75 protein-coding genes and 4 pseudogenes (1 of these 79 cut by a window edge) are annotated in these 115,343 nt (G+C 74.7%); 46 read left to right on the top strand and 33 right to left on the bottom strand.

The genetic code is table 11. The annotated features are described in order from the left end of the window. From ACZ3IG_RS27110 to ACZ3IG_RS27100, 3 genes are all read right to left on the bottom strand, one after another. Positions 1-1,478, bottom strand: the 5' portion of a protein-coding gene (locus ACZ3IG_RS27110; RefSeq protein ID WP_467435301.1) for an AMP-binding protein. It extends 49 nt beyond the left edge of the window; only the first 1,478 of its 1,527 coding nucleotides appear in the window; its start codon is at positions 1,476-1,478; the stop codon falls past the left edge of the window. Positions 1,479-1,532: 54 nt separating this feature from the next. Then, positions 1,533-1,901 (bottom strand): cupin domain-containing protein, encoded by a 369-nt coding sequence (locus ACZ3IG_RS27105; RefSeq protein ID WP_467435300.1) that lies wholly within the window; start codon positions 1,899-1,901, stop codon positions 1,533-1,535. A gap of 162 nt (positions 1,902-2,063) precedes the next feature. Continuing rightward, a complete protein-coding gene (locus ACZ3IG_RS27100) occupies positions 2,064-3,293 on the bottom strand; it encodes an MFS transporter (RefSeq protein ID WP_467435298.1) in 1,230 nt (409 codons plus the stop codon). A gap of 287 nt (positions 3,294-3,580) precedes the next feature. Between ACZ3IG_RS27100 and ACZ3IG_RS27095 the strand changes: the two genes are divergently transcribed. Then, a complete protein-coding gene (locus ACZ3IG_RS27095) occupies positions 3,581-4,438 on the top strand; it encodes a class-II aminoacyl-tRNA synthetase family protein (RefSeq protein WP_467435297.1) in 858 nt (285 codons plus the stop codon). Positions 4,439-4,510: 72 nt separating this feature from the next. On the opposite strand, the gene ACZ3IG_RS27090 is transcribed toward ACZ3IG_RS27095, so the two are convergent. Further along, positions 4,511-5,317 carry an ABC transporter ATP-binding protein gene (locus tag ACZ3IG_RS27090; RefSeq protein ID WP_467435296.1) on the bottom strand — a complete coding sequence of 269 codons (807 nt, stop codon included), beginning with the start codon at positions 5,315-5,317 and terminating at the stop codon, positions 4,511-4,513. Next, positions 5,314-7,113 (bottom strand): 2-isopropylmalate synthase, encoded by a 1,800-nt coding sequence (gene leuA / locus ACZ3IG_RS27085; protein WP_467435295.1) that lies wholly within the window; start codon positions 7,111-7,113, stop codon positions 5,314-5,316. Before leuA ends, ACZ3IG_RS27090 begins: the two co-directional genes overlap by 4 nt. 190 nt (positions 7,114-7,303) lie before the next feature. On the opposite strand from leuA, the gene ACZ3IG_RS27080 reads away from it, so the two are divergent. The 7 genes and pseudogenes from ACZ3IG_RS27080 (at position 7,304) to ACZ3IG_RS27050 (ending at position 15,275) form a co-directional block, all read left to right on the top strand. Further along, positions 7,304-7,993, top strand: a complete 690-nt coding sequence (locus ACZ3IG_RS27080) for a FadR/GntR family transcriptional regulator (protein ID WP_467435294.1) — start codon at positions 7,304-7,306, stop codon at positions 7,991-7,993. Between the two features lie 28 nt (positions 7,994-8,021). Continuing rightward, complete coding sequence (locus ACZ3IG_RS27075) at positions 8,022-8,792, top strand: thioesterase II family protein (RefSeq protein WP_467435292.1); 771 nt, start codon at positions 8,022-8,024, stop codon at positions 8,790-8,792. Positions 8,793-8,811: 19 nt separating this feature from the next. Then, positions 8,812-10,164, top strand: coding sequence for an MFS transporter (locus tag ACZ3IG_RS27070; RefSeq protein WP_467435291.1), 1,353 nt, complete (start codon positions 8,812-8,814; stop codon positions 10,162-10,164). A gap of 238 nt (positions 10,165-10,402) precedes the next feature. Further along, a complete protein-coding gene (locus ACZ3IG_RS27065) occupies positions 10,403-10,843 on the top strand; it encodes a MarR family winged helix-turn-helix transcriptional regulator (RefSeq protein ID WP_467435290.1) in 441 nt (146 codons plus the stop codon). An 83-nt stretch (positions 10,844-10,926) separates the two neighbouring features. Beyond that, positions 10,927-12,012 (top strand): FAD-dependent oxidoreductase, encoded by a 1,086-nt coding sequence (locus ACZ3IG_RS27060; protein ID WP_467435289.1) that lies wholly within the window; start codon positions 10,927-10,929, stop codon positions 12,010-12,012. Between the two features lie 1,694 nt (positions 12,013-13,706). Continuing rightward, the gene (locus ACZ3IG_RS27055; protein ID WP_467435288.1) at positions 13,707-14,288 is read left to right on the top strand and encodes a snapalysin family zinc-dependent metalloprotease; all 582 of its coding nucleotides are present in this window, start codon (positions 13,707-13,709) and stop codon (positions 14,286-14,288) included. Between the two features lie 553 nt (positions 14,289-14,841). Further along, positions 14,842-15,275 (top strand): annotated as a pseudogene (locus ACZ3IG_RS27050) (DUF6624 domain-containing protein). A gap of 364 nt (positions 15,276-15,639) precedes the next feature. Here ACZ3IG_RS27050 and ACZ3IG_RS27045 read toward each other — a convergent pair. The 9 genes from ACZ3IG_RS27045 to paaA all read right to left on the bottom strand — a co-directional run bounded on the left by ACZ3IG_RS27045 (position 15,640) and on the right by paaA (position 23,473). Then, positions 15,640-16,899 carry a kynureninase gene (locus ACZ3IG_RS27045; protein ID WP_467435287.1) on the bottom strand — a complete coding sequence of 420 codons (1,260 nt, stop codon included), beginning with the start codon at positions 16,897-16,899 and terminating at the stop codon, positions 15,640-15,642. Continuing rightward, positions 16,896-17,744: an alpha/beta hydrolase family protein gene (locus ACZ3IG_RS27040; RefSeq protein ID WP_467435286.1), complete on the bottom strand. Its 849-nt coding sequence runs from the start codon at positions 17,742-17,744 to the stop codon at positions 16,896-16,898. Before ACZ3IG_RS27040 ends, ACZ3IG_RS27045 begins: the two co-directional genes overlap by 4 nt. After that, the gene (locus ACZ3IG_RS27035) at positions 17,734-18,582 is read right to left on the bottom strand and encodes a tryptophan 2,3-dioxygenase (RefSeq protein WP_467435285.1); all 849 of its coding nucleotides are present in this window, start codon (positions 18,580-18,582) and stop codon (positions 17,734-17,736) included. Before ACZ3IG_RS27035 ends, ACZ3IG_RS27040 begins: the two co-directional genes overlap by 11 nt. Positions 18,583-18,607: 25 nt before the next feature. Then, complete coding sequence (locus ACZ3IG_RS27030; protein WP_467435284.1) at positions 18,608-19,387, bottom strand: SDR family oxidoreductase; 780 nt, start codon at positions 19,385-19,387, stop codon at positions 18,608-18,610. A 58-nt stretch (positions 19,388-19,445) separates the two neighbouring features. Continuing rightward, positions 19,446-20,705, bottom strand: coding sequence for a 2Fe-2S iron-sulfur cluster-binding protein (locus tag ACZ3IG_RS27025; RefSeq protein WP_467435282.1), 1,260 nt, complete (start codon positions 20,703-20,705; stop codon positions 19,446-19,448). A 135-nt stretch (positions 20,706-20,840) separates the two neighbouring features. Further along, entirely contained in the window at positions 20,841-21,347 is a 507-nt protein-coding gene (gene paaD / locus ACZ3IG_RS27020) for a 1,2-phenylacetyl-CoA epoxidase subunit PaaD (RefSeq protein WP_467435281.1), read from the bottom strand. After that, complete coding sequence (gene paaC, locus ACZ3IG_RS27015; protein WP_467435280.1) at positions 21,344-22,162, bottom strand: 1,2-phenylacetyl-CoA epoxidase subunit PaaC; 819 nt, start codon at positions 22,160-22,162, stop codon at positions 21,344-21,346. The genes paaD and paaC overlap by 4 nt, the downstream gene beginning before the upstream one ends. Continuing rightward, the gene (paaB, locus tag ACZ3IG_RS27010) at positions 22,146-22,469 is read right to left on the bottom strand and encodes a 1,2-phenylacetyl-CoA epoxidase subunit PaaB (RefSeq protein WP_467435279.1); all 324 of its coding nucleotides are present in this window, start codon (positions 22,467-22,469) and stop codon (positions 22,146-22,148) included. The genes paaC and paaB overlap by 17 nt, the downstream gene beginning before the upstream one ends. Next, entirely contained in the window at positions 22,466-23,473 is a 1,008-nt protein-coding gene (gene paaA, locus ACZ3IG_RS27005; protein ID WP_467435278.1) for a 1,2-phenylacetyl-CoA epoxidase subunit PaaA, read from the bottom strand. The genes paaB and paaA overlap by 4 nt, the downstream gene beginning before the upstream one ends. A gap of 340 nt (positions 23,474-23,813) precedes the next feature. Between paaA and ACZ3IG_RS27000 the strand changes: the two genes are divergently transcribed. Beyond that, positions 23,814-24,062, top strand: coding sequence for an acyl carrier protein (locus tag ACZ3IG_RS27000; RefSeq protein WP_467435276.1), 249 nt, complete (start codon positions 23,814-23,816; stop codon positions 24,060-24,062). Continuing rightward, complete coding sequence (locus ACZ3IG_RS26995) at positions 24,062-25,546, top strand: class I adenylate-forming enzyme family protein (protein ID WP_467435328.1); 1,485 nt, start codon at positions 24,062-24,064, stop codon at positions 25,544-25,546. Before ACZ3IG_RS27000 ends, ACZ3IG_RS26995 begins: the two co-directional genes overlap by 1 nt. 208 nt (positions 25,547-25,754) lie before the next feature. Here ACZ3IG_RS26995 and ACZ3IG_RS26990 read toward each other — a convergent pair whose 3' ends face one another. Together ACZ3IG_RS26990 and ACZ3IG_RS26985 are read right to left on the bottom strand one after the other, a co-directional pair. Beyond that, the gene (locus tag ACZ3IG_RS26990) at positions 25,755-29,750 is read right to left on the bottom strand and encodes a type I polyketide synthase (protein ID WP_467435275.1); all 3,996 of its coding nucleotides are present in this window, start codon (positions 29,748-29,750) and stop codon (positions 25,755-25,757) included. Then, positions 29,743-38,559, bottom strand: a complete 8,817-nt coding sequence (locus ACZ3IG_RS26985; protein ID WP_467435274.1) for an amino acid adenylation domain-containing protein — start codon at positions 38,557-38,559, stop codon at positions 29,743-29,745. Before ACZ3IG_RS26985 ends, ACZ3IG_RS26990 begins: the two co-directional genes overlap by 8 nt. Positions 38,560-39,052: 493 nt before the next feature. On the opposite strand from ACZ3IG_RS26985, the gene ACZ3IG_RS26980 reads away from it, so the two are divergent. Both ACZ3IG_RS26980 and ACZ3IG_RS26975 read left to right on the top strand, forming a co-directional pair. Further along, complete coding sequence (locus ACZ3IG_RS26980) at positions 39,053-40,393, top strand: phthiocerol/phthiodiolone dimycocerosyl transferase family protein (protein WP_467435272.1); 1,341 nt, start codon at positions 39,053-39,055, stop codon at positions 40,391-40,393. A gap of 55 nt (positions 40,394-40,448) precedes the next feature. Next, entirely contained in the window at positions 40,449-40,967 is a 519-nt protein-coding gene (locus ACZ3IG_RS26975; protein WP_467435271.1) for an RNA polymerase sigma factor, read from the top strand. Between the two features lie 75 nt (positions 40,968-41,042). Here the strand turns inward: ACZ3IG_RS26975 and ACZ3IG_RS26970 are convergent, their stop codons facing one another. Further along, a complete protein-coding gene (locus tag ACZ3IG_RS26970; protein WP_467435326.1) occupies positions 41,043-41,732 on the bottom strand; it encodes a PAS domain-containing protein in 690 nt (229 codons plus the stop codon). 874 nt (positions 41,733-42,606) lie between these two features. Here ACZ3IG_RS26970 and ACZ3IG_RS26965 point away from each other — a divergent pair. Beyond that, positions 42,607-43,830, top strand: a complete 1,224-nt coding sequence (locus ACZ3IG_RS26965; protein ID WP_467435269.1) for a helix-turn-helix domain-containing protein — start codon at positions 42,607-42,609, stop codon at positions 43,828-43,830. Between the two features lie 151 nt (positions 43,831-43,981). On the opposite strand, the gene ACZ3IG_RS26960 is transcribed toward ACZ3IG_RS26965, so the two are convergent. After that, complete coding sequence (locus ACZ3IG_RS26960) at positions 43,982-45,127, bottom strand: hypothetical protein (protein ID WP_467435268.1); 1,146 nt, start codon at positions 45,125-45,127, stop codon at positions 43,982-43,984. 486 nt (positions 45,128-45,613) lie between these two features. Between ACZ3IG_RS26960 and ACZ3IG_RS26955 the strand changes: the two genes are divergently transcribed. The 5 genes from ACZ3IG_RS26955 to ACZ3IG_RS26935 all read left to right on the top strand — a co-directional run bounded on the left by ACZ3IG_RS26955 (position 45,614) and on the right by ACZ3IG_RS26935 (position 63,901). Beyond that, positions 45,614-46,774 carry an SDR family oxidoreductase gene (locus ACZ3IG_RS26955; protein WP_467435267.1) on the top strand — a complete coding sequence of 387 codons (1,161 nt, stop codon included), beginning with the start codon at positions 45,614-45,616 and terminating at the stop codon, positions 46,772-46,774. Further along, a complete protein-coding gene (locus ACZ3IG_RS26950) occupies positions 46,771-48,408 on the top strand; it encodes a PfaD family polyunsaturated fatty acid/polyketide biosynthesis protein (protein WP_467435266.1) in 1,638 nt (545 codons plus the stop codon). Before ACZ3IG_RS26955 ends, ACZ3IG_RS26950 begins: the two co-directional genes overlap by 4 nt. A gap of 24 nt (positions 48,409-48,432) precedes the next feature. Beyond that, positions 48,433-54,243 (top strand): type I polyketide synthase, encoded by a 5,811-nt coding sequence (locus tag ACZ3IG_RS26945; protein ID WP_467435265.1) that lies wholly within the window; start codon positions 48,433-48,435, stop codon positions 54,241-54,243. A 7-nt stretch (positions 54,244-54,250) separates the two neighbouring features. Next, on the top strand, positions 54,251-61,954 hold the full coding sequence (locus ACZ3IG_RS26940; RefSeq protein WP_467435263.1) for a beta-ketoacyl synthase N-terminal-like domain-containing protein: 7,704 nt from the start codon (positions 54,251-54,253) through the stop codon (positions 61,952-61,954). A 117-nt stretch (positions 61,955-62,071) separates the two neighbouring features. Next, positions 62,072-63,901: a hypothetical protein gene (locus tag ACZ3IG_RS26935; RefSeq protein WP_467435262.1), complete on the top strand. Its 1,830-nt coding sequence runs from the start codon at positions 62,072-62,074 to the stop codon at positions 63,899-63,901. 9 nt (positions 63,902-63,910) lie between these two features. On the opposite strand, the gene ACZ3IG_RS26930 is transcribed toward ACZ3IG_RS26935, so the two are convergent. After that, the gene (locus ACZ3IG_RS26930; RefSeq protein WP_467435261.1) at positions 63,911-66,268 is read right to left on the bottom strand and encodes an ATP-binding protein; all 2,358 of its coding nucleotides are present in this window, start codon (positions 66,266-66,268) and stop codon (positions 63,911-63,913) included. A gap of 309 nt (positions 66,269-66,577) precedes the next feature. On the opposite strand from ACZ3IG_RS26930, the gene ACZ3IG_RS26925 reads away from it, so the two are divergent. The 7 genes from ACZ3IG_RS26925 (at position 66,578) to ACZ3IG_RS26895 (ending at position 74,846) form a co-directional block, all read left to right on the top strand. Continuing rightward, positions 66,578-68,653, top strand: coding sequence for a PhoX family protein (locus tag ACZ3IG_RS26925; RefSeq protein WP_467435259.1), 2,076 nt, complete (start codon positions 66,578-66,580; stop codon positions 68,651-68,653). Between the two features lie 168 nt (positions 68,654-68,821). Beyond that, complete coding sequence (locus ACZ3IG_RS26920; RefSeq protein ID WP_467435258.1) at positions 68,822-69,577, top strand: class I SAM-dependent methyltransferase; 756 nt, start codon at positions 68,822-68,824, stop codon at positions 69,575-69,577. Positions 69,578-69,582: 5 nt separating this feature from the next. Then, positions 69,583-70,227, top strand: a complete 645-nt coding sequence (locus ACZ3IG_RS26915; protein WP_467435325.1) for a bifunctional 4-hydroxy-2-oxoglutarate aldolase/2-dehydro-3-deoxy-phosphogluconate aldolase — start codon at positions 69,583-69,585, stop codon at positions 70,225-70,227. 50 nt (positions 70,228-70,277) lie between these two features. Then, the gene (locus tag ACZ3IG_RS26910) at positions 70,278-71,522 is read left to right on the top strand and encodes an aspartate aminotransferase family protein (RefSeq protein ID WP_467435257.1); all 1,245 of its coding nucleotides are present in this window, start codon (positions 70,278-70,280) and stop codon (positions 71,520-71,522) included. Next, positions 71,519-72,928, top strand: coding sequence for an aspartate aminotransferase family protein (locus ACZ3IG_RS26905; RefSeq protein ID WP_467435256.1), 1,410 nt, complete (start codon positions 71,519-71,521; stop codon positions 72,926-72,928). Before ACZ3IG_RS26910 ends, ACZ3IG_RS26905 begins: the two co-directional genes overlap by 4 nt. Then, a complete protein-coding gene (locus tag ACZ3IG_RS26900; RefSeq protein ID WP_467435255.1) occupies positions 72,925-73,752 on the top strand; it encodes an inositol monophosphatase family protein in 828 nt (275 codons plus the stop codon). Before ACZ3IG_RS26905 ends, ACZ3IG_RS26900 begins: the two co-directional genes overlap by 4 nt. Positions 73,753-73,820: 68 nt before the next feature. Beyond that, positions 73,821-74,846, top strand: a complete 1,026-nt coding sequence (locus ACZ3IG_RS26895) for a Gfo/Idh/MocA family protein (RefSeq protein WP_467435254.1) — start codon at positions 73,821-73,823, stop codon at positions 74,844-74,846. 152 nt (positions 74,847-74,998) lie between these two features. On the opposite strand, the gene ACZ3IG_RS26890 is transcribed toward ACZ3IG_RS26895, so the two are convergent. Next, complete coding sequence (locus tag ACZ3IG_RS26890) at positions 74,999-75,901, bottom strand: hypothetical protein (RefSeq protein WP_467435253.1); 903 nt, start codon at positions 75,899-75,901, stop codon at positions 74,999-75,001. 84 nt (positions 75,902-75,985) lie between these two features. Here ACZ3IG_RS26890 and ACZ3IG_RS26885 point away from each other — a divergent pair, with 84 nt between their 5' ends. From ACZ3IG_RS26885 to ACZ3IG_RS26815, 15 genes are all read left to right on the top strand, one after another. Then, positions 75,986-76,582, top strand: coding sequence for a hypothetical protein (locus ACZ3IG_RS26885; protein WP_467435252.1), 597 nt, complete (start codon positions 75,986-75,988; stop codon positions 76,580-76,582). Next, on the top strand, positions 76,575-78,269 hold the full coding sequence (locus ACZ3IG_RS26880) for a GMC oxidoreductase (RefSeq protein ID WP_467435250.1): 1,695 nt from the start codon (positions 76,575-76,577) through the stop codon (positions 78,267-78,269). Before ACZ3IG_RS26885 ends, ACZ3IG_RS26880 begins: the two co-directional genes overlap by 8 nt. Further along, a complete protein-coding gene (locus ACZ3IG_RS26875) occupies positions 78,266-79,327 on the top strand; it encodes a hypothetical protein (protein WP_467435249.1) in 1,062 nt (353 codons plus the stop codon). The genes ACZ3IG_RS26880 and ACZ3IG_RS26875 overlap by 4 nt, the downstream gene beginning before the upstream one ends. A 30-nt stretch (positions 79,328-79,357) precedes the next feature. Further along, complete coding sequence (locus ACZ3IG_RS26870; protein ID WP_467435248.1) at positions 79,358-79,666, top strand: acyl carrier protein; 309 nt, start codon at positions 79,358-79,360, stop codon at positions 79,664-79,666. After that, positions 79,663-80,676: a methyltransferase gene (locus ACZ3IG_RS26865; RefSeq protein WP_467435246.1), complete on the top strand. Its 1,014-nt coding sequence runs from the start codon at positions 79,663-79,665 to the stop codon at positions 80,674-80,676. Before ACZ3IG_RS26870 ends, ACZ3IG_RS26865 begins: the two co-directional genes overlap by 4 nt. A gap of 16 nt (positions 80,677-80,692) precedes the next feature. After that, positions 80,693-81,757 (top strand): glycosyltransferase family 2 protein, encoded by a 1,065-nt coding sequence (locus tag ACZ3IG_RS26860; RefSeq protein WP_467435245.1) that lies wholly within the window; start codon positions 80,693-80,695, stop codon positions 81,755-81,757. Beyond that, complete coding sequence (locus ACZ3IG_RS26855; protein ID WP_467435244.1) at positions 81,754-82,299, top strand: AAA family ATPase; 546 nt, start codon at positions 81,754-81,756, stop codon at positions 82,297-82,299. The genes ACZ3IG_RS26860 and ACZ3IG_RS26855 overlap by 4 nt, the downstream gene beginning before the upstream one ends. Further along, positions 82,296-83,414, top strand: coding sequence for a phosphopantetheine-binding protein (locus ACZ3IG_RS26850; RefSeq protein ID WP_467435243.1), 1,119 nt, complete (start codon positions 82,296-82,298; stop codon positions 83,412-83,414). Before ACZ3IG_RS26855 ends, ACZ3IG_RS26850 begins: the two co-directional genes overlap by 4 nt. Beyond that, positions 83,411-84,568 carry a beta-ketoacyl synthase N-terminal-like domain-containing protein gene (locus ACZ3IG_RS26845; RefSeq protein WP_467435241.1) on the top strand — a complete coding sequence of 386 codons (1,158 nt, stop codon included), beginning with the start codon at positions 83,411-83,413 and terminating at the stop codon, positions 84,566-84,568. The genes ACZ3IG_RS26850 and ACZ3IG_RS26845 overlap by 4 nt, the downstream gene beginning before the upstream one ends. A 49-nt stretch (positions 84,569-84,617) precedes the next feature. After that, positions 84,618-85,370, top strand: a complete 753-nt coding sequence (locus ACZ3IG_RS26840; protein WP_467435240.1) for a hypothetical protein — start codon at positions 84,618-84,620, stop codon at positions 85,368-85,370. Beyond that, entirely contained in the window at positions 85,367-86,911 is a 1,545-nt protein-coding gene (locus ACZ3IG_RS26835; protein ID WP_467435238.1) for a class I adenylate-forming enzyme family protein, read from the top strand. The genes ACZ3IG_RS26840 and ACZ3IG_RS26835 overlap by 4 nt, the downstream gene beginning before the upstream one ends. Beyond that, complete coding sequence (locus tag ACZ3IG_RS26830; protein WP_467435237.1) at positions 86,908-87,879, top strand: ACP S-malonyltransferase; 972 nt, start codon at positions 86,908-86,910, stop codon at positions 87,877-87,879. Before ACZ3IG_RS26835 ends, ACZ3IG_RS26830 begins: the two co-directional genes overlap by 4 nt. Beyond that, positions 87,876-88,607: an SDR family oxidoreductase gene (locus ACZ3IG_RS26825; RefSeq protein ID WP_467435236.1), complete on the top strand. Its 732-nt coding sequence runs from the start codon at positions 87,876-87,878 to the stop codon at positions 88,605-88,607. The genes ACZ3IG_RS26830 and ACZ3IG_RS26825 overlap by 4 nt, the downstream gene beginning before the upstream one ends. 63 nt (positions 88,608-88,670) lie before the next feature. Further along, entirely contained in the window at positions 88,671-90,998 is a 2,328-nt protein-coding gene (pabB, locus tag ACZ3IG_RS26820; protein ID WP_467435234.1) for an aminodeoxychorismate synthase component I, read from the top strand. A 33-nt stretch (positions 90,999-91,031) separates the two neighbouring features. Continuing rightward, positions 91,032-92,528 (top strand): peptide MFS transporter, encoded by a 1,497-nt coding sequence (locus ACZ3IG_RS26815; RefSeq protein WP_467435233.1) that lies wholly within the window; start codon positions 91,032-91,034, stop codon positions 92,526-92,528. 24 nt (positions 92,529-92,552) lie between these two features. Here ACZ3IG_RS26815 and ACZ3IG_RS26810 read toward each other — a convergent pair whose 3' ends face one another. The 5 genes from ACZ3IG_RS26810 to ACZ3IG_RS26790 form a co-directional block, all read right to left on the bottom strand. Beyond that, positions 92,553-94,352 (bottom strand): ABC transporter ATP-binding protein, encoded by a 1,800-nt coding sequence (locus ACZ3IG_RS26810; protein ID WP_467435232.1) that lies wholly within the window; start codon positions 94,350-94,352, stop codon positions 92,553-92,555. Then, a complete protein-coding gene (locus tag ACZ3IG_RS26805) occupies positions 94,349-96,175 on the bottom strand; it encodes an ABC transporter ATP-binding protein (RefSeq protein ID WP_467435230.1) in 1,827 nt (608 codons plus the stop codon). The genes ACZ3IG_RS26810 and ACZ3IG_RS26805 overlap by 4 nt, the downstream gene beginning before the upstream one ends. 53 nt (positions 96,176-96,228) lie before the next feature. Next, positions 96,229-97,179 carry an aldo/keto reductase gene (locus tag ACZ3IG_RS26800; RefSeq protein WP_467435229.1) on the bottom strand — a complete coding sequence of 317 codons (951 nt, stop codon included), beginning with the start codon at positions 97,177-97,179 and terminating at the stop codon, positions 96,229-96,231. Positions 97,180-97,268: 89 nt separating this feature from the next. Next, positions 97,269-97,844, bottom strand: coding sequence for an AAA family ATPase (locus ACZ3IG_RS26795; protein WP_467435228.1), 576 nt, complete (start codon positions 97,842-97,844; stop codon positions 97,269-97,271). 98 nt (positions 97,845-97,942) lie between these two features. Then, the gene (locus tag ACZ3IG_RS26790; RefSeq protein WP_467435226.1) at positions 97,943-98,824 is read right to left on the bottom strand and encodes a class I SAM-dependent methyltransferase; all 882 of its coding nucleotides are present in this window, start codon (positions 98,822-98,824) and stop codon (positions 97,943-97,945) included. Positions 98,825-99,178: 354 nt separating this feature from the next. Here ACZ3IG_RS26790 and ACZ3IG_RS26785 point away from each other — a divergent pair, with 354 nt between their 5' ends. After that, the gene (locus tag ACZ3IG_RS26785) at positions 99,179-99,730 is read left to right on the top strand and encodes a 2'-5' RNA ligase family protein (protein WP_467435225.1); all 552 of its coding nucleotides are present in this window, start codon (positions 99,179-99,181) and stop codon (positions 99,728-99,730) included. Between the two features lie 105 nt (positions 99,731-99,835). On the opposite strand, the gene ACZ3IG_RS26780 is transcribed toward ACZ3IG_RS26785, so the two are convergent. From ACZ3IG_RS26780 to tap, 3 genes are all read right to left on the bottom strand, one after another. Next, on the bottom strand, positions 99,836-100,225 hold the full coding sequence (locus ACZ3IG_RS26780) for a VOC family protein (protein ID WP_467435224.1): 390 nt from the start codon (positions 100,223-100,225) through the stop codon (positions 99,836-99,838). Positions 100,226-100,336: 111 nt separating this feature from the next. Then, positions 100,337-100,894 carry a telomere-protecting terminal protein Tpg gene (tpg, locus tag ACZ3IG_RS26775; RefSeq protein WP_467435223.1) on the bottom strand — a complete coding sequence of 186 codons (558 nt, stop codon included), beginning with the start codon at positions 100,892-100,894 and terminating at the stop codon, positions 100,337-100,339. Between the two features lie 6 nt (positions 100,895-100,900). After that, the gene (gene tap / locus ACZ3IG_RS26770; RefSeq protein WP_467435222.1) at positions 100,901-103,075 is read right to left on the bottom strand and encodes a telomere-associated protein Tap; all 2,175 of its coding nucleotides are present in this window, start codon (positions 103,073-103,075) and stop codon (positions 100,901-100,903) included. 605 nt (positions 103,076-103,680) lie between these two features. Between tap and ACZ3IG_RS26765 the strand changes: the two genes are divergently transcribed. The 3 genes from ACZ3IG_RS26765 to ACZ3IG_RS26755 all read left to right on the top strand — a co-directional run bounded on the left by ACZ3IG_RS26765 (position 103,681) and on the right by ACZ3IG_RS26755 (position 107,699). Beyond that, on the top strand, positions 103,681-103,971 hold the full coding sequence (locus ACZ3IG_RS26765) for a hypothetical protein (RefSeq protein WP_467435221.1): 291 nt from the start codon (positions 103,681-103,683) through the stop codon (positions 103,969-103,971). Continuing rightward, positions 103,968-104,903 carry a hypothetical protein gene (locus ACZ3IG_RS26760; protein WP_467435219.1) on the top strand — a complete coding sequence of 312 codons (936 nt, stop codon included), beginning with the start codon at positions 103,968-103,970 and terminating at the stop codon, positions 104,901-104,903. The genes ACZ3IG_RS26765 and ACZ3IG_RS26760 overlap by 4 nt, the downstream gene beginning before the upstream one ends. A gap of 129 nt (positions 104,904-105,032) precedes the next feature. Continuing rightward, on the top strand, positions 105,033-107,699 hold the full coding sequence (locus tag ACZ3IG_RS26755) for an erythromycin esterase family protein (RefSeq protein ID WP_467435218.1): 2,667 nt from the start codon (positions 105,033-105,035) through the stop codon (positions 107,697-107,699). 118 nt (positions 107,700-107,817) lie between these two features. Here ACZ3IG_RS26755 and ACZ3IG_RS26750 read toward each other — a convergent pair. Continuing rightward, positions 107,818-108,738, bottom strand: a pseudogene (locus tag ACZ3IG_RS26750) (GlxA family transcriptional regulator). On the opposite strand from ACZ3IG_RS26750, the gene ACZ3IG_RS26745 reads away from it, so the two are divergent. Then, positions 108,737-109,171, top strand: coding sequence for a hypothetical protein (locus ACZ3IG_RS26745; RefSeq protein ID WP_467435217.1), 435 nt, complete (start codon positions 108,737-108,739; stop codon positions 109,169-109,171). The pseudogene ACZ3IG_RS26750 and the gene ACZ3IG_RS26745 overlap by 2 nt on opposite strands. A gap of 77 nt (positions 109,172-109,248) precedes the next feature. Here the strand turns inward: ACZ3IG_RS26745 and ACZ3IG_RS26740 are convergent, their stop codons facing one another. Continuing rightward, on the bottom strand, positions 109,249-110,115 hold the full coding sequence (locus ACZ3IG_RS26740; protein WP_467435216.1) for an SDR family NAD(P)-dependent oxidoreductase: 867 nt from the start codon (positions 110,113-110,115) through the stop codon (positions 109,249-109,251). Between the two features lie 57 nt (positions 110,116-110,172). Here ACZ3IG_RS26740 and ACZ3IG_RS26735 point away from each other — a divergent pair, with 57 nt between their 5' ends. Further along, positions 110,173-110,637: a MarR family winged helix-turn-helix transcriptional regulator gene (locus ACZ3IG_RS26735; RefSeq protein WP_467435215.1), complete on the top strand. Its 465-nt coding sequence runs from the start codon at positions 110,173-110,175 to the stop codon at positions 110,635-110,637. A gap of 445 nt (positions 110,638-111,082) precedes the next feature. Here the strand turns inward: ACZ3IG_RS26735 and ACZ3IG_RS26730 are convergent. From ACZ3IG_RS26730 to ACZ3IG_RS26720, 3 genes and pseudogenes are all read right to left on the bottom strand, one after another. Next, positions 111,083-111,784: pseudogene (locus ACZ3IG_RS26730) on the bottom strand (polysaccharide lyase family 7 protein); the annotation flags it as partial. A gap of 1,122 nt (positions 111,785-112,906) precedes the next feature. Next, positions 112,907-113,281 (bottom strand): annotated as a pseudogene (locus ACZ3IG_RS26725) (cysteine/serine endopeptidase inhibitor); the annotation flags it as partial. Between the two features lie 509 nt (positions 113,282-113,790). After that, entirely contained in the window at positions 113,791-114,870 is a 1,080-nt protein-coding gene (locus ACZ3IG_RS26720; RefSeq protein ID WP_467435214.1) for a serine/threonine-protein kinase, read from the bottom strand. Positions 114,871-115,343: the final 473 nt, after the last annotated feature.

Here is a 115,343-nt window from a genome sequence, read left to right as displayed (position 1 = left end):
GTGTTGTCCAGGAGCGGCATCGAGGGGACGAAATGCACGGCCGAGGGGACCAAGTAGGACGGCAGGGTCTCCCGGAGACGGCCCAGCATCTCCTGTTCCGTCATCGCCTTCGAGGGAGATTCGGCGAAGAGGACGATGCGCGGCATTCCGCTGCGGTCGGGAATCGGCATGACCACGGACCGGGTGCCGCCCAGGGTGCGGACGGCGGATTCGATCTCGGCCGGTTCGATGCGGTGCCCGGATATTTTGAGCTGGGCGTCTGTCCGCCCGCTCAGGTGCAGCACCCCGGATTCGTCCATCCGGCCCTGGTCGCCGGTGCAATAGACGGGAACGCGCTGTCCGTCGGCCGTGAGGTGCCGGAAGACGGCCGCCGTCTGCTCGGGCGCGTCCAGGTAGCCGAGGGCGAGCCCCGCACCGCCGATCGCCACCTCACCGGTCTCGCCCCGGGGCACCGGCTCGCCGTCGCGCAGGACGTGCACCTGCGTACCGGGGACGGGCAGGCCCGCGGGAACTCCGGCCGACGCCTCGGTGTCCTCCAGGGTGATGCGGCGGACGGTGGCGAACACGCAGGACTCGACGGGTCCGTAGCCGTTGTACAGCTCGATGCCGGGGAAGGCGTCGAGCACGGCGCGGCAGTTCGCCGGAGAGGGTTTGTCCCCGCCCAGCAGGACGGCACGCAGTCCGGCCAGGCAGGACAGGTCGCCGCCCACGATCACGTCGAACAGGGACGGGGTCAGGAAGAGGTGGGTGGCGCCGGCGTCCTGGACGTGGGCGCGGATCGCGGGCGGCAGGAGGAGGTCGTCCTCGTGCACGACGGCGGTTCCGCCGCTGAGCAGCATCCCCCACAGCTCCAGACTGAAGGCGTCCCAGGCCACGGCCGCCGCGTGGATCATCACCGGCCGTTCGCCGAGGTCCATGAATCCGTCCGGGGCGAAAAGCCTGGTCGTGGCGCGGTGCGGGGACAGTACGGCCTTGGGGCTTCCGGTGCTCCCCGAGGTCCAGAACAGGGTCGCGCAGGCGTCCGGCGAGACCTCGGGCAGGGTGACGGCGGGCGGAACCGCGCCGCGCAGTTCCGGGAAGGTGACGTGCTCCACGCCCGCCTCGGCGAGCCGGGCGGAACCCGCGGCGTCCGCCAGGACGACCGCGGGCCGCATGGTGCCCAGCAGCCGTGTGAGGCGCGCCGGCGGCCACCGCACGTCCAGGACCCCGTACGCTCCACCGGCCATCAGGACGCCGAGGAGGACGGCGGCCAGCTCCGGTGAGCGGCGGGCCGCGACCGGGACGACACTGCCGGGCCGCACGCCCAGGCCGATCAGCCGGTGGGCGACGTGTCGGGCGGCGTCGGCGAGCTCGCCGTAGGTCACCGCGCCGTCGGCGGCGACCAGAGCTTTTCTCTGCGGGTGTCTTCGGGCGATGTGCTCGAATACCTCGTGGATGGTTTTCTCTGGATTGGTCCTGCCGTACACACTGCTTCGCACGATCGATCCCCCATAGACTTGACCGAAGAAGGCGGTGAGTGCTTTTCGGGGACCTCAGTCGAATTTCATCGAGGAGGGCATGATCGAGCCGGGCGCCAGGTCGAGCCGCGGCGGGGCCGAGAACTCCATGAGGACGGCCCCCTCCGGTCCCACGAAGGTGGCGGTGTGCCGCTGGCGGGACGGTATGTAGGCCACGTCACCGGCGTTGAGTTCGTACTCGGTCTCGTCGCAGACGAAGCGGATGGACCCTTCGGTCACCACGACCCACTGCTCGTTCTCGTGCCAGTGCGGCGGGAGACCGAGGTCGCCGGCCTGATCGGCGACCACCTTCAGGCAGGACATTTCCTGCCCGAAGGCGAAACGTCGCGACAGTGCGATGCCTTCCGCTTTGAGTTCCTCGTGGTCATCCCAGTCGATCTTCATGGATTTCTCCCTCTTGAAGTACGGCTTTGACGGCTGATGGAACACTTTCCGATCGCGTGTCACACGGTACGTAACCGCGAAGTGACTCACAATAGGTATCTCACATGTTGGGCATCGGATAAATTCGGCAAAGAATTGTTCATGAGTGCAAAGTAGGCAAGATCATCGTGACACTCCGGAGTCCGCCGTCTCGACAGTGGGAGTCGGGCGGAGGCCGGTCACCGGCAGCACCCGGTCGCGCAGGCGCAGCGCGAGTCCGACGGGGACGACGAACACGACGAGCAGCGTGTAGAAGGCGGACGGCAGACCGCTGCTGTCGGCCAGCCAGCCGAACACCGGGGAGCACAGACCGCCCGCGGCCATGGCCATGCCCAGGGTCAGACCGCTGGCCGTGCCGGGCCGGTTGGGCAGATAGTCCTGTGCGAGGGTGACCTGCGCGGCGAACGGCAGGAACATGGCGGCGCCGAACAGGGCGGCACACACCACCAGGACGGGGAACCAGGGCGCCCACACGATGCCGGCCAGGGCCGGGAGCGCCACCAGATAGCCGGCCCGCACGGAGGTCATCCTGCCGTACCGGTCCCCGATCCAGCCGCCGAGCAGGGTGCCCACGGCGCCAGCCGCGGTATAGGAGGTGAGCGCGACCGCACCCGCCGCCTCCGACTGGCCGAGGTCTCGCTGGGCGTGCAGGGACAGCAGGGAGGTGACGGTGACGTACGGGATGGACCAGCCGATGATGACGACCACCAGTCGGCCGAACGCGCGCCAGTCGTCGGTCCGTCCGTCGCCGCGTCCCGCCGCTCCCCCGGCCGGGCCGGACACCAGCGGCGCCGCCTCCTCGTAGCCGCGCCACCGCATCCAGGGTCCCTTGAGTACCCACAGGACCAGCATGACCAGGGCGGGGAGGGCCAGCAGATAGCCGGCGTCGAAGCCCAGCGCCCCGATGACGACGGTCACCAGCGAGGGGGCCACGGCGCCGCCGACGGTCCCGCCGACGGAGAAGACGCTCATCGCCTTCTGAGAGGAGCCGCCGGCCGCGCGGGCCTGGCTGGTCGCGGGCGGGTGGTACGCCGCGATGCCGATCCCGGCCAGTGCGACGAAGATCCAGGTCAGCAGGTAGGAGTCGGACAGGCCGGCCGCGACCACGCCCAGCGCGGCGGTGCCGGACCCGACCGGAACCAGCCAGCCGCGCGGCTTGCGGTCGGACAGGACACCGAACAGCGGCTGGAACAGGCTGGAGACGCCGCTCGCGGCGAAGGCCAGGCCGGAGACCGCGGCGTAACTGTAATGTCGCTCGGTCATCAGGAACGGGAGCATCGCGGGGATCACCCCCTGGTACAGGTCGTTGACCGCGTGTGTGCCGGTCAGGAAGCCGAGTTGTCCCTTTTTCACGGAACGTTCCTCTTTCTTCTCTCGATCCTTCGTCTCACCTTGAGCGGAATCACTCAGGTGCTCAGGTCCTCAGAGGTGTTACCTTAGCGACTGCCGTGATGCGCGGAAAGCCCATGTCCGCCAGGGGGGTTGCCCCGGCGCACGTGTCGCGCGCCCTCGCCGCGCACCGCCCCGACGCTGTTCCCGCCGCCGCTCCACCGCGGCAGGCGGAGCGTCCCTCCGGAGAAGCCGCTCGATCAGCCACACGATCAGCCACTCGATCAGCCACTCACGCTAAGGAGCTTGGGATGAGTTTCAAGACCGGTGTCCGGGTGTCCGAAGGACTCGTCGCGCTGGAGGAGGCACCGACCCGGCTCGCCGAGGCACTCGACCAGGTCTGCGTCCGGTGGGCCGAGGCGGCCGGCGCGGTCGCGCTGACCGTGCCACCGCTGCTCCCGGTCGCCGACCTGGCCCGCCTCGACGTCTACCAGAACTTCCCTCAACTGGCTCTGGTCTCCTCCGCCTTGGACGTCTCCGAGGCCGGCACCGGGACCATCGGGCAGGAGGCCGCCGCCGGCGCGTTCGCCCCCGGCTCGCTGCGTGCGGCCGGCCTCGCACTGCCCTCCAGCGCCTGCTACGGCGTCTACCTCCACCACCGCGGTGGACAGGTGCCCGCGGGCGGAAAGCTGGTGACCCTGCTGGGACAGTGCTTCCGCAACGAGGACCACTTCGACGCCCTGCGCCGCCTGAAGGCGTTCCGGATGCGCGAGGTCGTGGCGCTGGGCACACCCGACCAGGTCACGGCCCATCTCGACCACTCGGCGCGGTTCCTGGACGCCCTGGCCGATGCCCTGGGTCTGCCGCTGGAGCGCCGTGCGGCCTCCGATCCCTTCTATGACCGGGCGGGGGACCGTGCCACCTTCCAGCAGATCGTCTCCGTGAAGCACGAGTACGTCTACCAGGACATGGCGATCGCCTCCGTCAACATCCATCACACTTTCTTCGGCGAGCGGTGCGCCATCTCCCTGCCCGACGGCGGCCCGGTCTCCACCAGTTGCGTCGGCTTCGGCGTCGAGCGGTGGCTGCACGCCCTGGGCACCCACTTCGACGGTGACTGGGACCGGGCCCGGGCCGCCGTGGAGAAGGCCGGCGAGTCGCTGGTCTGACGGCCGGGGCCGTGGCGGTGCGCCCGAGGGTACGCACCGCCACGGTCGCCGCCTCTCACCCCACCGCCGCCTTCACCCCCGCTCCCCCGCCGGGCGGCCCGCCCGCACACTCCAGCGTCCGTCGACGCGGGTGAGGCGGACGGGGTGGTCGAAGCACTTGCTGACCTGGTCGCTGGTCAGTACCTCGTCAGCCGGGCCGGCCGCCAGGCAGCGCCCGTCCCGCAGCAGCATCACATGGGTCGTCCCCGGGGGGAGTTCCTCCAGGTGGTGGGTGACCAGCACCGACGCCAGACCGGTGTAGGTGGCCTGCAACGTGTCGATCCGTTCGATGAGCTGCTCCCGGCCGGCCACGTCCAGACCGGTGGCGGGCTCGTCGAGCAGCAGGAGCCGGGGGCTGGGCATGAGGGCCCGGGCGATGAGCGCACGGCCCCGTTCCCCCTGGGAGAGGGTCGGCCACCGGGCGTCGCGGCGGTCACCGAGGCCGAGCAGGGCGATCAGCCGGTCGGCCGTGGTGACCTGTTCACGCGTCGGCTCCCAGCGCGGCACCCGTTCCAGGGTGTTGGTCAGGCCCGTGAGTACCACGTCGTGCACCTTCAGCGGTGACCGCAGGTCATGCCGCGGATTGACATGGCCGACATAGGAGCGCAGCTGGCGCATGTCGACCCGGCCCAGCCGGTGGCCCAGTACTTCGACGGAGCCGCGAGTGGGATGGGCCATCGCCCCGAGGAGACCGAGCAGGGTGCTCTTGCCCGCCCCGTTGGCGCCGAGCAGCGCCCAGTGTTCGCCGGCCCGGACGGTCAGGGACACCTCGTGCAGGATCGGGTTGCCGTCACGTACGACGTCCACGTCCCGAACGGACAGAACCGGGGGTGCGCTCACGAGGTGACCCGCCCGGAGCGGTTGACGGCGGCCAGGACCGCGTGGACGGAGGCGGTGAGCACCGAGGTGTCCCAGCCCGCGCCCCAGCGGACCACGTCGTCGACGCGGCACTCGGCGTAGGCGACGGCGGGGCTGTTCGGTCCGGTGGTGGTGGAGTGCTCGGTGTAGCCGAGGATGTCGACGGTGACGCCGATGCCGCTCAGGGCGTCGGCGAAGGCGGACAGGGGGCCGTTGCCGGCGCCCTCGCAGAGGTGGTCCCGGCCGCCGGTGCGCAGGGTGCAGGTGAACCGGTGCTCCCCGGGGGCGGGTTCGGTGGCGTTCCAGGACTCCAGCGTGACCGGGCCGTCCAGGGCCGGGGCGAGGTAGGTGGTGCGGAACAGCTCCCACAGCTCCTTGTGCGGCAGTTCCTCGCCGGTGGAGTCGGTGACCTGCTGCACCGTGCGGGAGAAGTCCGGCCGCATCGCCTGGGGCAGGTCCAGGCCGTGGTGGGTGTGGAGGAGGTGGGCGATGCCGCCCTTGCCGGACTGGGAGTTGATCCGGATGACCTCCTCGTAGGTACGGCCGATGTCACCGGGGTCGATGGGCAGGTACGGCACCGCCCACGGCGCCTCGTGGGCCGGTACGCCCTGCTCGGCGGCTTGCTTGGCGTGGTGGGCCAGGCCCTTGGAGATGGCGTCCTGGTGCGTACCGGAGAAGGCGGTGTGCACGAGGTCGCCGCCGTAGGGGTGGCGGGGGTGGATCGGCAGCCGGTTGCAGTACTGCACGACCTCGCGCACCGCGTCGATGTCGGAGAAGTCGATCATCGGGTTGACACCCTGCGCGTACAGGTTCAGCGCCAGGGTCACCAGGTCCACGTTGCCGGTGCGTTCACCGTTGCCGAACAGGCAGCCTTCGACGCGCTGCGCGCCCGCGAGGACGGCGAGTTCGGCGCAGGCGACACCGGTCCCGCGGTCGTTGTGCGGGTGGACCGAGAGGATCACCGCGTCGCGGCGGGCCAGGTGGCGGTCCATGTACTCGATCTGGTCCGCGTAGATGTTGGGGGTGGCGATCTCCACGGTCGCCGGCAGGTTGTGGACCACCGGCCGGTCCGGGCTCGCCTCCCACAGGTCGGACAGGCTGTTGCACACCTCCAGCACGAAGTCCGGCTCGGTGAGGTTGAAGACCTCCGGCGAGAACTCGAACCGGATGTCGGCGTGCGGCCGTTCCTCGACGCGGCGCAGCAGGTGGGTGGCTGCCTCGTGGATCAGCGCGTGCACCTGCGCGCGGGAGCGGCCCAGCACCACGTCGCGCCAGGTGGGCGCGGTCGCGGTGTAGAGGTGGACGAGGGTTCGGGGCAGTCCTTCGACAGAGGCGACGGTCCGGTCGATCAGGTCCTGCCGGGCCGCGGTGAACACGGAGACGGTCACGTCGTCGGGGACGGCGCCGCTCTCGGCCAGGTGCCGGACGAAGTCGAAGTCGGTCTGGCTCGCGGAGGGGTAGCCGACCTCGATCTCCTTGAAACCCATGGTGACCAGGAGGTCGAACATCCGGCGCTTGCGCGCGGTGTCCATCGGCTCGGCCAGTGCCTGGTTGCCGTCGCGCAGGTCGACGGGCACCCACAGCGGAGCCCGTTCCAGCCGGCGCGACGGCCAGACGCGGTCCGTCAGTGGCAGGGCCACCCGCTCGTGCGCGGACTGGTAGCGGTGGTGCGGCATCGCGCTCGGACGCTGGGGGTTCCAGTGCGGCGCGTCCGCCGGGACGTCACCGGCGGGGGTGCGCAGCGTCGGGAACACCGCGCCCTGGGGGGAGGAAGTCATCGGTACGGGAACTTCTTTCGATCGGCCGTGCGGGGACCGGCGCAGTCCGAAACCCCGCTGCGGGGTGCCGGTCGCGTCAGGCCCCGCAGCGGCGGCCGAGAAGAAGAAGCTCGCGCAGCAGCATGCCGGGTATAGTAGCGACAACTCAGCTCCTCAGACAACCTGAAAGGTGTGGGAAGGTGAACCTCCCATGTCACTAGGTGCCCTGCGCCCCTCCCCTCTCGTCGAACAGGCCACCACCCATCTGCGCGAGCAGATCACGAGCGGTGAGTGGGCCGTGGGGACCAGGCTCCCCGGCGAGACCACCCTGGCCAAGTCCCTCGGTGTGGGGCGCTCGACGGTCCGCGAGGCCCTGCGGGCCCTCGCGGGCGCCGGTCTGGTCCAGGCACGCCAGGGTTCCGGTGTGTTCGTCATCGCGACCACGCCCGAGGAGGACTGGTCCACGCAGCTCCGGCAGGCGGCCATCACCGATGTCTACGAGGTGCGCATGCTCGTCGAGGTGGAGGCCGCGCAGCTGGCGGCCCGGCGGCGCACCGACGAGGACATCACGGCCCTGCGCGAGGCGCTGACCGTACGCCGGAGCGCCGGGGAGGCCGGCAACGCCGCGTTCGTCGAGGCCGACATCGCGCTGCACGAGGCGGTGGTCGCCGCCGCGCACAACCCCGTACTGACCGGCCTGTTCACCCAGTTCGTGCCGATACTCAAGCAACGCCTCCTCGATCTCATCGAGTTGCTCGATCTGCGCTCCGGGGACGCACACCACGGCGAGGAGGGCCACACCGCCCTGGTGACCGCGGTGGCGGAGCGGGACGCCGAGGCCGCCGGCGCCGCGCTGCGCGAGGAACTGGAGGGGACGCTCGCCCTGCTCCACTCCCTGTGACCCCGACACCCCTCACAGAACGGTGGGCATGATGGACGCCGGACCCTGGATACGCCGCTACCCACTGCCCGTACCGCCCGCCGCCCCCTGGCAGGCCCTGTTCTTCCCCCACTCGGGCGGCTCCGCCGACTCCTACGAGCCTCTCGCGGCACGGCTGGCCGACCTCGCGTCGACGGCCGGCATCCGCTACCCGGGGCGCGCGGAACGCGACCGGGAACCCCTCTTCACCGACGTGCACGTCCTCGCGGACCGGGTGGCCGAGGCGGTCGCCGCTGTCCGTGAGGACGGCCCCCTGCTCCTGTTCGGCCACAGCCTGGGGGCGGCGGTGGCCTACGAGGTCGCCCGCCGCCTGCCCGACCAGCGACGGATCGTCCTCGTCGTCTCCGGGCACCCCGCACCCTCCCGGCTGGAACTGCCGGATCTCGCTCCCCGCGACGACGGCACGCATGACGCGGACGAGCGGCTGACCGAGTTCATCCGGTCACTGGGCGGGGCCGACGCCGCCCTCCTCGACCACCCGCTGCTGCGCCGCATGTTCCTGCCCGTCCTCCGCGGCGACCTGCGGGCGCACAGCCGGTACCGCCCCGGGGCCGGCTCCGCCGTCGAATGCCGGGTCGTCGCCCTGATGGGCGAGGCCGATCCCCTCACCGACCTCCCCCGGATGCGGGCGTGGCAGCGGCACACCCGCTCGCCGCTGCGCGTCCATACCCTCCCCGGCGGCCACTTCTTCACCCACACCCACACCGTGGAGGTGGCGCAGATCCTGCGTCACCTCCTGACGACCGGTCCGGAAACCTGACGCACCAGGGGGGACACCCATGCCGAACGGACACCGCGTCCCGGATCAGCGGACGGACTCCACTCACCACCGGACCGCCTCCAGCGCGCGGGAGCAGCCGCACGATCCCCGCCTGCTGCGCCGTGTCGCCGTCGCGAGCTTCATCGGCACAGCGATCGAGTTCTACGACTTCTACATCTACGGCACCGCCGCCGCCCTCGTCATCGACAAGGCGTTCTTCCCAGCCCTCTCCCCCGTCAACGCGCTGCTCGCCTCCTTCTCCACCTACGCCGTGGCCTTCGTGGCCCGTCCGCTCGGTTCCGTCTTGTTCGGTCACTTCGGCGACCGGCTGGGCCGCAGATCGGTACTGGTCTTCTCCCTGCTCCTCATGGGTCTGTCCACGGCGGCGGTCGGGCTGCTTCCCACGTACGACACGTGGGGTGCCTGGGCTCCGGCGCTGCTGGTGCTGCTCCGCTTCCTCCAGGGTCTCGGGCTCGGCGGCGAATGGGGCGGTGCGGCGCTGCTGGCGGTCGAGCACGCGCCGGCCGGCCGCCGGGGACGGTACGCGGCCTTCCCCCAACTGGGGCCCTCCGTAGGGTTCTTCGGCGCCACGGGTGTCTTCCTGCTGCTGTCCACCTGGGTGAGCGACGAGACCTTCCGGTCATGGGCGTGGCGCGTGCCGTTCCTGCTGTCCCTGGTGCTGGTGGGGGTGGGGCTGCTCGTCCGGCTCCGGATCACCGAGACCCCCTCGTTCCGGAAAGCGGCGGACCACCGAACCGTGACGGTCCCGATCGCCGAGATCGTCCGGCGCCATCCCCGGGAACTGCTCCTCGGCTCCGGGGCGATGATCGTCACGTACGGCCTGTTCTACACGGCGACCACGTACTGCCTGTCCTACGGAACCAAGACGCTCGGGGTCGGCCGCACTCCCATGCTGCTGGCCTCCATGTCCGCCGTCGTCTTCCTCGCCGTCGGCACCTGGATGGCCGCGACCAGCTCCGACCGGGTCGGACGGAAGCCGGTGGCCCTGTGGGGCACGGTCGCGGCGGCCGGGTGGGGACCGTTGATCTTTCCGCTGCTGGACACCGGCCGTCTGCCGCTGATCATCCTCGGACTCGGCGGCGCGCTGTTCCTCATGGGCGTGATCTACGGACCCATGGGGGCGTTCCTGCCCGAGTTGTTCCCGGTCCGGCTGCGCTATTCCGGGGCCGGTCTCGCCTACAGCCTCGGCGGGGTGGTGGGAGGCGCGATGGCGCCCTTGGTGGCCACACGTCTCCAGTCCGCGTTCGGCTCGGCGTCGGTCGGCTGGTACGTGAGTGCCATGGCCGGGGTGTCCCTGACGTGCCTCCTGCTTCTGCCGGAGCGGCGGGAGCGGGGGATCACGGACTTCTGACGGCGGCGAGCGGGAGAGGGCCGGGCTCCGGGACACCTCGTACGGTCCGGTCCCGTCCCGAGGCACCAGCTCACGAGGGGCGTGGGGCCCGGGGCCGCCGGGTGCGGGATCTGTACGTGAGCGGCTCTACATCGGGCGCTCGAAAAGCTTGATCTTGGTGTTGGCGCCCCCGGTGCGGCCGTTGTGGCGGGGCAGGCAGGACTTGATTGTTAGTGCTGCAACAGTTAGCCTGTTAACTATGGATGGTGTGCAGCGGCAGAGCACGTTGGAGCTGATGCGGTGGGTGGTGTGGGGGCAGCGACGTATCGCTGATGACTGGATCCGGGAACGCGGCCTCACGCACGAGCAGAGCGCCGTGCTGGCGTACCTGTCGAAGAACCCGGATGCCATTCAGCGTGACGTCGCGCGGGCCATGCGCACCAGCGCGCCGAGCGTCTCGCGGCTCCTGGCCGGGCTGGAGCGGCGCGGACTCGTGGAGCGCCAGACGCAGGAGAACGACACGCGAAGCCGTCGGGTGCGTATCACTCCAGCGGGCTCCGGACTGATCCAGGGTTTCGAAGAGGCCATGGACCGCGTCGAGGAGTCGATCCTCGCGCCGCTGGGCACCGAAGGGCGGGCACGACTCCATGAACTCATGGAACAGCTCGCCTCCCGGATCGAGCCACCCAGCTCTCCCTGACCCGGCTCCACTGCTCCGCACGGCGGCCGGAGGCTGCGCGGTCAGGACCGCCGGTTCATTCACCGACAGCAAGGAACGCATGTATGACTCAGATCACGATCATCGGTGCCGGGCTCGCGGGACTGACACTGGCACGCACTCTGGCAGTTCATGGCATTCCGTCCAGGGTGTACGAGGCGGAGATGTCCGCTCAGGCCCGGGGGCAGGGCGGCATGCTCGACATCCACGACTACAACGGACAGCACGGAATCCGTGCCACCGGTCTGATGGACGGCTTCCGGTCCCTCGTCCTCGAAGGCCGCCAGGCATCCCGCGACGTGGCGCCTGACGGCACCATCCTGGCGGACCAACCCGATGACCCCGCCGGAGGCCGCCCCGAGGTGCAGCGTGGCGAGCTGCGACAGTTGCTGCTGGACTCCCTGCCTGCCGACACGGTCGTCTGGGGCCACAGGACTCGGAGCGTTCGGACCCTCGCCGACGGCCGTCACGAAGTGACCTTCGCCAACGGATCGACGCTTGTCACCGACATCCTCGTCGGTGCCGACGGTGCCTGGTCGAAGGTCCGACCGCTGCTCTCCGATGCCACGCCCGCCTATGCGGGACGCTCGATGATCGAGACGTACCTGTATGAGAGCGACACCCGGCACCCCGCCACCCTGGCGCTGGTCGGCGGCGGGTCGATGACCGCGTACGACGAAACCACCCGCATAGGTCTTGGTGTGCAGCGCGAGCGCGGGGACACCCTGCATTCCTACGCCATGTCCGACCAGCCACTCGACTGGTTCGACGGCATCGACTTCAACGACGGCCCTGCGGCCGCCCGCACCGTCGCGGCGATGTTCGAAGGGTGGGCGCCGGAGCTCGTCGCCCTGGTCGCGGACAGCGACATCGCGCCGATTTTCCGCCCCTTGTACGGGCTGCCGATCGGGCACCGCTGGGAACATGTACCTGGAGTCACACTCATCGGAGACGCCGCCCACCTGGCACCGCCGGACGGCGAAGGAGCGAACTGGGCGCTCTTCGACGCAGGCCAGCTCGGCAACGCCATCGCCGAACAGCCCAAGGACGTCGACGCGGCCATCCGCGCCTACGAAGCCGCGCTCTTCCCACGGAACATCGACAGCGCGACCGCCGCCGCGGCCTACTACCCCGACTTCAAACCCTACTGACCACAGCAACCGGACAAGACGGAATTCCCACGCGGTCCTCGGACCTGACGATGGGTGATCAGGCTTCGAGGCGGTCGCGGTCGCGTTGTACCGGTAGCGGCCCCAGGTGACGATCAGGCAGGTTGCCACCGCCCCGGGGACCGACCCCGGGACGCTGCGGAACCGGGTCCGAGCGGATGGTGCCGCCCGCGGCTCGTCCATGGCCGGCGCCGCGCTCCCCATCAGGGGATCAGGTCACGCTGGAGTCCGCCACGCCACTCCGTGAGGAGCACGGTGGCGTCGCCGAGGAGGCCCCGTCGTGATGAGCCATCACCGCCGCCATCAGCCGCCGCAGGTCTCGTGCAGGGTGTGCCGGCCCGAGTGCCGGCGCAGGGGCGCGGTGTCGGTCCGACCGCAGCCGGCCGGCCGAGGCACGAGGCCGTCAGGGTGAGACGGAGGGCTCCGGACGGCTGGGCCGGGTGTGGCGGTGGCCGGTCTGGGCGCCGCAGGCAACGGTCGGTACGGCTGGTCCGCGTCGCGGCCACGGACGGCCGGTTTCTGGACGCCTCCGCCCCGGCGGAACGTCGGCCGCCGAGCGGGCGCGGACGGCCGGCCTGGTCGCCGCCGCACCCGTCCTGCCGGAGTCTCGTGCTCGTGGGCGGGACGTCTCCTGTCGCGCTGTGCGGGCACCCGTTGTCGAAGTCGAACCAGTCACCCCATTCCCCTGAGGCCGCGTCAGCGACCTGCGGGATTTCATCAGCTCCGTTCTGCCGCGGCAGACGGCGGTCCGAGTCGGGGCCGTGCAGCACTGCCGCGACACAGCCCACCGCCGACAGCGGAGGAAGCGGCCGACAGCGCCTTGGCCGGCTCAGCCAGGTGTTCCCCGCCAGGCCCGGCAAGACAGAAGCACCCCGCACGGCTCCGTCCGGACAGCCGCCTTCGTTCGGCCGGTCCTTCCGGGTGGCTGGGTGGTCGGAGGCCGTCCAGCAGGATGTGCGGGAGGCGGTCGGCTGTGACCGCCTGGCCCGACCGGTGCGCGACGGTGAAAATCCCGATCAAGCCGGCCGCGACCTCTTCGGCAACGGCGTCCTCGACCTCGGTCCGGGCGACACTGGGCTGGTCGGGGCGCGGGGGCGGGGTCAGCGGAGCATCTGCGCGGCCTCGGCGCCGAACCGGTCGCGTACGGCGAGGGCCTGGCCGGCAGAGTCCGCGACCTCGGTGCCGGCACTGTCACCGCGGCCCTGGACCTGCACGGCACGGACACGGCGTATGTCGCGCGCGCACGGGGAGTCCCGGACCAGCGCATCCGCACCATCGCGGGCCAGGTCGACGGCGTTCTCACCGCCAACGGTGCCAAGGCCGCGCCCGACGCCCTGGAGAACATCGCGCGCCGCCGTCGAACTCCAGGCGACCCGACACGTCCGCGGCAAAGCGTCATCGACCTCAGCCCCAGCGCTGACAGCGCCGACCGGCACAGTTCCGCAGGCACAGCGGGTGACGTTCGGAGCCCGGCGGACGATCTGCCGTGCAGAGCGGATTCTGACGGAAATTCATTGTGACAGGTACATGACGTGCATCGATCGAAGGGCATACCATCGCAACGCCCCGGAGGGGCGGTCGACGGTGCGTCAGGCCCCAACCGGACCACCCGTGCCGCTCCGCCGTGTACCCGGCCCCGCCGGGGCCGGATTCCCCCCACGGATGAAGGAGCAGCAATGCCCCTCGGCACCTGGCTCAAGGCAGCCACTTCCGCCACCGCGCTCGTCCTCGCCACGGCCGGTCCCGCGACCGCCGCCACCGCTTCCGCCGGTGGAACGTCCGCCGCGCAGGCGGCAGCGGTGACCCTTCGCTACGACGACAGCCGCGCCGCAGGCTGGGAAGCCGCGATCGCGGCCGGAGTCGCCTCGTGGAACGCGCACGTGAGCAACGTCCGCCTGGTCGAAGCAGCGTCCGGCACCGCGGCCGAGATCGTGATCGTCGCGACCACGGGCTGGCCGCAGGCCACACTCGGCCCTGTCCGTCCGGGCCGTCAGGTCCGGGTCGAGCTCGGCAGCCAGGCCGTGGACCAGGGCTACGACAAAACTCGGATCGCCGCTCACGAACTGGGGCACAGCCTCGGCCTGCCGGACACCAAGCCCGGCCCCTGCTCACAGCTGATGTCGGGGTCGAGCGCCGGCACGGCCTGCACCAACGCCACACCGAACGCCACCGAACGCTCCCGCGTACAGTCCGCCTACGCGGGCACGGTCACCGCGCTCGCACGCACTGCCGGGCGGACCCTCGTAGACGCACCCTGACATCCCTGACGGCCCGCTGTGCACCACGGCGACGACCTCCTGGACACCGGTCCGCGAGCGCGGCGCGAGGCGGCGTGGGCTGTCCGGGAGCGGCAGGCGCGCGCCGGGCTGGCGACCGGATCGAGTGACGATCCGGTGGTCAGGGGTGGTGCGTTCCTTCCCGGTGGCCGCGACGGTGGGCTTCCGGACCGCCAGCAGTACCACGTCACCGCCGTCGGCGACGACGCGCTCCAGCACCACCTTGATCCTGCCGGGCCGGAGTGCGGCCGCATCGTGGGAGTTCTCGCCGTGACCACGTCCGATGCTGCCGCGCGCTCTGACACGGCACCCAGCGTGATCCGTCCGCCAGGGCATCCGACCGCCGCGGCGGTCCGCTGTGGCCCCGGTGACAGATCCATTGTCCCGGTGCGGCGGGGCACTTGTCACCGTTCTCCGGGATGATCTTCACATCCGCGCTGCTCTCCTGGGCTTGCGGGCGGACACAAGCACGCCTCCGACCTGGGAGCTGAGAGTGGCTCACGACGTTGCCGCGCTGGCGATGGAACTCACGGACATGGCTGCGGCCGATCACCGGTCCGCAGCCCGCACGAACAGCGATGACCCCGCCGAGCAGTTGGCCTGGCGCCGGCTGACCGCCCAGCACGGTGACCGGCTGGGCGAGTTCGGGACGAGTACGGCCGGCCGACGGCGGAGATGGTCGGCGAGGACGCCGCGCGCGGCATGACTCATCGCCCAGCACGCCGACCGGCAGCTCGACATCCACCGTCCTTCACGCCGGCGATCTGGGTTGCGCAGATCTGCTTGCGGCCCTCATGGACCAGCGTGCGGTCGCGCAGGAAGGCCAGGTATCGCGCGGGCCGGCCGAGCCTGCTGACACGGGTGCCGGTTGCGTGGCCCTGTGCGGAGCCCGAGCGCATGGACGAACTCCGTGCGGAAGCCGGCATCGAGCCGTTCGACCAGTACGTCGCCAAGTGCTCCATTTCCTGACGCCCCTTCTCCATCGCGACTGGGGAGGCAGATCACCGCCCGGTCGCCGGAGGGTGGTGGGCCGGACGCCCCGAGGAGACCGTTCCCGCCCAGCAGGACCCGGGCCGCGCCGGTGGAGTCAGCGGGGCGCCCACGGTGACGGCGACCACGAGCGCCCCCGTATCTCCACCCACCGTCGAGAACATGCGCGTACTGAACCTGTCGGATGCCGTCGCACCATTCCGGCGGCGCCTCGGTATCCGGCCGCACGGACTTCCCGACGACAGCTGCGTCGAAGCCGCCCGCGCCTACTGGTCCGCGCACACCGACCAGGTGCGGCCGATCACCGCCGCCTCGTTCCGTCCGCACGTCCGGAGCAGCGAGGTCATGTCACCGGGCCCCGCAGCCGGGGTGCCGGGTCATAGCTGCCGGTCCGGGTCAGGGTGTGGAGGTGGCAGGCGGCGGTGAGGAGTTCCTCGTGGGTGGTGTACAGGGCGTTGACGCCGAAGCGGATGAGGTCGGGGGCGCGCATGTCGGCCAGGACGCCGCGGTCGGCGAGGGCTCGGGTCAGGGCGTGGGCGTGGGGGTGGCGCAGGGTGATCTGGCTGCCGCGGCGGGCCGGGTCGGCGGGGGTGACCGGGGTGAAGCCGAGGGGGGTGAGGAGTTCGTCGGCGCAGTGCAGGAAGTAGGCGGTCAGGGAGAGGCTCTTGGCGCGGACCTGGTGCAGGTCGACGCCGTCGAAGGCGGTGAGGGCCGCTTCGAGGGCGAGCAGGGAGAGGATCGGCGGGGTGCCGACGCGGGCGCGGGCGATACCGGGTGCGGGGGTGTAGTCGGCGGCCAGGGCGAAGGGGGCGGCGTGGCCGGTCCAGCCGGGCAGGGGGGTTTCCAGGGCAGGGTGGTGGCGTTCGGCGACATAGAGGTAGGCGGGGGCGCCGGGGCCGCCGGAGAGGAACTTGTAGCCGCAGCCGACGGCCAGGTCGACGCCGAGGCCGTCGACGTCGAGCGGCAGGGCGCCGGCGGCGTGGCACAGGTCCCACAGGGCGAGGGCGCCGGCCTCGTGGGCGGCACGGGTCAGATCCGCCATGTCGTACAGCTCGCCGGTGCGGAAGTCGACGGGTGAGTAGCTGACGACGGCTGTCCGGTGGCCCTCGGCGGCGAGGAAGGCCGGCAGGCCGGCCGGGCGCACCGGGCACACGTCCAGGCCGCGGCGGCGGGCTACCGCGGTGGCGAGGTAGCGGTCGGTGGGGAAGTGGTCGGGGTCGGTGACCAGCAGGGGGCGGTCCGGGCGGAGCGTGGCGGCGGCCTCCAGCGCGGTGAACAGCTGCACGCTGGTGGAGTCGCCCACGACGGTCTGCCCGGGCGCGGCGCCGATGAGCCGGCCGACCGCGTCGCCCGCCCGCAGCGGCGCCTGCCACCAGCCGGCCGTGTTCCAGGAGCCGATCAGGCCGGTGCCCCACTGACGGCGTACCGCGTCCTCCAGGGCCGGCGGTACGGCGGCGGGCAGCGGGCCGAGGGAGTTGCCGTCGAGGTAGACGACGTCCGGGGGGAGCAGGAAGCGGGCGCGCAGGGGTGCCAGGGGGTCGGCGGCGTCCAGGCGGGTGGCTTCCTCGCGCAGGGCGGGCGGGGCGGCCAGTGTGGTGGTCATCGGGGTGCGGCCTCCTCGTCCGCGCGGGCGGCCGGGCGGGGCGGGAGGGCGGCCGCCATGTCTCGGAGCGTGCCGGCGACCGCGCGGGCGCCGGGTGCTCCCGGTTCGATCAGGGTGTAGTGGCCGGTGCCGGGCAGGACGACCGTCCTCAGGTCCCGGTGCACGGCGGCGTAGTCGCGGAACTGGGTGAGCGGGACCTCCTCGTCGGCGGCGCCGTGCAGCAGCACGGTGGGTACGCCGGTGCTGCCGGCGGCGCGCAGCAGGGTCAGCGGGTCGACCTCGGGCAGGCGTCGCTGGAAGTGTTCCTCGCCGCCGAGGAGCTGGAGCGCGGCGTCGTCGCTGAGGCGGTCGCGGCGGGTGGCGGTGAGGTCGGTGAGCGGCGCGAGGGCCAGGACGCTCGTCGGCAGGGCGCGGGTGTGCCAGCGGGAGCCCTCGGGCAGCAGGCCGCGGGCCGCGCACCACAGGGCCAGGTGGCCGCCGGAGCAGTGTCCGGCCAGCAGGTACGGGCGTCCCTCGGGCAGGGTGTCGACGATCCGGGCGACGTCGTCGAAGGTCTCCGGGTAGCCGCCGGCGCCGCCGGAGCGGCGGAAACCGGGCAGCAGCACGTCGAAGCCCTGCCGGGAGAGGTAGGCGGCGAACGGGGTGAGGTGCATCCGGTCGTAGCGCCAGTACCCGCCGTGCAGCAGGACGACCAGCGGGGCGTCGGGGTCGTCGGACGGCCAGCGGTCGTAGGTGTGGTGGGGGTGGTCGCCGTAACGGCCGTGGACCGGCGCCAGGACCGGTTTCAGGCTCAGCACCCGGCGTTCCTCCTCGGCCGCGAAGGCGGAGATGGTCCTAGCAGGCACCGCGCACCTCCCACAGCTCGGGGAAGACCGGGCGGGCCGCGCGCCGTTGCAGCCAGGCCAGTCCCGAGGAGCCGGCGCTGCCGGGTTTGGCGCCCATCGCGCGGCGGACCACCATGACGTGCTCGGACCGCCAGCGGGTGACGAGTTCGGCGATGTCGGTGAGGAGTTCGCCGAGGGTGAGATGGGGGTGGTGCTGGGGTCCGGTGTAGATCTGCCGCCAGGTCTCCACCACCCCGGGGTCCGCGCGGTACGGGAGGGTGACGTCCCGGTCGAGGACGTGCGCCGGGACGGGCCTGCCCTGTCGGTGGAGGAAGGCCAGTACCTCGTCGTACAGGGAGGGTTCGCGGTAGGTCTCGCCGAGCGCCTCGTGCACGGCCCGGTCGCCGCTGTGGCCGTGCAGCAGGGCGGCGTTCTTGTCGCCGAGCAGGAACTCCATGTGCCGGTACATCGCGGACTGGAAGCCCGACGCCCGGCCGAAGGCCGCCCGGAAGCCGTTGAACCGGGCCGGGGTCAGGGCGGCGATCGGCGCCCAGGCGCCGCTCAGGGCGGTCAGCGCGCGGCGGCTGCGGGTGAGCGCGTCCAGCGCCGCGTCCAGGTCGTCCTTGGCGAAGGCCACCCGTGCCGTGCGCCACTCGTGCACGATCAGGGTGAACCACAGTTCCATCACCTGGGTGGTGACCAGGAAGCCCATCTCGTCGGGGGCCTCGGTGAGGGGTTGTTGCAGGGAGTTCAGCAGGGACGCGTGGACGTAGGTGTCGTAGGGGCTCGCGCCCGGGAAGGGGCGGGTCAGGGCGTCGTCTGCGGTGGGGGCGTCGAGGGTGGCCGTGGTGTCGTTCATGGCGTCTCCTGGAGGGTGCGGGCGGTCACACACCGAGGTGGGCGCCGCCGGAGGCGTCGATCCACTGGCCGGTCACCCAGCGGGCGTCGTCGCTCGCGACGAACGACACCACGTCGGCGATGTCCGCCGGGTCGCCGAGCCGGCCGAACGTGGACGCCTCGGAGTACCTGCGGCGGATCTCCGGCACGGCGAGGGTGGGGTTGATCTCCGTCTCGGTGTAGCCGGGGGCGACGGCGTTGACGGTGATGCGCCGGGGGCCGAGTTCCTGGGCGAGGGAGAGGGTGAGGTAGTCGAGGGCGGCCTTGGTCATGGTGTACGAGACGATGGCCGGGAAGGCGACGCGGGTAGCGACGGACGAGATGTTGACGATGCGGCCGCCGTCGCGCAGGCGGTCCAGACCGCGCTGGATGATGAAGAAGGGCGCCTTGGTGTTGATGGCGAAGACGCGGTCGTAGTCGGCCTCGGTGACCTGGACGAGGGGGCGGGGGACGGTGATTCCGGCGTTGTTGACGAGGATGTCCAGTCCGGGCGGGGTGTCCTGGCCGGCCAGGGCCCGGTCGAAGGCGGACCACAGGGTGTCGGCGTCGCCGGGGACGCCGAGTTCGGCGTGGACCGGGAAGGCGCGGCCGCCGTCGGCCTCGATCTCCTTGACGGTGCGTTCGGCGGCGGTCGTGTCGTGCCCGTAGTGGACGGCCACCAGGGCGCCCTCGCGGGCCAGGCGGTGGCTGATGGCCCTGCCGATGCCCCGGCTGCCTCCGGTGACCAGGGCGGTCCTGCCCTGGTGGCGGCGCGCGGCGGTGGTCATCTCGGTCTCCTTCGGTGAGCGTGGCGTTTCGGCCTCGGTGGGGGCGGGGTCAGGCGGGTCAGGCGTCGAAGTCGAGGGTGAGGTCGGGGGTGGCGGGCCGGGCGCGGCAGACGAGGGTGTAACCGGCGGCCCGGTCGCGTTCGTCCAGGGCGGGCTGGTCGCCCGCCGTCACGCGCCCGGCGACGACCCGTGCGCGGCAGCTCCCGCAGATGCCCTCGCGGCAGGCGTAGGGCACGTCGGGGTGGGCGCGCAGCAGCGCGTCGAGGAGGGCGGGGTCCCGGGGCTGGACGGTGGCGGTACGGCGGCGTCCGTCGAGGAGGGCGGTCACCCGGGTCTCGGCCACGGCCGTCCGGGCGGGTACGGAGGGGTGCGCGCCCGGCGGGTCCTGGGGGCCCGTACTTGGCGTGCCCGGCGTGCCCGGCGTGCCCGGCGTGTCCGACGTACGTGACGTGCCTGGCGTGGCCGGTCCGCGGGGCGTGCCGGCCGTGCCCGTCGTGAACAGTTCCCGGCGGACGAGTGCCGGGTCGGCTCCCCAGTCCGTCAGGGTGCGCACGGCGGTGTCGAGCAGGCCGGGCGGACCGCACAGCGCGAAGGCGGTGTGCGGGCCGGGCCGGGCGTCCACGGCGGTCAGCAGGCGGCGCAGGGCGGCACCGTCGATCCGTCCGGCGAGCGGGCCGCCGGTGCCCCGGTCCTCGCGGGTCAGCACATGGAGGACGGTGAGGCGGCGGACGTGACGGTCCTTCAACTCCGCCAGTTCGTCGGCGAGTACGGCGTCGGCGGCGGTGCGCACGGAGTGGACGAGGCTGACCCGGCAGGCCGGGTCGCGGCGCAGGGCGTCGGCGGCCATCGGGGCGAGGGGGGTGATGCCGGAGCCGCCCGCGAGCAGCACGTGGTGGCCGCCGGGCGGCAGCTCCGGCAGGGCGAAGGTGCCGGTGGGCGGGGAGAGTTCGAGGTGGTCGCCGGGGGTGAGCCGGGTGAGGGCGTGGGCGCCGAAGCCGTCCGCCGAGCCGCGCTTGATCACCAGGCGGAACGTGTCGGAGTCGTGCGGGGGCGGGCAGAGCGAGTAGCTGCGGCGCAGTTCGCCGCCGGCGTGGCGGTGCCGGACGACGACGTGCCGGCCGGGGCGGTGGGCGAAGACGTCCCGCAGGGCGGCGGGGACGTCCAGGGTGACGGCCACGGTGTCGGCGGTCAGCCGGCGCACCTCGGCGACCGGGAGGCGGTGCCAGCCGGTGCGGCGAGGGGTGCCGAGCTGTGGGCCGGGCTGTGGGCCGGTCTCTGGGCCGGGCCGCACGTGGGGCTGGGTGGCGACGGTGTTCACGAGTGCCTCAGGGCGTGGTCGGGGCGGGGGTCACGGGGCCTGCCGCACACTGCGGAGCGGGCGGTCGGGAGGGGCGCGGGGAGCGGCGCGGCGCGGTCGGGGCGGGGTGCACGCAACGCCCCGCCCCACGGCGTCTCACAGCGCCCTCACGTACGGGAACGGCTCCGCGCAGGCCGTGCACCACAGGACCGACTGGCAGCGGGACGGGCCGAAGGGACTGTGCGGGCGGGTGGCGCGGGAGCCGCAGTGCGGGCAGGGCACCCCGCCCAGTTCCACGGGGACCGGGCCGGACGGGGCCGGGGAGACGGGCGGGGCGATGCCGTGCGCGGCCAGGGCGCGCCGCCCCTCGGCGGTGATGCGGTCGGTCGACCAGGGCGGCGACAGCACCTGCCGTACCCGGCCGGCCCGGTGGCCGCAGCCGGCCAGTACCTCCCGTACCGCGGCGGTGATCTCGGGCAGTGCGGGGCAGCCGAGGTAGGTGGGCAGGATCTCCACCTCCAGCACCCCGTCCGGGCCGGGCGCCACCGTGCCCAGTACGCCGAGGTCACCGAGGCTGATCACCGGCAGTTCGGGGTCGGGCAACGCCGCGATCCGGGCCCGTACCTCCGCGGCCGGCAGGGGGGTTTCGACCGCGGCGTTCACCAGGTCCCTCCGGGGAACTGCCGCCGCACCGACTGGAGTTCGGCGATCAAGGGGCCGAACTCCTCCGTGTGCCGGCCGGACCGGCCGCCGCGGGCCGTCCAGTCGGGAGCGGGGACGGTCAGTCCGGCTCCGGTGATCACCTCGGTGACCCGCCGGTGCCAGACCGGGCGCAGCGTGGCCGGTGCGGGGACCGTGCCGGACGCGGCCAGGCGGCGCGGGACGTCGTCCTCGTCGAAGAGTTCGGCGGTGTACGGCCACACCCGCTCCAGGCCCTCCCGCATCCGCCGGGCGCTCTCCGCGGTGCCGCCCGCCAGGGTCCTGGTCCAGCGGTCGGCGTGCGACCGGTGGAAGGCTACCTCCTGGGCGGCGCGGGCGCCGAACGCGGCCAGGTCCGCGTCGGCGCAGCCGGCCAGCGCCTCGTAGTACAAGGCCGCGTAGTGGGTGTAGGCGAGCTGCCGGGCCACGGTGGTGGCGAAGTCACCGTTGGGGAGTTCGACCAGCAGGACGTTGGTGAACTCGCGGTCCGGGCGGGTGAAGGCCAGGTCGTCCTCGGTGCGGCCGGTGCCGTCGAGCCGGCCGGCCCGGGTGAGCAGGACCCTGGCGTGGCCGATCAGGTCGAGGGCGATGTTGGACAGCGCGAGGTCCTCCTCGACGGTCGGTGCCCAGGTGATCCACTGGCACAGCCGCTGCCCGAGGACCAGGGCGTCGTCGCCCAGGCGCAGCAGGTGCAGCGCCAGATCGGCGTCGGTGCCGGTGCCGGTGCCGGTGACCGCGGTCGCCGGGGGCCCGGGCGGGGCCTCATGTGTGGTGGTCACCTTCGGGCCTTTCTCGGTCGGCGGCAGTCAGCGGCGGGAAGTGCTCGGGGTAGCGGTACGGCTTGTGGCGGGCGCCCGCGAAGTACGGGTCGCGTTCCTCCGGCGAGGCCGCGTGCACGGCGTCGGAACGGACCACCCACAGCGACAGCGGATCGCCCCGGCGGGTGTACAGGTCGCGGGCGGCGGCCAGGGCCGCGTCCGGACCGGCGGCCCGTACCGAGCCGACGTGCTGGTGGGCCAGGCCCCGGCGGCCGCGCAGGAAGACCTCCCAGGACGCCGGTGCGCCCTCTGCCGTACCGGCGCTCATCCGGTCTCTCCTTCCGTTCGTGCGGCGTGCGCGGTGGCGGCCGCCCGCACCCAGGCGCCGTCCTCGTGCGCGGCCCGGCGGTGCGCGACGCGCTGCCGGGCCCAGTGGGTGGCGTCGCCCAGCGCCTCGCGGTAGGTGTCCCAGTCGACGGGGGTGAAGTCGTAGTGGCCGCGTTCGGCGTTCCAGCGGATCGCCGGGTCGGGCAGGGTCAGGCCGAGGCGTTCGGCCTGCGGAACGCAGGTGTCGACGAAGCGCTGGCGCAGTTCGTCGTTGGTGTGCCGCTTGATGCCCCAGGCGATGGCACGGCGGGAGACGGCGGCACCCAGGGCGGCGGTCCGGGCGTCGACGCCGCCCGCCTCGGTGTCCGGCGGTCCGAACATCAGCGCCACGGCCGGCAGCCACCAGCGGTCCACCGCGTCCTGCGCCATCCGTTTCTGCTCCGGTGTGCCTTCGCACAGGGCGCGCATCAGGTCGTAGCCCTGCCGTACGTGGAACGCCTCCTCCTGGCAGACCCGGCGCATGGCGCGGGCGTAGGGCCCGTAGGAGGTGCGGCACAGCGGTGCCTGGTTGATGACGGCGGCGCCGTCCGTCAGCCAGGCGATGGCCCCGGTGTCGGCCCAGGTCAGGGCCGGGTGGTTGAAGGTGGCGGAGGCGCGCTGCCGGCCGTGGTGCAGGGCGTCGAGCAGGTCGGCGCGGTCCACGCCCAGGGTCTCGGCGGCGGAGTAGAGGTAGAGGCCGTGGCCGGCCTCGTCCTGGACCTTGGCGATCAGCACCGACTTGCGGTGCAGGGACGGGGCCCGGGTGAGCCAGGCGCCCTCCGGCTGCATGCCGATGATCTCGGAGTGGGCGTGCTGGGCGATCTGGCGGACCAGCATGCGGCGGTAGCCGTCGGGCATCCAGTCGCGTGGTTCGATCGTCTCGCCGGCCGCGATCAGCTCCTCGAAGCGGGCGAGCGGCGCCGCGTCGTCCGCGGCGGGTGCGGGGGCGGTGTCCGGCGCGGTCACCTGGCACCGCCCGGGTGGGCGGGGTCCGCCGTGCGGCGCGCGGGGCGCCGCCCCGCGCCCCGGTCCGGTACCGGCTGCCTGGGCACTCGCATCACTCCTCCGGTTCTGCGGCCTCCGGCCCCGGTCTCCGGCTTCCGCCGTCCGCCGGCCTTCGGCTCAGGGGCGCTTCGTTGCGGAAAGAGGCGCGGTACGGACTCCGGCTATCCCCGCCGGGCGGGCACCGGGCGCGTGACAAAGCTCACGGGGCGGCCCGGGGAGTGCGGCCGGGTGCGGTCGCCTCCTGAAAGGGGTGACAGACCAGTCCCGTACGGCGGCCGGCACGCCGAGGAAAGGGGAAACCATGAGCACCATCAGGGAGTTGCTGGTCGAGCTGACCGGTACGGCCGAGTACGCCGACCAGATCGGCGACGACGTCGACCTGGCCGCCAGCGGCATCGACTCCGGGGACCTGGTGCGTCTCGTCCTGCTGGTCGAGCAGCGGCTCGGCGTGGAGATCACCGCCGCGGACCTGGAACACCTGCGCACCATCGCCGACTACGAGCGTTTCGTGGCCGGGCAGCGGGTCGCCGGCGCCACCGGCGGTGCGTGATGTGGCTGACGCAGCTGCTGGAGCGCAACCGCCAGTGCTGGCCCGACCGGACCGCCCTGGTCGACGAGGAACGCAGTGTCACCTGGGCCCAGTTCCACGACCGTGTCGTGGAACTGGCGCACGGCCTGGCGGAGTTGGGCATCGAGCGCGGTGACCGGGTGGCGGTGCTGTCCAAGGACCGCATCGAGGTGCTGGAGAGCTACTTCGCGCTGGCCCGGCTCGGCGCGCTGTTCGTGCCGCTCAACCACAGCCTGGCCGTGCCCGAGGTGGCCGGCATCGTGGAGCGCGTCGGGGCGGTGGCCGTCCTCGGCGAGTCGGAGCTGCTGGACCGCCACGACCGGCTGCCCGCGTCGGTGCGGATCAGGATGGCGCTGGACAAGCCGGTCTTCGAGGCGCTGGGCACGCTGTCCGGCCCGCGGGAGCTGCCGGAGGTCGCCGACACCGACCCGATCGCCGTTCTGCACACCTCGGCGACCACCGGGCAGGCCAAGGGCGTCACCGTGGACAGCGCCTCGTTCCGGGCGATCGCCCTGGGCTGGCTGGTGATGGCCCGGCCCACCGACGACATCGTCATGGTCAATTGCTGCCCGCTGTACCACGGCAGCATGGTGGTGTCGCTGACCTACCTGGCGGCCGGCGCGACGGTCGTGCTGCTGCCGGGCTTCACTCCGCAGCGGGCGCTCGCCGCGGTGGAACGGCACCGGGCCACCCACATGTGGCTGGTGCCGCAGATGCTGCGTTTCATGCTCCAGGCGAAGCTGTCGGAGCGCACCGACCTGTCGTCGCTGCGGGAGATCCTCTACGGCGCCGCCCCGATGCCGCTCGACGTCTACGCGGACGCGGTACGGCGGCTCGGCTGCGGCTTCCGGCAGGTGTACGGGATGACGGAGGTGGGCGGCCCGTTCGTCACGCTCGGGCCGGACGAACACCCCGAGCCCGGGGACGTCACCGCCCGCATCCCCTGCGGCCGGGTCGTCCCGGGCATGTCGGCCCGCGCGGTGGACGAGCGGGGCCGGGAACTGCCGCCCGGCGAGATCGGCGAGATCGTGGTGCGCGGGCCGGGGGTCATGCGGGGCTACTGGAACGATCCGGAGGCCACTCGTGAGATCACCCTCGACGGCTGGATCCGCACCGGCGACCTCGGCTCCCTGGACGCCGACGGCCGGATCAGCCTGGTGGACCGCACCAAGGACGTCATCATCCGGGCGGGCCAGAACGTCTACCCGTCCGAGATCGAGCGCGCCCTGATGACGCACCCGGCGGTCCGCGACACCGCGGTGGTCGGCATACCCGACGAGGACTACGGCGAGGTGCCGCTGGCGTACGTGGCGCTGGTGCCGGGCGCGGACCCGGACCCCGCCGCCCTGCTGGCGCACGTGGCCGGCCTGCTCGCGCCGTACAAGCGGCCGCGCCGCGTCGAGTTCATCGAGCAGGTGCCGCGCAACCCCGCGGGGAAGATCGTGAAGAAGCTGCTGCGGGTCTGAGGGCCCCGCCGCTCCCCCGGTCTCGGCCGGCGGACCGCAGGTGCGGTCCGCCGGCCGAGACGTGTGTCCGGGCGGCTGTCGCGCTGCCCAGGGCGGCCGACGACCGGGCTGCCGCGCACGTCCGGCCGGTTCGTCGCACACCGCGGCCGGTCCGGACGGCGTGTCTGCCGTCCGGACCGGCCGCGGTACCCGTCGGACGCTGGTCGGCTCAGTCCCGCAGTGCCTTCGCCACCACCTCGGCGATGCGGGCGATCGGCTCGGGTTCGGTCATCTCGTAGTGGCCGCAGGGCACCTGGTGGTCGTGCAGGGTCCCGTCGACGTACGGCCGCCAGCTGTCGGCCTTGCCGGGCAGGCCCGCCAGGTCGGCCGCGGACCCGGCCGGCTCCTCCTCGGCCGCGCTGAAGAACAGCACGTCGCCGCGGTAGACGCCGGGGGCGAACTGCGGCGCGATGCGCAGGTTGTTGCGCATGACGGCGGCGATGGCGGCGGCCTCGGCGCGGGTGACGGGGGAACTCGCCGGGCCGGCCCCGACCGCCGCGCCGATCCGGTCCAGCACGGTGTCGGCGTCCAGGGGCGCCGGGCCCGGGTCCGGCGCGATCCCGGCCATCCGCGACAGCAGCGCCGCCACCTGCCGTTCGATCCCGGCCGGTTCCTGGACGATGCCGTGCGGCTGGGGGGCGTCGAGCAGGGCGAGCAGTCCGACCCGCTCGCCGGCCGCCTGGAGGGCGCAGGCCATCGCGTGCGCGACGAACCCGCCGTAGGACCAGCCCAGCAGCCGGTACGGTCCGTGCGGCTGGACCTGTCGCACCAGGTCGAGGTAGTGGGCGACCATGGCGGCGGCGTCCGGCGCGGGCGGCGCGGTGCCGTCGAGGCCGGCCGCCTGGATGCCGTAGACCGGCTGGTCGCCGCCGAGGTGGGGCAGCAGGCCGGTGTAGCGCCAGGAGACGCCCGCGCCGGGGTGTACGCAGAACAGGGGCGTGGCGGTGCCCTCGGTGCGCAGCGGCAGCAGCGGGCCGAGCGCGGCGGCCCCCGGCGTGCCGGTCCGTCCCTGACCGGCGGCGGCGAGGACCCCGGCCACGGTGGGCGCGGCCAGCAGGGTCGCCGCCGGGATGTCGAGGACGCCGGTCTGGCGCAGCCGGCCCGCGAGCAGCACGGCCCGCATCGAGTCGCCGCCGAGGTCGAAGAAGTTGTCGTGGACGCCGATGCCGTCGATGCCGAGGTTCTCCTCCCACAGCCGGGTCACCGCCGTCTCCTGCGGGGTGCGCGGCGGTATGTGCTCGGTGGTCAGCCGGGGGCGCGGGGAGAGGGTGGGGCCGGGGTCCGCCGGGGCCTGGCCGGCGGCGGGGTCCGGGCGGGTGCCTCGGGCGCCGGGGGCGTCGATCCAGTGGCGCCGGCGGTCGAAGGCGTACGGGGGCAGCGGGACCCGGCGGGGGGCGCCCGGTACCGGGGGCAGGGCGCTGTCGACGCCCGCGCTCCACAGCCGTCCCAGTGCCTCGGCGAGGACGAAGCCGTCGGCCGCCTCGGCCTTGGCGTGCCGCATGGTGGTGACCGTCACCGGGGCCGCGTCGGTCAACTGGCCGGTGGCGAGCTTGGTGAGGGTGTCGCCCGGTCCGATCTCCACCAGCACCGGACGCAGCCGGTCCCACAGGGCGGTCACACCGTCGGCGAACCGTACGGTGTGCCGGGTGTGGTCCAGCCAGTGCCGTACGGAGGTGGCCTGTTCACCGGTGACCCAGGTGCCGGTGACGTCGGTGACGTACGGGATGCGCGGCGGGCGCAGGGTGACCTGGCGCAGGTGGGCCTCGTAGGCCGGCAGCACCGGGTCCAGGACGTGCGAGTGCGCGGCGACGGGGATGCGCAGCCGGCGGAACGGGACGCCCCGGCTGGTGAGTCCGGTCTCGAAGCGGGTGACGGCGTCGAGGTGTCCGGCGACGGTGCAGGCGCCGGGGCCGTTGACGGCGGCCAGGGCCAGGTCGTCGCCGAGCAGCGGCCGGATCTCCTCGGCCGGGGCGGCGACACCGACCGTGGCGCCGCCGGCCCGGGTGATGAGCCGGGAGCGTTCGGTGACCAGCGGGAGCATGTCGGCCAGGTCGATGACGCCGGCCAGGCAGGCGGCGGTGTACTCGCCGAGGGAGTGGCCGATCAGCGCGTCGGGACGGATTCCCGCCTCGACGAGGGTGCGGGCGACGGCGTACTCGGTGACCACCAGTCCCAGGAACGAGGAGACGTGGTCGGGTTCGCGCCCATCGAACAGGGCGGTGCGCAGGTCGGTGCCGAGGACGGGCCGCAGGATGCGGGCGCACTCGTCGACGATGTCCCGGTAGACGGTGTGGTCGCGGTACAGCCCGGCGCCCATGCCGGGGTACTGGGTGCCGCCGCCCGGCAGCAGGAACGCCACCCGGACCGGGTCGTCGGGCACCGGCGGGGTGGCCGGGGCGGCGGAGCGCAGCGCGTCGACGGCCTCGGCGCGGCCGGCCGCCGTGACGGTGAGCCGGTGGCGCAGCGCGGGCCGGTCGGTGCGCAGGGAGTGCGCGATGTCGTCCAGGCGGGCGGCGGGCCGGCGTTCGAGGTGCCGGGCGAGGGCCTCGGCCTGGCCGCGCAGGGCGCCGGCGGTCCGCGCGGACAGCGGCAGCACCAGGCGGCGGCCGTCCTCGGCCGGCCGGGGTGCGGCGGGTGCGGTGGGCGGGGCCTCCTCCAGGATGACGTGGGCGTTGGTGCCGCCGATGCCGAAGGCGCTGACGGCGGCCCGGCGGGGATGGTCGCCCGCGGGCCAGTCCTCCAGGGCGGTGGGGACGCGGAAGGGGCTCGCGGTGAAGTCGATGAGCGGGTTGGGCCGGTCGAAGTGCAGGTTCGGCGGGATCTGCCGGTGTTCCAGGGCGAGGACGGCCTTGATGAGCCCGGCGATGCCGGCGGCGGCCCCGAGGTGACCGATGTTGGTCTTGACCGAGCCGAGCGCGCAGAAGCCGGTGCGGTCGGTGGACTGCCGGAACGCCTCGGTGAGGGCGGACACCTCGATGGGGTCGCCGAGTTTCGTGGCGGTGCCGTGTGCCTCGACCAGGCCGATGGTGCCGGCGTCGGTCTCCGCCTGGGCCTGGGCGTCGAGGATGACCTCGGTCTGTCCGGTGGCGCTGGGTGCGCTGAAGCCGACCTTGCGGCGGCCGTCGTTGTTGACGGCGCTGCCCCGGATGACGGCGCGGATCCGGTCGCCGTCGGCGAGGGCGTCCTCCAGCCGTTTGAGGACGACGGCGCCGACCCCGTCGCCGGAGACGGTGCCGGCGGCGTCGGCGGCGAAGGCGCGGCAGTGCCCGTCGGGCGAGAACGGGCCGTCGGGCACGTGGCGGTAGCCGAGCGCGGCCGCGGGGTTGAGGGACACGGCGGCGGCGACGGCGGTGTCGCAGCGGTGGTCGAGGAGGTCCTGGCAGGCGGTGTGCACGGCGACCAGCGCGGTGGAGCAGGCCGTCTGCACGGAGAGGGCGGGTCCGGTGAGGCCGAGTTCGTAGGCGACGCGGGTGGCGAGGGTGCCCAGCGAGTTGGCGGTGGCCGCGTGGACGAGGGCGACCGAGCCGGGCTGCCCGGCGAAGCGGGGGTACACGTGGGCCGGGTAGTAGCGGCTGTCGCCGCTGCCCGCGTACACCCCGAACCGCCCGGTCGCCGTGCGGTCGGCGCCGAGGCAGCCGGCGTCCTCCAGGGCGTGGTAGGCGGTCTCCAGCAGCAGCCGTTGCTGCGGGTCGACGACGGCGGCTTCGGCGGGGCTGTAGCCGAAGAAGCCGGCGTCGAAGCGGTCCATGCCGTCGACCGTGGACACCATGCGCACCAGCGCGGGGTCGTCGAGGTCGCGTGGGGCGCCGCCGGCGGCGAGGAACTCGTCGTCGGTGACCGGGCGGACCGACTCACGGCCGGTCGAGAGGTTCTCCCAGAAGGCGTCGAGGTCGTCGGCGTCGGGGAAACGGCCCGCCATGCCGATCACGGCGACCGCGGGGACGGTGTCCGCGGGGACGGTGTCCGCGGGGACGGTGTCGGCGGGGACGGTGTCGGCGGGGTGGTCGTCGTCGTGGGGTGCGGTGCTGTTGTGCACGGCGGGTGTCTCGTCCTCTCCCTCGTCGGTGGCGGGCCGGGGGCGTGGCGGTTCGGTGGGGGCGGGTGGTGTGCTTCCCGTACGGCCCACCGGGGCCCCGGCCGCCGTCGGTGCCGTCGGTTCAGGCACGGTCCCGGTCCTCCCGCCCGTGTCCTCGGCGGGCGGTGCGGCGGGCGCGGGCCGCGCGTTGCCGCTGGGCCTGTTCGCGGGCGCGGTCCAGGCCGGCGCCGGGCGTCGGAGCGGTTGCGTGCACCCCGCCGGCCGGACCGGCCGCCGGACCGCCCGCTGAACCGCCCGCTGAACCGCCCGCCGGACCGGCCGGCACCCCGAGGGACACCAGCCGACCGGCGAGCTCCCGCACCGTCGGGTGGCCGAACAGGTCGATCACCGACAGGTCGGTGCCGAAGGCCCGGTTGACGGCGGCCTGGGCGGTGACGAGCAGCAGCGAGTTGCCGCCCAGGTCGAAGAAGTTCTCGTCCCGGCCCACCCGGTCCCGGCCCAGCACCGCGCCCCACACCTCGGCGAGCCTGCCCTCCAGCTCCCTCGGGTCCTCCCCCGCCTCCGCCTGTTCCCGGTCGCCGGCCGCGCCCGCCGAGCACAGCGTCCAGGCGTCGGACAGCCCGGCCGCGCCGGCGGCGTCGGCCGCCGCCCGGTACAGGGCGCCCAGGTCGGTGCCGTCCGCCAGGCCGACGCGGGCGACCAGGCGGCGCACCTGGCGGACGGGGGCGGCGACATGGCCGCGCACCCAGGGCGCGGTGCGGTCGGCGCCGATCAGCAGGTGCGGTTCGTCCAGGGTGCGGGCCAGGTCGAACGAGCGGAGCGCGGCGCCGGCGTCGAGGACCCGGTAGCCGCGGGCCTCGGTGAGCGCGGTGAGGCGGTAGCCGCGGCTCATGCCGCGCTCGCGCCACATGCTCCAGGCCAGGGACTGCGCGGGCAGGCCCGCGGCGCGGCGGCGTACGGCGAGGGCGTCGAGGTAGGCGTTGGCGGCGGCGTAGGCGGCGTTCAGCGCGCCGCCGAACCAGCCGTTGACGGAGGAGAAGGTGACGAAGGAGGCGACCGGGTGGTCGGCGGTGATCCGGTGCAGGGTCCACGCGCCGCGCGTCTTGGCCTCCACCGCGTGCCGCCAGGTCGCCGGGTCCAGTTCGCCGACGGGGCGTTCCACGAGCGTGCCGGCCAGGTGCAGGACCGACGCCAGGGGCACGCCCCACGCCTCGGTGGCGTCCCGCACGGCGGCGCGTACCGCGTTCTCGTCGGTGACGTCGGCGGCGGCGTAGCGGACTTCGCCCAGTTCGCGCAGCCGGCCGAGTGTCTCTTCGGAGGGGTGCGGGGTGCGGCCGGTGATCAGCAGCCGGGTGCCGGGGGTGCGCAGCAGGTGGGCGGCGAGTTCGGTGCCGACGCCGCCCAGGCCGCCGGTGAGCAGGGTGAAGCCGTCGGGTGCGGGCGGTTCGGCGCGCACGGGGTGCTCGGGCAGGGCGGCGAGGCGGCGTTCGTAGCGCCTGCCGTCGCGGTACGCCACGTCCGTGCCCGCCGCGACCGCCGTCGCCTCGGCCAGCAGGACGGGCAGCGGGTCGGTGTCCTCGTCCGGGGCGAGGTCGAGGTGCGTGCAGCGCAGCCCGCCGGACTCCTCGCCCAGCGACTTCAGCAGCGCGGCCGCCATGGCGTGTGCCGGTGCCGGGCTTTCGCCGGGACGTACCGCCTGGGCGCCGGCCGTCACGTACACCAGGTCCAGCGGGCGTCGCCGCGTGGTCAGGGCCCGGGCCAGGGCGAGGAGGTCCTCGGGGCCGGCCGGGTCGTCGGCGGGCCGGTCGTCGCGCAGTGCGTCGAGGTACAGGACGGCGTCCACCGGCCGCTGGTCGCCCTCCAGCCGGTCCAGCAGCGCGGCGTAGTCCCGCTCCGCGCCGGGCCGGACCCGGTAGTGGGCGGCGTCCTGACGGGCGTACGAGGCGCCCTGGACGGCCAGGGTGCACAGCCCGCCGGCGGCGCGCACGTCGTCGGCGAGCCGCTGGGCGAGCCGTCGGACGCGGGGGTGGCCGCCGGTCAGCACCAGGGTGTGCCGGCCCGGGGACGCGGCGCGCGGGCCGGGTCGTGCCGCGGGCTGCCACACCGGGCGCAGGAACCAGTCGGGGACGGTGGCGGCGGTGCCCAGCAACAGCTGGGTGCGGCGGACCTCCTCGTCGAACGCGCCCGCCTCGAAGCTCTTGCGCAGCCTGGTGCGCTGGATCTTGCCGATCTCGGTCTTGGGGACCGTGTCCCGGTCCACGGGGACGAGGAAGGCGGGACTGACGCCGATCTCCCGGGTCACCTTCCCGGCGATCTCGCGCAGGGCGCCGGCGGTGGCCTCGCCGGTGAGGTGAAAGAAGAGGGCGAGTTCGTCGGTGGGCGACGACGGGTCGGAGCGTACGGCGACCGCGGCGGTGAAGCTGCGCTCCACACAGGGCAGTTCCTCGACGCACGCCTCGATCTCGTAACTGTAGTGGTTGACGCCGTTGACGATGATGACGTCCTTGGCTCGGCCGGTGATGTACAGCTCACCGTCGCGCAGGTAGGCCAGGTCGCCGGTGTCGAACCAGCCGTCCTCGGTGAACGCCTCCGCGTTGGCGCCCGGGTTGTCGTGGTAGCCGCCCGTCACGGAGGTGCCGCGGACCTGGAACCGGCCCGCCTCGCCCTCGGTGAGGACCCTGCCCCGCTCGTCGACGATCCGCATGGCGAATCCGGGATAGGGCAGGCCGCAGCTCACGAACACCCCTTCGCCGTCGACGGGTTCGGGTGGCAGGACGGCGTCGGTGACCACCGAGCAGGTCTCGGACATGCCCCAGCCGGGGTGCATCACGTCCTGCGGCAGGCCGAACGGCTTCAGGGTGTGCAGGAACCGGCGGGCGGCGGCGGCCACCACGACCTCGCCGGCGTTCATCACCAGCCGCATCGGGGACAGGTCCCAGGCGCGGTCGGCATAGCGGTCGGACTGCTCGGCGAGGAGACCGAAGGCGAAGTTGGGCGCCCAGGTGACGGTGACCCGGTGCCGGTCGGCGAGGTCCATCCAGCGCGGCGGGTCCTGGAGGATCCAGGAGGTGGGGGCGTGGATCTGGCGGCAGCCCAGGTAGACGTCCCGCAGGTGGAACATGACCACGCCGGTGACGTGGTCGAGCGGGATCCAGTTCAGGGTGACGTCGTCGGCGCCGAGCCCGTTCATCTGCTCGGTGGCGGCGGAGCGGGTCAGGACGTTGCGGTGGGTGAGGCGGACCGCCTTGGGCAGGCCGGTGCTGCCGGACGTCATCAGCATCAGCATCAGGTCGTCCGGCCGGGCGGGGTACCAGTCGTGGTCCTCGGGGGCCTCGCGCAGCGCGTCGGCCGTGGTGAGCCTGAGGCCGGGCCAGCCCTGCCGGGCGGCGACCGAACGCAGCCCGGCCGCGCGGCCGGCGGAGCACACGATCCGGGGCCGGCCGAGCATCCGCCAGATGCCCTCCAGTTTGGTCAGGGCCGCCGAGGGGGTGCCGTAGGCGGCGGGGACGGTCAGCGGTACGGCGACGAAGCCGCCCAGCAGGCAGCCCCACAGCACGGCGAGGAAGTCCTCGGTCGCGTCGCACTGGAGGATGACCTGGTCACCGGGGCGCAGTCCGGCCCGGCGCAGTCCGGCCAGGACCCGGGACGCCTCGGCGGCCAACGAGGCGTAGGTGCGGCGGTGTTCGGTTCCGTCGGGGTGGACGTGGACGATGTCGCCGCGCCCCTGCTCGGCGGCCCGGCGCAGTGCCTCGGCCCAGCCGGGCACGGACGGCTCGGCCAGGGCGGGGCCCTCGCTGAGCGCGAGGGCGCCGGAGGCGTCCCCGGCGCGGGCCGCGTCCCCGGCGCGGGCGGCGTCGGGGGCGGCGGCCGGGGTGCGGTGCGGGCGGCCGGTGTGGCGGCGGGGCAGTTCCTCGGGGGCGTCCGTCACCGTGACCTCGGTGGCGGTGACGCCGGGGATGCCGCTCAGCCGTTCCCGCCAGCTGTCGGCGGCGGCGCGGTCGACTGCGGGCAGGGCGCGCAGCGCCGCGGTGTCGACGGTGCCGTCCTCGGCGCGGGGCAGGGCGTTGACGGCGGTGACCCGGACGGTGCCGTGGCCGGCTCGGGCGAGGGCGTCCTCGGCGCGTTCGGCGGCGTCCGTCCGCCCCGGCACCACGTACAGGCGCGGCGGGGTGCCGTCGGCGCCGGGCAGGGCGTGGGCGGCCTGGATGCCGGGCACGGCCCGGACGGTGCCGGTGAGCCGGTCCGCGTCGGCCGGGGCGGGGGTGCGGTCGGGGAGGGCGGGCAGGGCGCCGACGCGGACGCCGGGTTCGGTGCCCACCGTGCGCAGGATGTCGTGCAGGGCGCGGGCGAAGGCTTCGGCGGTGCCGGTGTCGTACAGGTCGGTGGCGTACTCGACGTGCAGGGTCAGGCCGTCGGGGGTGCCCTCGGGGGTGCGGTGTTCCTGGACGTCCACGAAGAGGTCGAACTTGGCGGTGCCGGTGGCTGTGGGCCGCAGCGGGGTGCGCCTGCCGTCCAGGTCGAGGACGGCGGGTTCGTTGTTCTGGAGGGCGAGCATCACCTGGAACAGGGGGTGCCGGCCGGGCCTGCGCGGGGGGTTGAGGTCGTCGACCAGCCGGTCGAAGGGGAGGTCCTGGTGGTCCAGGGCGGCCAGGTCGGCGGTGCGCAGGCGGGCGAGCAGTTCCCGGAAGGCGGGGTCGCCGGAGGTGTCGGCGCGCAGCACCAGGGTGTTGGCGATCAGGCCGATCAGCGGGTCGAGGGCGGGGTCGGTGCGGCCCGCGACGGGCGTGCCGAGGACGATGTCCTGGCCGGCGCCGCACCGGGTGAGCAGGGCGCTGACGGCGGCGTGCAGCACCATGAACAGGCTGGCGCCCTCGCGGTCGGCGAGGTCCAGCAGAGCGCGGTGGGTGCCGGGGCCTACCGCCGTCTCGACGTGTGCGCCGTCGCCGCGCGGGGCGGCGGGCCGCGGCCGGTCGCCGGGCAGGGTGCACTCCTCGGGCGCACCGTCCAGCGCGGTACGCCAGTACGCGGTCAGCCGCTCCAGGTGTCCCGGTCCGTCCGGTGCGGGGGCCAGCAGGGCGCGCTGCCACAGCGCGTAGTCGGCGTACTGGACGGGCAGCGGGGGCAGGCCGGGGGCGCGGCCGGCGCGGCGGGCGGCGTAGGCGGCGCCGAGGTCGTCGGCGAAGGGCCGCAGCGACCAGCCGTCGGCGGCGCTGTGGTGCAGGAGGAGCAGCAGCGTGCGGTCGGTGTCCGGGCCGAGCAGCCAGGCGGCCAGCGGACTGTCGGCGGCGAGGTCGAAGCGGTGCCGCAGCACGGCGGCGGCCTGGGCGGCGGTCTCCGGGGCGGGGCAGTCGATGACGCGCAGCGGTGGCCGGAGTCCGCCCGGCGGCAGGATGCGCTGGAAGGGGGTGCCGTCGTGTTCCGCGATCACCGTGCGCAGGATCTCGTGCCGGTCGGCGAGGTCGCCGAGGGCGGCCCGGAGGGCGTCGGGGTCGGGGCTCGGGCCGAGCGGGACGAGGAGCGGGATGTGGTAGGTGGCGGCGCCGTCGTCGAGCCGGTGCAGGAACCACATGCGTTCCTGCGCGTACGACAGCGGCAGCCGCGCCGGACGGGCGGCGGCCCCGGGGACCGGCCGGGCCGGGACGCCGGCGCCGTCCGCCCGGGCCGGGAGGCGCTCGGCGAGCGCGGCCGGGGTCGGGGTGTCGAACAGCGCGGTGATGGAGACCTCGGCGCCGGTCTCCTGCCGCAGCCGGGCCAGCAGCCGGGTGGCGAGCAGGGAGTCGCCGCCCAGGTCGAAGAAGTTGGCGTCGACGCCCACGGTGTCCCGGTCCAGCTTCAGCACGTCCTCGAACAGACCGCACACCACGGCCTGTCGCTCGGTGGCGGGCCGGGTGCCGGAGGCGGCGGTGGCGGTGAAGTCGGGGGCGGGCAGCGCGTCGGTGTCGAGCTTGCCGTTGGCGGTCAGCGGCAGGGTGTCCACGGGGACGCACACGGCCGGGACCATGTACTCGGGCAGCCGGGCGGCGGCGTACGCCCGCAGCTCGGCCGGGTCGAGGGGGGCGTCCGCGAGGCTCCGGTGACCAGTGCGCTGCTCGCCTCCCGCGGGGACGGCGCGATCAGAGCGCTGTTCGTCTCCCGTTCCGGACGCGGCGCCGGCTCCCGCCGGAACGGTGTAGGCCACGAGCTGCTCGCCTCCGTGCCCGGCGCGGCGGACCACCACGGCGGCCCGCGCCACGGCCGGGTGCGTGGCGAGGACGGCCTCGATCTCGCCCGGCTCGACGCGGAAGCCGCGCAACTGCACCTGGGCGTCGGCCCGGCCCAGGTACTCGAGGGTGCCGTCGGGGCGGCGCCGGGCCAGGTCGCCCGAGCGGTACATGCGGGTGCCGGGCGGCCCGTAGGGGTCGTCGAGGAAGCGTTCGGCGGTCAGCTCGGGCCGGTTCAGGTAGCCGGCGGCGACACCGGCCCCGGAGACGTGGACCTCCCCGGTCGCGCCGGGCGGCACCGGGCGGCACTGGTCGTCCAGCAGGTGCACCCGCAGGTCCGCGAGGGGGGTGCCGACGACGCTGCCGCGCCGCGGGTCGTCGAGGTCCGCGCGGGTGACGCGGTGGTGGGTGACGTGCACGGTGGTCTCGGTGATGCCGTACATGTTCACCAGCGCCGGACGGTCCAGCCCGTGCCGGTCGGCCCAGGGTCGCAGCCGGGCCGGGCGCAGCGCCTCGCCGCCGAAGACGACGTACCGCAACGCGCCGATGTCCCCGCCGAGTCCGAGGTCGGCGTCGATGAGCTGTTCGAACGCGGACGGCGTCTGGTTGAGCACGGTCACGCCCTCCCGGTGCAGCAGCTCCCGGAACGCGCGCGGCGAGCGGCTGACGGCGTAGGGGACGACGACGATCCTGCCGCCGTGCAGCAGGGCGCCCCAGATCTCCCAGACGGAGAAGTCGAAGGCGTAGGAGTGGAACAGCGTCCACACGTCGTCGGGGCCGAAGGCGAAGTGCTCGGCGGCGGCGGTGAAGAGGCGGACGACGGCCGCGTGCGTCACGGGCACGCCCTTGGGGCGGCCGGTGGAGCCGGAGGTGTGGATGATGTACGCGGTGTCGTCCGGGCCGGCCGGTCCGCGCCGCTCGGCGTCGGTGAGGGGGCCGGCCGGGCGGCGGGCCAGGTCGGCGGCGGTGCCGGGGTCGTCGAGGAGGAGGGCGGGTACGGCGTCGTCGGCGAAGTGGACGGCGGGTACGGCGTCGTCGGCGAGGTGGGCGTGGGCGCGTTCGGTGACGAGGGCGACCGGGGCGGCGTCCTCGACGACCAGCCGCAGCCGCTCGGCCGGGTGGCCGGGGTCGAGCGGGAGGTAGGCGGCGCCGGTCTTGAGGACGGCCAGCAGGGCGGGCAGCAGTCGGATGCCCCGGTCCAGGGCCAGCGCCACCACGGTGCCGGGGCCCGCGCCGCGTTCGGCCAGCAGCCGGGCCAGCCGGTTGGCCCGCGCGTCCAGTTCGGCGTAGGTGAGGTGTTCGTCGCCGCAGGTGACGGCGGTCCGCTCCGGGCCGGACGCCGCCTGCTGTTCGAAGAGCGCGGTGAGGGTGTGCTCGACCGGGTAGTGGCGCACGGGGGTGTCGCGTGGGTGTTCGCCGGGCAGCAGGAAGTCCAGGTCGCCCAGCGGCGTCGCCGGTCCGGTCCCGGCGAGCCGGCGCAGTACGGCGGTGAACCGGTCGCTCAGGAGGGCGAGTTCGTCCTCCTCGTACAGGGCCGGGTTGGCGTCGAAGGCCAGCCACAGCCCCTCGGAGCGGGCGCCGGGCCGGACGGAGATCTGGAGGTCGTCGACGGCCCCGCCGGACAGGTGGTGCCAGGTGCTGGGGGCACCGCCGAAGACTGGGGACTCGTCGAACGGGACGATGTTCAGCACCGGCCCGTACAGCCGGCGCCCGGTGCCCAGCAGGCCGAGGTCGCGGCGCAGGAACTCGCCCCGGTACTGCTGGTGGCGGCGCAGGTCCGCGAGTTCCGCCGCGACGGCGCGGGCCAGTTCCGCCACCGGCGTGTCCGGGCCGGCCGCCACCCGCAGCGGCAGGACGTCGGACGCGGTGCCGGGGGCGCGCAGGGCGGCGCTGCCGAACCGGCCCATCGTGGCCAGGCCGAGGACCAGGTCCTCGGCGCCGGTCATCCGGTGCAGACAGGCGGCGGTCGCGGTGGCCAGCAGGCCGGCGCGGGTCACCCCGAGCCGGGCCGCGGCGGAGTCGAGGGCGGCGGTCTCGGCGGGGCTCAACTCGGCGGTGCGGCGCAGGAAGGGCGCGGTGGGCGGCGCGGTGCGGGAGGTGAGCCGGGCGGGCTCCGGGAGTCCGGCCAGCCGCCGGGCCCAGTGGTCGCGGTCGCGGGCGAAGCGGTCGGAGGCGCGGTAGGCGGCCTCGTCCTGCTGGAGCCGGGCGACCGGCGCGAAGGGGGACGGGCCGGGGTCGCGGCCCTCGGCGAGCGCGTTGTGCGTCTCGGCGAGGCGCCGGCCGACGAGCTTGTAGCTGTACCCGTCGAGCAGCAGGTGGTGGGCGCGCAGCAGCCAGAGGTGGCGGTCGGGGGCCAGGGTCAGCAGGGAGTGCCCGAACAGCGGGCCCTTGTCCAGGTCGACGGGGGTGGTGAGGTCGGCGCGGACGTAGGCCCACGCGGCGGCCTCGGGGTCGGCGGTGTCGCTGACGTCGGTCCGGTGCAGGACCCAGTCGTCGGCGTCGGCGGCGCGGTGGCAGCGGGGGCCGTCGTCGGTGTCGGCGAAGCGCAGGGCGAAGGTGTCGGCCTCGCCGACGGTGCGCCGCAGCGCGGTCTCGAACAGGGCGGTGTCGAGCGGCCCGTGGATCTCCACGGCCTCCGCGGTGGTGTACGCGGCGGCGTCCGCCGCGAGCCGTCCGGCGAACCAGAGTCCCTCCTGGGCCCCGGACAGCGGTCGACGTTCGTCCTCCTGGAGTGACATAGCACAACCCTCACGTGGCAAGCCGTAGTGTCCCGGACGGCGAAGGCCCGGCGGATCGGACGGGTGCGGCCACCGCTCCGGGCCGTCCTCGCGCGGGGTGCGGGCCGGACCCGCCCACGGGCGGCAAGGGGAGGTCGCACACCGGGGACGGGGCACATGGCCGACGGTCCCGCCCCGGTTTCACGGCACACCACCGTGCGCCGCGCGGGGCGACCGGTCAAGCCGGAACAGGGCCCGGGCGGGGCGATTCAAGGATTTCCCTGAATCGCGTGCGGCGAGGGAGTCGGCGGTTCCGGCGGACTTCTAGGGAATTCACGCGACTTCCCTTCAGGCGGGGTTCCCGGCTGGATTCGGCCGTGCCGCGCGGTGCACTCTCGGAAAAGCCCCCGGTCCGGGTGCGGACTCCTTTTGCGGGCAATCCCGCTCCCCCGTGCGCGCTCTGCGAGTGGTGAGGTGCACGGCCCGGAAGTGATGACGAAAGAAGGATGACGGCATGCACCGTGCGCTGTGTCCGGTCGAGACGCTCTACGTGGGTCAGCGAAGCAGGGCCGTCCTGTCGTGCGCGCTGCGCGGACGGGTCGACGTACGGGCGCTGGCGGCCGCGTACGACGCGATGACACAGGCCCATCCGACGCTCCGGTCCCGGATCGCGCCGGACGGCGCCGGTTTCGCGCTGCGCCTGCTCGACGAGGACGAACGGCCCCGGCTGAGCACCCGTACCGGAGTCGACGAGGCCGCGGAGTACGCGGCGGAACTGAACCGGCCGCTGCCGGTCGGCGGGCCGCTGAGCCGCGCCGTCCTGGTCAGCGCGCCGGACGGCACGAGCCATCTGTTCATGCTGGTGGTCGACCACACCGTCACCGACGGCCACAGCAGTATCGCGTTGCTCAACGCGCTGTGGGACCACTACCGGGCGCTGGTCGAGGGCGGGCCGTCCCCCGTGCCCCCTGCCACGGCGGACGGGCCGCGCTGGCCGCGCCCGGTCAGCGAACTGCTGCCGCCGGCCGACGAGGCCGCCACCGCGCGCTACCTGGACGACCGGACCGAGGCGGTACGACGGCACCCGGTCGACCTGGTGCCGTACGACGTGCCGCGTACGGACCCCGGCACGGACGGCGCAAGGGGCGCGGACGGCGCGAGCGCCGGGCGCATCGAGGTGCGGCGGCTGACCTTGGAGCCGGAGCCGACCGCGGCGCTACGCTCGACGGCACGCGCCCACGGGCTGTCGGTGCACGCGCTGATCGCCGCCGCCCTGCTGGCCACGGCCCGGCGGCGGCTGCCCGGCGCCGGCCCGCGCACCCTGGGCTGCCTCTCCCCCGTCGACCTGCGCTCCCGGCTCTCCCCGCCGCTGCCCGCCGCCGTACTGGTGCCCGCCGTCACCACACACCTGCAGACCCTCGACGTACCCGACGGCCCCGACCCGCTGGACCTGGCGCGCACCGTGCACGCCAGGCTGACCGGTTTCGTCGCGCGCGGCGAGCACGTGCACGAGATGCGCGTCACCCCGGAGATCCCCCGCGATCCCGCGCTGCAACTGGCCACGGTGATCGCCACCAACATGGGTGTGGTGCCCGGCCCCCGGCCGCCCGCCGGTCTGCGCGCGGTGGACGTCCGGCTGGTGCCGGCCCGCGAGCAGTACTTCCCGCAGGCCGGCCGCAGTCCCGTGATGGCGTGCGTGGTCTCCTTCGAGGGCCGGCTCGCCATCGAGTTCCCGCACTCCACCGCCTGTTTCAGCCCGGCGTTCATGCGGGCGTTCCGCGACGACGTACGCGCCGCACTCCTCGGCTTCGCGCACCCGGCGCGCCCCGAGCGCATCCCGGCGGCCGTGAGCTGAGCGCGCCCCACCGCTCGTGTCCCCCCGCCCGGCCACTGTAAGGAGCCTGCCCGACATGACCACCGTCAGCGAACTCCCCTCCCCCCTGGTTCTGCTCCCCCGAGCCCAGTCGGGCGACGAGCACGCGATGAACCACTTGCTGACCCGCATCACGCCGTACGTGGCCCGGATCTGCCGGTCCATCACCCACGACGACGGGGCCGACGCCACCCAGGAGGCGCTGCTCGCCATCTACCGCGGTCTGGGATCGCTGCGCGACCCGGCGGCGTTCTACGGCTGGGTGCGCGCGGTGACGGTCCGCGAGGCGGTCCGCACCGCCCGGCGCTACGGCGCGGAGCACAGCTGCTCCGAGGTGGAGTCCCGGCAGGAGGCCAACCCGCTGGACGCGGTGCACATCAGCGATGTGCTGGACCGGCTCTCCCAGCCGCACCGGGAGGTCCTCACGCTGCGCGCCTACGGGCTGAACGAGGAGGAGATGGCACGGGTGCTCGCGCTGCCCGTCGGTACCGTACGGTCCCGGCTGTTCCGCGCCCGCCGCCGGTTCCAGGAAGCCTGGCAGCCCACGGCGGCCTGACGTGCGGCGGGCCGTGGCGCTGTGTACCGCCACGGCCCGCCGTCCGGGCCCCGGACCCCGGGGCCCCGCGCCGCGCTACCGCACCCGCTCGGGCAGGACGCGCGGCGGCCACTGACCGGCGGCGAACATGCCCAGCGCGTGGGCCCGCGCCACCAGGGCGGGACGGTTGGGCGCGTCGAAGCGCCGCAGCATCTGTCCGACGCGGTACTCGATCCCTTGACGGCTCAAGTAGAGGCGGGAGGCCAGCTGCACCGTGGACTCGCCGCTGGCCACGCCCTCCAGGACCTGCGCGTCGAGGGCGCTGAGCACGGACGGGCCGGATGCCGGCGCCGGGGTGTCCGGCACCGCGGCATCCGGCTCCACCCGGTGCGGGCCATCCACCCGGCCCAGGCCATCCACCCGATCCAGGCCATCCACCCGGCCCAGGCCATCCACCCGGCCCGGGCCATCCATCCGGTCCAGGCCATCCATCCGGTCCGGGTCCGGGGTACGGCGCAGCGAGACGACGATGCCGGTGATCTCGCCCGACGGCCGGCGCACGGCGATCGCGGTGACGTTCCCGGTGAAAACCCGGCCGGCGGCATTACGTCCGGTCACCTTTTCCGTGACGCGTCGGCATCGCCCCGAGGAAAGCGCGGTGAATTGCTCGCGAAAGCGTCCGGGAGCGGGAGATCGCAAAAGGTCGAACAGGCTCTGCCCGCATATCTCGTCGACATCGAGACCGAAGAGACGGGCGAATTCGTTCTCCGCCGCGGTGATGACCAGTCCTCCGGGGGAGGCGTGGGCGGAACAGGCGCCGCGCGGGTGGGTACGGCGCGGCGGGCCGGTCCGGGCGCGGCGGCCGCCGGGGTCGGCGGAGGCCGTGCGGCCGGCGGTGGTCTTCGGAGGCGAAGCGTCGGGGAACCTCGTGGTCGCCACGGACGTACCGTCCTTCTTCCTGCGCGTGGGGGAGGGCTGGGGGCAGGGACGCGCGCGGAGCGGGCCGGTACGCCGGTGCCGCGGGGGTGTGCGGGTAACCGGGGCCGGCGGCTGCCACCTCGTGGGTGGACGGAGCCGGTGCTTCCGCGCCGCCGCCGGCCGGTCGGCGTCGGACGCCGCCTGCCGGGTGGGTCAGAGTGCGGACAGAGGCGGGTGTCGGGACGCCCGGCTCCTGGAAAACGTTGTCAGGGCCATTCGATCTCGCCGCTCCCAGCCCGGTGAACACCACCGGGAACGGGCGGAGCGGCGGCCGCGGGCCGGGAGACCGGCCGTCGGACCGGGCCCGGTCGGGCGCTGCGCAGCACGAGAACCTCCGAGAGACGAGTAGGGGATCGCGTCAAGGCGGCACCTTCGAGGCTAAGGGCCGCCCCCGCTTCTGGCAAGGGTTTGCCAGGTGAGCCAGAGCACTTGTCAACTTCCCTGAGGAAGAAAGGTGTTGGATGACCGCACGGTCGTCGGTCATGCCCGGTACGGGAGCGGGTCGGAAGCCTCTGACCTGGCTCAATCCCTCCCCCTGGTAAGGCTTGCCCACCCCTCGGCCCGCTTCATAGGGTGTTGGCAACTTGAGGTGCCCGACCGGGCACGCCGAGAACGGACGGAGTCCTGACGACCACGCACGGAACCGACTACGCACGGAACCGGACGGAACCAGAGGGGGGAGATGCTGGGACAGCCGCATTTCGGCCGTCGGCTGAAGAGGCTCCGGCTGGAACGGGGTCTGAGCCAGGCGAGTCTGGTCGGCGACGGCATGTCGACCGGATATCTGTCACGTCTGGAGTCGGGCGAACGGCCGCCCACCGAGCGGGCCGTGGCCTATCTCGCCCGCCGGCTCGGGGTCGACCCCGGGGCGCTGACCGGGCCCGCCGACGAGCGGTCCCTGACCGGGGTGCTGGCCGCCGTGTCGTCCGCGCCACCGGGCGCGGACGACACGGCGGCGCTGAGCCGCGCGGTGGCGGAGGACACCGGGGAGGATCCCGCCGCCCGCTGGCAGGCCCTGTGGCTGCTGAGCCGCGCCGCCGGGCGGGACGGTGACCACGAGCGGGAGCGGGTGCTGCTGCGGGAACTGACCGACCTGGCGGACACGTTGGGCGCCGCGGAGCTACGGGCCCGCTCACGCGTGCGGTACGCCCGCTGCACGCGCGCCCTGGGCGACCTGTGCGCGGCGGAGCCCGCGGCCGTGGCGGCGCTGTCCATCGCCCGCGCCGAGCAGCTCTCCGTGTCCGACACGCTGCCCGCCCTGATGGTGCTGATCAGCATCGAGACCGAACTGGGCCGGCTGGAGACGGCCGGAGGGCATGTCGAGGAGCTGGAGCGGGACCTGGTGCCGCGGGCCGCACCGGCCCAGGCGGCCGAGGGGCTGTGGACGGCCGCCATGGTGAGCAGCCGCCAGGGTGACCACGCGGCCGCCCGGTCCCGGCTCGACCGGGCCCTCGGGCTGCTGCGCGGCGAGGACGACCTGGCGCTGTGGACCCGGCTGCGGGCCGCCGCGACCGCCGCCGCCCTGCAGATGTCACCGCCGCAGGTGGCCGCGGCCGACCGCTGGCTGAGCGAGGCCGCCTCCGTCCTGGACCTGGTCGGCACCCCGTTGCAGCGACAGGAGTTGCACGCGCTCCAAGCCCATCTCGCCTTCCACCAGGGCCGGTTCGAGGACGCCCGGACGCTCAGCCGGGCCCTGCTCCAGGACGAGGAACTGCGCCTGTCCTACCGGGACCGGGTGCGTCTGAAGGTGCTCGACGGCCGGCTGGAGATCCTCGCGGGCCGCGTCGACGAGGGCATCGCGGCTCTGCGGCGGCTCGGCCGGCAGGCGGCGGAGTCCCACCACCTCGACCTGGCGGCCCACGTCTGGCAGTCCCTCGCCACCGCGCTGGCCGACGTCCGCGCCTGACCCGGCCGGTCCGGGGCGCTCCCGGCAAGCCTCGACCCGGCCGAGTCACGCACCATCCGCCACCGACCGCTCGTCCGGGCCGCCGGCGGCAACTCAGGGAGAGGGTCCGTCCCACACGCTTGCGGGCAGGTGACACCGGTGCCCGGGCCACCTACCCGCGGGCGAGCCGCTGCCGCAGGCACGCGAGCACGACTCCCGCCGGTGCCAGCGCCAACGGCAGCAGTACGAGGGCGACCGCGACCGGTGTGATGAGGACGAGGACGCCGGTCACCCACACGTTGTCGTCGGTGGTGGCCAGCATGAGCAGCCCCGCCCAGTGCGCCACGTAGCCACCGAGCCATGCGGACAACCGGAACATGACGGCGACCGCGGCCGTGCACAGCAGGAAGATCCCGGCGGTACGCGCGCGTGCCGTACGGGTCAGCGTCCAGGAACGCCGCAGCGCGGTCACCGCGGGAACGCCGTCCGCCACCCGCACGGCGGTGGCGAGCGAGAGCCGGGATACCAGGACGACCCCCAGTACCCAGAGCACGACGGGCAGCGCCCGGCCCACCAGGAGGAACCGCACGGTCGCGGGTTCGTGGTACGTGGGCCACGCCACCCCCGGCACCAGTCCCCGGTCGACGGCGGCCATTACGAGCAGACCGGCCAGCCCCGGCACCAGGGCGCACGCCGCGGTGAGCAACTGCACGCGGAACGCGGCGCCGAGGTGCGGACGCGAGCGGCGCCACAGAGCGGAGAGGGTGAGCGGGCGAGCCGCACCGGTCCCGGCGCTCGGCTCGGCCGCCGGGCTCTGCCCCGCGTGTGCCGCGGTCACGGCCTGGGCGGTGAGCAGCCAGGCGACCAGCGCTGCCGCGACGAGGAACAGCAACGGAAAGACGACGCACGCCACTTCGAGGAGTCCGTCCATCTGATCGGCGTAGGCGACATAGGAGTCCTCACCTTCGATGGAGCTCTCCGCGTATCTCCTGGCCTGCAGGAACAGGCTCCATGACGCGGCGAACGCACCGGTCACGAGGGCGCCGCCGGCGATCAGCGCCGCCGCACAGGTCACGGCGGCGGCGCCCCACACGGAACGCCGCTGCCCGCTGGTGATCAGCAGGGCCTCGATGACGGTGCCGGCGAAACGATCGTTCATGGTGGAGGCGACGCCCTCACCGGGACGTCCGGTTCCGCGGCGGCCCGGCGGGCGGGCGGTGGGCTCGGGTACCGGGGCCGTGCCGGAACCGGCCAGGTCGGTGCAGACGTGCAGCGCGACGGGCGCCTCCGCGAAGCCGTCCACCGTCCGCCCGGCCACTGCCGGCGGGCCGCACCGGCCCCGGCGCACGCGACATGCAGCGCCGAGGTGACCCCGTGACCGGTCAGCAGCGCGGGTACGAAGCCGCCACGGCGCAGGCGATGTGCCGTACGGCGGTCCTGGCCGGGAGGGGCTGCTCGGGGCCCGGTCAGGGCAGCGGGCGCCCGCTCCTGGTCTCCGTACCGCCATGAGCCGGGCTCCGTGTACCGCCATGAGCCGGGCTCCGTCTGGCGGGCGGGCGGCCGACGTCCGGCTGGGCAGGTGCTGGACCAGACCGGTGACGGCCAGCGCGACCGGCCCGGCCCGGCTCCACGACGCCTCACGTCGGAGCAACCCTGCATAGGGCATCGCACACGGATTCGTCAGCACGATCGGCCACTGTCAGCAGATTCAGTGACATCTAACCCGTCCGGCTTCCGTTCCGGACATCACAAGAGACAGTAATCACCTTGTAGGAACTGGCCGGTACGGCAACAGGGAGGCACGGTGCGGGTCGCGCTGACCGGGGCCACGGGTTTCCTCGGGCTCCGGCTCCTGGACGAACTGCTGCGCCGCCACCGGTCGGTCACGGTGCTCGCGCGCGGTGAACCCGACCGGGTGCTGGACCGCGTCGCCCGAGGCCTCGGCCGGTTCGCCGACGGCCACACCGCCACCGGCCTCGCCGCCCGGGTACCCGTGGTGCCCGTCCGGCTCACCGAGGACAACCTCGGGCTGGCCGGCAGCGCCCACCGGGACCTGGCGGACTCGCTGGATGCCGTCTGGCACTGCGCCGGCGACACCACGCTCGACGGCGACCCGGCCGTACTGCGCCGGGTGAACGTCGAGGGCACCCGGCAGGTGCTCGGCCTGGCCGCGGCGGGACGCCGGCTGCCCGCCGTGTTCCACATCTCCACCGCGTTCGTGGCCGGGGCACGCCGCACCGGGACGGTCTACGAGGACGAGCTGACCGACGCCTACGGCTTCGAGGGCAGCTACGAACGGTCCAAGTACGAGGCGGAAGAGCTGGTGCACGCCTGGGCACGGGAAACCGGCCGGCCGGCGGTGGTCTTCCGGCCCAGTGTCCTGACCACCGGCCTGCCGCCCCACCCGGACCTTCCGGAGCACCCGCTGCTGACCATAGAGCGGGCGCTGACCGAGATCGGGCGGGAGCACTTCGGCGCCGGCCGGAGACCGGAACTGCTCCTGCCCGGCCAGCGCCGGTTCCGGCTCGTCGGCCGGCCGGACGGGCAGCTCAACCTGATGCCGGTGGAGCGGGCCGCCGCCGTGATGGCCCGGCTCGCCGAACTGCCGCAGGGCGACGGCGTGCAGACCTACCACGTCGTGCACGGGCGGGACACCCCCGTCGACGTACTGCGCGGCCTGGCGGAGCGGCTCGCCGGGGTACCGGTGGCGATCGTGACGGAGCTGACCGACCCCACACCGTACGAATCGCTCACCGACTGCGTCGGCGGCGTGTTCCGCTACCTGCGCCAGCGCCGCCGCTACGACGACTCCCGGGTACGGGCCGCGCTCGGACCACCGGGCGTGCCGCGGGACATCGGCGTCGAGTACCTGATGGCGGGGCTCCGGCCACCGGCCCCGACCGTCCCCCCGCTCACTCCCGCACCCGCCCACCCCGACCCCCGACCGGAAGGAACCCACTGGTGACCACGGCCCGGTCCGAGGCGCACGGCACCGCCGCCGACGCGCCCCAGCTGTGCTGGCGACCCGGCACGGAAGCGGCCGCGTTCGACCCGTCCGGCATCATTGCCCTGGCGGCCCGCGTCCGGGAGCCGGTGCACGTCGTACGCGGCGGACACGGCGACCGGGCCGGCTACGGACTGGCCGTCGGCGGATCCCTCGGCCCCGGCGCGGGCCACCCGCTGGTCGGCCTGGTCCCGCCGCTCTACCCGGAGTGGCTCGGCGACCGCGGCTTCGCCGAGGCGCACGGCACCCGGTTCCCGTACGTGGCCGGGGAGATGGCGGGCGGAATCGCGACCACCCGGATGGTGATGGCGCTGGCCCGGGCCCGGCTGCTGGGGTTCTTCGGCGCGGCCGGACTGGACGCCGACCGGGTGGAGCGGGCGGTGGTGGAGCTGACCTCCGCCCTGGGCACCGCGCCCAACTGGGGCGTCAACCTGATCCACTCGCCCGCCGAGCCCCGGCTGGAGTGGCAGGTCGCCGACCTGCTGCTGCGCCACCGGGTGCGCCGGATCTCCGCCTCCGCGTTCATGGAACTGACGCCCGCCGTGGTCCGCTGCGCGGCCGCCGGACTGCGGCTGGACGGTGACGGCCGGGTGGTCCGTGACACCCAGGTGTTCGCCAAGGTGTCCCGGCGCGAGGTCGCGCAACGGTTCATGTCGCCCGCTCCCGAGGCACTCGTGGACGCCCTGGTGCGGGACGGCCGGCTCACCGCCGAGCAGGGGCGGCTGGCCCGCCGGGTCCCGGTCGCCGAAGACGTCACCGTCGAGGCGGACAGCGGCGGTCACACCGACAACCGGCCCCTGTCGGTGGTCCTGCCCGAACTGCTCGCGCTGCGCGACACACTGGCGGCCCGGTACGGGTACACCCGGCCGGTCCGGGTCGGTGCCGCCGGCGGTCTCGGCACCCCCGGCGCGGTGGCCGGCGCGTTCGCCCTCGGCGCGGCCTACGTGGTGACCGGGTCGGTCAACCAGCTGGCCGTGGAGTCCGGCGTGTCGCAGGACGCGCGGCGACTGCTGGCCGCGGCCGGTGTCACCGACGTGGCGATGGCCCCGGCCGCGGACATGTTCGAACAGGGCGTACGCGTACAGGTACTGACCAGGAACACCCTGTTCGCCGCGCGCGCCGGACGGCTGTACGACACCTACCGGCGCTACCGCTCCCTGGAGGAGATCCCCGCCGACACCCGCCGGCGTCTGGAACGCGAGGTGTTCGGTGCCGGCCTGGACGAGGTGTGGGCGGACACCGAACGGTACTGGCGGCCGCGCGACCCCGGACAGCTGGACCGGGCCGCACGCGACCCCAGGCACCGGATGGCCCTGGTGTTCCGGTGGTACGTGGGCAACTCCAGCCGGTGGGCGATCGAGGGCCGCCCGGAGCGCCGCACCGACTACCAGCTGTGGGCCGGCCCCTCGCTCGGCGCGTTCAACGGCTGGGTCCGGGGCAGCCCGCTGGCCGACCCGGCCCGGTGCACCGTCACCCAGATCGCGCTGAACCTGCTGGAGGGCGCGGCCGTGCTGACCCGCGCGCACCAGCTGCGCACCTTCGGCGTCCCCGTACCCGACGCCGCCCTGTCCTTCCGTCCCCGCGAACTGGCCTGACCGCCTGTGGAGTGTGCCGCGAAGATGAGTGCAGAACGTGTCAGTGCGGAACCTGCGCAGGTCCCGGTCGCGGTGGTCGGCCTCGCCGCGTACACCCCCGGCGCGCGCGATGTCGCCGGGTTCTGGCGCAACGTCCTGGCCGGCCGGGACCTGATGTCCGACGTCCCGCCGCAACGCTGGTCGCCGGCCGACCACTACGACCCGGACATGTCCGCCCCGGACAAGACGTACGTCCGCCGGGGCGCGTTCCTGCCCGACCTCGCGTTCGACCCGATGGCGTACGGCGTACCGCCCAACGACCTGCCGGCCACCGACACCGCGCAACTGCTGGCCATGATGGCCGCCGGTGACCTGCTGGCCGACTGCGGCCTGGCGGAGATGACCGCCGGACAGCGCGAACGCGTCGGTGTGGTGCTCGGCAGCAGCGGCCTGGCGCTGGGCTTCGAGGTCTCCGCCCGGCTCACCCGGCCGGTGTGGCGCCGGGAACTCCTGGCCGTCGGCCTCGACCCGGGCCGGGCCGAGGAGATCTGCGACCGGATCAGCGCGAACTTCCCCACGTGGACCGAGGCCACCTTCCCCGGCCTGCTGGGCAACGTGGTGGCAGGACGGGTCTCCCACCGGTACGACCTGCACGGCATCAACCACGTCACCGACGCCGCCTGCGCGTCCTCGCTGGCCGCGCTCTCCACCGGGCTCGGCGAACTGGCGCTCGGCTCGTGCGACCTGGTGGTCTGCGGCGGGGTGGACGTGCTGAACGACATCACCATGTACGTCTGCTTCTCCAGGACACCGGCGCTCTCCCCGACCGAGGACTGCCGGCCGTTCGCCGCCGACGCCGACGGCACCATGCTCGGCGAGGCCGTGGTCATGTTCGCCCTCAAGCGGCTGGCCGACGCCGAACGCGACGGGGACCGGATCTACGCGGTGGTCCGCGGCCTGGGCGCCTCCGCGGACGGCCGGAGCACCGCCGTGTACGCGCCGCTCGCGGCGGGCCAGGAACGGGCGCTGCGCCGCGCCTACGCCGCCGCCGGGTACGGCCCGGACAGCGTGGAGCTGGTCGAGGCGCACGGCACCGGCACCAGGGCCGGGGACGCCGCCGAGTTCGCGGCGCTGCGCGAGGTGTTCCAGGACAGCGGCCGCCCGGAGCGGCAGTGGTGCGCGCTGGGGTCGGCCAAGTCGCAGTTCGGGCACACCAAGTCCGCCGCGGGCGCCACCGGGATGCTGAAGGCGGTACTGGCCCTGCACCACCGGGTGCTGCCACCGACCATCAAGGTGACACGCCCCAACCCCGAACTCGACGTCACCGGCTCGCCGTTCTACCTGAACACCGCCACCCGGCCCTGGATCAGCCCCGGTGACCGGCCGCGCCGGGCCGGCGTGTCCAGTTTCGGGTTCGGCGGCACCAACTTCCACGTCACGCTGGAGGAGTACGTCCCCGGCGGTGGCGGCGGACGGCCGGCCCGGCTGCTCGCGGCGGCAGGCAGCGAACTGGTGCTGTTCAGCGCCGCCACCCCCGGTGAGCTGGCCGAGCTGATCCGCCGGCCCCGGCCCGAGGTGCCGCTGGCGGCGACCGCGCGGGAGAGCCACGCGGCGTTCCGGGCCGGGCACGGGGCGCGGCTGGCCGTGGTCGCCGACGACGCCACCGACCTGGCCGGGCGGCTGGAGGCGCTGGCCGGCCGGATCACGGCCGGTGAGCCGTTCTCCGCGCCACGGGCCCACTTCGCGACCGGCGACGCCGATCCCGGCCGGGTCGGTTTCCTCTTCCCCGGCCAAGGCGCGCAGTACGTCGGCATGGGCGCGGAACTCGCCGTCCACCACGCGCCGGCCCGGGACGCCTGGGACACGGTCGCGGCGGTCCTGCCGGTGCACCGGGAGGTGTTCCCGCCCCCGGTGTTCGACGAGGCGGACGGGGCCGCCCTGGAGGCCGCGCTGACCGCCACCGAGGTCGCGCAGCCCGCGCTCGCCGCGCACGGTCTGGCCCTGCTGGCCGTGCTGTCCCGGCTGAAACTGACCCCGGACTGCGTCGCGGGCCACAGCTTCGGCGAACTCACCGCGCTGCACGCGGCGGGCTGCTTCGACGCGGCCACGCTGGTCCGGCTGGCCCGGCGGCGCGGGGAGCTGATGCGGGACGCGGCCACCGCTCCCGGCGGCATGGTCGCCGTCAACGCCCCGCTGGACCGGGTCGAGCCGGTGGTGGCCGAGGTGGACGGCGTGTGGGTGGCCAACCACAACGCGCCCCGGCAGGTCGTCCTGGCCGGCGCGGACGAGGCCCTGCGCGCCGTGACGGACCGGTTCGCCGGGGACGGGGTGGTCACGCGCCGGCTGAACGCCGCCGCGTTCCACAGCCCGGCGGTCGCCGCCGCCACCGCGCCGCTCGCCCGCTTCCTGTCCGACGTCACCGTGCAGCCGCCGACGCTGCCTGTGTACGGGGGCGCCGACGCGGCCCCCTACCCGGCCGACCCGGCCGCCGTACGCGGCCGGGTCGCCGCCCAGCTGACCGCGCCGGTGCGGTTCCGGGACGTGGTGGAGGCGATGTACGCGGCCGGGGTGCGCACCTTCGTCGAGGTCGGCCCCGGCACCACCCTGACCGGACTGACCGGGGCGGTCCTCGGCGACCGCGCGCACGACGCGATCAGCCTGGACCGGCGCGGGCAGCACGCGCTGGCCGCGTTCTACGACGGGCTGGGGCGGGCCGCGGTGCGCGGGGTCCCCATGGATCTGTCCGCGCTGTGGGAGGGACACGGCCCGCGCCCCGAGTCCGGCCCCGGTCACACCGATGCTCACGCGCACGAGGAGAAGCCGCGGATGACGATCATGATCAATGGCGGCAACGTACGGGCCGGGGGCGGGGCTTCGGCGGGGACGGCGGCGTCCGCTCTCCCGGCTCCCGCGCGGCCTGTCGTCCCTCCGGCTCCTCCCGCTCCGGTGCTCCCTGCCGTCCCCGCCCCCTCCCCTTCCTCGGACTGGCTGTCGCTCCTGGCCGAGGCGCAGCGGCAGAGCGCGGAGGCCCATGCCACCTACCAACGGGTCACCGCGGAGAACCACCAGCTGTACTTGCAGACCGCGCACGCCTCGATGGAGGCCCTGCTCGGCGCGGCCGGTGTCCGCCCCGCCGCCGACGCCGGGGCCGCCCCGTCGGTACCCGTGACCACCGGTCCGCCGCCGTCCCCCGCCCCGCTCGACGCCGCATCGGCGGGTGCCGCCCCCGCCCCGGCCGTGATGGCACCGCCCCCGGCGGCGGACACCGCGCCGGCGCCGTCCGCGCTGCCGACGGACGCCGCGTCGATCGGCGCGCTGTTGCTGGAGGTGGTCGCCGAACGCACCGGGTACCCGGCGGACATCATCAACGTGGACATGGAGCTGGAGACCGACCTGGGCATCGACTCGATCAAGAAGGTCGAGATCCTGTCGCGGATCCGCGAGCGGGTCGGTGAACTGCCCGCCGCCGACCTGTCCGAGCTGGCCTCGCTCCGTACCCTGCGCGAGATCGCGGACAAGGTGGCCGAGATGGCGGACCGGGCGGGGAACGCCCCCGGGGCGGTGGACGCCGGTCCGGACGCCGCTCTGGCCGCCGGTCCGGACTCCGCGGTGGCCGCCGCTCCCCCGGACCCCGCTCCCCCGGAGCCGTCCGGCCCGGTCCGGCGGGCGGTGCGTGCCGTGCCCTCGGCGCCGGCCGGGCTGGCCCTGGCGGGCCTGTGCGACCGGGAGCTGCTGGTCCTCGACGACTCCACCCAGGTGGCCCCGCTGCTGGTCCGGGAGCTGGCCGCGTACGACGTGGCCGCGCGGGTCGTGACGGAGGTGCCGTCCGACGCCCGCTCCGTGGTGCTGCTGGACCAGGGTGACGACCCGCTGGCCGCCTTCGCGGTGGCCCGGGAACTGGCCGGCCGGCTGCGCGCGGACGGCGGTGTCCTGGTCACCGTGCAGGACACCGGGGGCGACTTCGGGCTGAGCGGAGGCGGTGACCACCCGGTCCGTGGCGCGCTGGCCGCCCTGGCCAGGACCGCCGCCCGGGAGTGGCCCTCGGCCGCCGTGAAGGCGATCGACTGCGCGCGGGCCGGACGTACCGACCAGGAGGTGGCGTCCGCCATCGCCGCCGAACTCACCACGGGCGGGCCGGCGGTGACGGTCGGACTGCCCGCCGACGGGAGCCGGACGGTCCCACTGCCCTGTCCCGCCGAACCGGGTCCACCCCTTCCCCGGGTCACCGCCGACTCGGTGATCGTGGTCACCGGGGGCGGACGCGGTGTCACCGCCGAGGCGGTCCGCGCTCTCGCCGCCGCCCACCGCCCGAAACTGGTACTGCTCGGGCGTACCGCGCTGACCGAGGAACCCCCGGGGCTGGCCGGGGCCGCCGACGAGGCGGAGCTGGTGCGGGCGCTCGCCACGGGCCCGGGGGCCGGCGGGCCCGCCGAACTCGCCGCCGAGGCGCGGCGGGTGCTGGCGGTACGGGAGATCCGGCAGACACTGCACGCGCTGCGGCAGGCCGGCTCCCCGGCCCGTTACCTGAGCGTGGACACCCGGGACGAGTCCGCGCTGCGGGCGGCCCTGGCCGAGGTGCGCCAGGACTGGGGCCCGGTCACCGGGGTGGTGCACGGCGCCGGGGTGATCGCGGACCGGCTGATCGGCGCGAAGAGCGACGAGCAGTTCGGCCGGGTGTGGTCCACCAAGGTGGCGGGACTGCGCGCCCTGCTGGCCGCCACCGACGGTGACCCGCTGGAAGTGCTGGTGGCCTTCAGCTCGGTGTCCGGGGTCTTCGGCAGTCCCGGGCAGGCCGACTACGCGATGGCCAACACCGCCGTCGACCACCTGCTGTCCGCGTACGCGGCCGCGCACCCCGGCTGTCTGACCCGCTCACTGGCATGGGGACCCTGGGCGGGCGGCATGGTCACCGGGACGCTCGCGGAACGGTTCCGGGCCGCCGGGGTCGGGCTGATCGAACCGGCCGCCGGCGCGCGGGCGTTCGTGGCCGAACTCGCCGACCCGGCGGGCCCCGTCCGGGTCCTGCTCGCCGCCGGGGGCCCGGCCTTCGACGAAGGTCCGGCCGGGCCGGGGCCGGCCGCCGAGGTGACCCCGGCGCGTCCCGCGTACGCGGTCCTCGACGACCACCGGATCGACGGCACGGCGGTGGTGCCGGTCGCCGTCCTGGTCCACTGGTTCACCGCGCTGGTCCGGTCCTGGCGCCCGGACGCCGGCCCGGTGGTCCTGCACGACCTGCGGGTGCGCCGGCGGATCGAACTGCCGGAGCGGGAGCCGAGGCTGCTGCTGCGCGGCCGGACGAGCCCGGCGGGGCCCGGCCGGCCGGGCGGCCTCGCCGTCGAACTGAGCGCGGCCGGAACCCCGTACGCCGGTGCCGTGGCCGTCGTCGGCCGGTCCCCGGCCCCGGGCCACTGGGGTGACGCGGACCCGCTCGGACACGAACCGGTGCCGGAGCCGTACGACGGGCGGATCCTGTTCCACGGCCCGGCGCTGCGGGTCCTCGACCAGGTCGGGCTGGGCGCCGACGGCGGCCGGGCGGCGCTGCGCGTCCCGGACGCCGGGCCCTGGGAGGCCGTGCCCTGGACGGTGGACGTCGCCGCGCTCGACGGCGCGCTCCAGCTCGCCGTCGGCTGGGCGTCGCGCGGTGCCACGGGGGCCGCGCTGCCGGTGTCCGTACGCGAGTGCCGGGTCCACCGGGCCGGCGCGGACTGGGGAGCCTCGCGGGTCGTCGTGGCGGCTCGGCGGGCCGACGCGGTGTCCGCCGAGTGCGACGCGGCCGTACTGGCCGAGGACGGCACGCCGCTGGCCGAACTGCTCGGGGTGGAGCTGATCCGCCGGCCCGACCCGACCGAGGGCTGAGCGACGGATGTGCCCGCAGTCGTCCTCCCTTCCCCCGTCCTCGCCTTGGCAGCCCGCGACGGACGCCGAACCGGTCGCGATCGTCGGGCGCGGCTGCGTGCTGCCCGGCGCCCTCGACCCGCAGACCTTCTGGACAGGTGTCGTGGCCGGCCGGTCCGCGCTGTCGGCGGTGCCCGACGGACGCTGGGACCTGCCCCCGTCCAGGGTGCTGGGCGCGCCCGGCGCCCCGGACCGGATCTGGACCGACACCGGAGGCTATGTCCACGGCTTCGACGAGGCGTTCGACCCCAGCGGGTTCGAGCTGGCCCCGGCCGACATCGCCCCGCTGGACCGGGCGTTCCGCTGGGTGCTGCACGCCGGGCGGCAGGCGCTGCGCGAGGCCGGCGCGGGCCGCCCCGAGCGGGCCCGCGCCGGTCTCGTCCTGGGCAACCTGGCCTACCCGACGACGGCCATGGCCCGGTTCGCCGAGCACGTCTGGCTGGCCGGCCAGGGCCTGCCGGGGCTGCCGGACGGGCCCCGGCCCGATCCCCGCAACCGGTTCGGCGGCGGGCTCCCCGCCCACCTGGCCGCCCGCGCGCTCGGTCTCGGCGCCGGCGGCTACGCCCTGGACGCCGCTTGCGCCTCCTCGCTGTACGCCCTCAAGGCGGGCTGCGACCGGCTGCGGGACGGCACCGCCGACCTGATGCTCGCCGGAGCGGTGGCCGCCGCCGACAACCTCTTCATCCATCAGGGGTTCTGCGCGCTGACCGCGATGAGCCGGTCCGGTCGCAGCCGCCCCTTCCACCGGGACGCGGACGGGCTGGTGCCCGCGGAGGGTGCGGTGCTGTTCGCCCTGGCCCGGCTGCGGGACGCGGTCGAGGGGGGCATGCCGGTCCTGGGGGTGATCCGGGGCATCGGTCTGAGCAACGACGGGACCGGTGGCGGCCTGCTGGCCCCGGACCGGGCCGGCCAGGAACGCGCCGTGCGCGCCGCCTACACCGGGGCCGGCGTCGCACCGGAGACGGTGTCGCTGGTCGAGTGCCACGCGCCGGGCACCCCCGGCGGGGACCTGGCCGAGGCGCTGGTGCTGCGCGAGGTGTTCGCCGACGCGGCCGACGTGCCGATCGGATCGGTCAAGTCCAACCTGGGCCATCCGCTGACGGCGGCGGGCGGCGCCGGGCTGCTGAAGGTGCTCAGCGCGCTCGGCGCCGGGGTGCGGCCGCCCACCCTGCACGCCGACGCGCCCCTGGACGTGCTCGCGGGAACGCCGCTGCGGCTGCTGCGGAAGGCCGAGGAGTGGCCGGGGCGACGGCGGGCCGCGGTGAGCGCGTTCGGGTTCGGCGGGGCCAACGCGCACCTGGTGGTCGACGCCTGGGAGCCCGGCCGTGTCGCGTCCGTCCCGGCGCCCGGTCCGGCCCGGTCCCGGCCGCAGGGGCGGGTGGCGGTCGTGGCCATCGGCGTCAGGGCCGGGAGCGGCAACGGTTACCGGGACCTGTGCCACGCCGTCCTGGCCGGTGTGCCCGACCGGGGTCCCCGCTCCTCGGTCGAGGTCGCGGTGAGCGGGCTGCGGTTCCCCCCGGCCGACCTCGCCGAGACGCTGCCGCAGCAGGTCCTCGCGCTGGAGGCGGCCCGGGAGGCGGCCGCCGCGACCCGGCTGCCGGCCGACCGGACCATGGTCCTGCTGGGCATGGGCCCGGACCCGGAGGCCGCGCGGTGCCTCACCCGCTGGCGCGCGCCCGGCTGGACCACCCGCTCCGGCGGACCGGCCCCCACGCCCGACTGGCCCGACGCGGTCCGCGCACCGGTGGTTCCCGCGACCGTGTCCGGCACCATGCCCAACCTCGTCGCGCACCGGATCAACGTGCAGCTGGGCCTGTCCGGCCCCGGTCATGTCGTCTGCGCCGAGGAGGCGTCCGGGCTGGTCGCCCTCGCACTGGGCGCCCGGGCGCTGCGTACCGGGGAGGCCGACGCGGTGCTGGCCGGCGCGGTCGACCTCTCCCACGAGCCGGTGCACCGGGCGGCGCTGGACGCCCTGGGCGATCAGCGGCCCGGCGGCGACGTGGCCGTGGTCCTGGTGCTCAAGCGGCTCGCCGACGCCGAACGCGCCGGCGACGAGGTGATCGCGCTGCTGGAGGAGGACGGCCACCCGGAGACACCGGTGGACCTGGTGGTCGGGGACGGGGACCTGGAGACACCGGTGCCCCGGCCGGCCGGGGACGGCCCCGACGCCGCCGCCCCGGGCTCCCCCACCGCTCGGTACGACCACGGTGACCTGTTCGGCGTGGCGCACGCCGCGCACGGCGCGCTCGCGGTGGCGGTGGCCGCGATCGCGGTCCGGCACCAGGCGGTGCCCCGGCCCGGCGCGGCCGCTCTCCCGGCCGCCGGGCCGCTCACCGCCCGCGCCCGCGTGACGGTGCTGGGCGCCCCGCCCATGTCGGTGCGGCTGCGTCCGGCGGGCCCGCCCGCCCCCTGGTCCCCGGTGGCGCCCCGCTCGTACGTCTTCTCCGGTGCCGACCGTGCCGAAGTGCTCGCCGCGTCGGCCGCCGGCCGCCGGTCCGCGGCCGGTCCGGCGCGGCTCGTGGTCGTGGTGGACCAGGTCGCCGAGTCCCTGCCCGAGCGGCTGGCGCAGGCCCGCCGCTGGCTGGCCGACGGCGGGCCGCGCCCGGACCGGATCGCCTACCGGGACGCTCCCGTGGGCGGGGAGACGGCCTTCGTCTTCCCCAGCGGCCAGGCCGGTTACCCGGGCTGCGGGGCGCAACTGCGGCTCGCCCTGCGCGGCTCCGGCACCGACCTGCGCGCGGCGGGCACCTCATCCTCCGGCCCGCCCTCGCGTCCCGCCGGCGCCGGCGGTCTCGTACCGGTCATGGACCGCATCCGGGCCACCACGGAATGCGCCGCCCTGCACAGCGAGGTCACCCGGGGACTGCTCGGTCTGCGCCCGGACGCGGCGATCGGCTTCTCCTCCGGCGAGTCCACCGCGCTGCTCGTGCTGGGCGTGTGGTCCGACCCGGCCGGGATGTACGAGGAGGTCTCCGCGAGCGAGGTGTTCCGCGCCGAGCTGGCCGGGGAGTTCCGCGCCGCGCACCGCTTCTGGCGCCGGCACGGGGTCGAGGAGGGGACCTGGGCCGAGTACCTGGTGCACGCGGTCCCGGACGAGGTGCGGGCCGCCCTGGCCGGCGAGCCCCTGGCCCACCTGCTCGCGGTGGACACCCCGGACACCTGTGTGATCGGCGGACTGGAGGCGGCCTGCCGGCGGGTGCTGACCCGGATCGGCCCCGGGCTCGCGCTGTCCGACGGGTACCGGATGGTGGCGCACGCCCCCGCGGCGGCCGAGGCCGCGGCCGGGTTCCGCGCGCTGCACCGCCGGCCGGTCAGCCCGCCCGCGGGGCTCCGCTTCTACAGCGCGGCCACGGGCGTGCCGTACCCGGTTCACGACCCGGACCGCGTCGCGGACGCCCTGCTCACCCAGCTGACCGGCACCGTGGACTGTCCGCGGGTCATCGAACGGGCGTGGGCGGACGGCGTCCGGGTGTTCGTCGAGCACGGCCCGAGGGCGCTGCGCACCCGTTCCGTCCGGCAGATCCTGGCCGGCCGTGATCACGTGGCCGTGGCGCTGGACGCGCCGGACGGCAGCCTGGCGCGGCTGTGCGACGCGGTGGCCGAACTGACCGCCGCCGGGGTCTGTCCGGATCCCGCGCCGCTGTTCGACCGGCTCACGGCGGCCGCGTACCTGCCGCCGGCCACCGGCGCGTCGGTCTCGGTGCCGGCCCACCCTCCCGTGATCCGGCTGCCCGAACCCGGGCCGCCGCGGCAGGTGATGCGGCCCGCGCCGGCACTGCCCCCGCCGGCGGTACCCGCCGGGCCGGTGGCCGGCGGCGGCCCGGCGCCCGCACGCCCGGGTACGGCGGTCGCGTCCGTCCCCCGGTGGGCGGCGCTGGCCGCCGCCCACCACGCCCGGCTCGCCGCCGCCCAACAGGACTACCTGGAGCGGCAGTCCCGGTCCCACGCGCAGTTCCTGCGCACCCGGCGGCCGGCGGCCGCCCCGGTCCCCGCGCGGGGAACCGCTCCCGTCACGCCACCGCCGCTCACCCCGGCCGCGCCCTTCCCACCGGTCCCGGGGCCGGCTCCCGGACAGCCCCACCGGCTCGCGCTGCCGCTCGAACGCGCCACGCTGGAGTACCTGGCGCACGGGCGGATCTCCGACGTCTTCGGTCCGGCGTTCCGCGCGCAGGACGGCAAGCGCCGGCAGACCCGGCTGCCGCGTCCCCCGATGCTCCTGGTGGACCGGGTGACCCGGCTCGACGCGGAGCCGGGGTCGATGTCCACCGGCACGGTCCACACCGAGACCGACGTGACCCCGCACGCCTGGTACCTGGACCCGGCCGGCCGGATGCCCGCCGGGCTGTTCGTCGAGGCCGGCCAGGCCGACCTGCTGCTGATCAGCCGGCTCGGCGTGGACCTGCTCGACCACGGTGACCGGGTCTACCGGCTGCTGGGCTGCGAGGTCACCTACCACGGGCCGCCACCGGCCGCCGGGGAGACCTTGCGGTACGAGATCCATGTCGAGGGCCATGCCGAACACGAGGGCGTGCGGCTGTTCTTCTTCCGCAACGACTGCTATGTCGGCGACGAGCTGCGGCTGTCGGTGCGCGAGGGGCAGGCCGGCTTCTTCACCGACGGGGAACTCGCCGGCTCCGACGGCGTGCGCTGGTCCCCGGGAGCGCCGCCGCGGGGAACGGCCGACCCGCCGGCTCTCGCACCGGCCGCCGCCTCCTTCGGCCCCGACGCGGTGCGCGCCTTCGCCGCCGGGCGGCCCGCGGCGTGCTTCGGCCCCGGCTGGGACGCCGCCCGCGCCCACGTGCGCACCCCGGCGACCGGCGAGGGGCGGCTGCGGCTGCTGGACGAGGTGACGGAACTCGACCCCGCCGGGGGCCCGTGGGGCCGTGGCTACCTGCGCGCGGAGAGCGCGGTCCGGCCCGACGACTGGTTCTTCGACGGCCACTTCCACCACGACCCCTGCATGCCGGGCACCCTGATGCTGGAGGGCTGTCTGCAGGCGATGGCGTTCTACCTGGCCGCGCTGGGCTTCACGCTCGACCGGGACGGCTGGCGGTTCGAACCGGTGCCCGGCGAGCCCTACCGGATGCGCTGCCGGGGACAGGTCACCCCGCGCAGCCGGCGGATCCGCTACGAGGTGTTCGTCAGCGCCCTCTCGGCGGGGCCGCCGCCGACCCTGCGCGCCGACGTACTGTGCACGGTGGACGGGCTGCCCGCGTTCCACGTCGCCGGGATGGGGCTGCGGCTGGTCCCGGACTGGCCCCTGGAGCACTGGCGTCAGCTGGGCCCGCCGGCCGTCCAGACCAGCGGTGATCCCGTTCCGCTCCCGGCGCTGGGCGGTCTGCGCGACGTGGGCCCCGACCCACGGGCGGTCACCGTCGCCGGGGCGGCCCTGGACCATCCGCGGATGCTGGCCGCCGCCTGGGGCCGGCCCAGTGCCGCGTTCGGCGTCCGTGGTGCCCCTTACGACGACGGCAGGCGCTGTGCCCGGCTGCCCGGGCCGCCGTACCTGTTCGTCAGCCGGGTCGTCGAGGCCGGTCTCGAACCGGACCGGCCGGACCCGGGGTCCTGGCTGGTCGCGGAGTACGACGTGCCGGAGCGCGCCTGGTACTTCGAGCAGAACGGTGTCCCGGTGATGCCGTTCGCGGTGCTGAACGAGGTGGTCCTGCAACCGTGCGGGATGGCCGCGAGTCTGCTGGTGCCGAAGCCGGCGGACGCCCCCGAGCTGCTCTTCCGCAACCTCCAGGGGACCGGCACCGTCCTGCGTGAGGTCCCGGCCGGGACCCGGACGCTGCGGACCAGGGTCGAACTGCGGTCCCTGTCGGAGTTCGACGGCGTCACCCTCGTCTCCTTCGAGGTGGGCTGCGAGGCGGTCGACGGGGACGGCGGCCGGGTACCGGTCATGGAACTGTCCACGGTGTTCGGGTACTTCCCGGCGGCGGCGTTCGACCGTCAGCCGGGGCTGCCGCCCAGCGACGCCGAACGCGCCCGGCTGGCCGCCCCCTGCGACCGGGTGGTGGAGCTGCGGGACCGGCCCGGGCGGCACGGCCGCGGCTCGCTGCGGCTGCCCGGGCCGATGCTGCTCATGCTGGACCGGATCACCGGGTACTGGCCCGGGGCGGGCGCGGCCGGCCTCGGCAGGCTGCGGGCCGAACGGGCGGTCGACGCCGGGGACTGGTACTTCCGCGCGCACTTCTTCACCGACCCGGTGCAGCCGGGCTCGCTCGGCCTCGAAGGCGTGGTCCAGCTGCTCCAGTGGTACCTGGCCGAACGCGACGCCGGGGCCGGGATGGCCGAGCCCCGGTTCGAGTCCGTGTCCGTCGGCCAGGAGGTGCGCTGGCTGTACCGGGGACAGGTGGTGCCCGCCGACGGGCTGGTGACCTTCGAGGCCGAGATCACCGCGTACGGGACGGACGCGCGCGGCCGGTACGTACGGGCCGAGGGCTGGCTCTGGGTCGACGGCCGGCGGGTCTACCATCTGCCGTCGATCGGGGTCCGGGTCGTCGACGGCGACCCGGCGGTCCGCGAACTCGTCCTGGACCCGGCCGTCGACACCTGGCTGGACGACCACCGCCCCAATCACGCGGTGCCCGCGGTGCCGATGATGACCACGGTGGACCAGCTCGCCACCGCCGCGTTCCGGTTCACCGGACGGCCCGTCACCGCACTGCGCGAGGTCCGGCTGCACCGCTGGCTGGCGCTGCCCGGACCGGTCCGGATCCGTACCGACGCCGCTCCCGGGCCGGACGGAGGCACCGTGGTCCGGCTGTCCGTGCGGCAGGAGGACGGCGCGCGCTCCCCGTTCGACACGGTCGCCGAGGCAACCGTGTCGAACGGGGAGCCGGGTCCGCCTCCCGAGCCGCTGCCGCCGGTGTCCGACGGGCTGGAGCAGCCGGACCCCTACCAGTCCGGCGAACTGTTCCACGGGCCGGCGCTGCGCTGCCTCACCTCGCTGTCGATCGGGGCCGCCGGTGCCAGCGCGGTGCTCGACGCGGGGCTGGTCACCGCGCCGTTCGGTGCGCTCGGGCAGGGGTTGCTCGACGGTGTCCTGCACGCCGTCCCGTCCCAGTCGCTGTGGCGCTGGATCCCGGACCTGACCCGGGACATGGTCGGGTACCCGCACCGGCTGCCCTGGCTGGACCTGTACGAACCGCTGCCGGCCGCGGGTGAGGTCCGGGTCGAGGCGCGGTTCGCCGGGTTCGACCAGGGGCAGCGGCTGCTGCCGGTGATCGACGCGCAGGTCCAGGTGGCGGGCCGGGTGGTGGCGCGGCTGCGGCTCGTTGAGATCCTGGTGCGGCTGCCGGGGATCGACCGGGTGTCCCTGCCGGACCGGCGGGCCTTCGCGACCGGACTGCGCTACGTCGCGACGGCCGGCCTGTCCACCACGCACGACGGGGTCACCACGCTCGCGCTGGACACGGTCCGCCGGTTCGACTTCCTCCCCGGCTCCACCACCCGGGTCTTCCATCTGCCGCCCGGGCTGCCGCTGCCCGAACGGGCCGCCCGGATCGCGGTCAAGGAACACGTGTCCCGGCTGGCCGAGGTCCACCCCCGGGAGATCGAGGTCGCAGCCGGCCCTGCCCCGGCCCGTACGGCCACCGCCTCCGGCGGGGTCTGGCACGTCCGGGTCGAACGGCGGGCGGACGAGGTGGTGGTCCGCCACCTCGATGACTGACGCCACGTCGGTTCGTCGTAGCGTCGGCGGCTGTGCGCCTCGGCAGCCGTCGTGTGCGGCCCGGGCCGCCCGCACGGGAATCCTGCGTGATCGTTTTTGCGGATAGCATCGGGGCCGATGTCGGGGCGAGGGCAGACGACCGGTGAGGGGACGGACGCGGTGACGGGCGGGGCGGCGCATGTGCGGGTACCGGTCGGTGACGACGCGGAGCGGTGGGTCACCCGCGTCGGCTGCCGGCGCGTTCTGCTCATCGTGCACAACGTGACGTCGGCGACCCGGCTGTTGGATGTGCTGCCCCTCTTCGCTGGGGACATACGGCTGCAGTTGTTCGCCACCTGCACCGGATCGTCGCCCTTCCTGGCCGGTGTACCGGAGTTGCTGGCGCGGGCGGGACTGCCCGTGCTGCCCTGGGAGCAGGCCAAGGGTCTGCCCTTCGATCTGGCGGTGGCGGCGAGCTACGGGGGCGAACTGGGACATATCCGGGCGAAGTTGGTCATACTTTCGCACGGTGTCGGCTACAACAAGAGGCTGGCGACAGCGGGACACAGCGGTACACCGGTTTTCGGTATGTCGCCGGAGTGGCTCCTGGAGGACGGGCGTCCGCTGGCCACCGCGACCGTCCTGTCGCACCCCGAGCAGTTGGAGAGACTGGTCGCCGCCTGCCCCGAGGCCGCGCCCACCGCGGTGCTCGCCGGCGACCCCTGCTACGACCGCATCCTCGCGGCGCTGCCCCAGCGTGACCGCTTCCGCCGCGCCCTCGGTGTGGCGCGAGGGCAGCGGCTGGTCGTCCTGACCTCGACGTGGGCGCCCCGCTCGCTCTTCGGGGGCGTCGCCTCCGACGCGAGTCCCGACCGGCCGGACCCGGACGACCTGCTGCCCTGGCTGCTGTCCCGGCTGGCCACGGAGCTGCCGGCCGACGAGTACCGGACCGTCGCCGTCCTGCATCCGAACATCTGGTACGGCCATGGCCCCGGGCAGGTCCGCGCGTGGCTGGACAACGCCGGACAGGCCGGGCTGCACGCCATTCCGCCGCTCGACGCCTGGCGGCAGGCGCTGATCGCCGCCGACTGTGTCCTCGGGGACCATTCCAGTGTCGCCTTCTACGCCGCGTCGATCGACGTCCCCGTACTGCTGCGGGAGTTCCCCGAGGAGGATCTCGATCCGCTGTCCCCGGTGGCCGCGCTGGGACGGACGGCTCCTCGGCTGGTGCGGCAGGGCAGTCTGCGGGCGCAGATCGACGAGGTCGTCGCCGCCCACCGCCCGGGCCGGTACAAGGAGCTGGCGGAGCAGACCAGTTCGGTCCCGGGTGAGTCGGCCGCCCTGCTGCGCCGGCTGTTCTACGGCCTCATCGGCGTCCCCGAGCCGCAGCGGCGTCCCGCACTGCTCGATCCGCTGCCCCTGCCCGCCCACACGCCCGCACGCCCCACCGTGCCGCTGCGGGTGCGGGCCCGGGTGAGGGACGCGGGATCGCCCGAGGTCACCGTCGTACGGCATGCCGTGCCCGGTGACACGCCCGATCCGTTCGAGCGGCTGACCGACGACACCGACCATCTGCACACGGTGGTCGACGAGGAGACCGGGGACGCCGGACGGCTGCGGATCGCCGACGTCGTGGTCCGGTACGCGGCAGCCGACGACCTGCGGCTCGGCCCGCCCGGCGCCTGGACGGCGGAGGCGCTGGCGGCGTATCCGTACTGCGGACTGGCCGTCTACGTCGACGGACCCGACCGCTGTGTCGTGCGCACCCGGCGCGGACGCCTGCTGCGGCTGTCCGCGCGGCCCGGCCCCGACGGGCGTCCCGACCTGTGCGATCCGGCCGCGTACGCCTCCGCGCTGTACGCGTACCTCCTGCGTGCGGGGCTGCCGGCCACCGAGGCGGTGCCGGCGATCACCGTCCGCACGGGCGGTGCGACGCACCGGGTCACGGTCACCGCGGTGACCGGCTGAGGCCCGTGCTCAGACGTCCAGTTCGGCCAGGCGTTCCCGTACCCGGTCGAGTCCCGCCAGGTCGCCGTGGTCCTCGTAGCACGCGGCGGCCGTACGGAGGTCCGCCGCCTCCTGCGCCGTCCGCCCCTGGAGCCGATGACAGGCGGCGCGTGTCTCGACCGCGTCGGCGAACTGCAGCCGTGCCCCGTCCTCGGACATGATCCGTACCGCCTCGTCCAGGCACACCCGGGCCTGGTCCGCGTCCCCCGCCTCCAGGTGGGTCTCGCCCAGACTCATGTAGACCCGACCCTCGTTGTAGGAGTCACCGAGCCGCCTGAACCGCGCGAGCGCGTCGTTCAGCCTGGCGACGGCGGCCACGAAGTGCCGCTGCCGGGCCTCGGCGCGGCCGATGTGGTGCTCCAGGAGGGCGGTGGCCCGGGGCACGTCCTGCCATCCGTCGTCCCCCTCCTGAATGGCTTTCAGCGCGTCGGCGGCCTCTTCGAAGCGTCGCCGGGCCCGGTCCCAGTCCCAGCGTCGCAGCGCCAGCAGGCCCGACGCCTCGATGGCGCTCGCCCGTCCCCGGTGGTGGCCGCAGGCCCGGTCGGCGGCCTCGGCCCGGGTCAGCGCCTCCTCGGCGTCGTCCGCCCGCCCGGCACCCATGTGACCGAACGCGAGCTGGACCAGCATCCGGCCCACCGCGCGGGGGTCACCGAACTCGGCCGCGGACCGCTGGGCCGCCTCGACCCCGAGGAGATGGGTGTCGATCCACTGCGCGTGGAAGCCGAGCTTGAGGTGGAGCGCCCACATGGCCTCGCACAGTTGCCACACCAGGTCGTCGAACCCGTAGTGGGCCGCTGCCGCGACGGCGGCGGCGACATTCTCCCGCTCGGCCCGCAGTTCCGCCAGCGCCAGCCTGCCGTCCGCCGGATCGCGGTCGGCGGACACCCGCAGGTCCCGGAAGGCGGGGCCGAGCCGCCAGCGCAGGGGCATCACCCGGAAGTCGGCCGCCGCCGCGAACCGCAGGCAGCCGCTCGCCACCCGGCGCACCGCCGCGGCCGTCCGGGCGGGTCCGTCCACGGCGACGGCCAGCTCACGGGCGTGGGCACGGGTCAGGTCGTGGAAGCGGTAGCGTTCCTCGGCGACTTCTTCGAGCAGATGTGCGCGGGCCAGTTCCTCCAGCAGTTCCCGGGCACGGTCGGGCGGGACGTCCGCGGCGTGCGCGGCGCAGGCGACGGTGATCGTCGGCCACGCCCACACCGCCGTCGCCCGGTACAACGCCGCGCTTCCGGCGCTCAGTTCGCCGTACGCGACGTCCTGGGCGCTGCGGACCGGGTCCGACGGTTCGGCGGTGGACATCTGGCGTGCCGCCCGTTCCCAGTCGAGGTGTTGACGGACCGCGAGGCGGGCGCCGGTGGTGCACAGGGCCAGCGGCATGCCGCCGGACGCGTCGGCGACGGCCCGTACGGCGGTGTCGGGTGCCGCGGCCGCGCCGGTGAGGCGCCTCAGCAGCCGGGCGGAGTCCTCCGCGCCGAGCGGCCGCACGGTGCGGGGACGGGCTCCGTACTCGCCGACCAGCCGGTCCAGCCGGTGCCTGCTGGTCACCAGGACGAGACAGCCCGGCGAGGCCGGCAGCAGCGGCAGGACCTGCGCGTCGTCGTGGGCGTTGTCGAGGACGACCAGCAGGCGGCGCTCGGCCGTGCAGTCCCGGAACAGATCCCGCTGTCGCGCCTCGTCGCCCGGCACCCCGGCCGCCGGCACTCCCAGCCGCTCCAGGAAGCGGGCCAGCACGTCGGAGGGGCGCAGCGCGGTACCGGCCGAGGCACCGGCCAGGTCCGCGAAGAGCACGCCGTCGGGAAACCGCTCCCGCAGCCGGTAGGCGCAGTGGACGGCGGCGGCCGTCTTGCCGATGCCGCCCGGCCCGAGCAGCGCCGCGACCACCGGCGCGTCCGTGGCGGCGTCGGCACCGTCCAGCAGTTCCTCGATCCAGGCCCGTACGTCCTCGCGGTCGGTGAAGGCGGCGGACGCCGGCGGCAGCATCTGCGGCCGTGACGCGTCCTCGGCCACGGCCGGTACGACGCGTGGTGCCATGCGTCCGGCGTCGCGCGCCCAGGCGGCGACCTCACGGGCGAACTCCGGTGATCTGCGCGCCGTTTCCAGCAGCAGTTCGGCCGCGGCGGTGCGCTCGGACTCGGTGACGGGCAGGGTGGGGTCCGGTTGGCCGGCCGGTCCGGCACCGGACCGCGCCGCGCCGCCCCCGGCACGGCCGCGCCGCAGCAGTCCGTAGAGCCGCTCCGAAGTCCGCCGGCCCACCTCACCGCCCGCCCCGGACAGCGCGCCGGAAGCCACCGTCCCGACCGCCGTGAGCACCACACCCGTCAACGGCTCCACCCGTACCCACTCCCCCAACTCGGCTTCCTGGTCATGGTATCCGTGCGACGAAAGCCGGCACGGGGTGATGGGTCAGCGGGTACGAAGGGTCACTCACGCGAGTGGTCGTGCCGGAGGATTCGCGCGCCCCCTCCCGTGGCCGGTCCTCCCCAGGAGTGTGCGGAGTCCTGGTGGCCGCCCATGGCGGCCTGCCGGCGCGCGGTCCGTTTATTCACCATGCGCGCGCCCGTCACGGAAAATACGCGCCGTGCACGCCGGTATTCCGCGCCGGGACGCTTCAAAAGCCTGATTGTCGCCCAGTTGGCCCTCATGCATACTGACGGCGAAAGGCTGCACAGAAGCTCCACAGGAAGGACCCTCGGCGTGTCATTGCGGCACCTGCCTCTTCTCACCGGTGGTCGCGGAACCCCGCTCTTCCCGGACACCTGCATCTTCAAATGCGGGAACGCCTGTGCCCAGGACGCACCGAACACCTCGGGGAATACCTCTTTCGGAGAATTGCTGCGCGACACCCTCTCGCGGCGGGCCCTGCTCGGCGGCGGGGCGCTGGCGCTGGTGTCCCCGGCCGGCTCCAGGTCCGGGGCCGAGGCGGCGACTGCGGCTCCGGAAGCCGTGGCTCCGGAGGTACGGGGGTTCGAGCCGGTGCCGCCCGACGCCGGGGACCGGGTGACCGTGCCCGAGGGCTTCACCCACGACGTACTCATCAGCTGGGGCGATCCGGTGCTGCCGGGCGCCCCGCCCTTCGACTACGGCCGGCAGAGCGAGGCCGCCCAGGCCGGCCAGTTCGGGGTGAACAACGACTACTGCGCCCTCGTCCCGCTGCGCGGCACCGACCGGTGGCTCATGGTCTCCAACCACGAGTACGCCACCGAGCCGCTGATGTTCCCCGACTGGGACCCGCGGGCGCCGGCGCGGGCGCACGTACGGACGGCCTGGATGGCGTACGGCCTGTCGGTGACGCTGGTGCGGCGGGCCGGGGACGGGCGGCTGAGCACGGTGGTGGACGGGCGGTGGAACCGCCGCATCACCCTCCTCACCCCCTTCGAGATGCGCGGCCCGGCCGCCGGTTCGCCGCTGCTGCGCACCTCGGCCGACCCCTCCGGCACCCGGGTCCTCGGCACGATGGCCAACTGCTCGGGCGGCACCACCCCCTGGGGCACGGTGCTCTCGGGCGAGGAGAACGTGCACATGCCCTTCGCGCACGCCGAGCAGGTCGCCGAGCCGCGGGTCCGGGAGGGGCTGCGGCGCTACGGCTTCCCCGAGGGCCCGTCGCTGCGCGGCTGGGAGCGGTACGACAGCCGCTTCGACCTGGCCCGCGAGCCCCATGAGGCACACCGGTTCGGCTGGATCGTCGAGGTCGATCCGCTGGAGCCGGACTCGGTGCCGGTGAAGCACACGGCGCTCGGCCGGTTCAAGCACGAGGGCGCCAACGTCACCGTGGCCCCGGACGGCCGGGTCGTGGCCTACATGGGGGACGACGAGCGCTTCGAGTACCTGTACAAGTTCGTGTCGGACGGCCGCGTCCGCCCGGGCGGCACGCCCGTCGACCGCGCGCACAACAAACGGCTGCTGGACTCCGGCACGCTCTACGCCGCCCGGTTCGACGCCACCGACGGGCCGGGCGGCGAGAGCGCCGACGAGTCCTTCGACGGTACGGGGCGGTGGCTGCCGCTCGCGCACGGCGACCGGAGTTTTGTACCCGGGATGAGCGCCGACGAGGTGTACGTCTTCACCCGGATCGCGGCCGACCGGGCGGGCGCCACCCCGATGGACCGGCCCGAGGACGTACAGCCGCATCCGGGCACCGGACGCGTGTACGCCTGTATGACCAACAACGACCAGCGCGGCACGTCCGGGCGGCCCGCGCCGGACAGGGCCAATCCGCGCTCCGCCAACCGCGACGGGCACGTGCTGGAGCTGTGCGAACGCGGCGACCATCCCGCCGCCGAGCGGTTCGGCTGGCGGCTGCTGCTGGTCTGCGGCGACCCCGAGGAGCCGGGGACGTACTACGCGGGCATCGACAAGAGCCTGGTCAGCGCGGTCTCCTGCCCCGACAATCTGGCCTTCGACGCGCACGGCAACCTGTGGATCGCCACCGACGCCGGTGGCCGGGGCGGGCGCAACGACGGGCTGTACATGGTGCCGCTCAGCGGTCCCGAGCGCGGGCTGGTGCGGCGGTTCCTCACGGTGCCCACGGGCGCGGAGTGCTGTGGGCCGGTCATCGGGGAGGACTTCGTACTGGTCTCGGTCCAGCATCCCGGTGAGGTGCCGGGGGCCGATCCACTGCACCCGGCGTCGCACTGGCCGGACGGTGGTTCCGCCCAGCCCCGCGCGTCCGTCGTCGTGGTCCGGCGCACCGACGGCGGCCCCGTGCTTTCCCCCTGAGAACCGGAACACGCCTGACACTCCGAAAGCCGCGATTCCTTCGACCTCTGCCCGGACATTCGAGATTTCCTTACTCATGCGACACCCCATGCGACACCCCGTGCGACTTCTTGCTGCCCTCTCCTTTCATTGCCTCGCGTTCTTTCGTGAGTCACGACCATTAAGTGGGTGACCGTGCAGTCGTCTGTCAATTTCTCTCCCGCGGCTGATTTCTACGACCGGACGCGGGGCGGCGAAGCACGCGGCCGGAGGATCGCCCCGGCGATCGCCGCGCGCACGACGAAAGGGCCGCTGCTCCTCGACGCGGGCACGGGCACCGGCGTGGTCGCCCTGGCCCTCACCGAGCTCGGCCACTCGGTGGTCGGCATCGACCTGTCGCACTCGATGCTGACCAAGGCCGTCGAGCGGGTCGGGCGGTCCGTCGCCACGGCCTCACTGACCGCGCTGCCCTTCCCGGACGGCGCTTTCAGCCAGGTCTACAGCGTCTGGGTGACCCATGTCGTGGGCGATCTGCGGGCCGGGTTGCGCGAAGTGCACCGCGTGCTGGAGCCGGGCGGGCGCTACGTCGTCGTGCCCGGCATGATCCTCTTCGACGACCATCCGGTGAGCCGGATCATGGAGGAGATCCAGTCCCGCACGGCGGAGGCCGACGACCGGGCCGAGCGGATCGTCCCGCTCGCCGAATCGGTGGGCTTCACCGCCGTGGAGGTCGGCGAACTGGAGGCGGCGACCCACGAACACAGCCCGGAGCTGATCGCCTCCGGGCTCGAACAGCGCATGCTGTTCCACCTGTGGGCCGTGGACGACGCCGTCTTCGACCTGCACGTGGCACCTCTCGTCAGAGAGTTGCGGGCGCTGCCCGATCCCGGGCGGCCGGTCGTGCGGCGCACCCGGCGTCAGATCGTCGTCCTGGAGAAGCGGTGACGGCCATGACCGGGGACCGGCCCCTCGATCTGGCCGCCGAGGTGGCGGGCACACCGCTCATCGCCATGCTCACCGAGCCGGACTCGCCCGCCGTACCGGCCGTGACGGAGGAACTCGGCAAGTCCGGCGTGCGGGCCGTGGAGATCACCCTGACCTCGCCCGGCGCCCTGGACGCCGTCCGCCGCAGTGTGGCCACGGGTGCCGCGCTGGTGGGCGCCGGGACCGTACGGGACCGGGAGACCGCGCGGCGCGCCGTGGACGCCGGCGCGCACTACCTCCTGACGCCCGGAGTCCTGCCCGAGGTCCTCGACGAGGCCCGGACGCTGCGGGTCCCCGTGGTGTGCGGCGCGTTCACGACCACGGAGGTGATGGAGGCGTGGCGGCTGGGCGCCGCGCTGGTCAAGCTCTTCCCCGCCCGGCTGGGCGGCCCCGCCTACCTGGCCTCGCTCACCATGGCGTTCGGGGACATCCCGCTTGTCCCGACCGGCGGTGTCACCGCCGACGACCTCACCGACTGGTTCGCCGCGGGCGCGCACGCCGTCGCGCTCGGGCGGCCGCTCGTCGGGGACGCCCTGCACGGCGGGGACCTCGCCGGCGTACGGCAGCGCGCGGACGCTCTGACGGCGCGGATGCGCGCCGGCTGCGGCTGACGGGCCTCCCCGGCACCCCTTCACCGCCGTCCCTCACGAAAGGCACACCGTTGGGACTGGACCGCTCCTTCGCACTCGACCGCAGGGCCGAACGGATCGACGCCCTGGCAGCCAAGCGAAAGAAGGTGATCGCCGCCGACCAGATGATCGAGGGCCACTACCCGGTCTTCGCCGAACGGGCCCACGGTGCCCGCTTCTGGGACGTGGACGGCAACGAGTACCTGGACTTCTTCCTGTCCTACGGCACGGTCGTCCTCGGCCACGCCGACCCGGACGTGGACGAGGCGGTGGTCCGCGAGATCCGGCGGGGCTTCGCCGTCGGACTGATGAAGCCCGTACAGAGCGAACTCGTCGCCGAGCTGCTGGAGTTCGTGCCGGGCGCCGAGATGGGCATGCTGCTCAAGACCGGTTCGGACGCCACCGGCGCGGCCGTACGCCTGTGCCGGGCCTTCACCGGCCGGGACCGGGTGGTGCGCTGGGGCTACAACGGGTGGCACGACTGGTGCGCCCAGTGGGACCACGGCGTCCCGGCGGTCAGCCGGGCGCTGGTGGACACCTTCACCTACAACGACCTCGACTCGCTCCGGGCGGTGTTCGCCCGCCACCCCGGGCGGATCGCCTGTCTGGTGATGATGCCGTTCATGGTCGAGCGGCCCGCGCCCGGCTTCCTGGAGGGCGTGCGGGAGCTGACCCGGGAGCACGGCACCCTGCTGGTGTTCGACGAGATCCGCTCGGGCTTCCGCCTCGCCCTGGGCGGCGCCCAGGAGTACTACGGCGTCACCGCCGACCTGGTGACCCTCAGCAAGGCCTTCGCGAACGGCTACGCCATCTCGGCGCTGACCGGCCGGGCCGACGTGCTGCGCACGCTGGAGAAGGTGCACATCTCCTCCACCTACTACGCCAACGCGGACGCGATGGCGGCGGCGCTGGCCACGGTGCGCAAGCTGCGCTCCGGCGACCACCTGAAGCGGATCTGGCGGATGGGCGAGCGGCTGCAGGACGGCCTGCGGTCGCTGACCGCGGAGTTCGGCGCCCCCGTCGACGTCGTGGGACATCCGCCGATGCCGTTCCTCGACTTCCGTTTCGGCGACGCCGACGCCGACCAGCGGGCCAAGCGGTCCTTCTACGCGGCGACGATCCGCGAGGGTGTCTTCTTCCACCCCAACCACCACTGGTTCATCGCCGCGGCGACCACCGACGACGACATCGACCGGGCGGTCGGCGCGGCCCGGCGCGGCTTCGAGGCGCTCGCCGCGGACGGACTGCTCCCCAGGGAAGAGGGCGGTGACACATGACGGAGGCGACGGAACGGGTGGACGGACGGCGGGGTGCCGGAGCGGCGGAGGGTTCCGGCACCCCCCAGGCGGGACACGGACTGGGCCTGCTGCGGCCGCGCACCCGCAGCGCGGCCCACTGGGCCGAGGAGCAGGAGGTGATCGGCCCGGGGCTGCAGTCGGTGATGCTGCTGGCGCGGCTGTGCGTGGCCGACGCGGACGGGGCACGGATCGTCGACATCGACGGCAACCGGGTGCTGGACTTCCAGGGCGCGGGCGGGGTGAACTCCCTCGGCCATGCCGAGCCGCGCTACGCCGCCGCGCTCGCGGCGGAGCTGCGCCGGGCCACCGCGGGTGCCTTCGGCTCCCCCGCCCGGCTCGACATGGCGCGGGCACTGCGCGCGTTCCTGCCCGAGGGCCTGGACCGCATCCAGCTCTACAGCGGCGGCACGGAGGCCGTGGAGGCGGCGCTGCGGCTGGCGAAGTCCGTCACCGGCAAGCACGAGTTCCTGTCCTTCTGGGGCGGTTTCCACGGCAAGACCATGGGCTCGCTGGCGCTGACCGCCGGCGCCCGGACGGGCCTCGGCCCACTCCCGCCGGGGTACTTCTCCGCGCCGTACGCCAACTGCTACCGCTGCCCGCTGCGGCTGCGGCCGGACTCGTGCGGGTTCGCCTGCGTGGAGCACGCCCGGGACGTGATCAAGGAGAACTCCACGGGGGCGCTGGCCGCGATCGTGGTGGAACCGGTGCAGGGCCGGTCCGGGAACGTGGTGCCGCCGCCGGGCTACCTGACGGCGCTCGCGGAGGTGGCGCGGGAGTTCGACGCGCTGCTGATCGCCGACGAGATGATGACCGGCTTCGGCCGCACCGGCGCGGCCTTCGCCCACCAGCACGAGGCGGTGCGGCCCGATGTGCTGGCGGTGGGCAAGGGCATGGGCGGCGGGTATCCGGTGACGGGGGTCGTCGCCGGCGCCGGGACCATGGCGGCGGCACCGTTCTCCGAGCCCAGCGCCAGCTCGTCCAGTTTCGGGGCGTTCCCGACGGCCTGCCGTGCGGTGGCGGTGACCACCGGTGTCATCACGGAGGACAAGCTCGTCGACAACGCCGCCGTACGGGGCCGGGAGATGCTCGGCCAGCTGGCCGACCTGACCGAGCTGGCGCCCCTGGTGGGCGACGTACGGGGGCTGGGTCTCGCCCTCGGCATCGAGCTGGTCGCGGACCGGCGCACCCGCGAGCCCGCGTCCCGCGAGGTGGTGCAGCGCGTCTATCTGCGGCTGCTGGAAGCCGGCGTGCTGGTCATGCTGGGCGGCAACACGCTGCGGCTGTATCCGCCGCTCAACGTCGGCCGGGACGTCGCCGAGACGGCCGTGGGCATCATCCGCGAGACGCTGATCGGCATCGGGACCGGACCCGGGGGTGCGGCGTGACCACGCTTCCCGACACCGGCGCACTCGCCGCGACCGCCGCGTACGCCGCGTCGGAGGCCGCCGACGAACTGCTGCGCCGCCGCGGCACCCGCCGCGAGGTGCGTATCAAGGCGGGGGACGCGCCGGTCAGCGACGCCGATCTGGCGGCCGAGCGGCGGGCACTGGCCGTCCTGCGCGGACGTACGCCCGGCTTCGGCATCGTCTCCGAGGAATCGGTACCGGCCGGCACCGGTCCTGAGGGCGGGGACGGCCGGCCGACCTGGATCGTGGACCCGCTCGACGGCACTACCAACTACCTGCGCGGGCTGCCCGACTACGCGGTGGCCGTGGCCCTGGTCGTGGCGGGCAGCACCCAGCTGGCGGTGATCCGGCTGCCCGAGTACGGCACGGAGTTCCGGGCGGTGGCCGGTGCGGGCGCGTTCCGCGACGGGGTGCCGCTGCGGGTCGCCGCGGCCCCGCCGGGCCGGCCGCTGGCGGGCACCGGCTTCGGCACGGACGGGGTGGTGCGCGAGCGGCAGCGGTCGGTCGCCGACCGGCTGCTCGGCGCGGGGTTCGAGATCCGGGAGCCGGGCAGCGCCTCCACCGGTCTGTGCCGGGTCGCCTGCGGGTCGTACGACGGATATCTGGAGTTCGGCGTCGGGGTGTGGGACACCGTGCCCGGCGCGCTGCTCGTCCGGGAGGCGGGCGGGGTGGTCACGGGGTGGGGCGGCGGCGCGTTCACGCCCCGGCACGGGCATGTCGTGGCGGCCTCGCCGGCCGTGCACGGCCGGCTCGTCGAGGCCGGGGGCGCCCGTCCGCCGGTGGCGCCGGGAGAGCGGGCATGAGCCCGGCCGGCCGGCCCCCGGCGCCGGTCCGGGCCTGCCACGGGATCCCACCCGGGGTCCCGCTGCGGGTGGCCGTCGCAGGGTTCGGCACGGCGGGCGGTGTGCGGCTCGGCGGCTACGCGTCCCTGCCGGACGCGGAGGTGGTGGCCGTCGTCGACCCGTCGCCCGGCCGCCGGGCGGCGGCCGCCGCAGCGCTGCCGGGCGGCCGGGTGGCCGCCACGCTGGCGGAGGTGCTGGCCGAGGCGCCGGGGGCGGGCCGGGCGGTGGACGTGGTCGACGTGTGCGCTCCCCCGGCCTTCCACGCGCCGCTCACCCGCGCCGCGCTCGCCGCGGGCCTGCACGTGATCTGCGAGAAGCCGGTGGCGGCGCGTGCGGCCGAGGCACGTGAGCTGACGGAACTGGCCCGGGACCGCGGCCGGTTGCTGTTCCCCGCCCACAACTACGGGACGTCCCCGGTGATGCGGGCGTTGAGCGAGGCGGTGGCCCCAGGTTCCGGTACGGGTGCGGGGCTCGGGCCGCCGGAGTCGGCGACCTTCCGGATCCTGCGCGACCGGCACGCGAGCGGTGTGCCGGGGTACGCGCCGGACTGGCGCCGCTCGCCCGAACTGGCGGGCGGCGGCATCCTGCTGGACCACGGCACGCACTGCGTCTACATGGCGCTGCGGCTGTTCGGCAGGGCGCCCGAGCGGGTGTCGTGCACGGTGTCGCGGGCCGGCGGGGAGCGGTCGGCGGTGGACGAGGCGGCCCGGCTGCGGCTGGACTTCGGCGACGGCCACTGCGACATCGAGCTGAGCTGGACCAGCGGTGAACGGTCCAACCACTACGCGGTCCGCGGCCCGGCCGGGTCGGTGCGGGTGGACGACACGCGGGTGACCGGCCGCACGGGCCGGGGCGAGTGGCGGCGCTCCCTGGTGTCGCCGAGCAAGGACCAGACGCACCTGGAGTGGTTCGCGCCCATGTACGAGGACTTCCGTCGGGTGCTCGGCGACCCCGGCCTGTGGGCCGCCCCGGCACGGGAGATCGTCGACACCGCGCGGATCGTGGAGGCGGCGTACCGCTCGGCGGACGCGGACGGCCGGGCGGTGCCGCTGTGAGCCCGGTCCGGCACCCGGGCGGACGGGACACGCCCCGGCACCTCGCAGGCCGGGAGAGACCCCGGCGCCCGGCCGGGCGGTGCGCGCCTCGGCCGGCCCCACGCCCGCCGGCCGGGCGCCCCGGTCCGCCGGGCGGCCCGCGCTCCCGGTGCTCAGCCGGTCAGCGCGCGGGCCAGCAACGGGCCCTCCTCGGACAGGTTGTCGTAGGCGGTGGCGCGTTCGTGGGAGGCGAAGTAGTGGCAGATCACGCGATCCTCGATGGCGGGCAGCCAGGCGAGGCGGCCGGAGCGGTACGGCTCGCCCAGATCGCGTGTCCGCCCCTCGCCCAGCCGCCCGCCGAGCAGCGAGTACGCCATCTGGGTCACATAGCGCGGCGCGAAACTGATCTCGCGGGGCAGCGCCTCCAGCGTGCGCTCCAGGAAGTCGGCGTCGAAGAAGCGCGCGGTGTCGACGGCGGTGAAGCCGCAGCACATGTAGGGCACGTACGGGGTGCCCGGCAGCCGGTCGGCGATCCAGTGCACGCCCTGCGGCTCCCAGCCGAACTCGGGCGAGTAGCAGAAGTCGGGCCGCTCGCCGGACGCGGTCCGGGCCCACTCGACGAGGGCGTGCGGGCGGGACAGGAACACCACGTCGCTGTCCATGCCGACGACCGACGGCGCCTCGCCGAGCAGGAAGTAGTCGACGAGCTGGAGGATGCGCACGTTGCCCCGGCGCACCGCGGCGAGCGTGGGGAAGCCGGCGAGCAGGGCCGCCACGCGCCGGTCGGCCTCGGCCCGGCCGATGATCCGGACGCCGGGGACGTGACGGCGCAGCCGGGCGGTGTCCCGTGGCCCGAGCGTGCCGTCGTCGTGGACCACGGGCGTCACCTCGGGCCAGCAGCGCGCCAGCGACTTCGCGGCGAACAGGTACAGCGGGACATGGTCGGCGGAGACCAGGGTGTGCACCTCCACCCCGTGCTCGCCGGTGAAGCGGGGTGTCTCGGCGGCCAGCAGCCGCCGGGTGAGGGCGAACACGTCCCGTGCGCGGTCGGCGCCGGCGCTTGCGGACTGGGTCATGCGGGTCTCCTCGACCGAAGGACGGACATGCACGAACATGACGGACACCATGAATACCAGCAAGTTCCCTTATACGGTGACAAGTTGCCCAGCGAGAGGCGGCAGTGGCTGTTCTTCACGCCCCGCGAGGCGGCCGTCGTCCGGGCGGTGATGGCGCTGCTCGTCCCCGGGTCGCACGAGGCGGACGCCGTGCGGTACGCGGACCGGCTGCTGGGCGCGTTCACCGTCGAACCGCCGCTCGTCTACGCCTCCGGCCGTCCCGACGGCTCCTTCCTTCCCCTGACCCCCGCCCAGCGGACGGGCTGGCAGCGGAGGGTGGCGGAGCTGGGCCGCGTCTACCGCGCCGGAGTACCGGAGTTGGACCGGCTCGCGGGCGGCGACTTCGCCGGCGCCCCGTCCGCGGACCGGCACCGGGCGCTGCGCGCCGTGCCGGCGGAGTTCCGGGAGCTGCTCTTCGACCACGCCGTGGAGGGCACCTACGGCGACCCCGTCTACCGCGGACGCCCGGCCCCGGCGGGTCCCCCGGTGCTCCCCCTGCCGATGTACCCGGTCGGCGGCGGGCCCCGCCCCGACCCCGTCACGCCGTACGGCGGACCGGGTGCCGACCCCGTCGCCGTACTCGCCCGGCACTTCACCGAGGCGGCCCGGTCGCTGGCCGCCGCGGGGGGCTACGGTGGCTGAGCGCGCGGTGGTCGTGGGAAGCGGGCCGGGCGGGTCGACGGCCGCGATGCTGCTGGCCGAGGCCGGCTGGGACGTCACCGTCCTGGAGCGCGGCCCGAGCCACTTCGAGGACCTGCGCGAGGCGGCCCCCCGTCATGTGTTCTCGCCGGACGAGATCAAGGGCCCGGTGCGCGGCTTCGAGTACCCCGACCCGCTCGCGGAGCCCCGTGTCTACGAGGACCGGGCCTTTCCGGGGCGGCCCGTCACCGGGTTCGTCAACGCGTTGCCGGCGGCGGTCGGCGGCGGCTCGGTGCACTGGGACGCCAAGACGCCCCGGCTGTGGGACCTCGACTTCGCCAAGCTCAGCGCGCTGGGGCCGCTGCCGGACGCCGACGTGGTGGACTGGCCGTTCGACTACGCGGAGATCGCCCCGTACTACGACGAGGCCGAGGCGCTCCTCGGGGTGCAGGGCGACCGCGCCGCCCTGCCCGCGCTGACCCTGCGCCGCGCCCCGCGCACCCGGGACTTCCCGATGTCCCCGGGGCCGGACCAGACGTCGTCGGTGCGGGTGGCCGACGCCGCCCGCGGCCTGGGCCTCGCTCCCTATCCGATGCCGATGGCCGCCAACTCCCGCCCCTACGACGGTCGTCCGGCGTGCACCGACTGCGGTACGTGCTGCGGTTACGGCTGTCCGGGCGGCGCCCGCGGCAGCGCCCTGACGGCGTTGCGGCGGGCGGTGCTGGCCGGCGCGGAGGTCCGTCCGCTGTGCACGGCCGTGGCGGTGCGGCACACGGGGCGCCGGGCGCGGGGCGTGGTGTACGCCGACGCCGCGGGCCGGCGGAGCGAACTGCCCGCCGACCGGGTGGTCCTCGCGGGCTCGGCGGTGGAGAGTTGCCGGCTGGCGGCGCTGTCCGGACTGCCGGACCCGTCGGGGCTGCTGGGCCGTCATCTGATGTTCCACTGGTACTCGGTCGCCTACGGCCTGTTCCTCGGCGAGCGGGTGCGCGGTGCGCGCGGCCGGAACATCACCCACGCGCTGGACGACTTCGCCGACCCGGACCAGCCGGGCGCCCGGGAGGCGGCCCGCGCGGCGGGACTGCCGTACCTGCGGGGCGGTGTGGTGGAGCTGGGCGGCGGGCAGCCGGGGCGGGTGCGGGAGGGGCACGTCTACCGGCGGCTGCTGCCGGTGCTGGCGGCGGAGTCGCCGTACGGCCCGGCCTTCGCCCGGCTGATGCGCGAAAGCCCCCTGCGGGACCGGCTGCTCGGGGTGCAGATGCACGGGGAGGACGTCTCCCAGCGGGAGAACCGCGTGACGCTCGATCCGGCCGTCAGGGACTGGCTGGGGGTGCCGGTGCCCCGGATCACGTGGGCGCCGCACCGGCACGAGCTGACGGCGCAGCGGTTCTGTCTGCCACGCCTCGCCGCCCTGCTGCGGGCGGCCGGGGCCGACGCGGTCGCCGCGGTGCCGGAGACCCGTTCGAAGCTCTTCCCCCGGGAACCGGGCGGCGTGCCCGGCAACTTCCACACCCTGGGCGGCCTGCGGATGAGCCACGACCCGGCCGCCGGGGTCACCGACGGGGTGGGCCGGATGCACGCGATGGACAACGTGTTCGTCGCCGACGGCGGTCTGTTCCCCACCTCGGGCGGGCACAACCCGACGCTGACCATCGTGGCCACGGTGCTGCGCAACACCCGGAGGACCACATGAGCGACACGGCCGCCGCCGGGGGCGCCCGGTCCTCCTACCGCTTCGACCCGGCCGCCGCGCTGGGCTGGAAGAACATCGGCCTCGACGGGCTGGGGTGCTTCCTGCGGTCGGTGGAGGCGGTGCTGCTCCACCACGGGTACACCGCGGACGCGGTGGCGCGCGGTCTGACCGTGCCGCTGGACCTGGTGCGGCGCGGCAGCTGGTACGGGCCGCTGAGCGACTTCCCGGCCTGCGCGGTGCGCTGGCGGCTGACCGCGATCGGCACCGGCGGGCGGCACTGGCCGGACATCGCCGCGCTCGTCGGCGGCGGCACGCCGGTGATCCTCATGCCGGACGGCCACCACTGGCCGGGCGACGACCACGAGGGCGCGGAGCACTACCACCACCACATGGTGCTGGCCCACCGGCTGGACGCTCGTGGTCTGCACCTGCTGGACACCGACGCGCCCGCCGAGGACGGCCACCGCCGGGTACTGCCCGTCACCGACGGGCTGCGCGCGGCGTGCACCCGGTACGCGGTGCTGGAGCGGACCGCGCCGCCGGACACCCGCCGCCCGCGCGAGGTGGCCGCCGAGGTACTGCCGCCGTCGCTGGTGCCGCTCGCCGAGGACGTCGCGGAACTGCGCGCGTTCCACGGCACGGTGTGGTCGGGGGCCCGGCTGCCGCTGCTGCTGGCCAAGGGGATGGACGTGTGGGTGCTCGGGGACGTGCAGCCGCAGCTCTTCCTGCTGGGCCACGCCCTCGCCGGGGCCGGCGACCCGCGCACCGCCGACGTCTCGCGGGCGGCGCTGGCGGCGGCGGCCCGCGCGCAGAAGCTCGGCCTGCTGCTGCTCGGACTGCACCGGTTCCGCTCCGAGGGCGTCTATGCCATGGCCCACGAGGAGGTCGCCGTCCTCGCCGACGCCCTGGCGGAACTGCTGCGGGCGACGGCCCGGCACACCGGGTCGCCGCCGCCCCGCGCCCGCGGCGACGGCACCCGGCTGGTGCGGCGCCTGCGCGGTGAGGCCGAGTGGTGTTTCGGCCAGGGCCGGCCGCTGCCCGACCTGTCCTTCGTATGAAGCAACCCGGTTCACAGAGAAGAGGTCACCATGACCGGCAATCCCCCCGACGGCCCGGCGTCCACGGACCGGGCGGCCGTCCTCGACGAGATGCGGACGGTCCTCGTCGAGCAGTGCGAGACACCGCCCGAGGTGGCGCACGGCCTCACCGAGGACGACCCGATGAGCCGCCTCGGACTGGACTCCCTCACCCTCGCCTACGTGTTCACCCACTTCGAGCAGCGGCACGAGGTGACCTTCGACAACGACGACATCGACCCGCAGCGCTACCGCACGGTCGGCGAGCTGCTGGACGTCATCGCCGCGGGCGTCGCCGCGGGCGCGGCGGAGGCACGGTGACCGCACCGGCCGCCTGGACGGGCCCCGACGACCGGCTGCTGATGGACGTGTTCATGTCCCAGTACCGGCTGCCCGCGGTGGCCGCCGCCGACCGTCTCGGGGTGTTCGCCGCCCTCGCCGCCGCCCCGAGCGATCCGGCCGGGCTCGCCGCCTCCCGGGGGTGGGACCGGGCCGGCACCTCGGTGCTGCTCGAACACCTCGCCGCCCTCGGTCACCTGGCCGTGCACGGCGGCCGGTACCACCCGACCGAGGAGACCCGCGTCTTCCTGCTCCCCGACGCCGACGACTACTGGGGGCCCATGCTCGCCCTCGGCTGGGACGAACGCTGCGCCGCCGTACGGGACCTGGTCGCCACCGGCGTCCCCCAGGGCTACCGGGGCCGGGGCATCTGGGAGACCCATGAGCGTTCGCCCCGGCACGGCGAGCGGTTCGCCCGGGCCATGCACGCCCACTCCACCGCGCCCGCCGCGGCCCTGGCCGAGCGGCTCGACCTGACGGACTGTGCCACCCTGCTGGAGCCCGGCGGCGGGGTCGGCACCTTCGCCATGGCCCTCGCCCGGCGCCATCCGCGCCTGCGGGCGACCGTCCTGGACCTGCCGGTGGTCGCCCGGGAGGCGGACCGGCTGCTCGCGCGGGCGGGGCTGGCGGGACGGGTCCGGCTGCGGCCCGGCGACATGTTCGCCGAGCCGTGGCCGGAGGACCAGGACCGGGTGCTCTTCGCGGACGTGCTCGGCGACTGGGACGACGCGCGCTGCCGCGTCCTGCTGGAGCGGGCCCGCGCCGCCCTGTCCGCCGACGGCCGGCTCCTGGTGCACCAGGTGCTGCCCGACGACGCGGCCCGCCGCAGTCCGGCCGTCACCGGTTACTCGCTCGCCCTCGCGGTGATGACCGGCGGCCGGCTGCGCACCTTCGCGGAACTGGCCGCGCTGCTCGGCGCGGCCGGGTTCACCGACTGCTCGGTCACCCCCGGCTACGGCCACTACGCCCTGCTCACCGCCCGCCCCGCCTGAACATCCGGAGACCTCCATGGACAGCCCGCCCCGCGTCACCGCCGTCATCACCAGCCGCGAGCGCTTCTCCTGGGCACAGGAGTCCCTCGAAAGCTTCTACGCCCACACCGACGTGCCGTGCCACGTCGTGTACGTCGACGTGAACTCGCCCCGGGACCGGTGGGCGCGGCTGCGCGCCCTGAGCGACGTGCACGGCTTCACCGCGGTCCGCGTCAACAAGTACGTCTCGCCGAACTGCGCCCGCAACATCGGACTGCGTTACGCGCGCGGCGAGTACGTCGTCTTCCTCGACAACGACGTGGAGTACACGCCCGGTTGGCTCGGTCCGCTGGTCGCCTGCGCCGACGAGGAGGAGGCCGCGATGGTCGGACCGCTCTACCTGCACGGCCCGCTCGACGAGCAGACGGTGCACATGGCGGGCGGCGACATGGAGTTCTCCGGTGTGTGGGGCACCCGGGACTTCACCCAGACGCAGCGGTACTACATGAAGCACCTGTCGCAGGTGCCCGAGGAGGAGCTGCGCCGGGGACGGTGCGACATCATCGAGTTCCACTGCGCGCTGGTGCGCCGCTCGGTCGTCGAACGGGTCGGCGGCATGGACGAGGGGCTGCTGACCACCCGTGAGCACCTCGACTTCAGCCAGCGGGTGCTGGACGCGGGCGGCACCGTGTGGTTCGAACCGGCGTCGGTGATCACGTACCGGATGCCGCCGCCCTTCGCCCGCGACGACCTGCCGTACTTCATGCTGCGCTGGAGCGACGCGTGGACGGCGCGGACCCTGCGGCACTTCGCCGCCAAGTACGGCATCCGGCCCGAGTACGTGGAGCGGGTGGCGAAGAACCGCAAGGGCCGGCAGTGGCTGCTGTTCGAGCAGCTGAAACGGTATCTGCCCGACTCCCTCGGGCCGGCGGGCACCCAGGCGGTCAAGCGGGTCTTCCAGAAGGTCGAACCGGTCGGCAACCGGCTGCTGGTGGAGTTGCTGACCCTGCGCGAACCGGCGCTCGACTGGCACGTCCACCACGGCGGTGACCGCACCGGTTCCGCGCCGGCCTCGGCGGGCGCGGCAGGCGCGGCCCGGTGAGTGCCGGGCCCCGGGTGCTGGTGGTGACCGGCATCCCCGGCAGCGGCAAGTCCACCGTGGGGGCGCTGCTGGCCCGCCGGTTCGACCCCGCGGTCCTCGTCGAGGGGGACGTGCTGCGCCGCATGGTGGTCACCGGCCGCGCCGAGATGACGCCGGACCCGTCACCGGAGGCGCTGCGCCAGTACGGTCTGCGGCTGCGTCACCTGGCGGCGCTGACCCGCTCGTACCACGCCGAGGGCTTCACCGTGGTCGCCGAGGACAACCTGCTGGGCGGGCACCTGGCCCGGTTCGTCCGGCAGCTGGACGGTGTCCGGCCCTGTCATGTCGTGGTCCTCGCTCCGTCCCCGGAGACGGTCCTGCGGCGGGACGCGGGCCGCGCCCGGCAGGCGTACGACGGATCGGGCTGGGACGCGGCCGGACTGGACGCCGTGTTCCGCCGGGACACCGCGCGCATCGGCCTGTGGCTGGACACCACGGGCCGGCGGGCGGAGGAGACGGCCGGGGAGATCCTGGAGCGCCTGGACGAGAGCGCGCTGCCGTGACCGCCGACGTGCACCAGGCGCTGGTGACCCGCGCGGCGGTGCGCCACTGTGCCGGGCTCCTCGGCCCCGTCGAACGGGAGCGGGCCGCGGGGACCCGCGACAGCGCCGCCGCCGACCGGTTCGTCGTGGCCCGCGGGCTGCTGCGCTCGGTGCTGGCGGTACGGCTGGGCGTGCCCCCGCCGGACGTCCCGCTCACGGCCCGCTGCCCCGCCTGCGGGGCGGCGGACCACGGTCCGCCGCGGCTGGCCGGTGCGGGCGGCGCGCGGTGGTCGCTGTCGGTCGCGCACGCGGGGGACCTGGTCGCGGTGGCGGTCGGGGACCGGACGGGTCCGCTCGGCGTCGACGTGGAGACGGCGCGGCGGGCGGCGCGGGTGGAGGAGCTGGCGCCCCGGCTGTTCGGCGCCGGGCAGGGCCCGCGGCTGGCCCGGCTGCCCGTGCCGGTGCGGCGTGCCGCCGTGCTGGCGGCCTGGACGGCGGCCGAGTCGTACGCGAAGGCCACCGGCGCCGCGCTGGGCCCGGCCCTGGCCCGGGTGGGCGCGCGGTTCGACGACCGGGGCCGGGTCACCGTGGCCGGACCCGGTGACCTGGCGGGCTGGTGGGTCCGCGGTGTACCGGCGCACGCCGCCGACTGCGTCGCGGCCGTGACCACCCGGCGGCGGACGGCCGTGCGGGTCCACCCCCGCACCGTCCTGGCCATCGCCGACAGACCGCCCGCCGACCGCCGCACCGTCCTGCCCGCCGCCGGACCGTCCGCCGGCCCGCGCGCGGGCCCGGCCACCGCCGCGTCCGCGCACACCGGGGCATCTACGAGGGGAGAGGTCATGGAAGACACCGAGGACGGCGCGGCGGCACGGTCCGCCGCGCTGGAGGAGCTGGTCCGGGCACGGCTGGCCGAGCGGATCGGGGTGGGCCCGGCCCACGGCATCGGCCGGGAGGAACCGTTCGCGGACCTCGGCGTCGACTCGCTGGACATCGTGGCGGTGCTGGCCACGCTGGAACGGGAGTGCGGCGTCGAGCGGATCGCGGACGGCGAACTGTGGGACCTGGCGGACTCGGTGGGCGCACTGGTCCGCCACCTGTCCGCGCACGGCCGCCCGCCCGGCGGGGCCCGGTGAACGCGGCGGACCCGGTCACGGTCACCGGGCTCGGTGTGCTCTCGCCCGGCGGCGCCGGCGTCGACGCGCTGTGGCGGGCCTGCGCGGGCGGGGAGGTGGCCTTCCGGGCCGTCACGCACTTCGACGCCTCCCGCACCGGCGCCCACCGGGTCGGTCTGGTGCCCGAGGAGGCGACGGGCCCCGGTGCGCCGCCGCCCGGGCATCCGCAGCGGCTGCCGTACCTGGTGCACCGTGCGGTCGCGGACGCCGCGGCCGACGCCGAGAGGCGCGGCGGCCGGGGCGGCTCCCCGCGCACGGTGCTGGTGCTGGGGACCACCGACGGCGGCGGCTTCCCGTCCGGGGCGGCGTGGCGCGCCTGGCACGAGGGGCGGGGGCCGGCGGGGGCGGCCTGGACACCGTACGCGCCGCCCGGCCCGCACTGGCCCGTGGTGCGGGTCGGCAACGCCAGCGCGGCGGGCGCCACCGCGCTGGGGGTCGGCGCGGACCTGCTGCGCGCCGGGGTGGCCGACCGGGCGCTGGTGTGCGGCGCGGACACCGTGACGGAGACGGCGTTCCACGGTCTGGCCTCGCTGCGCACGCTCAGCCCCGGCGGCTGCCGCCCGTTCGCCGCGCGCCGCTCGGGCATCCGGATCTCGGAGTGCGCCGCCGCCCTCGTCCTGGAGCGCGCCGCCGACGCGCCGCTGGCCCGGCTGCGCGGCTGGGGCGGCAGCAACGCGGCGAGCCAGGCCGCCCGGCCGGACGTGGAGGGGATCGCCTCGGCGGTGCGGCGGGCCCTGGCGGACGCCGGCACCGCGCCGGAGGAGATCGGGTACGTCAACGCGCACGCGGCCGGCACCCGCCACGGCGACGTGGCCGAACTGAGCGCCCTGCACGAGGTGCTGGGCGCGCGGCTGCCCCGTGTCCCCGTGGTCAGCAGCAAGGCGGCGCTCGGCCACTGCCAGGGCGCCGCGGGCACCGTGGAGGCGATCGTGACCGTTCTGACCCTGCTGCGCGGCCGGGTGCTGCCCACCCTCGGCCTGGCCGGCCGCGACCCGCGCTGGGACCACCTCAACCTGGGTGACGCTCCCCCGCCGAGTCCGCCGAGGACCGCGCTCACCCTCTCCTGCGGCCTGGGCGGCAGCAACGTGGCGGTGGTGTTCGACCGTGACAGCTGAAGCCGTGACGCCTCGATCCATGACACCTGAATCCGTGACACCCGAATCCGTGACACCCGAATTCGGAGCGCTTGAATCCTCGACACCGCGGATCGCCGCGACCGCCGTACGCCGGTCCGTCCAGGAGCTGCCCGCGATTCCCCGCAGTGCCGCCGACGTGCCCCGGATGCCGCTCGCCGTGCGCGACACGCTGGGTCCCGAACTCCTCGCCACCGCGCGGAAGGCGCTGGCCGCGTCGGGAACCGGGGACGCCCGTCCGCTGGGCTGTGTCACCGCCTTCCACCAGGCCACGGACGCCACCTGCGCGTACATCGCCGAGGTACTGGACCGGCACGGCCCGCGCTGGCTCGCACCGGAGTGCTTCCTGCACTACTCGGCGCACTCGCTGACGGGGCTGCTCTGCATCGGCCTCGGCCTGGAGGGCACCGCGGTCACCCTGACCGGGCCCGCCGGGGGCGTCGACGCGCTGGGGTACGCCGCCTCGCTGATCGCGGCGGGCCGCTGCGAGCGGGTCCTGGTCGCCTCCGCGCACTGGCCGCCGCCCGCGGATCCGGCGCACGCCGGCCCGGTTCCGCTGCGCACGGCCGCCGTGGTGCTGGCGGGCGCCGGCGGCCGGGGCGAGGTCACCGGCTGGCGCCCCGGCGGCGGCCACCCCGCCGTACGGGACACCCCGGACGACGGCGGCGATCCCGGCGAGGCGCTGACCGCCCTGGCCGACTGGCACCGCCGCGGCGCCGGCGCTCCCCTGGAGCTGACCGGCGGCGGCTCCCGTCTGCTCCTGCGCCCGGGAGGCACCGGATGAGCGCGACCGCCTGCCCCGGGACCGTCCCGGACCTGCTCGCGGCCCGGGCCGCCACCGCCGCGCACCGGCCCGCCGTACGGCACCGGGACACCACCCTCACCTGGGCCGAACTGGCCGCGCTGGTGGGCCGGGCGAGGGCACGGCTGCGCCGGGACGGCCCGGCGGCCGGCGCCCGGTCCGGCCTTCTGGCCGGCAACGATCCCGGCACGCTCGTCGAGCTGCTGGCGGCGACCGCCGAGGGACGGGAGGTGGTCCTGTACGACGCCCGGGCCACCGCCGACGAGCGGGCGCGGGTGGCCGCGCGGGCCGGGCTGACCGGCTGGCACACACCCACACCCACACCCGACAGCGGCAGCGGGACGGCGGCGGACGTCGGCGCCGGGCCGCCGGCCGCGTACCTGGACCTCGTCACGTCGGGGACCGGCGGGCTGCCCAAGGTCGTGCGCAAGGACTGGCGGGTGACGGTCGCGAACGCCGCCGCCTTCGTCGCGCTCGCCGGGTACCGCGACGACGACCGCGTTCTGTGCACCACTCCGCTGCACCACGCCTACGCCCTCGGGGTCGCCGTCCTGCCGGCCCTGCTGACCGGCGCCGCCCTGCACCTCGCCCCGCACCCGGCCGCGCCCGCGACACTGGGCCGGCTGATCCGGGACGGCGGCGTCACGGTGGTGCAGAGCGTCCCGTTCCTCTACCGGGCGGTGCTCGCGAGCGGCGTGCCGCTCGCGCCGAACGCGCTGCGGCTGTGCGTCAGCGCCGGGGAGCCGCTGTCCGCCGCGACGGCGGACGCCTGGCGGGACGCCACCGGGGTCGTGCTGCGGGACCAGTACGGGTCGACGGAGTTCGGGCAGATCGCGTACGCGGCCGGCGCCCCCGGCGGCCCGCTGCGCCTGCTGCCCGGTGTCACCGCCCGGCTGCGCGCCCCGGACGGCGCGTGGCTCGCCGCCCCCGGTCCGGACGACGTCGGCGAACTGCACCTGCGTCAGGAGGGCGCCATGCCCGTCGTCTACCGGGGACTGCCCGGCCTGTCGGCCGCCTCCCACCACGACGGGTACTTCCGCACCGGCGACACCGGGCGGCTGCCCGCCCCCGGGTACCTGACCGTGACCGGCCGCGCCACGCGGCGCATCTCGGTGGCCGGCCGCAAGGTCGACCCGCAGGAGGTCGAACGGGCGGTGCTCCAGGTGCCCGGGGTCCGTGAGTGCTGGGTGTCCGCGCCGTCCGAGGGCGCCGGCGGGCCCGGCGACCGGTTCGCGGCCTTCGTCGCCGCCGACGCCGGCGTCACCGAGATCGCCGTGCGCCGGCGGGTGGCGCGCACCCTCTCGGCGTACAAGATCCCCACCCGGTTCCACCTGCGGACGGCGCTGCCCCGCACCGGCACCGGCAAGGTGCACACGGCCCGCCTGTGGCAGGAGGCCGGGTGGTGGGATGCCGGGACGCAGGAGCCCGGCGGGGACGGCGCGGGTCCGCGCCCGGACCTCGGCTCGGAGGAGGCCGACGAGGGCACCCGCCCGGACCTCGGCGGACCGGAGGACGCCGCGTGACCACACCCGTGCACGACGCCGTCTCCCACGGCCGTTACGCCCTCCTCCTGCCGGGCGCCGGTTCCCAGCTGCCCCGCATGGCGAAGAGGCTGTGCGCCTCGTTCCCCTGCGCGGTGGACGTCCTGGAGCGTGCCGCGCGGGCCACCGGACTGGACCTCGTGCGGCTGTGCCGGGAGGGCACCCCGGCCGAACTGGCCACGGCGGAGGTCTCCCACCCGGCGATCGTGGCCACCGGGCTGGCGGCCGCCGCGGCGCTCCGCCGTCACCTGGGCGACCGGTGGGCCCCGCCGGCCGTGGTCGCCGGCCACAGCCTCGGCCACTTCGCGGCGCTGGTCGAGGCGGGCTGCCTGGACTTCGACGACGCCCTGCGGCTGGTGGCCCGGCGGGCCCGGCTGATGAGCGCCCGGACCCGGGAACGGCCCGCCCTGATGGTGTCCCTGGGCGGCACACCGCCCGAGCGGGTCACCGAGTGGTGCGCCGCCTGTCCCGCGGAGCACGGCGTGGTGGTCCCGGCCTGCTTCAACGGCCCCCTCCACACCGTGATCTCCGGTGACGCGGCGGCCGTGCGCGCGGTCGCGAGGCGGGCCCTGGTCCGGCAGGACGTCCGAGTGCGGGAGCTGCCGGCGGGCGTCGCGTCGCACTCGCCGCTGATGGAGCCCGTGCAGCGGGCCCTGCGTCCCGCGCTGGCCGCGGTGCGGCTCTCGCCGCCGGCCGTGCCCCTGCTGCTCAACACCACCGGGCGGACCACCCTGGACGTCGGCACCGTGCGCGCGGACCTGCTGGGCCAGCTCTGCGCGCCCGTGCGCTGGAACGACGGCATGCGCGCCCTGGCCGCCTCCGGTGTCGTCACCGTCCTGGACGCCGGCCCCGGCCAGGTCCTGGCCCGGTACGCCGCCCTGCACGCCGAACTGCGTCCGGTGGCGCTCAACTTCATGCTGCCCCTGCACCGGGCGGTGCCCCTGCCATGACCGACGCCAGCCGTACGACGGGCCGGTCCGTCCTGGTGTTCGGCGGGACCCGGGGCATCGGCCTGGCCGCCGCGGAGGCGCTCGCGGCCCGGGGGCACCGGGTGGCCGTCGCCGCCCGGCACGTGGACGGGCCGGGGCCCGCCGGGCTGTGGGCGGTGCGCTGCGACGTCACCGACGGCGCCCAGGTGGACGCGGCGTTCGCCGGCGCGGAGGCCCGGCACGGACCGGTGGAGATCGTCGTCGCCTGTCAGGGCATGCGCCGCGACGGGCTGCTCCTCCGCACCGACGAGGCGTCCTTCCGGCACGTGACCGACGTCAACCTCACCGGAACCTGGCGGATCGTGCGCCGCGCGGCGCCGGCGATGACCGGCGGCGGATGGGGCCGGCTCGTGCTGGTGTCGTCCGTGGCGGCCGTGCTCGGCACCGCCGGGCAGAGCGCGTACGCGGCGGCCAAGGCCGGGCTGACGGGCCTGGCCCGCGCCGCCTCGCGGGAGCTGGGCCCGGACGGGGTGACGTGCAACGTGGTGCTGCCCGGGTTCGTCGACACGGCGCTCACCTCGGACCTGCCGCCGTACCGCCGCGCCGCGATCCTGGCGGCGACGCCGCTCGCCCGTGCGGGCCGTCCACGGGAGGTCGCCGCCGTGGTGGCGTTCCTCGCCTCCGAGGCCGCCGGCTACCTCACCGGTGCCGTCGTCCCCGTCGACGGAGGGCTCGCGATGGGTCACTGAGCGACCGCCCCCACCCCGCCCCCGCCCGTGCCGCGTCGACCACCGCCCCCTTGTGGAGCCCTCATGCGCATGCTGCTCGTGGACAACCACGACTCCTACAGCCACAACCTGTTCCAGCTGATCGCCCGCACGACGGGCACCGAACCGCTGGTGCTGCCCCACGACGCGGCGCCCCTGCGACGGCTGGACCCGGACGGGTTCGACGCCCTGGTGATCTCACCCGGCCCCGGGCACCCGGGGCGGACCCGGGACCTCGGGTTCACGGACGGGCTGCTGACCCGCTGGCCGCTGCCCGTCCTCGGGGTCTGCCTGGGCCATCAGGCGATCTGTCTGGCGGCCGGTGCGCTGGTCGGGCGGGCACCCGTGCCGCGCCACGGCCATCTGAGCCCGATCCGGCACCGCGGCGACGGCCTGTTCGCCGGGCTGCCGCAGGACTTCACCGGGGTGCGCTACCACTCGCTGGCGGTGGCCGAGCCGCTCCCTCGGGAGCTGGAGGCCACGGCGTGGGCGGAGGACGGCGTCCTGATGGCGGTGCGCCACCGGTCGCTGCCCCGGTGGGGCGTGCAGTTCCACCCGGAGTCGGTGGCCACGGAACACGGCGAGCGGCTGATCGCGAACTTCGCACGGCTGGCGTCCGGCGGTTCCCGGCCCCGCCGGACGCCCGCAAAGCCCGCCAGGACCAGCCCCGCGCGCCCCCCGACGGCACGCGACGCGAGCCCCGCTCTCCGTCCGGCGTCCGCCAGCGCACCACCCCCCTACCGTCTGCACGTACGCGCGCTGCCCTGCGCGCCCGACACCGAGGAGCTGTTCCGCGCGCTGTACGCAGGCTCACGGCACGCCTTCTGGCTGGACAGCTCCCGGGTGGAGCCGGGTCTCGCCCGTTTCTCCTTCCTGGGCGACGCCACGGGCCCGCTCGCCGAGACCGTCCGCTACCGGGCCGGCTCGGGCCGTGTGGAGGTGACGGACGTGGACGGGGCGAGGGCCGTGCCCGGCACGGTCTTCGACCACCTGCGGGCGGGGCTGGCGCGGCGCCGGATCGAACGGCCCGCCCTGCCCTTCGACTTCACCTGCGGCTACGTCGGCTGGTTCGGCTACGAACTGCGCGCCGACTGCGGGGCGGGGGCGCCGGTCCGTCCCTCCGCCGGGGACGACGCCGTGTGGGTGTTCGCCGACCGGCTCGTCGCCGTGGACCACGAGCGGGACATGGCCTACCTGCTGTGTCTGGCCCGCGCCGACCGGACGGACGCGCTGCGCGCCGGCACGTGGCTGCGCCGCACGGCCGAACGCCTGGCCACGCTGCCCCCGGCCCGCCACCGCCCGCTCCCGCTCCCGCCGCCCGGCGGCCCGCTGACGCACCGGCCCGCGCGGGGCGAGGAGCGCTACCTGGCCGACATCCGCCGCTGCCAGGAGGAGTTGCGGGCGGGCGAGAGCTACGAGATCTGCCTGACCGACACGGTCCGGGTGCCGGTGGACGCCGACGGCCTGTTGGCGCACACCGTCCTGCGCCGCCTCAATCCGGCGCCGTACGCGGCCTTCCTGCGGTTCGGCGGCACCGAGGTGGTGTGCTCCTCGCCCGAGCGCTTCCTGCGGATCGGTCCCGACGGCCGGGTGGAGAGCAGGCCCATCAAGGGCACCGCGCCGCGCGGGGCGGATGCCGCCGGGGACGCCCGGCTGCGGGACGCGCTCGGCCGCGACCCCAAGACCCGGGCCGAGAACCTGATGATCGTGGATCTGCTCCGCAACGACCTGGGCCGGGTGTGCGAGATCGGCAGCGTGCACGTGCCCCGGCTGATGCGTGTGGAGACGTACGCGACCGTCCACCAGCTGGTGTCGACGATCCGCGGCACGCTGCGGCCCGGTACCGACGCCCTGGACTGCGTGCGCGCGTGCTTTCCGGGCGGCTCGATGACCGGGGCCCCCAAGCGGCGCACGATGGAGATCATCGACCGTCTGGAAGGCGCTCCGCGCGGGGTGTACTCCGGCTCGATCGGCTACCTGGGGCTGGGCGGGGGCGCCGACCTGAACATCGTCATCCGCACCGCCGTCCGCTCCGGTGGCCGCTGGACGGTGGGCGCGGGCGGCGCCATCGTCCTGGCCTCCGACCCCGCCGAGGAGTACCGCGAGGTCCTCCTCAAGGCCGCCGCCCCGGTCCGCGCGCTGCTGCACGCGGCGCGCGCGCACCGCCCGTCCGACCCCCTCACCCCAGGAGAGAGCATGCCCCTCGACCACCGTCTGCTGGCCGTCCTCGCCTGCCCCGCGTGCACCGCGCCGCTCACGGCCGACGCGTCCGGCACCCGGCTGACGTGCCGTCAGGAAAGCTGCGGCCGTACCTACCCGATCACCGACGGCATTCCGGACCTCGTCCTCGACGAGGAGCCGGCCCGCCCCTGACGGGGGGCTGAGCCGCTGGGGGGAGCGGGCGCGATGACGGAGACGGACGAACCGGTACGCCGGACCGGCGCGACGGGCGGCACCCGTCGCCCGCGCGGACTGCTGACGCTGTGGGGCGTCGAGATGTGGGAGCGGTTCAGCTTCTACGGGATGCGGGCGATCCTCGTCCTGTACCTCGCCGCGCCCGCCGGGGACGGCGGCCTCGGCCTGGCCCCGCACACCGCCGCCGCCGTCTTCGGCGTCTACGGCGCCCTGGTCAACCTGCTGGCGCTGCCCGGCGGCTGGATCGCCGACCGGCTGTGGGGCTCCTACCGGGCGATCGTGCGCGGCGGCGTGGTCATCACCGCCGGGCACACCGTCCTCGCCGTACCGGCCGGTGCCGCCGCCACGTACACCGGCCTGCTCCTGGTCGCCGTCGGCACCGGCCTGCTCAAGCCGGGCGTCTCCACGCTGGTGGGCCGGCTGTACGACGCCGAGGGCGGCCGAGCGGCCTCGGCGGCGGCCCGCCGGGACGCCGGCTTCTCCGTCTTCTACCTGGGCATCAGTCTGGGCGCGTTCGCCGCTCCCCTGATCACCGGCTGCCTCGGCGAACGCGTGGAGTGGCACGCCGGGTTCGGCGCCGCCGCGGCCGGCATGCTCGTGGGTCTGCTGGTGTGCCTACGGGGGCGGCGACGGCTGCCCGTGGAGCGGCGGGCGAGACGGTTGTCACCGGCGCAGACGCGCCGCGCGGTGGCCGTCGGGGGCGCGACGGCGGTGTTCCTGGCGGCCGGGTGCACCGTGGCGCTGCTGTGGGGCCACTCCCTCACCGAGGCGGTGGTGCAGGCGGTCACGCTGCTCACCGTCGCCGTCGCGGTGATGTGCTTCGCGGTGCTGTTCCGCACGGCGGGCCCGGACCCGGTGGAGCGCGGACGGCTGGCCGCCTACGTGTGGCTGTTCCTCGCGGCCACCGTGTTCTGGACCATCGCCGAGCAAGGCGGTTCCCTGATCAGCCTGTTCGTCCGCGACCACGTGGACCGGACGCTGGCCGGCCGGGAGGTGCCGACGAGCTGGTTCCAGTCCCTCGGCCCGTTCTACAGCGTCCTGCTGGCCGGCGCGTTCGCGGCGCTGTGGCTGCGGCTGGGCGGGCGCCAGCCCGGCACCCCGGCGAAGTTCGCACTGGCCCTCGGCGGGCTGGGGCTGGCCTCGCTGGTCATGGCGGGCGCGGGCTGGTCGGCCGGGGCGGGGCGGGTCACGCCGCTGTGGCTGGTGGTGGCGTTCTGGGTGCAGATCGTGGCGGAGATGCTGCTGAGCCCGACGGGGCTGAGCGTCACCACCCGGCTGGCGCCGGTCCGGCTGGCCCACCGCGTGATGAGCCTGTGGTTCCTGTCCGTGGCGCTGGGCAGCGCGCTGAGCGCCCAGGTGGTCCGGCTCTCCGCGGTGTGGCCGCCGGGCCCGTACTTCGCCGTCCTCGGCGCGGCGGCCCTGCTCGCCTCGGCCGCCCTCGCCCTGGCCCGGGGACGGCTGCGGCGGCTGATGCACGGTGTGGCCTGAAGCCCGTGGGAGGGCTGCCGTCCCTCACCCCCGCGGCGGCGCCCCGGTCGCCGACATCCACGCCGCGTGCAGGTCGGCGTACCGGCCGGGCCGGGCGACGAGTTCGGCGTGGCTGCCCTGCTGGACGATGCGTCCGCCGTCGAAGACCAGGACGTGGTCCGCGGCTTCGGCGGTGGACAGCCGGTGGGCCACCGACACCGCCGTACGGCCCCGGGTCGCGTGCTCAAGGGCCCGCTGGAGCCGCTGCTCGGTGGCCGGGTCGACGGCGGAGGTGGCCTCGTCGAGGACGAGCAGGTCGGGGTCGGCGAGGTAGGCGCGGGCCAGCGCCACGAGCTGCCGTTCCCCCGCCGACAGGGCCTCGCCGCGCTGTCCCACCGGGGTGTCGAGGCCCTTGGGCAGCCCGGCCGGCCAGCCCTCCAGACCGAGGTCGCGCAGGGCCCGCCACACGTCCTCGGGGGTGGTGTCCGGCCTGCCGTAGGCGATGTTCTCGCCGATCGTGGCGTCGAACAGGAAGCCGTCCTGCGGCACCATGACGACCCGGCCGCGCAGCGAGGAGAACGGCACCTCGGGCAGCGGTACCCCGCCGAGCGTGATGCGGCCCGCGGTCGGATCGTCCAGCCGGATCAGCAGCTTCACGAACGTCGACTTGCCCGAGCCGGTCTCGCCGACGACGGCGACCCGGCTGCGCGGGGCGATGCGCACCGTCACGTCGCGCAGGACCGGGGGGCCGCCCGGGTAGCCGTAGGTGACGTCGTCGAACCGGATCTCCACCGGTCCCGGGGCGGGCGGGCGGCCCGCCGCCGCGGGGTCGGGCACGTCGACGGGGGTGTCGACCACGGCGAGCGCGCGGCGCCAGCCGGCCAGGGCGTTCTGCAGTTCGTTCAGCACCTCGGTGCTCATCTGCGCCGGTCCGATGAACAGGGTGACCAGGAACAGGAACGCCACCAGTTCGCCCGCGCTCATCCGGCCCCCGATGCCCAGCAGCACGCCGAGGCTCACCACGCCGCCGATGGCCAGCGCGGCGGCGACCTCGCCGCTGGAGAGGGTGAGGGCGACCAGCCGCTGGGCGCGGCTCTGCGCCCGCCGGTGCTCCTCGACGGCGGTGTCGATCCGCCGGCCGATCAGGTCACCCGCGTCGTAGGCGTGGATGACGGCGGCGCCGACGACGGCCTCCCCGGTGGCGGCGAGCATGTCACCGCCGCGGGCACGGACCCGGCCGTACGCCTCGGAGAGCCCGCGTTGCAGCGCGGGCAGGACCAGGGCGAGCGGGGTGAACACCGCCCAGACCATCAGGGCCAGTTGCCAGGAGTAGGCGAACATCACGACGCTGCCGACCAGCAGTTGGCACAGGCTCACCAGGAACATGCCGCCGAACTGGAGGAAGGTGCTGAACTGGTCGATGTCCGCGGTGACCCGGGCGACCAGGTCGCCCCGGCGTTCGGAGGTGAGCGCGGGCGCCGACAGGTCGTGCACGCGGCGGAACACCTTGACCCGCAGGGTGGCCAGGCCGCCTTCGACGCTGCGGTAGAGGCGGTGGTTCATGCGGTAGGTGACATAGGCGGTGGCGAGGACGGCGGCGGCACACACGCCGACCGTGGCCAGGACGAAGCCGGTGCGCGGACCCTGTTCGGCACGGATGCCGTCGTCGAGGGTGAGCTGCACGGCGATGGGTACGACGACCCGGCCGGCGGCGGCGAGGAGCGCGAGCAGCAGCACGCCCAGGAGTCCCTCGCGCAGTCCCGGCGACACCTCCAGGGCCCGCCGGAACGTCGCCCACGCGCCCCGTCCCTCTCCGGTGATGCGGCTGGTGGTGCGGCTGTTCACGCGGTCCTCCCGTCGGTGTCGTGCGGGGCCCGCCGCCACTCCTGGCCGTCCCCGCCGTCCTGGCCGTCCTCCTCGTGCTCGTACGCGGTGACCAGGTCGCGGTAGCCGGGGCAGCGGGCGCGCAGTTCGGCGTCGGTGCCGCTGTCGCGGACCCGGCCCCGCTCCACGTACACGACGTGGTCGGCGAGGGCGATGGTCGCCTGCCGGTAGGCGACGACGACCAGGGTGGAGGGCACCCTGGCCTCGCGGAGCCGGCTCAGGATGCGGGCCTCCACCTGGGGGTCGATGCTCGACGTGGCGTCGTCCAGGACCAGCAGCCGGGGGCGGCGCACCAGGGCGCGGGCCAGTGCGATCCGCTGGCGCTGCCCGCCGGAGAGGGTGGCGCCGCGCTCGCCGACGCGCGTGTCGAGGCCCTCGGGCAGCGCCCGTACCACCTCCGCGGCCTGGACGGCCTCCAGCGCCTCCCAGACCTGTTCGTCGGGCAGCTCCAGGCCCAGCAGGACGTTGCCGCGGACGGTGTCGTCGAACAGCAGGGTCTCCTGCGGGACGAACGCCACGGCCGAGGAGACCTCGCCGGAGCGCATCTCGCGCGCGTCGAGGCCGTCCATCAGCACGTCGCCGCGCACCGGGTCGACGAGCCGCACCATGAGGGTGGCCAGGGTCGACTTGCCGGACCCGGTGGGGCCGACGACGGCGACGGTCCGTCCGGAGCCCACGCTGAGGGTCACGTCGTGCAGGACGAGGCCGTCGTCGTAGCCGTAGCTGACGCCCCGGGTGTCGAGGCTGATCGGGCCGGCGTCGTTCAGCCGCAGCCGTCCGGTGGGCAGGTCGCCCTCGGCGTCCAGGACGTGGCGCACCCGGGCCCAGCCGACGGCGCTGCGGGGCAGTTCGGCCAGCACCCAGCCGAAGGCGCGCACCGGGAAGGCGATCATCGTGAACAGGTAGGCGACCTGGACGAGTTCGCCGACGTTCACGGCCCCCGCGGCGAGCCGGCCGGTGCCGACGGCGAGGACGCCGAGGATGCCCAGGCTGGGCAGGGCGTCGAGCAGCGGGTCGAAGCGGCCGCGGGTGCGGCCGACCGCCACGTTGGCGTCGCGGAGCCGGGCCGCGGCCTCGCTCATACGGGCCGTCTCGTGCTCCTCCAGGCCGAGGGTCTTGACGACCAGGGCGCCGTCGAAGCTCTCGTGGGCGATGTCGCTGGTCTCGGCGCGCAGGGCCTGGGCGCGCTGGGCGAGCGGGGTCAGCCGGCGCTGGTGGACGACGTTGAGCAGGCCGATGGAGGGGAAGACCAGCAGTGCCACCGCCGCCAGCACCGGGTCGACGGCGAACATGGACACCATGGCGGCGACGAGCATGACGGCCACGCCGATGGCGCTGGGCAGCGGCACGATGGGCGCCCAGGCCGCCTCGACGTCGGCGCCGACGTTGGACAGCAGTTGTCCGGCCGGGTGCCGCTGGTGCCAGGAGAGCGGGAGCCGCAGATAGCGCCGGGCGACCTTGCGGCGGTAGGCGGCCTGGAGCCGGAACTGCATGATGCCCGCGCCCACCCGGCGTCCGATGACGCCGACGACCCGCAGCATCGCCACGCCGAAGAGGGCCAGTCCGGCGCCCGCCAGGGCGGCTGCGGTGGTCCGGCCCTCCCGGAAGGCGGGCAGGACGACGTCCTCGGTGATGCGGCCCAGCGTCCAGGAGGTGGCGACCGGCGCCACGCCGTACAGGGCGCTGGCGGCCAGGGCCGCGGTGAAGATCCAGGGTTCCTCGCGCACGGCGACGGCGAGCACCCTCAGACCGCGGCGCAGGGTCGACCGGTCGGTCGCGGACACGGGCTCGGTTCCTTCCGTACGGGGTGTGCGGCCGCGGGCCGGGGCGTCCCGCGTCACTGGCGGGCCCCGGCGGCGGCCGGCAGGGCGTCCAGCAGGGCCAGGTCGTCGTCGTGGAGCCGTACGTCCGCGGCGGCGACGTTGTCGTGCAGGTACGTCGGGGTCTTGGTGCCGGGGATGGGGATGACGTGCGGGCCCCGGGAGAGCACCCAGGCCAGCGCGGTCTGCGCGGGGGTGAGGCCGCGGCGCCGGGCCACGGTGCGCACGCCGTCCAGGAGGCGGAGGTTGGCCGGGAAGTTGCCGTCCGTGAAGCGCGGGTTGTCGCGGCGGTAGTCGCCGTCGGGCACGTCGTCGGGGGTGCCGAAGCGGCCGGCGAGGAAACCGCGGCCGAGCGGGGCGTAGGCGATGAGGGCGATGCCCTCCCGCTCGGTGAAGGGCAGCAGTTCGGCGGTGGCGTCGCGGGTCCACAGCGACAGTTCGGCCTGCACGGCGGCGACGGGGTGTACGCGCGCGGCGCGGCGCACCTGTTCGACGCTCACGTCCGACAGGCCCAGGTGGCGGGCCTTGCCGGCCCGTACGGTCTCGGCCAGGGCGCCCCAGGTCTCCTCCAGGGGGACCTCCGGGTCGACCCGGTGCAGTTGGTAGAGGTCGACGTGGTCGGTGCGCAGCCGGCGCAGGCTGGCGTCGACGGCGGCGCGGATGTGCGCGGGCCGGCCGTCGCGGCGCAGCCGGGTCTCCCCGGCGACGAAGCCGACCTTGGTGGCGAGGAAGGCCCGGTCGCGGCGGCCGGTGAGCGCGTGGCCGACCAGTTCCTCGTTGGTGTGGGGACCGTAGACGTCGGCGGTGTCGACGAGGTTCGCGCCGAGGTCGAGGGCGCGGTGCAGGACGGCGGTCGAGACCGCGTCGTCGCGGCCGGCGGGGTCGTAGGCGTAGGACATGCCCATGCAGCCGAGGCCGACGGCGCCCACCGGGGTGCCGTGCGGGCCGCCGATGTGTCGGGTGTGCACCCGCGTGGTCCTTTCCTCGGCGCGGTGCGCGCCGGACGGCCGGGGCCCGGACCGGCCGGGCCCCGGAGGGTGAGTCGCGCGGGACGCGGTCAGGAGACGGCGCCCTCGGTCCAGGCGCGCTTGAGGATCTCGTCGACGGTCTCCTCGACCGTCTGCTCGGAGGTGTCGAGCCACAGCCCGATGCGGGGTGTGCTGTCCCGCAGCACCTTGTCCATGGCGGCGGGCTGCCAGTCGGGGCCGTAGCCGGTCTTGGCACGCTGTGCCTCGCGCCGGGCCACGACCTCCGGGTCGGGGGCCAGCATGACCACGGCGAGCGGGCGGCTGCGGATGAGGCGGGGCATGTCGGCCAGGTACTCGCCGAGGAAGAGGTCCTGGACGACGGCCGTGAAGCCGGCCTCGACGTAGGCGTCCGCGGCGGTGGCGGCCAGGCGGTAGCGCAGCCGCAGTTGGGCGACGGCCTCCGGCGGGGCATCGGCGGTCATGTGCGCCTGGCCGTTGACGATCATCCGGCGGAAGGTGTCGCCGCGCACGTGTGCCGAGCGGGGCAGGCGCTCGGCGAGGGCCTGGGCGACGGTGGACTTGCCGGAGGCCGAGATGCCGGAGACGACGATGACGCCGGGGGTGCCGTCGACGGGGGTGGAGGCGGGGCTGGTGATGTCGGTCATGGGCGGGAGGGAGGTCCTTTCTCGTGATCGGTGCTCTGTGGCCGGTGATCTGTGGCCGGTGATCGGTGATCGTGATCGGAGGGAATGCGGTCGGCCCGTCAGTCGCGTTCGAGGACGAGCAGGTCCATCGAGGCCGGGCGGTGCGGGGACACGCCCCAGGTCCCCGGCCGGGGGTCCCGGCGCATGCGCAGACCGTGCCGGGACGCCATCGACAGCAGGTGGTCCGGGCGGTAGGCGATGGCGTACGTGGGCTCCTCCTCGGAGTGCACGTGGTGGTCACCGCGGTCGTGCGGGAAGGTGAAGGCCGTCGTGCCGCGCGCCATGTTGGCGGCGGCCTCGTCGGTGAGGAGGTAGGCGGTGGCGAAGCACAGCCCGCCCGGCCTGAGCACACGGGCGCACTGGGCCAGGTAGTTCTCCGTCTCGGCCGGGCGCAGGTGGCTGATGAGTCCGACGAGCGCGGCGATGTCGTAGGCCGCGTCCTCGGCGGGGAACCGGAAGTCGGCCGCGTCCAGGGTGCCGTCCGGGTTGTAGATCTCCTGGCGGATGTCGACGTGCGCGAAGCGGAAGCGGGGGTGACGGGGGGTGATGGTGCGCGCGCACCACTCGATGGCGTGCGGCACGATGTCGAAGCCGAGGTAGGAGCCCTCGGTGAGGACGTCGGTGAGCGGCACCGCGATCCGTCCCGGACCGCACCCGGCGTCGAGCACGTCGTGTCGGGGGCCCAGGCCGAGTTCGTCCCGCATGTACGTGGTGATCCGCCGGCCCACCTCCAGGAAGTCGCCGTTGCCGACGAATCGGCGGTGGCGGCGGGGCGGCAGCAGCGGGTGCTCCCTGCCTCGTACGGTGTCCCACACGTCGAGGGCGCGCAGGCCGGTGTGGTAGCCGAGGCGGCGCAGGCGTTCCAGGTGTCCGGCGGTCCGCTTCGACGAGGTGTACTTGGTCGCCCTGAGCGCGCTCAGTTCGGGCTTGCTGCCTGCCAAGGAGCGGCCCCTCTCGGTGATGTGGTGCACCGGCACGGGTGCGGGGGGCCTGGCGCGGGCGTCCGGGCGGCTCCCCCGGCCCGGCGTTCAGGATGTCGGGCACCCGGGAGGCGGTCAACCGGACTTGTCCGGACAGCGAATCGTTTCGCCCGCTACCTGGGGCTTTGGACGGCAGGGCCGAGGTCTCGCGCAGACCGGCAGATTCACCCGTCCGGCACGCCGTGCGACCTCTCTTCGATTCCGCTGCCGTGACTTCGTCGGCGGTGCTCCGCCGGCGGTCTCTCCTCGCGGCACCGCACCGTCCCGGCGTTCGGTCGTGACCGCCCGGGAGCGGTGCGGCGATAGGCTGCGCCGGTGCGTACGGTCGAACTCTTGCTGGACGACGCGGCGGACCTCGTGGTCCAGGACGCCTGGCGACGGCTCGCGGACGCGGGCCTGCCCAGTCAGGCGCGGCACCGCTCGCCGACCAACAGGCCGCACCTCACCCTGGCCGCCTGTCCGGAGCTGACCGCTCCGATCCGCTGGGAGCTGGCCGGGGTGGCCGCCGCCCTGCCCCTGCCGGCGCGGTTCACCGGCGTGGTCCGCTTCGAGCGGCCGACCTCGGTGCTGGCCTGGGCACTCGACCTCGATTCCGCCCTGGCCCGTCTGCACGAGCGGGTGTGGGACGCGGTGGTCTCGGACAGTCCGCCCGCGTCCCTCAACCCGTTCCACGACCCCGCGCGCTGGAGTCCGCACATCACCCTCGGCCGCTCCCGGCGGGCCGGTGCCTTCGCCGGCCGGTGGGTCCCGGGACTGCTGCCGTCACCACCGTCGCCGGCCCGGTTCACCACCCTGCGCAGCTACGACACCGAGACAGGCACCGTCGAGGTGCTGCGGCCCCTTCCCGCCGGGGGCGGCGGTCCCTGACAGCCGCCGTACGGGGCACCTGGCAGGCCGCCGGCGGGGCCACCTGGTGGCCGCGGCGCGTGGCGACGGCGTTCGGCGCGTCGGGCGCGCGCTCGTGGCCCGGTGCTACGGGGCCAGGGTGCGCAGGACGCAGAACTCGTTGCCCTCGGGGTCGGCCATGACCACCCAGTTCCGGTCCGGGCCCTGACCCACGTCCGCCCTGGTGGCGCCGAGGCCGAGCAATCGGGTCACCTCGTCCTCGGTGCTGCCGTCGACCGGACTGACGTCGAGATGGAGCCGGTTCTTGACGCTCCTGCCCTCGGGCACCTGGATGAACACCAGGGTGGGCGGCATCTGGCGGGCCCGGACGTCCTCGACGGCCGGCACCCAGGAGCCGATCTCGTCCTTGCCCTCGCCCCGGTCGATCACCTCGAAGTCCAGGACCTCGCACCAGAAGGCCGCGAGCCCCTCCGGATCGTGGCAGTCGACGGTCAACTCGGTGAACCTGCTCGTCATGACTCTCCCGGACAGTGAGGACGGGACTCAGAGTACGGCCTGCCGCGCGTGCCGGGGCCGGGCACTCTCCCGCCAGGGCGATGGCCTGGCCGTCGCGCCGAAGACAGGCCGCTACAACTCGATGTCGACGTGTTCCACGTCGGTGAATTCCACGCCGAGGCCGGGGGCGCGGGTGTTGGCGGCGCGGAAGTACATCTCGGCGAGGCCGTCGGCGGCGATGCGCTGGAGTTGTTGTTCGGTGGCGCCGGTGTCGCGGGCCTGGAAGAGGCGGTCGGCCCACTGGGGGGTGAGGGCCTGGGTGATGTCGCGGACGCGGGCGTCGTCGGTGGTGCCGGGGGCGGCGGTGAAGCCGAACCGGGCCCGGGTGGAGACGACCAGGCCGTCGGTGGTGGCCGCCTTCTTCTTGGCCCGCGCCCGGATCTGCGGTTGCCAACGGCGTCTGACCTCGCGTTCCATGCGGTCGCGCAGGTCGGGGCGGGGGTGCTTGAGCTGTCCCTTGACATAGCGTTCGACGGTGCGCTGGGAGACGCCGAGGAGTCGCGCGGCGGCCCGGGTGCCCTTGAGCTGTCGGACCAGGTATCTCATCTGTGCCGGGGCGCTTTTGGGGAGGGGACGGGTGAACGTGCCTTCCAGGGCGCGGTCCAGGCCGTCGCCGATGGGGTCGGCCATGGCTCGTTACTCCCCTTCTCCGGCTGCCGGGTCGGTTTTGATGAGGTTGGCGAGGTTGAAGACGCCGCCCGCCTCCTCGAACTGCTCCTCGGCCCACAGGACGGTCCGGGTGCCCTGGTGTTTGACCATTCCGGGCGAGACGCCGAGGCGGAAGGTGCCGGGTACCGGTTTGCCCTCGGGGGTGTGCGGCAGGACGTCCAGGGGGGACGGGCCGTGGGAAGGGTAGACGATGGCGTCGGTGCCGATCGCGACCGGGTAGAGGCCGGCCGCCGCGGCCGTCTTCATCAGCTTGCGGTGAACACCGACGCGCTGGTTGGCCAGGACGGCGGCGCGGATGTCCGGGCGCCAGGTCTCGCGGGCGAGGGCGGGCCACGGCTCGTAGTAGGGCACCTGGCCCCGGTTGCGCTGGCGGAGCTTGCCGATGCCGCCCTTCGCGGTCGCCTTGATCGCACCGGCCAGCAGGGCCGTCGTCGGGTCCGCCCGCTGGGAGCGGGCCATCGCGTCCAGGAACTCCTGGCCGGTCATGCCGGTGGTGACGCCGAGGTCGGCCATGGTCGCCACGTAGGCGTCGCGCAGGCGTTTGTACCAGCCGTCCAGGTAGCGGCCGGTGCGGGTGCGCACGTAGGCCTCCAGCGGGGCGACGTCGAAGCCGAGTTCCCGCGCGTAGGCGACGGTCGGGGTGGCGTACCAGGCCGGGCCGGTGGGGCGGGCGCCGTTGGGGGTGAACGGGTTCGGGAGCCGGTCGGCGTCGACCGGACGGCCGCCGGTGTCCGCGCGGGAGAGGTCGACGTGGCTCAGGTCGACCAGCCAGGAGCCGGGCAGTGCCGGGTCGAAGGACGGGCCGCCGGTCAGGTGGGTGGGGCCGTTCAGGCCGACGGTGAGGCCGTTGGCGGCGGCGGCGAAGGACATGTTGATGTCGACCGCGACCAGGTAGCGGTGCGCGCACTCCTCGTCGGTCAGCGGCCGGCACCAGTCGTAGGGCTCCTCCATCAGCATCTCGGCCGGGGTGCGCAGGTGATGCCGGGCGAACCTGCCCTTGAGGACGGGGTGTTCGTCGGGGACCTCGCACTCGACCACGTCGTAGACCTGTGTGAGGGCGTCGTCGTTGAGGGCCCGCTGGAACTGTCCGGTCGCCGGGTCCTTCTCCGCGCGGGTCGGCGGGCGCAGCGCGGTCATCAGCTCCAGGCCGGTGACGGCGGCGGTGCCGCGCGGGGTCATGACACGCTGGGCGTAGGCGCCGAGGTAGCGGGCGAGGTCGGCCGGGTGCATCGCCGGCAGGACCGGGGCGTCCTTGCGGTCCCATTCGCGGACGTCCAGGGCGTTCCAGGCGGGGACGCAGAGCTGGACGCAGTTGCGCCTGGCGCCTTCGGCGGGGCGGTAGATCCGTGCCCACGGGCCGAAGCCGCGCCGGGTGAGCTGCCAGCCGGCCTTGGTGAGCTGCCTGACCGTCTTGTGACTGTCCGGGAGGCGGCCGGCGCGGCGTTCCTCGTCCGAGAGGGCGGTGGGCAGGCCGTAGCGTTCCAGCGCGGCCGGGGTGAGGACGAGGAGCGGGTCGGCGTCGCGGCCGTTGCGGTGCAGGCGGGGCTGGCCGAGCCGCGCCCGCGTCAGCGCCCAGTCGACCAGCGCCGGGAGGGTCTTGGCGGGCACGTCCAGGACCAGGCCGGCGACGCAGTATGCCGACACCTGTCCGTCGGCAGCCGCGTCGATCACCGCGAGCGGGCCGTTCTCGAAGCGGGGGTCGGGCGCCGCGGAGGTGGCGGGGGTGGCTGGGGCGACCGGGCGCTTCGCGGCCTTGCCCGCCCTCCTCCGCGGCGCCGTCCTGGGCGCGGGGGCCGCCGTTCCGCTCGTCCCGGGGCGTGCGGGTGGCTGCGGCGCGGGCGGGGTCACCGGCGTGTCGGCCGGCAGCGGGGCGGCGGTGGGTGCCGGGGCCGGGAACCGGGCGGCGAGTCCTTCGAGCAGCCGGGCGTAGGCGGCGCGTTTGGGCGGGCGGGGCTCGGTGCGGCCGGCCTCCCAGTTCCCCACCGCCTCCCGGCGGGTGCCCAGGGCCTTGGCGATCTGGTCCTGGCTCAGGCCGGCGGCCTCGCGCAGCCGTTTGCGCTCCGCCGGGGGCGGCAGCTCGTCCTGGGCGACTTGCTCCAGCAGCGCGTCGACGGCGCCGAACAGCTGATCCTCAGTGGGCACAGGGGTAACCTCCGTGCGGCATCGTAACGGAGACAGGGCCCGTGGCGCGCATCGGATCGCTCGTGAATCGCACCCGTCTCCACGGGGGTGGTGGCCGGGTCGGACGTCACCGGACGCGGTACAGCCGGAGCTGCCGGGGCGCGGGTACGGTGCCCCACGGGCGGCGGAGTGACGTCCGGGGCCGGTCGCGGGCGGGGGCGTCGTCGGCCCGGGTACCGAGGCGCCGGAGGACCCCCAGGAACGGCTGAGCCCCCTCGCGGCAAAACGAGGGGGCCGATCCAGTGCCGTGGTCTCCCGGACGCGGCAGACACGGCGGTGCGACCCGCGGGTTCGCACCACACGTTCCATTTGCGGGTCAAGGGCGCCGGAGCGCAAGGCCGAAAACCGGAACTTTCCCTTGATGGTTGGTGAGCTGGCGCGTCACCTCCGCACCGCACCATGATCGTTCCGTTTTGCCCTGGGAGCCTTCCGGTACGCCCACCCCGTTCCGCATGCTGCATATGGTGACCTCGCGTAGTCACGACGACACACCCGGCGACGGCATCCGGCCGTACGGCAACGCCGGGGGGCACCACCCGGACGCGACGCACGGAGGAAGCGCTCCCGTGACCCCTCACAGCAGACTTGTCATCGCCCTCACCGGGCTCGTCCTCTTCAGCGGCTTGGTGATCACCCTGCTCCTCCTGGGGCAGCCCGTGTCCGCCATCAGCCCTCTGCTCCTGGTGATCGTGCTGGCCGTGCAGCAGCTGCTGCAGGCCCTGGAGGCCAACGACCGCCGGCACGACAGCTCCCGCCCCGCCCCGGGCCCGTCGGCCGCCCCGTTCGCGCAGGCCGCGGCCGACGCGGCTCCGCCCGCCGGGGACGCCGGGGCCGAGCCCGAACGGAAGGCCGCATGAGTACGCCGGCCGACGCCGGTTCGGGGCCCGGCAAACCGGGCCCCGTCCTCGGTGACATCGTCGAGGAGGCGAGTACCGCCCACCGGGCGTGGCTCGAGCCGATGCGGACCGCCTACTTCGACAGCAGGCTGAGCACCAAGGAGATCAGCGAGAAGTCACAGTGCAGTTCGGGCGTGAAGCGCCTGGCGAGCAAGGGCAAGGTGTCGGAGCTCCTGCGCGGTGCCGGGGAGTACCCCCGCTGGTACCGGGTCCTGGCCCTGCACGACGTGCTGGCGCCGCCCATGCCCCTGCACGAACTCATGGTCCTGTGGGCCAAGGGCGCCCGGTCGGCGGACCGGTCCCCGGACTGGATCGAGAAGTGTTTCGCGGACGCCAGGCGCGAGGCCGGCATGGTCGCCGTGAACGGGAACGCGGGCGCGGCCACGGCCGGGGTCGCCGGGCGGGCGCCGAGGACGGCGATGATCGTCACGCTGATCATCTCCGTGCTCACCGGGCTCGGCGGAGTCTTCCTGGGTTCCTCCAGGGTCCCGGAACCGCCGGATGCCGGCGCGGCCCACGCCACGTGCGGCAGCGGGGAGTCGTGTGTGGGCGTGGAGACACGTGACAGCGGCGGCGGCGACCGCAGCTCGTACTACGTGCGCTACCCGTCCCCGAGCGACACGCACGGCATGCTGGAGATCGTGCCCTCCGAGGACGTCACGGTGTACTCCGGCGACGGCCACGAGGCGCCCAGGGGGTGGGTGGAGGCCGGGGACCCCTTCTACGTCAGGTGCCGCACCGATCAGGACCTCGTCGTCGCGGGGACCGGTGACCGTGTGAACGCCGGGCAGGTGATCTTGAACATGGACGTCTCCGTGGGGAGCGTCGAGGCACTCCCCCGGTGCCCCTCACTCCTCGGGCGGCCGTCACCGTCACCGTCACCGTGGAAGTGATCGCCTGCTGACCGGGCGCGGTCCGCACACCGACGGGGCCTCCTTCACCGCCGGGACCCGCCCGCGGCGTTGCTCCGGCCGGGTGACAGCCGGAGCGCGGCGCCACGCCCGGACGGGAATGCTGGCGTCATGACACCCTTCCTGACACGGTGGCTCACCGGCGCGCTGCTCGTCTGGCTCGCCGTCCTCCCCGGGACGGCCGTGGCCGGCGGTGGGTCCGGGGAGGCGGGCGGGTCTCCCACGGCCACCGGAGACCCGCTGGCGGCGTTGGCGGAGGCCGCCCGTCCGCTGCGTACCACCGAGCCCTCCGGCCCGTACGAGGACCTGCGCCCTTTGGGGAGGGCGGTCGGTGACGCCGTGCTGGTCGGCGTCGGCGAAGCCGCCCACGGCTCCCGCGACTTCGCCGCCCTCAGGCACCGGGTGTTCCGCTACCTGGTCGAGGAGAAGGGCTTCCGCTCCTTCGTCCTCGAGGCCAACTGGAGCGCCGGCGCGCGCCTCGACGAGTACCTGCTCACCGGACGCGGCGACCCGGTCCGGATCATGTCCGAGGAGTTCCAGAACGCCTTCCTGCTGCTGCACAGCCAGGAGTACCTGGACATGATCCGCTGGATGCGCGCGTACAACGTCGCCCACCCCGACGACCCGGTCCGGTTCGCCGGTGACGACAACGCCTACGCCGGGCCGGAGTTGTACGACCGGGTCGTCGGACACGTCCGGCGCGACCACCCCGACCTGCTGCCCACCGTCACCGGGCTGTACGCGGGACTGCGCCCCGCCCTGCCGGTCGGCGAGTGGATCCGCGCCGCGATGACCGCGCCCCTGGAGGAGCGCCGGGCGCGGGCCGAGCGCACCGGGCGCGTCCTCGCGCTGCTGCGCGCCCGCGAGCCCGCCGGGACGGACGAGGACCACGCCTGGGCGGTCCAGCACGCCGCCGTCATCGACCAGGTGGCACGGCTGTACTCCTTCGACCTCGCGGATCCGCTGGCCGCGCCGCGGGCCATGGCCTACCGCGACACCGTCATGGCGGACAACACCCTGTGGTGGCAGCGCCGCACCGGCCACCGGACGGTGCTCGGCGGGCACAACAGCCACCTGTACATCAGCAGTTCCACCCCCGACCTCCCCGTGACCCAGGGAGAGGTGCTGCGGCGGCGGCTGGGCGACGGCTACCTGGCGGTGGGGCTCTCCTTCGGCCGGGGCGCCGTGCACGCCACGGCACAGGGCCTGCAGAACCCGACCGACGCCGACGTCAGGCGGTTCGAGGTCGCGCCTCCCCTGCCCGGCTCGGTCGAGCACACCCTGGACCGGGTGAGTCACCGTAGCTGGTACTTCGACCTGCGCACCGCGCCGCCCGCCGCCCGTGCCTGGCTGGACGTCACCCGGCCCAAACGGGAGATCGGCACGGACTTCCCCCCGCCCGGCGACGAGGTCCGTCCGCTGAGGTCGGCGGATCTGATGGTGCACCTGCACGAGATCCGGCCGAGCCGGAGGCTCGACCGCGAGACGGCCGGACAGCGGCCCCGCGCGTCCGAGGCGAGCACCGACCCGCTGCCCGCCCTGCGAAGGGCCGCCCGTCCGCTGCGCACCGTGGAGCCCACCGGCCCCTTCGACGACCTGCGTCCCCTGGGGAAGACGGTGGGCGACGCCCGGCTGGTGGGCGTCGGACAGGCCGCCCACGGCGGCCACGACTTCCTCGCCCTCCAGCACCGGGTGTTCCGGTACCTCGTCGAGGAGAAGGGGTTCCGCTCCTTCGTGCTCGAAGCTCCCTGGAGCGCCGGGCTCCGGCTGAACGACCACCTGCTCACCGGACGCGGGGACCCCGCCCGGATCATGTCCGAGGAGTTCCACAACGCCTACCTGTTCATGCACACCGGCGAAGTCCTGGACCTGATCCGGTGGATGCGCGCGTACAACGTCGCCCACCCCGGCGACCCGGTCCGGTTCACCGGCAACGACAGCAGTTACGCGGGCCCCGATCTCTACGACCGGGTCGTCGGACACGTCCGGCGCGACCACCCCGACCTGCTGCCCACCGTCACCGGGCTGTACGCGGGACTGCGCCCCGCCCGGCCCGCCGACGAGTACATGGTGGCCTACATCAAGGAGCCCTTGGCCGTACGGCGGGAGAAGGCCGAGCGCACCGGACGCGTCCTCGCGCTGCTGCGCGCCCGCGAAGCCACCGGGACGGACCAGGACCACGCCTGGGCGGTCCAGCACGCCGCCGCCGTCGACCAGGTCGCTCGCCAGTACGCCTTCGACTACGACGATCCGGGGCAGGTGCGCGAGGCCATGGCCTACCGCGACACCGTCATGGCGGACAACACCCTCTGGTGGCTCCGCGGAACCGGCGACCGGACGGTGCTGGCCGCCCACAACGGTCATGTGTACCTGGCGGGCTACGACCCGGAATACCCGGTCATCCAGGGCGGTCTGCTCCGCCGCGCGCTCGGGGAAGGCTACCTGGCCGTGGGTCTGGCATTCGGCCAGGGCGCCTTCAACGCCACCGATCCGGGCGTCTCCGATCCCCGTGACGAGGATGTCGAGCGGTTCGAGGCGGGGCCCGCCGCGCCCGGCTCGGTCGAGCACACCCTGGGCCGGGTGAGCCGCCGGAACTGGTACGTCGACCTGCGCACCGTGCCGCCCTCGGCCCGCGCCTGGCTGGACACACCCCGGCCCAAACGAGAGATCGGCACCCACTGGCCCCGGGACCCGGACCGGGTCAATCCGTTCGAGTCGGCGGACGCGATGGTGTACCTGCACGAGATCCGGCCGAGCCGCCTGCTTCCGCGCGGCTGACCCCTCGGGCCGGGTGCCGGCCGCTTCTCTGCCGCGGCGCGGGGATCGGCCCGCGCCCTGTGGGCCGGCGCCGTCCTTCCCGGCTCCGGCACCGCGTGCCTGTCCTCGGTTTCCGGGGTCACGGTCGGGCTGTGCCGGTGGTGGCGAAGCGCTGGCGATAGGCGGTGGGGGTGATGCCCAGGTCGCGGAGGAAGACACGGCGGAGGGTCTCGTCGCTGCCGAATCGGCTGTGCCGGGCTGCCGAGGTGACGCTGTGTCCGTCGAGGAGGAACTGTTGGGCGTGGTCGAGACGGACCCGCTCGACCCAGCGGGCGGGGGTGGTGCCCAATCCGGTGTGGAACAACCGGGTCAGGTGGCGGGGGCTGACGGCCGCGGCGCGGGCCATGGACGGCAGGCCGTGATCGGCGGCCGGATCGGCCGGCACGGAACTGATCAGGGTACGCAGCAGGTCGTCGCGGGCGGGCGGTGTGGTGGCCGTGGTGAACGGGGACTGTCCGCCCGGACGCTGCAGGAAGACCACCAGTTCGCGTGCGATGCGGCGGGCCGCGTCGGCTCCGTGGTCGTCCTCGACGAGGGCCAGGGTCAGATCAATGCCCGCGCTGATACCCGCGGAGGTGATGTACCGCCCGTCCCAGACGTGGATCTCGTCCGGCTCGACGTGTACCCGGGGGTGACGGCGCGCGCGAGCGTGTCGGCATGCCGCCAGTGGGTGGTCGCCCGGCGCCCGTCGAGCAGGCCGAGTCCGGCCAGGGCGAAGGCGCCGGTGCACACCGAGGCGACCCGCGTGGCTCGCGCGGCCACGGCGCGGACCGCCGCCGGCGGTTCCGCGTCCACCGGCCGCTCCGCCAGGCGGTCGCCGCCGGCCACGAGCACCGTGTCGATCGGGCCGGCCTCGGTCGCCGTCACGGTGCCGCTCAGCGGCATCCCGGTCGAGGTGGTGACCTCCCCCCCCGTGCGGGGACATCAGGACCAGGTCGTAGGGGTGGCCGAATCGGCCCGCTTGGTGCAGGGCCTCCGCGGGGCCGCTGACGTCCAGCATGGTCACACCGTCGAACACCACGAAGCCCACACGGGACCACCATCTGACCGCTCCCCCCTGGCGCACCTGCCGGTCCGTCCTGTCCACCGGTCCGCGCACCTTCCCGCTCACCCCCGTCCCGGGCCGCGCCCGCGTCGCCCGTGCCGCGGGCGAGCACGCCGACGGAGTACCGGTCATCGCCCGGCACCGGGTGCCGCGCACTCGCCGGGTGCTCCAGGCCGCCGAGGACGCGTGGAACGCCGGGGCGTCCGGCGTTCCGCCGGCGCCGGTGTTCCGAAAGCTGGGGGAACTCCTTGTTCAGCAGGTCGAAGGGCTGCTGTGGGTGGTGGAGAACAGTGGCGACGGACGTCACCCCCACCAGGAGGTGACGGAGTGTGAGAGCGGGACTGACTGGATCCGTCGTCGCACGCACGAGTCCGGTGGGGCCGAGTGAACCGGACGGCGACGAGGCCGCGCCCGGCGCAGTCCCCGGTGCCGGGAACCGCCCCCCCGGCAACGCAGGTTCGGGGCTCAGCCGGCCGGGCCGGCGGCGAGCAGTGCCACCGTCTCGTCCCACAGCCGCGATTGCAGGTACGGGTCCCGGCCGGGCTCGGGGCACTGGAGCGGGCGGGCGCCGCGTACGGAGAAGTAGCCGCCGCTGGTACCCGCCAGCGCCGGGTCGGTGGCGAGCCGCACGATGATGCCGGCGCCCTTGCGGGGGTCGCCGATCCGCAGGGTGTTCAGCACGCGTCGCACGACGGCGGAGCCGGGCAGGTCCCGGCCCAGGCCGGTCGCGTTGAAACCGGGATCGCAGCAGTTCACGGTGACCTTGTCCGCGTCCAGGCGCCGGGCCAGTTCCCGCGTCCACATGATGGTCATCAGCTTGGTGCGCCCGTACAGAGGCATCGACTCCCGGCGGGTGTAGGGGGCGGTACGGCGCAGGTCCTCGGCCGGAGACAGCGTCTTCGCCTGCCGGGACGCTTCGGAGGCGACGTTGACGATCCGGGCCGGCGCGGAGGCGCCGAGCCTTTCCCTCAGCGCCTCGGTCAGGACGAACGGGCCCAAGTAGTTCACGGCCGTCATCTCCGCGAACCCCTCGGCGGTGATCCGCTGCGCGAAGGCGTGCAGCCCGGCGTTGTTGACCAGGACGTCCAGGCGCGGGTAACGGCCGGCTATCTCCTCGCCCGCCCGGCGCGCGTCGGAGATCAGGCCGAGGTCGGCGTGGAAGACGTCGACGGGCTCGTCGGTCACCGCCGCGAGGTCGGCGACGAGGGCCTGGGCCCTGCCACGGGAGCGGGCCACGGTGCCGATCCGGTAACCCTGGCGGGCCAGTTCGAGGGCGGCGACGCGGCCCAGTCCGGAGGTGGCTCCGGTGATGACGGCGACGGGACGGTCCATCCCACCACTCCTTTCATGAGGTACCTCACGACTATGCTGTGCGAGGATACCCGAACCATGGACCAGCACGAAGCAACGGCCGCAGTCAGCACTCCGGAGCAGGTGGGACTGGCCTTCCTCACCCTCGCCCACAGCCTGCGCGAGCGGGTCGACCAGCACATGACGTCGACCGCGGGTCTGTCCCTGTCCCGCACCAAGGTCCTCCGGGCGCTGGCGGGCCGCGGAGCGCTCCACCAAGCGGAGTTGGCCGCCGCCCTCGGCCAGGCGCCGCGCTCCGTCACCCAGATCGTGGAGGGGCTCGAACGCCTCGGCCTGGTCGTCCGGACCGGCGACCCCGAGGACCGCCGCCGCAAGACCGTCTCCCTGACGGACGCGGGTCGCACGACCCTGGCGGCGGCGGAACAAGCGGGACGGCACGCGCTCCGCGAGTGCTTCGGCTCGCTCGGACCCCGGCAACTGGCAGTACTCGACGGGCTGCTCGCACACCTCGGCGACGCCGTCACGGGCGGCAGGGCCGGCTGACACGCTCCGACGCGGGTCTCGCCCACGGCACTTACCGGCAGCGGCCTCCGGCCGGTGTGCCGGTCGAGGAGCGGCAGCGTGGCCGTCGGCAGCGGTGAGCCCGATCACGCCGGCGTCCGCGTCCATGCCGGCCAGGGTCACCGTGCGGACGCCGGCGCAGTGAGTGGTCCCGGTGGGGCCGTACCTGTTCACCGGCCGTTCCTGCGGGCGGCGGGTCCGCCCACGTCGTCGGCCTGGCGGGGCGCCGGGCCCCGCTCGCTAGGACGACGTAGCGCAGGCATGCGGAGCGTCGGCTGCCCGCTGCCCGGTCTGGAGCACGCCCCGCGTCCCCGACACCGCGGGGGGGTCAGGCTCACCCCACTGGCAGGCGGCGTGGCCCGTGCACGGCCGTGAGCCCGCCGCTACGCGGTGCGGCGGGCTCACAGGGGTGTGGGGCGAGGGGTGATCAGCTGTGTGACACGTCCAGCGAGTAGAAAGCCACCCTGGCGCCCTGGGTGCTGCTGTCCGACGCCGACTGGTTGTAGGCGCCGGCCTTGAAGTACTGCTTGTACGACTTGAAGGAGTCGGCGATCGGGTAGTGCGTGGTGTTGCCGTTGATGGTGAGGTCGATGGTGTCACCGCCGGAGACGCCGATGGTGTAGCTCCACTTCTCGCCGACCGGGACGTGTCCCACGTCGTGCAGCGTCTGGCCGCCCGCGGGCGAGTTCTCGGTGCCCAGGACGATGTCGCCGCTGGAGCGGTAGTACAGCTCCAGCAGGGGTTTCGTGGAGCCGCCGCCCTCGCCGAGGTGGATCTGGCCGACGCACACGTTGGAGGTCACGGACACCACGCGCAGGGTGGCGCTCATCCGGTGGGTGCCGTCCAGGGACCAGTTGGCGCTGCCGCCGCCCGGTTCCACCTCCCGCAGCTCCGACCGGGGGTACTTGGAGTTGGGGGTGGTGACGCCCTTCTCCGGTGACCAGAAGGTCAGGGCGCCGTCGGTGTCGGTGTAGAAGTAGTCGTCCTCGTAGCCGCTCTGGAGCTGGGAGGGGCCGATGGTGGTCGGGGACCCGGAGGAGCCGACGGGTTCCTGGAGCTGCCAGATGGACAGGTCGATGCCGCTGCGGCCGCCGTCGGCCGCGGTCTTGGGGGCGGCCGTGCCCGTGCCCTCGTCGTCCGGGTCCCCGGCCGCCCTGCCGGCGGAGGGTGCCGGGGTGGCGCTGCCGCCGGTCGCGAGACCGGTGACCGGCTCGGTGCCGAGCCGGGTGCCGGGGGCGGTGGTGGTGACCTTGTCGAACGTCTTGAGGAAGTCGTAGGGCTGTTGTTCGGTTCCGCTGCACGTCTGGGAGAGCGTGCCGGTCTGGGGGCAGGCCTTGTCGCGGCCGATGGCCCAGAAGGCGAGTTGCTGGATGCCCTTGTCGACCGCGAAGTCGGTGAGGCGGGTGGCGTCCTGGGTGGTGAAGGTCTCGCCGGGGGTGTCGTTCACACCGATCATGGGGGTGTTGCCCTGCATCGCCCACCGTTCCTGCTCGGACCTGCCCGGCCAGATCTGTCCGAGCTGGCCGTGCAGGGCGGTGGCCGCGTCGATGGCGGCCTGGCCCATGTCGTCCACGGCGGAGCCGTAGTCCATGGTCATGATGTTCACCAGGGAGACGCGCAGCCCGGCCTGCTCGGCGTTCCGGAGCATGGTGACGCCGTCGGCCTGGAGTCCGTCGGTGCCGGACGGGAGGGTGAACTGGACGTCCAGGTGCCCCCCGTCGGCCTCGACGTCTTTCTGCAGTGCGGCGAGGGCCTGGTTGCGGCGCTGGTTGGCCTCGGTGTTCGCCAGGGCGGAGCCTTCGATGTCGAAGTCGAGGCGGGTCAGTCCGAAGGCGTCGACGACGGACCGGTACTGCTGCTGGAGGGCTTCGGCGGAGTCGCAGCCCAGGGCGAGTTCGGTGCCGGAGGCGCCGCCGAAGGAGGCGATGACGTCACCGCCGGCGGCGCGCAGCTCCTGCACGGCCGTCACCCAGTTCTCGTCGGAGATGGGCTGGTTGCCATTGAGGGTGGCTTTGCAGCCGCCGCCGTCCAGGAAGAACGCGAGGGTGGCGTAGCGCAGTCCGGCCGCCTGCGCCTCCTTCAGCACCGAGGGCGAGTTCCAGGTCTCGACGTACGGCGCCGCGTACCGCGACGGCCAGCCCGACGTGTTCGACAGGGCGGCACCGGGTGAGCCGGACGGCTGGGCGGTGGGCGGTGCGACGGCTTCGCCGTCGTCGGTGACGAACTTCCACGTGATGCCTTTGACCAGGCCCTTCTCCAGCGGTGCGAGCTGCTGGAACGCGGTCTGGCTCAGGTCCAGGTGGTCCGATTCGCAGGAGGGGCACATGTCCTTCACGGGCACCGTGATCGTCTTGCCGCCGTAACTGACCTGGACGTCGACGCCGTCGCAGAGCCGGTCCTCGTTGGGGTTGGCCGACGTCCACCACTCGTGGGACACCGCTACGAGGTCCTCGGTGGCCGCGTCGACCCGGGTGCCGCAGGCGCCGTACCCGCTGTCGTTGTAGTAGGTCATCCGGCCGGAGATCGTCTGCGTGCTGATCGGATCGTCGGCCAGTGCCAGTGACACGGTTCCCAGGGTGACGGACACCAGGGCGACGGCGCCGCCCGCGATGAACCGGTTGCGCATGGACAACGCGCTCTCCTAGTCGGTCCCAGAGGGGATTGGTCTGCTGCCGGCTCCGGTCCGGAGCCCGGTGGGCGGCCTCCGGCCCCGTCCGTCTAGCCGGGGAGGCGGGAAGGGACGGGGCGGACCGGAGGCCGCGCAGGGCCGATCATGGAAGAAGGGGAAGGGTCGTGGCGTGGTCCGCCGGGCCGTCTGCCCGGTCAGGCACTGACTCCGCCTTTTCGGTCACTGGGCCGGACGGGGCGGACCGGCCGACGTGCGGCGGTGGCGGAAGGTGCCGGAGAGGACCGGCGCTGCCGGGGAGGCATGACGACCGGGTCATGATCTCCTTACGCCGCGTAGCTGGAGACGCGGGGCGTTCGATGCCCCTCGGCATCCCCGGGGGCCCCTCCGTACGACGCGGTCCGGTGGAGGTGGGGGTGCGGTGCGGCCCTGCGCAAGGCCGCACCGCTCGCCGCCCCGGCCGCCCCCACAGCGAGCCGGAACGGACGTCGTGCCCGGTGCTCCCCCGGTCAGCCGAGGGAGTCGGGGATCACCGAGGCGCGCGCGCCCCACGTCGAGGCGTCCTGCCTCAGCAGGTGTACGGCGCTCTGTTCCTCGGTCTCCTCGTGCGGGTCGTCGTCGGACTCCTCCGGGGCCTTGCCGGCCGGGCCGGGGTCCTGCTCCGGGGGGTCGCCGCCGTCCCCCGAGCGCACGGGCGCGTCGCCGGCGGAGAAGACGGCGGCCGCGGCGGCCGGGGCGGGGCGCTGCGACGGCCGCCAGGTGGTCAGTTCCGGACCTTCGTCGCCTCCGTCCGCCGACGCCGCCGAGAGGGGGGCGACGGTGTGCTCGGCGAGGCGTACGGCGTCCCCTGCTGCCGCGTCCCACAGGGCCGGGTCAGCGACGGTGTAGCGAGAGGCGCCCCGTTCCTCACCGGCTTCCCCGGCCGTGGCCGCACGGCCGGCGAGCGAGGCCAGCGCCGGGGTGAAGCCGGCGGCGGCGACGTCCCAGGCGGAGATGTCGTCGGCGTCCTCGCCCGAGGCGATCACGGGGACGCGGTCGTCGTCGGGCAAGGGGGCGGTGGCCGGGGTGGCCGGGGGCGTCTCGGCGGTGGGCACCGCACCGGTCACCTGCTCATCCGTCCGTCTGCCGCGCCCGGCCGTGGGTGACGGTGGGGCGGCGAGCGGAACGCCCGGCCATACACCGGTGAGGGCGGCGCCCTCCGGCGTGCCGGTGGCGGCGGCCGGTGCCGTCTCGGGGGCACGCGGGGTGCCCGCCGCGGGCGTGGGCTCCGCCGGTGCCGTCACGGGGGTGCCGTGGAGGTGGGCACCGCCGGCCGTGGCACCGGCGGTGGGCCCGTCGGGCTCCGACTCGGAGGGGTCGGGCGCCCACGCGGAGGCGGAGCCGTCCAGCAGACCGGCGCTGTCCGGCCGCTCGGTGCCCTCCTCACGTCCCGTACCGGCACCGGCGGCGGGTGCCATGCCGGGCATCATGGGCGTCATGGGCATCATGGGCGTGCCCGCCGACGACGCGGACACCTCCGGTGTGGCGTCCGGGCCGGCCAGACCGGCCCCGCCGGCCGGAGCACCCGCCACCGGCACGCTCTCTGACATGTCGCCGACCGCTGCAGCGCCCCACGGGACGACGCCCTCGCCGCCCAACAACCCCGCCGCGTCAGGCCGCTCCGCACCCCCACCACCCGCACCAGCACCCGCCGCACCCGCCCCCGGCACCATCGGCACCATCGGCACACCCGCCGGCGACACCGACGACTGCGGCACCCCACCCACATCCGCACCCGAACCCGTCAGACCCACACCACCACCCGCCACACCACCCACCGGAACCGAATCATCCAGCGAACCAGCACCCACACCCGTCCACGGCACAACACCCTCCCCACCCAACAACCCCGCCGCATCCGGCCGCTCCGCACCCCCACCACCCGCACCAGCACCCGCCGCACCCACCCCCGGCACCATCGGCATCAACGGCACACCCGCCGGCGACACCGACGACTGCGGCACCCCACCCACATCCGCACCCGAACCCGTCAGACCCACACCACCACCCGCCACACCACCCA

This window comes from Streptomyces sp. NPDC016677 (genome assembly GCF_055562815.1).
Note: the sequence above shows the minus strand (reverse complement) of the source record. Positions and strands in the feature narration are given on the sequence as shown.

Excerpts from the sequence above, each read along its gene's own strand:
- ACZ3IG_RS26915 (WP_467435325.1), top strand. The coding sequence starts at position 69,583 with ATGACCGGGGACCGGCCCCTCGATCTGGCCGCCGAGGTGGCGGGCACA.
- ACZ3IG_RS26720 (WP_467435214.1), bottom strand. The coding sequence starts at position 114,870 with ATGTCAGAGAGCGTGCCGGTGGCGGGTGCTCCGGCCGGCGGGGCCGGT.
- pabB (WP_467435234.1), top strand. The coding sequence starts at position 88,671 with ATGCGCATGCTGCTCGTGGACAACCACGACTCCTACAGCCACAACCTG.
- ACZ3IG_RS26860 (WP_467435245.1), top strand. The coding sequence starts at position 80,693 with ATGGACAGCCCGCCCCGCGTCACCGCCGTCATCACCAGCCGCGAGCGC.
- ACZ3IG_RS26945 (WP_467435265.1), top strand. The coding sequence starts at position 48,433 with ATGAGTGCAGAACGTGTCAGTGCGGAACCTGCGCAGGTCCCGGTCGCG.
- ACZ3IG_RS27095 (WP_467435297.1), top strand. The coding sequence starts at position 3,581 with ATGAGTTTCAAGACCGGTGTCCGGGTGTCCGAAGGACTCGTCGCGCTG.
- ACZ3IG_RS26905 (WP_467435256.1), top strand. The coding sequence starts at position 71,519 with ATGACGGAGGCGACGGAACGGGTGGACGGACGGCGGGGTGCCGGAGCG.
- ACZ3IG_RS26975 (WP_467435271.1), top strand. The coding sequence starts at position 40,449 with ATGACCACCGTCAGCGAACTCCCCTCCCCCCTGGTTCTGCTCCCCCGA.
- ACZ3IG_RS26995 (WP_467435328.1), top strand. The coding sequence starts at position 24,062 with ATGTGGCTGACGCAGCTGCTGGAGCGCAACCGCCAGTGCTGGCCCGAC.
- ACZ3IG_RS26835 (WP_467435238.1), top strand. The coding sequence starts at position 85,367 with ATGAGCGCGACCGCCTGCCCCGGGACCGTCCCGGACCTGCTCGCGGCC.
- ACZ3IG_RS26745 (WP_467435217.1), top strand. The coding sequence starts at position 108,737 with ATGGTCACACCGTCGAACACCACGAAGCCCACACGGGACCACCATCTG.
- ACZ3IG_RS26935 (WP_467435262.1), top strand. The coding sequence starts at position 62,072 with ATGTCGGGGCGAGGGCAGACGACCGGTGAGGGGACGGACGCGGTGACG.
- ACZ3IG_RS26875 (WP_467435249.1), top strand. The coding sequence starts at position 78,266 with ATGAGCGACACGGCCGCCGCCGGGGGCGCCCGGTCCTCCTACCGCTTC.
- ACZ3IG_RS26870 (WP_467435248.1), top strand. The coding sequence starts at position 79,358 with ATGACCGGCAATCCCCCCGACGGCCCGGCGTCCACGGACCGGGCGGCC.
- ACZ3IG_RS26825 (WP_467435236.1), top strand. The coding sequence starts at position 87,876 with ATGACCGACGCCAGCCGTACGACGGGCCGGTCCGTCCTGGTGTTCGGC.
- ACZ3IG_RS26755 (WP_467435218.1), top strand. The coding sequence starts at position 105,033 with ATGACACCCTTCCTGACACGGTGGCTCACCGGCGCGCTGCTCGTCTGG.
- ACZ3IG_RS27065 (WP_467435290.1), top strand. The coding sequence starts at position 10,403 with ATGGATGGTGTGCAGCGGCAGAGCACGTTGGAGCTGATGCGGTGGGTG.
- ACZ3IG_RS27070 (WP_467435291.1), top strand. The coding sequence starts at position 8,812 with ATGCCGAACGGACACCGCGTCCCGGATCAGCGGACGGACTCCACTCAC.
- ACZ3IG_RS26890 (WP_467435253.1), bottom strand. The coding sequence starts at position 75,901 with ATGACCCAGTCCGCAAGCGCCGGCGCCGACCGCGCACGGGACGTGTTC.
- tpg (WP_467435223.1), bottom strand. The coding sequence starts at position 100,894 with ATGGCCGACCCCATCGGCGACGGCCTGGACCGCGCCCTGGAAGGCACG.
- ACZ3IG_RS26780 (WP_467435224.1), bottom strand. The coding sequence starts at position 100,225 with ATGACGAGCAGGTTCACCGAGTTGACCGTCGACTGCCACGATCCGGAG.
- leuA (WP_467435295.1), bottom strand. The coding sequence starts at position 7,113 with ATGACTTCCTCCCCCCAGGGCGCGGTGTTCCCGACGCTGCGCACCCCC.
- ACZ3IG_RS26925 (WP_467435259.1), top strand. The coding sequence starts at position 66,578 with ATGCATACTGACGGCGAAAGGCTGCACAGAAGCTCCACAGGAAGGACC.
- ACZ3IG_RS26980 (WP_467435272.1), top strand. The coding sequence starts at position 39,053 with ATGCACCGTGCGCTGTGTCCGGTCGAGACGCTCTACGTGGGTCAGCGA.
- paaB (WP_467435279.1), bottom strand. The coding sequence starts at position 22,469 with ATGAGCGCCGGTACGGCAGAGGGCGCACCGGCGTCCTGGGAGGTCTTC.
- ACZ3IG_RS26795 (WP_467435228.1), bottom strand. The coding sequence starts at position 97,844 with ATGACCGACATCACCAGCCCCGCCTCCACCCCCGTCGACGGCACCCCC.
- ACZ3IG_RS27075 (WP_467435292.1), top strand. The coding sequence starts at position 8,022 with ATGATGGACGCCGGACCCTGGATACGCCGCTACCCACTGCCCGTACCG.
- ACZ3IG_RS26740 (WP_467435216.1), bottom strand. The coding sequence starts at position 110,115 with ATGGACCGTCCCGTCGCCGTCATCACCGGAGCCACCTCCGGACTGGGC.
- ACZ3IG_RS27000 (WP_467435276.1), top strand. The coding sequence starts at position 23,814 with ATGAGCACCATCAGGGAGTTGCTGGTCGAGCTGACCGGTACGGCCGAG.
- ACZ3IG_RS27045 (WP_467435287.1), bottom strand. The coding sequence starts at position 16,899 with ATGACCACCACACTGGCCGCCCCGCCCGCCCTGCGCGAGGAAGCCACC.
- ACZ3IG_RS26815 (WP_467435233.1), top strand. The coding sequence starts at position 91,032 with ATGACGGAGACGGACGAACCGGTACGCCGGACCGGCGCGACGGGCGGC.
- ACZ3IG_RS27060 (WP_467435289.1), top strand. The coding sequence starts at position 10,927 with ATGACTCAGATCACGATCATCGGTGCCGGGCTCGCGGGACTGACACTG.
- ACZ3IG_RS26965 (WP_467435269.1), top strand. The coding sequence starts at position 42,607 with ATGCTGGGACAGCCGCATTTCGGCCGTCGGCTGAAGAGGCTCCGGCTG.
- ACZ3IG_RS27055 (WP_467435288.1), top strand. The coding sequence starts at position 13,707 with ATGCCCCTCGGCACCTGGCTCAAGGCAGCCACTTCCGCCACCGCGCTC.
- ACZ3IG_RS27030 (WP_467435284.1), bottom strand. The coding sequence starts at position 19,387 with ATGACCACCGCCGCGCGCCGCCACCAGGGCAGGACCGCCCTGGTCACC.
- ACZ3IG_RS27080 (WP_467435294.1), top strand. The coding sequence starts at position 7,304 with ATGTCACTAGGTGCCCTGCGCCCCTCCCCTCTCGTCGAACAGGCCACC.
- ACZ3IG_RS27105 (WP_467435300.1), bottom strand. The coding sequence starts at position 1,901 with ATGAAGATCGACTGGGATGACCACGAGGAACTCAAAGCGGAAGGCATC.
- ACZ3IG_RS26985 (WP_467435274.1), bottom strand. The coding sequence starts at position 38,559 with ATGTCACTCCAGGAGGACGAACGTCGACCGCTGTCCGGGGCCCAGGAG.
- ACZ3IG_RS26940 (WP_467435263.1), top strand. The coding sequence starts at position 54,251 with ATGTGCCCGCAGTCGTCCTCCCTTCCCCCGTCCTCGCCTTGGCAGCCC.
- ACZ3IG_RS26735 (WP_467435215.1), top strand. The coding sequence starts at position 110,173 with ATGGACCAGCACGAAGCAACGGCCGCAGTCAGCACTCCGGAGCAGGTG.
- ACZ3IG_RS27035 (WP_467435285.1), bottom strand. The coding sequence starts at position 18,582 with ATGAACGACACCACGGCCACCCTCGACGCCCCCACCGCAGACGACGCC.
- ACZ3IG_RS26760 (WP_467435219.1), top strand. The coding sequence starts at position 103,968 with ATGAGTACGCCGGCCGACGCCGGTTCGGGGCCCGGCAAACCGGGCCCC.